The sequence below is a fragment of the Pseudomonas sp. 21 genome (assembly GCF_000955805.1).
Lineage (GTDB): Bacteria > Pseudomonadota > Gammaproteobacteria > Pseudomonadales > Pseudomonadaceae > Pseudomonas.
The window spans coordinates 422,299-535,166 of sequence record NZ_JYOA01000010.1 but is presented as its reverse complement, the minus strand read 5'-3'; the positions used below and the strand labels follow the sequence as shown (position 1 = coordinate 535,166).

General features: G+C 66.0%; 100 protein-coding genes, 2 tRNA genes, 1 pseudogene and 1 riboswitch. Of the genes and pseudogenes, 37 read left to right on the top strand and 66 right to left on the bottom strand.

Annotation, left to right across the window (positions count from 1 at the left end; genetic code table 11):
• Positions 1-111 precede the first annotated feature (111 nt).
• The 4 genes from UB43_RS24315 to UB43_RS24300 all read left to right on the top strand — a co-directional run bounded on the left by UB43_RS24315 (position 112) and on the right by UB43_RS24300 (position 2,711).
• Positions 112-1,377 (top strand): Hsp70 family protein, encoded by a 1,266-nt coding sequence (locus UB43_RS24315; RefSeq protein ID WP_045216350.1) that lies wholly within the window; start codon positions 112-114, stop codon positions 1,375-1,377.
• Between the two features lie 72 nt (positions 1,378-1,449).
• Positions 1,450-1,668, top strand: a complete 219-nt coding sequence (locus UB43_RS24310) for a hypothetical protein (RefSeq protein ID WP_045216349.1) — start codon at positions 1,450-1,452, stop codon at positions 1,666-1,668.
• A gap of 87 nt (positions 1,669-1,755) precedes the next feature.
• On the top strand, positions 1,756-2,100 hold the full coding sequence (gene osmE, locus UB43_RS24305; protein ID WP_045216348.1) for an osmotically-inducible lipoprotein OsmE: 345 nt from the start codon (positions 1,756-1,758) through the stop codon (positions 2,098-2,100).
• Positions 2,101-2,255: 155 nt separating this feature from the next.
• Positions 2,256-2,711, top strand: a complete 456-nt coding sequence (locus UB43_RS24300; protein ID WP_045216346.1) for a GyrI-like domain-containing protein — start codon at positions 2,256-2,258, stop codon at positions 2,709-2,711.
• A gap of 81 nt (positions 2,712-2,792) precedes the next feature.
• On the opposite strand, the gene UB43_RS24295 is transcribed toward UB43_RS24300, so the two are convergent.
• The gene (locus UB43_RS24295; RefSeq protein ID WP_045216342.1) at positions 2,793-4,883 is read right to left on the bottom strand and encodes an AsmA family protein; all 2,091 of its coding nucleotides are present in this window, start codon (positions 4,881-4,883) and stop codon (positions 2,793-2,795) included.
• Between the two features lie 283 nt (positions 4,884-5,166).
• Here UB43_RS24295 and UB43_RS24290 point away from each other — a divergent pair, with 283 nt between their 5' ends.
• The 3 genes from UB43_RS24290 to UB43_RS24280 all read left to right on the top strand — a co-directional run bounded on the left by UB43_RS24290 (position 5,167) and on the right by UB43_RS24280 (position 7,523).
• On the top strand, positions 5,167-5,700 hold the full coding sequence (locus UB43_RS24290) for a bacterioferritin (RefSeq protein WP_045216340.1): 534 nt from the start codon (positions 5,167-5,169) through the stop codon (positions 5,698-5,700).
• Between the two features lie 334 nt (positions 5,701-6,034).
• Positions 6,035-6,748 carry a hypothetical protein gene (locus UB43_RS24285; protein WP_045216339.1) on the top strand — a complete coding sequence of 238 codons (714 nt, stop codon included), beginning with the start codon at positions 6,035-6,037 and terminating at the stop codon, positions 6,746-6,748.
• 331 nt (positions 6,749-7,079) lie between these two features.
• Complete coding sequence (locus tag UB43_RS24280) at positions 7,080-7,523, top strand: hypothetical protein (RefSeq protein WP_045216335.1); 444 nt, start codon at positions 7,080-7,082, stop codon at positions 7,521-7,523.
• An 81-nt stretch (positions 7,524-7,604) separates the two neighbouring features.
• Here UB43_RS24280 and UB43_RS24275 read toward each other — a convergent pair whose 3' ends face one another.
• On the bottom strand, positions 7,605-8,915 hold the full coding sequence (locus tag UB43_RS24275) for an MFS transporter (RefSeq protein ID WP_045216334.1): 1,311 nt from the start codon (positions 8,913-8,915) through the stop codon (positions 7,605-7,607).
• Between the two features lie 218 nt (positions 8,916-9,133).
• On the opposite strand from UB43_RS24275, the gene UB43_RS24270 reads away from it, so the two are divergent.
• Positions 9,134-9,376 carry a DUF6868 family protein gene (locus UB43_RS24270; RefSeq protein WP_045216333.1) on the top strand — a complete coding sequence of 81 codons (243 nt, stop codon included), beginning with the start codon at positions 9,134-9,136 and terminating at the stop codon, positions 9,374-9,376.
• Positions 9,377-9,487: 111 nt separating this feature from the next.
• Positions 9,488-9,703 carry a hypothetical protein gene (locus tag UB43_RS24265; RefSeq protein ID WP_045216330.1) on the top strand — a complete coding sequence of 72 codons (216 nt, stop codon included), beginning with the start codon at positions 9,488-9,490 and terminating at the stop codon, positions 9,701-9,703.
• A gap of 6 nt (positions 9,704-9,709) precedes the next feature.
• Here UB43_RS24265 and UB43_RS24260 read toward each other — a convergent pair whose 3' ends face one another.
• Both UB43_RS24260 and UB43_RS24255 read right to left on the bottom strand, forming a co-directional pair.
• Positions 9,710-10,786, bottom strand: a complete 1,077-nt coding sequence (locus UB43_RS24260) for a fatty acid desaturase (RefSeq protein ID WP_045216327.1) — start codon at positions 10,784-10,786, stop codon at positions 9,710-9,712.
• 17 nt (positions 10,787-10,803) lie between these two features.
• Positions 10,804-11,904, bottom strand: coding sequence for a flavin reductase family protein (locus UB43_RS24255; protein ID WP_045216324.1), 1,101 nt, complete (start codon positions 11,902-11,904; stop codon positions 10,804-10,806).
• Between the two features lie 154 nt (positions 11,905-12,058).
• On the opposite strand from UB43_RS24255, the gene UB43_RS24250 reads away from it, so the two are divergent.
• From UB43_RS24250 to UB43_RS24230, 5 genes are all read left to right on the top strand, one after another.
• The gene (locus UB43_RS24250) at positions 12,059-12,694 is read left to right on the top strand and encodes a TetR family transcriptional regulator (RefSeq protein WP_045216319.1); all 636 of its coding nucleotides are present in this window, start codon (positions 12,059-12,061) and stop codon (positions 12,692-12,694) included.
• A 269-nt stretch (positions 12,695-12,963) separates the two neighbouring features.
• Positions 12,964-13,464 (top strand): urease accessory protein UreE, encoded by a 501-nt coding sequence (ureE, locus tag UB43_RS24245; RefSeq protein ID WP_045216316.1) that lies wholly within the window; start codon positions 12,964-12,966, stop codon positions 13,462-13,464.
• Positions 13,465-13,551: 87 nt separating this feature from the next.
• Positions 13,552-14,229 (top strand): urease accessory protein UreF, encoded by a 678-nt coding sequence (locus UB43_RS24240; RefSeq protein WP_045216314.1) that lies wholly within the window; start codon positions 13,552-13,554, stop codon positions 14,227-14,229.
• A gap of 10 nt (positions 14,230-14,239) precedes the next feature.
• Positions 14,240-14,854 (top strand): urease accessory protein UreG, encoded by a 615-nt coding sequence (ureG, locus tag UB43_RS24235; protein WP_045216312.1) that lies wholly within the window; start codon positions 14,240-14,242, stop codon positions 14,852-14,854.
• Positions 14,855-14,880: 26 nt separating this feature from the next.
• Positions 14,881-15,453 carry a HupE/UreJ family protein gene (locus tag UB43_RS24230; protein WP_045216309.1) on the top strand — a complete coding sequence of 191 codons (573 nt, stop codon included), beginning with the start codon at positions 14,881-14,883 and terminating at the stop codon, positions 15,451-15,453.
• Between the two features lie 227 nt (positions 15,454-15,680).
• Here the strand turns inward: UB43_RS24230 and UB43_RS24225 are convergent, their stop codons facing one another.
• From UB43_RS24225 to UB43_RS24185, 9 genes are all read right to left on the bottom strand, one after another.
• Entirely contained in the window at positions 15,681-16,445 is a 765-nt protein-coding gene (locus UB43_RS24225; protein WP_045216306.1) for an SDR family oxidoreductase, read from the bottom strand.
• 510 nt (positions 16,446-16,955) lie between these two features.
• Positions 16,956-17,885 (bottom strand): ornithine cyclodeaminase family protein, encoded by a 930-nt coding sequence (locus UB43_RS24220; protein WP_045216917.1) that lies wholly within the window; start codon positions 17,883-17,885, stop codon positions 16,956-16,958.
• Between the two features lie 117 nt (positions 17,886-18,002).
• A complete protein-coding gene (locus UB43_RS24215; RefSeq protein WP_045216300.1) occupies positions 18,003-18,719 on the bottom strand; it encodes an ABC transporter ATP-binding protein in 717 nt (238 codons plus the stop codon).
• Positions 18,716-19,591 carry an ABC transporter ATP-binding protein gene (locus tag UB43_RS24210; RefSeq protein WP_024765989.1) on the bottom strand — a complete coding sequence of 292 codons (876 nt, stop codon included), beginning with the start codon at positions 19,589-19,591 and terminating at the stop codon, positions 18,716-18,718. The genes UB43_RS24215 and UB43_RS24210 overlap by 4 nt, the downstream gene beginning before the upstream one ends.
• A complete protein-coding gene (livM, locus tag UB43_RS24205; protein WP_045216914.1) occupies positions 19,588-20,889 on the bottom strand; it encodes a high-affinity branched-chain amino acid ABC transporter permease LivM in 1,302 nt (433 codons plus the stop codon). The genes UB43_RS24210 and livM overlap by 4 nt, the downstream gene beginning before the upstream one ends.
• Positions 20,890-20,894: 5 nt before the next feature.
• Positions 20,895-21,809, bottom strand: a complete 915-nt coding sequence (locus UB43_RS24200) for a branched-chain amino acid ABC transporter permease (RefSeq protein WP_045216299.1) — start codon at positions 21,807-21,809, stop codon at positions 20,895-20,897.
• A 135-nt stretch (positions 21,810-21,944) separates the two neighbouring features.
• On the bottom strand, positions 21,945-23,081 hold the full coding sequence (locus UB43_RS24195; protein WP_045216298.1) for a branched-chain amino acid ABC transporter substrate-binding protein: 1,137 nt from the start codon (positions 23,079-23,081) through the stop codon (positions 21,945-21,947).
• A gap of 412 nt (positions 23,082-23,493) precedes the next feature.
• Complete coding sequence (locus UB43_RS24190) at positions 23,494-24,777, bottom strand: FAD-binding oxidoreductase (protein WP_045216297.1); 1,284 nt, start codon at positions 24,775-24,777, stop codon at positions 23,494-23,496.
• A 275-nt stretch (positions 24,778-25,052) separates the two neighbouring features.
• Positions 25,053-26,543, bottom strand: a complete 1,491-nt coding sequence (locus tag UB43_RS24185; RefSeq protein WP_045216296.1) for an aldehyde dehydrogenase family protein — start codon at positions 26,541-26,543, stop codon at positions 25,053-25,055.
• A gap of 119 nt (positions 26,544-26,662) precedes the next feature.
• On the opposite strand from UB43_RS24185, the gene UB43_RS24180 reads away from it, so the two are divergent.
• Positions 26,663-27,556 carry a LysR family transcriptional regulator gene (locus tag UB43_RS24180; protein WP_045216292.1) on the top strand — a complete coding sequence of 298 codons (894 nt, stop codon included), beginning with the start codon at positions 26,663-26,665 and terminating at the stop codon, positions 27,554-27,556.
• Between the two features lie 202 nt (positions 27,557-27,758).
• On the opposite strand, the gene UB43_RS24175 is transcribed toward UB43_RS24180, so the two are convergent.
• Positions 27,759-28,451: an NUDIX domain-containing protein gene (locus UB43_RS24175; RefSeq protein WP_045216290.1), complete on the bottom strand. Its 693-nt coding sequence runs from the start codon at positions 28,449-28,451 to the stop codon at positions 27,759-27,761.
• A gap of 169 nt (positions 28,452-28,620) precedes the next feature.
• Between UB43_RS24175 and UB43_RS24170 the strand changes: the two genes are divergently transcribed.
• The 3 genes from UB43_RS24170 to nadE are packed head-to-tail and all read left to right on the top strand — an operon-like array spanning position 28,621 to position 31,330.
• Positions 28,621-29,268, top strand: coding sequence for a nicotinamidase (locus UB43_RS24170; RefSeq protein ID WP_045216284.1), 648 nt, complete (start codon positions 28,621-28,623; stop codon positions 29,266-29,268).
• Positions 29,269-29,270: 2 nt separating this feature from the next.
• Positions 29,271-30,470 (top strand): nicotinate phosphoribosyltransferase, encoded by a 1,200-nt coding sequence (gene pncB / locus UB43_RS24165; RefSeq protein WP_045216282.1) that lies wholly within the window; start codon positions 29,271-29,273, stop codon positions 30,468-30,470.
• Between the two features lie 32 nt (positions 30,471-30,502).
• Complete coding sequence (gene nadE / locus UB43_RS24160; RefSeq protein ID WP_045216281.1) at positions 30,503-31,330, top strand: ammonia-dependent NAD(+) synthetase; 828 nt, start codon at positions 30,503-30,505, stop codon at positions 31,328-31,330.
• Between the two features lie 58 nt (positions 31,331-31,388).
• On the opposite strand, the gene UB43_RS24155 is transcribed toward nadE, so the two are convergent.
• Both UB43_RS24155 and azu read right to left on the bottom strand, forming a co-directional pair.
• A complete protein-coding gene (locus UB43_RS24155) occupies positions 31,389-32,015 on the bottom strand; it encodes a hemolysin III family protein (protein ID WP_045216280.1) in 627 nt (208 codons plus the stop codon).
• A 113-nt stretch (positions 32,016-32,128) separates the two neighbouring features.
• Positions 32,129-32,575 (bottom strand): azurin, encoded by a 447-nt coding sequence (gene azu / locus UB43_RS24150; protein WP_045216277.1) that lies wholly within the window; start codon positions 32,573-32,575, stop codon positions 32,129-32,131.
• 378 nt (positions 32,576-32,953) lie between these two features.
• Here azu and UB43_RS24145 point away from each other — a divergent pair, with 378 nt between their 5' ends.
• The gene (locus tag UB43_RS24145) at positions 32,954-33,541 is read left to right on the top strand and encodes a TIGR00730 family Rossman fold protein (RefSeq protein ID WP_045216275.1); all 588 of its coding nucleotides are present in this window, start codon (positions 32,954-32,956) and stop codon (positions 33,539-33,541) included.
• 7 nt (positions 33,542-33,548) lie between these two features.
• Here UB43_RS24145 and UB43_RS24140 read toward each other — a convergent pair whose 3' ends face one another.
• The 8 genes from UB43_RS24140 to UB43_RS24105 form a co-directional block, all read right to left on the bottom strand.
• Positions 33,549-33,941 (bottom strand): type IV pilin protein, encoded by a 393-nt coding sequence (locus UB43_RS24140; RefSeq protein WP_256205281.1) that lies wholly within the window; start codon positions 33,939-33,941, stop codon positions 33,549-33,551.
• A gap of 10 nt (positions 33,942-33,951) precedes the next feature.
• A complete protein-coding gene (locus UB43_RS28885; RefSeq protein ID WP_052969600.1) occupies positions 33,952-37,152 on the bottom strand; it encodes a pilus assembly protein in 3,201 nt (1,066 codons plus the stop codon).
• 47 nt (positions 37,153-37,199) lie between these two features.
• Positions 37,200-37,655, bottom strand: coding sequence for a PilX N-terminal domain-containing pilus assembly protein (locus UB43_RS24130; RefSeq protein WP_045216270.1), 456 nt, complete (start codon positions 37,653-37,655; stop codon positions 37,200-37,202).
• Positions 37,656-37,669: 14 nt separating this feature from the next.
• A complete protein-coding gene (locus UB43_RS24125) occupies positions 37,670-38,608 on the bottom strand; it encodes a PilW family protein (RefSeq protein ID WP_045216268.1) in 939 nt (312 codons plus the stop codon).
• Between the two features lies 1 nt (position 38,609).
• On the bottom strand, positions 38,610-39,083 hold the full coding sequence (gene pilV, locus UB43_RS24120; RefSeq protein ID WP_045216266.1) for a type IV pilus modification protein PilV: 474 nt from the start codon (positions 39,081-39,083) through the stop codon (positions 38,610-38,612).
• A 249-nt stretch (positions 39,084-39,332) separates the two neighbouring features.
• Positions 39,333-40,184 carry a mechanosensitive ion channel family protein gene (locus UB43_RS24115; RefSeq protein ID WP_045216264.1) on the bottom strand — a complete coding sequence of 284 codons (852 nt, stop codon included), beginning with the start codon at positions 40,182-40,184 and terminating at the stop codon, positions 39,333-39,335.
• Positions 40,185-40,294: 110 nt separating this feature from the next.
• The gene (locus UB43_RS24110) at positions 40,295-41,416 is read right to left on the bottom strand and encodes an SO2930 family diheme c-type cytochrome (protein WP_045216262.1); all 1,122 of its coding nucleotides are present in this window, start codon (positions 41,414-41,416) and stop codon (positions 40,295-40,297) included.
• Positions 41,416-42,663 (bottom strand): parallel beta-helix domain-containing protein, encoded by a 1,248-nt coding sequence (locus tag UB43_RS24105; RefSeq protein ID WP_024766011.1) that lies wholly within the window; start codon positions 42,661-42,663, stop codon positions 41,416-41,418. Before UB43_RS24105 ends, UB43_RS24110 begins: the two co-directional genes overlap by 1 nt.
• Positions 42,664-42,840: 177 nt before the next feature.
• Here UB43_RS24105 and UB43_RS24100 point away from each other — a divergent pair, with 177 nt between their 5' ends.
• Complete coding sequence (locus tag UB43_RS24100; protein ID WP_045216258.1) at positions 42,841-43,251, top strand: bacteriohemerythrin; 411 nt, start codon at positions 42,841-42,843, stop codon at positions 43,249-43,251.
• A gap of 36 nt (positions 43,252-43,287) precedes the next feature.
• Here UB43_RS24100 and UB43_RS24095 read toward each other — a convergent pair whose 3' ends face one another.
• Positions 43,288-45,537: a YgiQ family radical SAM protein gene (locus UB43_RS24095; protein ID WP_045216256.1), complete on the bottom strand. Its 2,250-nt coding sequence runs from the start codon at positions 45,535-45,537 to the stop codon at positions 43,288-43,290.
• A 197-nt stretch (positions 45,538-45,734) separates the two neighbouring features.
• Here UB43_RS24095 and UB43_RS24090 point away from each other — a divergent pair, with 197 nt between their 5' ends.
• Complete coding sequence (locus tag UB43_RS24090; RefSeq protein ID WP_052969599.1) at positions 45,735-47,612, top strand: GGDEF domain-containing protein; 1,878 nt, start codon at positions 45,735-45,737, stop codon at positions 47,610-47,612.
• Here the strand turns inward: UB43_RS24090 and alr are convergent, their stop codons facing one another.
• The 8 genes from alr to rnr all read right to left on the bottom strand — a co-directional run bounded on the left by alr (position 47,613) and on the right by rnr (position 56,077).
• Entirely contained in the window at positions 47,613-48,689 is a 1,077-nt protein-coding gene (gene alr, locus UB43_RS24085) for an alanine racemase (protein ID WP_045216254.1), read from the bottom strand. It abuts the gene before it with no gap.
• A gap of 68 nt (positions 48,690-48,757) precedes the next feature.
• A complete protein-coding gene (gene dnaB, locus UB43_RS24080; protein ID WP_045216252.1) occupies positions 48,758-50,152 on the bottom strand; it encodes a replicative DNA helicase in 1,395 nt (464 codons plus the stop codon).
• A 140-nt stretch (positions 50,153-50,292) separates the two neighbouring features.
• Entirely contained in the window at positions 50,293-50,739 is a 447-nt protein-coding gene (gene rplI / locus UB43_RS24075) for a 50S ribosomal protein L9 (RefSeq protein WP_015479134.1), read from the bottom strand.
• 21 nt (positions 50,740-50,760) lie between these two features.
• Positions 50,761-51,630, bottom strand: coding sequence for a hypothetical protein (locus UB43_RS24070; protein WP_045216250.1), 870 nt, complete (start codon positions 51,628-51,630; stop codon positions 50,761-50,763).
• A 34-nt stretch (positions 51,631-51,664) separates the two neighbouring features.
• Positions 51,665-51,895: a 30S ribosomal protein S18 gene (rpsR, locus tag UB43_RS24065; RefSeq protein WP_003095634.1), complete on the bottom strand. Its 231-nt coding sequence runs from the start codon at positions 51,893-51,895 to the stop codon at positions 51,665-51,667.
• Positions 51,896-51,924: 29 nt separating this feature from the next.
• Positions 51,925-52,341, bottom strand: a complete 417-nt coding sequence (gene rpsF, locus UB43_RS24060; protein ID WP_017518275.1) for a 30S ribosomal protein S6 — start codon at positions 52,339-52,341, stop codon at positions 51,925-51,927.
• Between the two features lie 257 nt (positions 52,342-52,598).
• Positions 52,599-53,351: a 23S rRNA (guanosine(2251)-2'-O)-methyltransferase RlmB gene (gene rlmB, locus UB43_RS24055; protein ID WP_045216244.1), complete on the bottom strand. Its 753-nt coding sequence runs from the start codon at positions 53,349-53,351 to the stop codon at positions 52,599-52,601.
• Positions 53,348-56,077, bottom strand: coding sequence for a ribonuclease R (gene rnr / locus UB43_RS24050; protein ID WP_045216242.1), 2,730 nt, complete (start codon positions 56,075-56,077; stop codon positions 53,348-53,350). Before rnr ends, rlmB begins: the two co-directional genes overlap by 4 nt.
• Before the next feature lie 205 nt (positions 56,078-56,282).
• On the opposite strand from rnr, the gene UB43_RS24045 reads away from it, so the two are divergent.
• Both UB43_RS24045 and UB43_RS24040 read left to right on the top strand, forming a co-directional pair.
• Positions 56,283-56,369: transfer RNA gene (locus UB43_RS24045), tRNA-Leu, on the top strand.
• A gap of 146 nt (positions 56,370-56,515) precedes the next feature.
• Positions 56,516-56,602 (top strand) — tRNA-Leu (locus tag UB43_RS24040).
• A gap of 177 nt (positions 56,603-56,779) precedes the next feature.
• Here UB43_RS24040 and UB43_RS30385 read toward each other — a convergent pair.
• The 14 genes and pseudogenes from UB43_RS30385 to UB43_RS23975 form a co-directional block, all read right to left on the bottom strand.
• Positions 56,780-57,664, bottom strand: a complete 885-nt coding sequence (locus UB43_RS30385) for a methyl-accepting chemotaxis protein (protein WP_371318972.1) — start codon at positions 57,662-57,664, stop codon at positions 56,780-56,782.
• Positions 57,638-57,835, bottom strand: a pseudogene (locus UB43_RS30380) (HAMP domain-containing protein); the annotation flags it as partial. The pseudogene UB43_RS30380 and the gene UB43_RS30385, both read right to left, overlap by 27 nt.
• A 1,024-nt stretch (positions 57,836-58,859) precedes the next feature.
• The gene (locus UB43_RS24030) at positions 58,860-60,155 is read right to left on the bottom strand and encodes an adenylosuccinate synthase (RefSeq protein WP_045216236.1); all 1,296 of its coding nucleotides are present in this window, start codon (positions 60,153-60,155) and stop codon (positions 58,860-58,862) included.
• 63 nt (positions 60,156-60,218) lie between these two features.
• A complete protein-coding gene (locus tag UB43_RS24025; RefSeq protein WP_045216234.1) occupies positions 60,219-61,397 on the bottom strand; it encodes an ATP phosphoribosyltransferase regulatory subunit in 1,179 nt (392 codons plus the stop codon).
• 34 nt (positions 61,398-61,431) lie between these two features.
• On the bottom strand, positions 61,432-61,617 hold the full coding sequence (locus tag UB43_RS24020) for a DUF2065 domain-containing protein (protein WP_037012084.1): 186 nt from the start codon (positions 61,615-61,617) through the stop codon (positions 61,432-61,434).
• A 107-nt stretch (positions 61,618-61,724) separates the two neighbouring features.
• Entirely contained in the window at positions 61,725-62,594 is an 870-nt protein-coding gene (gene hflC / locus UB43_RS24015) for a protease modulator HflC (RefSeq protein WP_045216231.1), read from the bottom strand.
• Positions 62,594-63,766 (bottom strand): FtsH protease activity modulator HflK, encoded by a 1,173-nt coding sequence (hflK, locus tag UB43_RS24010; RefSeq protein WP_045216229.1) that lies wholly within the window; start codon positions 63,764-63,766, stop codon positions 62,594-62,596. Before hflK ends, hflC begins: the two co-directional genes overlap by 1 nt.
• Positions 63,767-63,861: 95 nt before the next feature.
• Complete coding sequence (gene hflX / locus UB43_RS24005) at positions 63,862-65,163, bottom strand: ribosome rescue GTPase HflX (protein WP_045216226.1); 1,302 nt, start codon at positions 65,161-65,163, stop codon at positions 63,862-63,864.
• Between the two features lie 12 nt (positions 65,164-65,175).
• Complete coding sequence (gene hfq, locus UB43_RS24000; protein WP_017520393.1) at positions 65,176-65,424, bottom strand: RNA chaperone Hfq; 249 nt, start codon at positions 65,422-65,424, stop codon at positions 65,176-65,178.
• A 105-nt stretch (positions 65,425-65,529) separates the two neighbouring features.
• Entirely contained in the window at positions 65,530-66,492 is a 963-nt protein-coding gene (miaA, locus tag UB43_RS23995) for a tRNA (adenosine(37)-N6)-dimethylallyltransferase MiaA (protein WP_045216224.1), read from the bottom strand.
• Positions 66,493-66,570: 78 nt separating this feature from the next.
• Positions 66,571-68,472 (bottom strand): DNA mismatch repair endonuclease MutL, encoded by a 1,902-nt coding sequence (gene mutL / locus UB43_RS23990; protein ID WP_045216222.1) that lies wholly within the window; start codon positions 68,470-68,472, stop codon positions 66,571-66,573.
• On the bottom strand, positions 68,469-69,899 hold the full coding sequence (gene amiB / locus UB43_RS23985; RefSeq protein WP_081515529.1) for an N-acetylmuramoyl-L-alanine amidase AmiB: 1,431 nt from the start codon (positions 69,897-69,899) through the stop codon (positions 68,469-68,471). Before amiB ends, mutL begins: the two co-directional genes overlap by 4 nt.
• Positions 69,900-69,906: 7 nt before the next feature.
• Positions 69,907-70,374: a tRNA (adenosine(37)-N6)-threonylcarbamoyltransferase complex ATPase subunit type 1 TsaE gene (gene tsaE / locus UB43_RS23980; RefSeq protein WP_045216218.1), complete on the bottom strand. Its 468-nt coding sequence runs from the start codon at positions 70,372-70,374 to the stop codon at positions 69,907-69,909.
• Positions 70,362-71,858 carry a bifunctional ADP-dependent NAD(P)H-hydrate dehydratase/NAD(P)H-hydrate epimerase gene (locus UB43_RS23975; RefSeq protein WP_045216216.1) on the bottom strand — a complete coding sequence of 499 codons (1,497 nt, stop codon included), beginning with the start codon at positions 71,856-71,858 and terminating at the stop codon, positions 70,362-70,364. Before UB43_RS23975 ends, tsaE begins: the two co-directional genes overlap by 13 nt.
• Positions 71,859-71,962: 104 nt before the next feature.
• On the opposite strand from UB43_RS23975, the gene queG reads away from it, so the two are divergent.
• Positions 71,963-73,024, top strand: coding sequence for a tRNA epoxyqueuosine(34) reductase QueG (gene queG / locus UB43_RS23970; RefSeq protein ID WP_045216906.1), 1,062 nt, complete (start codon positions 71,963-71,965; stop codon positions 73,022-73,024).
• Positions 73,025-73,129: 105 nt separating this feature from the next.
• On the opposite strand, the gene orn is transcribed toward queG, so the two are convergent.
• Positions 73,130-73,672, bottom strand: coding sequence for an oligoribonuclease (gene orn / locus UB43_RS23965; RefSeq protein WP_045216214.1), 543 nt, complete (start codon positions 73,670-73,672; stop codon positions 73,130-73,132).
• Positions 73,673-73,761: 89 nt separating this feature from the next.
• On the opposite strand from orn, the gene rsgA reads away from it, so the two are divergent.
• On the top strand, positions 73,762-74,793 hold the full coding sequence (rsgA, locus tag UB43_RS23960) for a small ribosomal subunit biogenesis GTPase RsgA (RefSeq protein WP_045216212.1): 1,032 nt from the start codon (positions 73,762-73,764) through the stop codon (positions 74,791-74,793).
• Positions 74,794-74,950: 157 nt separating this feature from the next.
• Here rsgA and motB read toward each other — a convergent pair whose 3' ends face one another.
• Positions 74,951-76,018, bottom strand: coding sequence for a flagellar motor protein MotB (gene motB / locus UB43_RS23955; protein ID WP_045216210.1), 1,068 nt, complete (start codon positions 76,016-76,018; stop codon positions 74,951-74,953).
• Between the two features lie 15 nt (positions 76,019-76,033).
• Positions 76,034-76,885, bottom strand: a complete 852-nt coding sequence (motA, locus tag UB43_RS23950; RefSeq protein WP_045216208.1) for a flagellar motor stator protein MotA — start codon at positions 76,883-76,885, stop codon at positions 76,034-76,036.
• Positions 76,886-77,005: 120 nt separating this feature from the next.
• Here motA and UB43_RS23945 point away from each other — a divergent pair, with 120 nt between their 5' ends.
• The 6 genes from UB43_RS23945 (at position 77,006) to UB43_RS23920 (ending at position 85,468) form a co-directional block, all read left to right on the top strand.
• The gene (locus tag UB43_RS23945) at positions 77,006-78,529 is read left to right on the top strand and encodes an HDOD domain-containing protein (RefSeq protein ID WP_045216205.1); all 1,524 of its coding nucleotides are present in this window, start codon (positions 77,006-77,008) and stop codon (positions 78,527-78,529) included.
• A gap of 116 nt (positions 78,530-78,645) precedes the next feature.
• Positions 78,646-79,461 (top strand): thiosulfate sulfurtransferase, encoded by an 816-nt coding sequence (rhdA, locus tag UB43_RS23940; protein WP_045216203.1) that lies wholly within the window; start codon positions 78,646-78,648, stop codon positions 79,459-79,461.
• Between the two features lie 3 nt (positions 79,462-79,464).
• Complete coding sequence (gene asd / locus UB43_RS23935; RefSeq protein WP_045216201.1) at positions 79,465-80,334, top strand: archaetidylserine decarboxylase; 870 nt, start codon at positions 79,465-79,467, stop codon at positions 80,332-80,334.
• A gap of 75 nt (positions 80,335-80,409) precedes the next feature.
• Positions 80,410-81,387, top strand: coding sequence for an HPP family protein (locus UB43_RS23930; RefSeq protein ID WP_045216199.1), 978 nt, complete (start codon positions 80,410-80,412; stop codon positions 81,385-81,387).
• A gap of 128 nt (positions 81,388-81,515) precedes the next feature.
• Positions 81,516-83,330 (top strand): hypothetical protein, encoded by a 1,815-nt coding sequence (locus tag UB43_RS23925; RefSeq protein WP_045216196.1) that lies wholly within the window; start codon positions 81,516-81,518, stop codon positions 83,328-83,330.
• Positions 83,331-83,395: 65 nt separating this feature from the next.
• A complete protein-coding gene (locus UB43_RS23920) occupies positions 83,396-85,468 on the top strand; it encodes an EAL domain-containing protein (protein ID WP_045216194.1) in 2,073 nt (690 codons plus the stop codon).
• A gap of 174 nt (positions 85,469-85,642) precedes the next feature.
• Here the strand turns inward: UB43_RS23920 and serB are convergent, their stop codons facing one another.
• Complete coding sequence (serB, locus tag UB43_RS23915) at positions 85,643-86,863, bottom strand: phosphoserine phosphatase SerB (protein WP_045216192.1); 1,221 nt, start codon at positions 86,861-86,863, stop codon at positions 85,643-85,645.
• Positions 86,864-87,087: 224 nt separating this feature from the next.
• Here serB and UB43_RS23910 point away from each other — a divergent pair, with 224 nt between their 5' ends.
• Together UB43_RS23910 and UB43_RS23905 are read left to right on the top strand one after the other, a co-directional pair.
• On the top strand, positions 87,088-88,656 hold the full coding sequence (locus UB43_RS23910) for an AhpA/YtjB family protein (protein ID WP_045216189.1): 1,569 nt from the start codon (positions 87,088-87,090) through the stop codon (positions 88,654-88,656).
• A 51-nt stretch (positions 88,657-88,707) separates the two neighbouring features.
• Positions 88,708-89,244: a metal-dependent hydrolase gene (locus tag UB43_RS23905; protein ID WP_045216186.1), complete on the top strand. Its 537-nt coding sequence runs from the start codon at positions 88,708-88,710 to the stop codon at positions 89,242-89,244.
• Between the two features lies 1 nt (position 89,245).
• Here the strand turns inward: UB43_RS23905 and UB43_RS23900 are convergent, their stop codons facing one another.
• From UB43_RS23900 to UB43_RS23850, 11 genes are all read right to left on the bottom strand, one after another.
• Complete coding sequence (locus UB43_RS23900) at positions 89,246-90,484, bottom strand: calcineurin (protein ID WP_045216183.1); 1,239 nt, start codon at positions 90,482-90,484, stop codon at positions 89,246-89,248.
• Positions 90,484-92,040, bottom strand: a complete 1,557-nt coding sequence (locus tag UB43_RS23895) for a glycosyltransferase family 39 protein (RefSeq protein ID WP_045216181.1) — start codon at positions 92,038-92,040, stop codon at positions 90,484-90,486. Before UB43_RS23895 ends, UB43_RS23900 begins: the two co-directional genes overlap by 1 nt.
• A gap of 245 nt (positions 92,041-92,285) precedes the next feature.
• Positions 92,286-93,008: a membrane integrity-associated transporter subunit PqiC gene (locus UB43_RS23890; protein WP_045216904.1), complete on the bottom strand. Its 723-nt coding sequence runs from the start codon at positions 93,006-93,008 to the stop codon at positions 92,286-92,288.
• Positions 93,009-93,159: 151 nt separating this feature from the next.
• Entirely contained in the window at positions 93,160-95,424 is a 2,265-nt protein-coding gene (gene parC / locus UB43_RS23885) for a DNA topoisomerase IV subunit A (RefSeq protein WP_045216178.1), read from the bottom strand.
• Between the two features lie 7 nt (positions 95,425-95,431).
• On the bottom strand, positions 95,432-95,956 hold the full coding sequence (locus UB43_RS23880; protein WP_045216176.1) for a TIGR02281 family clan AA aspartic protease: 525 nt from the start codon (positions 95,954-95,956) through the stop codon (positions 95,432-95,434).
• A complete protein-coding gene (locus tag UB43_RS23875; protein ID WP_082085895.1) occupies positions 95,953-96,993 on the bottom strand; it encodes an esterase-like activity of phytase family protein in 1,041 nt (346 codons plus the stop codon). Before UB43_RS23875 ends, UB43_RS23880 begins: the two co-directional genes overlap by 4 nt.
• The gene (parE, locus tag UB43_RS23870) at positions 96,993-98,888 is read right to left on the bottom strand and encodes a DNA topoisomerase IV subunit B (protein WP_045216173.1); all 1,896 of its coding nucleotides are present in this window, start codon (positions 98,886-98,888) and stop codon (positions 96,993-96,995) included. Before parE ends, UB43_RS23875 begins: the two co-directional genes overlap by 1 nt.
• A gap of 11 nt (positions 98,889-98,899) precedes the next feature.
• Positions 98,900-99,529 (bottom strand): YqiA/YcfP family alpha/beta fold hydrolase, encoded by a 630-nt coding sequence (locus UB43_RS23865; protein WP_045216171.1) that lies wholly within the window; start codon positions 99,527-99,529, stop codon positions 98,900-98,902.
• Positions 99,530-99,604: 75 nt separating this feature from the next.
• Positions 99,605-100,414, bottom strand: a complete 810-nt coding sequence (gene cpdA, locus UB43_RS23860) for a 3',5'-cyclic-AMP phosphodiesterase (RefSeq protein ID WP_045216169.1) — start codon at positions 100,412-100,414, stop codon at positions 99,605-99,607.
• A 169-nt stretch (positions 100,415-100,583) separates the two neighbouring features.
• Positions 100,584-101,042: a DUF1249 domain-containing protein gene (locus UB43_RS23855; RefSeq protein ID WP_045216166.1), complete on the bottom strand. Its 459-nt coding sequence runs from the start codon at positions 101,040-101,042 to the stop codon at positions 100,584-100,586.
• Entirely contained in the window at positions 101,033-101,650 is a 618-nt protein-coding gene (locus UB43_RS23850; RefSeq protein WP_017520423.1) for an NUDIX domain-containing protein, read from the bottom strand. Before UB43_RS23850 ends, UB43_RS23855 begins: the two co-directional genes overlap by 10 nt.
• Positions 101,651-101,867: 217 nt before the next feature.
• Between UB43_RS23850 and UB43_RS23845 the strand changes: the two genes are divergently transcribed.
• Entirely contained in the window at positions 101,868-102,620 is a 753-nt protein-coding gene (locus UB43_RS23845; RefSeq protein WP_045216159.1) for an RsiV family protein, read from the top strand.
• Positions 102,621-102,838: 218 nt separating this feature from the next.
• Here UB43_RS23845 and cytX read toward each other — a convergent pair whose 3' ends face one another.
• On the bottom strand, positions 102,839-104,125 hold the full coding sequence (cytX, locus tag UB43_RS23840; protein WP_045216157.1) for a putative hydroxymethylpyrimidine transporter CytX: 1,287 nt from the start codon (positions 104,123-104,125) through the stop codon (positions 102,839-102,841).
• 165 nt (positions 104,126-104,290) lie between these two features.
• The gene (thiC, locus tag UB43_RS23835; RefSeq protein WP_045216154.1) at positions 104,291-106,171 is read right to left on the bottom strand and encodes a phosphomethylpyrimidine synthase ThiC; all 1,881 of its coding nucleotides are present in this window, start codon (positions 106,169-106,171) and stop codon (positions 104,291-104,293) included.
• A 112-nt stretch (positions 106,172-106,283) separates the two neighbouring features.
• Positions 106,284-106,391: riboswitch (TPP riboswitch) on the bottom strand.
• Positions 106,392-106,563: 172 nt separating this feature from the next.
• Between thiC and UB43_RS23830 the strand changes: the two genes are divergently transcribed.
• Positions 106,564-108,018, top strand: a complete 1,455-nt coding sequence (locus UB43_RS23830; protein WP_045216152.1) for a TolC family outer membrane protein — start codon at positions 106,564-106,566, stop codon at positions 108,016-108,018.
• Between the two features lie 171 nt (positions 108,019-108,189).
• Here the strand turns inward: UB43_RS23830 and UB43_RS23825 are convergent, their stop codons facing one another.
• The gene (locus UB43_RS23825) at positions 108,190-108,978 is read right to left on the bottom strand and encodes a class II aldolase/adducin family protein (RefSeq protein WP_045216149.1); all 789 of its coding nucleotides are present in this window, start codon (positions 108,976-108,978) and stop codon (positions 108,190-108,192) included.
• A 65-nt stretch (positions 108,979-109,043) separates the two neighbouring features.
• The gene (locus tag UB43_RS23820; protein ID WP_045216146.1) at positions 109,044-110,117 is read right to left on the bottom strand and encodes an ABC transporter substrate-binding protein; all 1,074 of its coding nucleotides are present in this window, start codon (positions 110,115-110,117) and stop codon (positions 109,044-109,046) included.
• Between the two features lie 349 nt (positions 110,118-110,466).
• Between UB43_RS23820 and UB43_RS23815 the strand changes: the two genes are divergently transcribed.
• Positions 110,467-110,817, top strand: coding sequence for a cupin domain-containing protein (locus UB43_RS23815; protein WP_052969598.1), 351 nt, complete (start codon positions 110,467-110,469; stop codon positions 110,815-110,817).
• Between the two features lie 70 nt (positions 110,818-110,887).
• A complete protein-coding gene (locus tag UB43_RS23810) occupies positions 110,888-112,837 on the top strand; it encodes an FAD-dependent oxidoreductase (protein ID WP_045216143.1) in 1,950 nt (649 codons plus the stop codon).
• Positions 112,838-112,868: the final 31 nt, after the last annotated feature.

Genomic DNA, 112,868 nt, shown 5'->3' with positions numbered 1-112,868 from the left:
AGCTACTCCCCAAGCCCTCTTTGCCACCATAGCCTTCCGACGGATACCCTGAATTTCGGCGAACACTCGCGTAAACTGCGCGGCCGTTTTTTCTCCGGACACTTGCGCACCATGTTCCCGACCACTGCGGCCCGCGCCCTGGGCATCGACTTCGGCACCTCCAACTCCACCGTCGGCTGGTGGCGCCCGGACACCGAACCGCTGATCGCCCTGGAAGACGACAAGATCACCCTGCCCTCGGTGATCTTCTTCAACGTCGAGGAACGCCGCCCGGTCTATGGCCGCCTGGCCCTGCACGAATACCTGGAAGGCTACGAAGGCCGCCTGATGCGCTCGCTGAAAAGCCTGCTGGGTTCCTCGCTGCTGAAAAGCGAGACCACCGTGCTGGGCAGCGCCATGCCGTTCAAGGACCTGCTGGGGCTGTTCATCGGCGAACTGAAGAAGCGCGCCGAAGTGGTTGCCGGGCGCGAGTTCGACTCCGTGGTGCTGGGGCGTCCGGTGTTCTTCGTCGACGACGATCCCAAGGCCGACCAGGAAGCCCAGGACACCCTGGTGGCCGTGGCGCAGAAGCTCGGCTTCAAGGACGTCTCCTTCCAGTACGAACCGCTGGCCGCGGCCTTCGACTACGAGCGCAGCATCCAGCGTGAAGAGCTGGTGCTGATCGTCGACATCGGCGGCGGTACCTCGGACTTCTCGCTGGTGCGCCTGTCGCCGGAGCGTCGCGAAGTGGCCGACCGCCAGGGCGATATCCTCGCCACCGGCGGCGTGCACATTGGCGGTACCGACTTCGACAAGCAGCTGAGCATCCAGGGTGTAATGCCGCTGTTCGGCTACGGCAGCAAGATGAAGAGCGACGCCTTCATGCCGACCAGCTACCACCTCAACCTCGCCACCTGGCACACCATCAACGCGGTGTACGCGCAGAAGTCCCAACTGGCGCTGCAGAACATGCGCTACGACATCGTCGACGCCACCGGCATCGACCGCCTGTTCAAGCTCATCGAGCAGCGCGCCGGCCACTGGCTGGCGATGCAGGTGGAAGCCAGCAAGATCGAGCTGTCCGACACCGAGCGCCGCGACATCGACCTGATGCGTATCGAAGCGGGGCTGGTTGCCGAGCTGAGCCGTGACCTGTTCGAAGGCGCCATCGCCCCGCTGCTGGAGCGCGTGCGCGGCAGCATCACCGAACTGCTCAATTCCGCCGACGTGGACCCGGCGCGGGTCGACAGCGTGTTCTTCACCGGCGGCTCCTCCGGCGTGCCGGCGCTGCGCCAGAGCGTGGCGGCCATGCTGCCCAACGCCCGCCACGTCGATGGCGACCGTTTCGGCGGTATCGGCAACGGCCTGGCCATCGAGGCGATGAAGCGCTACGGCTGAGCGGTCGCTCACTGACGGACCTGCCGCCATGCGCTAGTGTGGCGGTAATACCCCTCGCGCCCGGAGTCCGCCATGCGCACCCTCCAACTGACCAGCCTGCTGCTCCTGTCCGCCGCGCTCTCCGCCTGCGGCCTGGGCGAGACCGCCGCCACCGCGGCCACCACCGCCAACCTGCAGGCCCAGCAGGCGCAACAGGCCCAGCAGCAGATGCAGCAGCTCAAGCAGCAGATCGATGCGGCCAACGTGCAGAGCCAGCAGCGCCTGGACGATGCCCTGAAAGAGGCCCAGTGAGGCCTGCGTCCTGCAGATTTCTTGAACGCCGGATCATGGCCTAGGCTCCAAGTTGAGCGAGTGAGTTGCTCAACCAAGGAGAACACCATGTACAAGCGATCACTGCTGGCGCTGTTGGTACTGGCCTCGGTGGCGGGCTGCGCATCCACCAAGGTGCAGAACCCGGTCAACTACATCACCTTCCGCGACCAGCCGCTGGTGCGCAATGTCGAGAAGGGAATGAGCCAGGAAGAAGTCCTGAAGATCGGCGGCACCCCGTCGTCGACGCAGAAACGCCTGATGAAACCGGGCAGCTGCAACAGCTACATCCTCAGCAAGGACGGGCAGCAACAGCCCTTCTACGTGAGCTTCGATAGCAGTGGCCGGGTGGACGGGTCGGGGTTCATGACCTGTTCCGAGCTGGACCGCCACGAGCGTGATTACCAGCCGTGACGAAGGTCTGAGCGATGAAGAAAATGCCCTCGCCCGCTGGCGGGGGCATTTTCGTTTGGCGCCTTCCTCTGGCACCGCGCCACAGGCTTGCGCGGGGGTAGTTCCCTGCGTGCGGTGGCGGTCTATCATCCCTGCAGCCATCTCAGGAGCCGCCCATGAAATACCGCATCATCGAACTGCCCGCCTTCCACGTGGTGGGCATGGACTACCGCGGCAGCGCGCCGGGTGACAGCATCGGCCTGCTGTGGCAGCGCTTCCTGCCGCGCGAGCAGGAAATCGCGGCCAGCGCGACGGACAAGACCGCCTATGGCGTCTGCACCCAGCTGCCGGGCGGTGAGTTCCACTACATCGCCGGCCTGCCGGTGGACGCTGGCGCCGCCGTGCCCGAGGGGATGATGGGTTTCGAGGTGCCCGCGCAGAAGTACGCGGTGTTCACCCACATCGGCCCGGTCACCGCCATCGCCGACAGCTTCCAGGCCATCTATTCCAGCCTCTTGGCCCGCCACGGCCTGGAGCCGAAGAAAGGCGTGGACCTTGAACGCTACACCGAGCGCTTCCTGGGGCCGGAAGACCCAGCTTCTGAAACCGACCTCTACGTGCCGATCTACTAGGCCTGCCTTGTAGGAGCGCGCCATGCGCGCGATCGCGGGCACGGCCCGCTCCTACAGGCATGCCCGCCCTCCACCTGCCGCTTACTTGCGCTTGGCCGGCGCCGGCGCCTTCGCCGGCTGCTTCATCTGCTGCAGCAGCGCCGCGCACTGGTTGTCGTCCTGCTTGCTCGGGGCGATCAGCGCCAGCAGCGCCGCCGCCGGAGCCACCGCCACGCCGAGGGCGACCATCCCTGCGCCACGGGCCGCCAGCGGCAGCACATGCACACCCGCTTTCGGGTTCTTGAAGGTGCCCTGCACATAGAGCGGCGAGCGCAGGGAGAAGATACGCACGCCCTTGCTCTGCGGAGTGATGTCCAGGTCCAGCTGCTCGGTGGCAAAGTTGGCCATGCCATCCACCGTGATGATGGCGTTCTCGGTATCGAAGGCGAACACCCGCGGCTTGGCCAGGCCGTTGGCGATGCCCACGTCGGCAGCAGCGCAGTTGATCTTCACCTCGTCATCGCCGAACAGCTTGTTCACCACGTAGTTACCCACGTTGAGCCCGGCAATCTCCATCAGGCTGCGACTGATGCGCCCGTCATTGATCAGCAGCTTCATCTCGCCGTTGGCGCCAGCGAGGATGGTTGCTACCGAGTTGCCGGTGCCGCTGATGGCCGCGTCGCCGTTGAGCTCGCCGAAACTGGACTGCATCGGCGCGAAGCTGGGGAACAGCTCCTTGAGCTTGAAGCTGCGCGCCTGCAGCTGGACCTTGCTCTGCAGCGGCGTCTTGCCGCCGTCCAGGCGGATATGCGAATCCAGCGTGCCGCCGGCCACGCCGAAACGCAGCGGTTCCAGGGTCAGCAGGCCATCGTTGAGCACCAGGTGGGTATAGAGGTCGCTGATCGGCAACTTGTCGCTGTGCACGATGCGCTTGCCGGTGAACTCCACGTCGGCGTCCATCGCGCGCCAGCGGTCGGTGCGGAACTCTTCCACCGGCAGCACCTTGTCCGCCGGCTGGCGGGTGCTCTGGCCGCGCGCCTGCTTCTCCTGGTTGGAGTCAGCGCCGATCAGCGGGCCGAGGTCGGCCATGCGCAGCTGGTCCGAGCGCAGCTTGCCGGAGAGCTTGGGCCGTGGCTGGCGATTGACGAACACCAGGTCGCCATGCAGATCGCTGTCGCCAACCTTGCCGTTGAAGTTCTCGTAGTGGAACTGCGCGCCGGCCGAATCATGCAGCTCGGCCTTCAGGCGGCCGTCGGTCTCGTAGGCCGGCGTATCGGGCAGGGTCACGCCGGTAAGCGGGAAGAGGTTGGCCATGCTGGTGCCAGCCAGCTTCAGGCGCAGGTCCAGCGCGCCGAGGTTCAGCGGGTCGACCAGGGTGCCGACGATGCTCGCACGCGTGCTGCCGGCGGCGACGTCGGCCTGCACCGGGAAGGGCTTGGCGGCGTCCTGCAGGGCAAGCATGCCGCCGACCTTGCCCGAGCCGTTGAGCGGCAGCCCCTTGTACTGGCCCTTGAGCTTCCAGCCGAACACGTAGTCCTGCGTGCCGGCCTTGTCGCCCCCGGCCAGCGCCTTGCCCGCCAACTGGCCGAAGGGCACCGGCTTGCCGAGCGGGTCCACCAGCAGCTCGAGGCGGGTCTTCAGGCTCTGGTCATCGAGGGTGACGCTGCCCTTGTCGAAGCCGATCTCGCCGATATCCAGCTTCCACGGCGACGGCGCGGGCGGAGCGTTGGGGTCTTCGTCCTTCTTCGGCAGCTCGAAGGTCCAGGTCGCCCGCCCATCCGCGAGCCGCAGCAGGTCGGCGCTGGGGCGGGTGAGGACGATCTGCGGGATGCGCACCGTCTGCCACAACAGCGGCAACGGGGCCAGGCGGAACTCGACTTTTTCGAGACTCGCAAAGTTCGGCGCGCGCGTCTTGCCCGCCGCCCAGTCCGGATTGCCCAGGGTAATGTCCTGCGCGCTGAAGTGTGGCCACGGCACGTAGGCGCGCCAGCCGCCCTCCTCCGGCTCGGTGCGCCAGAACACCTGCAGGTCGCCATTGATGGCGAAGGGGCGCCCCAGCTCGGCCGAGACCTTCTCGTTGATGGTCGGCTTCACCCGGTTCCAGTCGAAGGTGGCAATGAACACCACCAGCGCGGCGATCACCGCGATGAAACCCGTGAAGCTCCAGAGGCAGATTCGTTTCCCGCGCGTCATACCTGAACTCCCTGCTGGCCGCGTCGGTGGAAGCAGCGACGTCCCCACGCCGCTGCCGGTCATCATCGGCCGCCTGAGCATGCCGGGCCGGCATTCTCCCTTGGCCTGTGGTCTTGGACCAGCATAGCGAGGTGATGGCTCCCGCAATCTGCACGGCAATTTTGCGCAACGACGCTGCCGGGCAAAAAAACCAAACTTTCCAGGCAGGGCACGACTCACACCCTTGTGACCCGAACCATGCCACGCGCCACCGTAGCGCCGGCCCGCCGCAAGGAGACAACTGATGAACCAGGCACAACTGACCGACGTCCAGACCCTGCGCCAGAGGGCGCGCCAGAACATCGAGGACGGCGCAGTGACCGAGGGCTACCATGCCGACCGCAAGACCGTACTGCGTCTTCTCAATGAGTCGCTGGCGACCGAACTGGTCTGCTACCTGCGCTACAAGCGCCACTACTTCATGGCCACGGGGCTGAAGGCCAGCGTTGCCGCCGCCGAATTCCTCGAGCACGCCACCCAGGAACTGCAGCACGCCGACCTGCTGGCCGAGCGCATCATGCAGCTGGGCGGCGAGCCGGACTTCAATCCCCACGGACTGACCGAGCGCTCCCACGCCGAGTACGTGGCCGGCGCCAACCTGCGCGAGATGATTACCGAGAACCTGGTCGCCGAACGCATCGCCATCGACAGCTATCGGGAGATCGTCGTCTACCTGGGTGATGACGACCCGACCACGCGCCGCCTGTTCGAGGAGATCCTCGCCCAGGAGGAAGAGCACGCCGACGACATGGCCGACCTCCTGCAGGACCTCAAGTAGCCCCTCGCCATCGCCCACATCGATGCCCGGCTCCGGCCGGGCTTCGTGCTTGCGCGCGTCGCCATTCGGCGAAAACCCGCATCCCAGAGCCGTTGAGCCACGGCTGACCAACAAATACATCGAATAAACGGATACTACAAATCGCGCCGATATCGCCCATCAAAGGCGTTGATAGAAGTCAATTTTTACAATCAACTATCTGATTTTATTGAATTTATTTAACAATCATCGACATCGATAGCGACTATCTCCCGACATCGTTTTCCAATCGATAATCCAGAACAGATACTGAGTCCGTGTCCAACGAACTCCCCACTCTTTCTGGAGCCGCATCATGAAACGCACCCTCGTACTTGGCTTTGCCCTCTCCGTACTTGCTGCCAATGCCGCTTTCGCCGGCTCCCAGCAGGAATCCCCTGTGATCAACGCCAGCCAGACCCAGATCCTGGTTCAGGAAGGCGCCGAACGTAGCCTGGGTCAGCAGCAGAAACTACTGGACGCGGCCAAGGCCCGTATCGCCGAAAACGGCTCCAGCCAGTCGGTCGATCGCCTGATCCAGAAAATGAACGTGGCCGAGAACGGCTCCAGCCAGACCGTCGACCGCCTGCACAAGCAACTGGGCGTGGCTGAAAACGGTTCGAGCAAAACCATCGACCGTCTGCACAGCGAAATGAGCGTTGCCGAAAACGGTTCCAGCAAATCGGTTGACCGCCTGCACAAGCAACTGGGCGTCGCTGAAAACGGCTCGAGCAAAACCATCGACCGCCTGCACAGCGAAATGAGCGTTGCCGAAAATGGTTCGAGCCAGTCGGTTGACCGCCTGCACCAGGCAATGAACGTCGCCGAGAATGGCTCCAGCCAGACTGTCGACCGCCTGCACAAGCAGCTGGGCGTAGCTGAAAACGGTTCGAGCAAAACCATCGACCGCCTGCACAGCGAAATGAGCGTTGCCGAGAACGGCTCCGAGCACACCGTGGACCAGCTGCACAGCAACATGGTCGCCGAGTCCGGTGGCGATACCGTCTTCGACGCCCACCTGAAGGCGTAACGCTCGAAGCAGTACACCGCAAGGTGAGAGAAAAGCCCGGCCCCGCCGGGCTTTCTTATCGCTGGAAACCCGCGAACCCCCACCCTCGATAACAGGCCAGCCGTGATTTGTAACGGCGTCTTGCCTGAAACCTCCTGAAACACGCCAGAAAGCACCGCCCTAGAGCGGTTTTCGTCGTTCCATCATTGACGGCGATAGTAGAAATTAGCCGGCTAAATAATCGACATCACTGATGCTCTGTATTACCCAGCATCGTTTTTAAATCGATTTATCCGAAGGGAAAATAACCCTGTAGCCAAAACATACCGCCCCCCTTTCGGAGCCACACAACATGAAACGCCAGATCGCCCTCAGCCTTGCACTCACTTCCCTGATGTCCGCCAGCGCCGTCTTCGCCGCCCCGGCCATCCTCAACAACGGCCCGCGCTCCCTCCCGCAACACGAACACCAGCTGCAGCAGAAGAGCGCTGAAGCCCGTGTTGCCGAGAACGGCTCCGACCGCACTATCGATCGCCTGCACAAGCAGATGGAAGAAGCCCGCGTCGCCGACAACGGTTCCGAGCGCACCATCGACCGCCTGCACAAGCAGATGGAAGAAGCCCGCGTTGCCGACAACGGCTCCGAGCGCACCATCGACCGCCTGCACAAGCAGATGGATGACGTCCGCGTAGCCGAGAACGGCTCCGAGCACACCATCGACAAGCTGCACAGCAACATGGTCGCCGAGTCCGGTGGTGACACCGTGTTCGATGCTCACCTGAAGCGTGTTTCCTGATCCAGACGCAATACGCCTGACAGGCGAAAGAAAAGCCCGGCATCCGCCGGGCTTTCTCATTTCTGCGTTAGCGCAATTCGCTCAGTGCTTCGTCTCGCCGGCATCCGGCTCGCCATCGGAACGGCCGATGCTCGCCGGCGCTTCCACCACCAGTTCCTCCGGCACCTCCTCGACGCGCGGGTCCAGCGCGGCAGCCATCGGGCTGACGGTATCGGGCATGGCCACGTGGTGCAGCGGCGCCTCGTCGACGCGGTGCACACCGGTGACGCGCTTGGGCTGCACCCAGAAGATCAGGATCAGCGCATAGGCCGACACCAGCATGTAGAACATGCCCGGGCCGAAGTGGCGCATCATCGCGCCGGCGAACAGCGGGCCGATGCAGGCGCCGACGCCGTAGGTGGTCAGCAGCATGGCCGACAGTGCCACCCGGCGCGACTGCTCGACGTGGTCGTTACCCAGCGCCACCGCCAGCGGATAGAGGGTGAAGAGCAGCATGCCGGTGACGAAACCGTTGGCCAGCAGCAGCGTATAGGGCAGTTCGATCAGCCCCCACATCGGCACGGCGGCCAGGCAGAGCAGCAAGGCGTTGGCGCGGATCAGCCAGCTGCGATTCACCCGGTCCGACAACCAGCCCAGCGGCCACTGTGCGCAGAAGCCGGCGACGATGCACATGCCGACGAAGAAGCTCGACTGCGCGGTGTCCAGGCCGTTGCGCGCCGCATACACCGGCGCCAGGCCGTAGAACGCGCCGACCATCAGGCCGGCAACGAAGATGGTGCCCAGCGACTGCGGCACGCGCTTCCAGAAGAAACCGATCTCCAGCGGCGCCGCCACCAGCTTGGCCGGGTGGACGCGGCGGGTCAGCGCCAACGGGATCAGGCATGACGAGAAGCACATGGCGACCAGCAGCAGCGGCTTGTAATCCAGCGCCGGGCTCAGCGCCAGCAGGCCCTGGCCGACCACCAGGCCGGCATCCACCGCCACCATGTAGCCGGCGAACACCTTGCCGCGCTGGTGCCCTTCGGCCTGCTCGTTGAGCCAGCTCTCGATCACCATGTACTGGTTCATCATCACCGCGCCCATCACGAAGCGCAGGACGATCCACACCTCCAGTTGCGAGACCAGCGCATGGATCAGCACGATCACCGTCGCCATGCCGGCGCAGGCCACGTACGAACGAATGTGGCCGAAGCCGGCGATCAGCTTGTGGCCGAACTTGCCGCCACAGACCAGGCCGAAATAGTAGGCCGCCATCAGGCCGCCGACCCACAGGTCGCTGACGCCTTCCTGGGTCAGGCGCAGGCCCATGTAGGTGGTGAACAGGCCGGAGCCGGCGAGCATCAGCAGCGTGGCGGTATAGAGCGCGGGAAAGGTGACGAGCGGGCTGAACATGGCGAGTCCGGCAGGCAAATGAGGAATTGGGGGTATAACGGCAAGGTTAGCCGTCCGCACATCGGACAGCGGTCGTGCGGCAAAGATCACATGGTTTGCGGCAGGCGAGCATTATGGCCGCCGGCCAGCGCGCCGGCTATTGGACCGATACCCGTTCGGATGCCTGAAACCATCCCTGCGGGCGCGCGTCCAACGCAGTACGTACCCGGAGAATCGCCATGCTGCTCCAGGACCTGAAACCCTTCCTGCTCTACTGCACCCTGATCAACTACGCCATCCTGCTGGTCTGGTTCGCCGCCTTTACCCTCGCCCACGACTTCGTCTATCGCCTGCACACCCGCTGGTTCTCCCTGCCGGTGGAGCGATTCGATGGCATTCATTACGGCGGCATGGCGGCCTACAAGATCGGCGTCCTGCTGTTCAACCTGGTGCCACTGCTGGCGCTGTGCATGCTTTCCTGAATCGATACGCCACTGGTGCGACATCATGACCGTCGATCGGAAAGCAACTTGTTGAAATTTATTGGAAATACTCGGGTCGTAGGGTGCGTGCAGTTTTCAGGAGAACACCACGTGAACCACGCAACCCGCAGCCTGCGAAAGACTCTCGACGCCGTCGCCGCCAACAACGAGGCCACGGCCCTGGAAGTCATGCGGGCAGTCGAACAGGTCCAGGATGATCTGCTCCGACAGAAGCTGCTCAAGTCCATCCATCACCTCAACCAGGACGCCGCCGACCTGCGGGCCCTGCGTGAGGACATCGCCTCGCCCATGACCCGCCGCGCCTGACTCGACTCAGGCCAGCGCGGGCTGTGTCGGCCGGCGATGAATCCAGATGCGCTTGAGCACCGTGGCGAACTGCGCCGACAGGCGACCGCTGTTGTAGGTCTGGCCGTAGCGCGCGGCAATCGCCTGCACGTCCTTCGACAGCTGCGCATAGCGGCGCGCCGGCAGGTCCGGAAAGAGGTGGTGCTCGATCTGGTGGCTGAGGTTGCCGGTGAGGATGTGGAACAGCGGGCCCCCTTCCAGGTTGCTCGACCCGCGCAGCTGGCGCAGATACCAGTGGCCGCGCGTCTCGCCCTGCACCACCTCGGGCGGGAATACCGCCGCCTTCTCGGTGAAGTGCCCGCAGAAGATCACGGTGAAGGTCCACAGGTTGCGCATCAGGTTGGCGATGACGTTGCCCAGCAGCACCGCGCCGAACGCGCCGGCGAACAGGCCGAGCAGCGGGAACACGACGTAGTCCTTGACCCACTGGCGACCGACCTTGGCGTTGAACTGGCGCAGCAGCGGGCGCAGCTCCTCCTTGCTCATCCGCCCCTTCACGTACTTGTCCAGGCGCAGGTGCTGCACCGCCACGGCGTACTGGAACAGCAGCGCCTGGAGGGTCACCCACAGCGGCTGCCAGCGGTAGAAAGGTTTCCACCTCTGCTCGGGGAACAGCCGGACCACGCCGTAACCGACATCGTCGTCCATGCCCAGCACGTTGGTGTAGGTGTGGTGCACATGGTTGTGCGTGTGCCGCCAGAAATCCGCGGGGCCGACGATGTCCCACTCGTAGTGCTGGCCGGAGAATTCCGGATCGTTCATCCAGTCGTACTGGCCATGCATGACGTTGTGGCCCAGCTCCATGTTCTCCAGGATCTTGCCCAGCCCGAGCAGAAAGGTGCCCAGCAGCCAGGTCGGCGGGAACCAGCCGGCCATCAGCAGCGCGCGGCCGCTCCAGCAGCAGAAGCGCACCGCCGCGCGGATACGGCGGATGTAGCGGGCGTCTTTCTCGCCCAGGTCATGCAGGGTGCGCTGGCGCAGGGCGTCCAGTTCGGCACCGAAGGCCGCCAGTTCGGCGGCGCTGAGGTCGCGATCTTCGCGCATGGGCATTCTCCTGAAGATCAGAGATCGACGGTCAGGTCGCCCTGGGGCGCACTGACGCAGATACGGATGGGCTGGCCGGGCTCGCTGAACAGCTCGCCACTGCGCAGGTCACGCACGCAGCCGCTGACCAGCGTGCAGGTGCAGCGGGTGCAGACGCCCTGGCGGCAACCATGTACCGGACGCAGGCCATGGGACTCGGCCTGCTCCAGCAGGCTGCGGCGGCTATCACCGGTCACCTGAAGCGCGCTGCGGACGAAGCGCAGGCTCACGGCCTTTGCTGGCTCTCGATCCTCCCAGGCCGGCGGGCTGAAGCTTTCCACCTGCAGGCTGCGGCTGCTCGTGCCCAGCGCCTGGCGCACGCTTTCGACGAAACCGCCGGGGCCGCAGGCGAGCACATGGCGGCCATCCAGGTCGGCCACATGATCGCGCCGGAAGCGTCCGGACAACTCGCCGTCCCGCGCGGCATCGCCGCTCAGCGCCCAACGCAGTTCGAGATTCGGGTATTGCCGCGCCAGTGCTTCCAACCCCACGACAAAAGCCTTCTGGCCGCGCTCGCGGACGTAGTGCAGCAACGTCACCGGGCCGCCGTAACCACGCGCCAGCGCCTCGCGGAGCAGACCGAGCAGGGGCGTCAGGCCACTGCCCGCGGCCAGCAGCAGCACGCCCCGGTCATCGGCCGGCCAGCTCAGCTCGCCATCCGGCAGGCCCAGCTCCAGCACGTCACCGACGCACAGTCGCTGCAGCAGGAAGGAAGAAATCCGCCCACCCGGCTGCAGCTTCACGGCGAACTCCAGGCAGCCGTCTTCGGCGATGCGCGTCAGGCTGTAGCTGCGGCTGTGACGCACGCCGTCGCGCTCGACGAACAGCTGCAGGTGCTGGCCGGGGCGCGCGCCGCGCCAGTGCGCATTGGGGCGCAGGCGCAATTCCAGCATGTCGTCCGCCACCCACTGCCGCGCCTCGACCCTCGCGTATACCCGCCGCAGCGACCAGCCACGGTTGCAGGCGCGCAACAGCGCATCGACGTCCGACTCGCGCAGCCACTGGCCGCGCACCAGAGCGCGCAACGGCGACAAGAGCGGCGAGACGAAGCGCAGGCCGGTGAAGGGAAACAGGGACATGGGCGAACACCAGACAGTAAACACGTGTTCACTTAAAATCGCATGCGCCGGACTTTTCAGTCAACACATGTTCACTGGAGCGCTCACGAACTTCCCAAACGCCAGGCGGCATTTGCTAGAGTGCCTGCGCCTTCGCCTTGGATAGCACCGCCGTATGTCCACTCCCCGTGCCGAACAGAAACAACAGACCCGCCTGGCCCTGATGGATGCCGCGCGCAGCCTGATGGACAGCGGCCGCGGCTTCGGCAGCCTGAGCCTGCGGGAAGTGGCGAAGACCGCAGGGATCGTGCCGGCGGGCTTCTACCGGCACTTCACCGACATGGACCAGCTCGGCCTCGCCCTGGTGGCCGATGTCGACGAAACCTTCCGCGAGACCCTGCGCGTGGTGCGCCGCAACGAGTTCGAGCTGGGCGGCGTGATCGAGGCCTCCGTGCGCATCTTCCTCGACGCCGTGACCGCCAATCGCACCCAGTTTCTCTTCCTCGCCCGCGAGCAGTACGGCGGCTCGCACCCGATCCGCCAGGCCGTGGGCGCCCTGCGCCAGCGCATCACCGACGACCTGGCCGCTGACCTGGCGCTGCTCAACAAGCTGCCGCACCTCACCGCCCAGGACATCGACGTGATCGCCGACCTGGTGGTCAAGACGGTGTTCGCCACCCTGCCCGAGCTGATCGACCCGCCGGCCGACAGCCTGCCGACGCACCTCTCGCCCCAGGCCAAGATCACCCAGCAGCTGCGCTTCATCATGATCGGCGCCAAGCACTGGACCGGGATCGGCTCGCGGCCCTGAGCTCCTCGCGCCTCAGTGGGCCCGACCTGTAGGAGCGAGCTTGCTCGCGAACAACTTCCGCAGCGGGGTCGGTTCGCGAGCAAGCTCGCTCCTACAAAGAGCCCTGTCGCCCCGCCTTGGTGCGCACCGTTTTCGTGCGCACCAATGTTGCGCACACGCACCATTCCTGATCGTTCGGACAACGCCGCCAGGCCGCGCCAGCGCTAGCTGAGGCCGACGCTGGCAAGCCCCTTGCTGTAGCACCGCCATTGCTACTGCCGGACGCTGCCATGCTGGTCATCCACCAACGAACCGCCCCCTGCGAACACTGGGACGCCGAGCTGCGCCTGAACTACGAGGCGCGCAGCAAGAGCCGCCTGCGCTGCTTCAGCACCACCGGTGAAGACGTCGGCCTGTTCCTCGAACGCGGCCAGTCGCCGCTGACCGATGGCGAATGCCTGCTGGCCAACGATGGTCGCGTGGTACGTGTCTGCGCCGCGCCGGAAAAACTGCTCCACGTCACCTGCGCCAATGCCCGAGAGCTGAACCGCGCGGCCTATCACCTGGGCAATCGCCATGTCGCCCTGCAGGTCGGCGAAGGCTGGCTGCGCCTGCTCGACGACTACGTACTCAAGGCCATGCTCGACCAGCTGGGTGCCACGGTGGAGGCCATTGAAGCGCCCTTCCAGCCGGAGCACGGCGCCTACGGCGGCGGCCATCACCACTCGCACCACGGCGAAGAGCAGTTCAACTACGCGCCGAAGCTGCATCAGTTCGGGGGTCGGTTGTGAGGCTCCGGCGCTGGGCTATTTCCCTCACCCCAGCCCTCTCCCTCAGGGAGAGGGGGCTGGTCGGTGTGCGTGGAAAGGTCGTCGCTCATGGCTGACGTTTTGAGCCTCTGGTCGCTGCTGCGCCTGGCCAGCCCCCAGTTGCCCATCGGCGGTTACAGCTACTCGCAAGGGCTGGAAAGCGCCATCGACCAGGGCCAGGTGAAGGACGCCGATGGCGCCCGCACCTGGCTCGTCGATCAATTGCACCTGAACCTCGCGCGCTTCGAAGGCCCGCTGCTGGCCGAGTTGCTGCGCGCCGCGCAAAGCGCTGACTGGGACGCCCTGCGCGACGCTGCCGGACGCCACCGCGCCAGCCGCGAGACCCGCGAACTGGGCCTGGAAAACCGGCAGATGGGTTTCTCCCTCGGCCAGTTGCTCGAAGCCCTGCCCGAGTTGGACGAGCCCGCGCGCCAATGGCTCGCCGCACAGCCCGAGCCCTCCTTCGCCGCCGCCTGGGCACTGGCCGCCCGCGCCTGGGGTTTATCCCCGGAACAGGCCCTCGGCGCCTGGTTGTGGAGCTGGCTGGAGAACCAGCTGGCGGTACTGATGAAGACCCTGCCGCTGGGCCAACTGGCCGCGCAGAAGCTCACCTCGCAATTGCTCCCCGACCTCGACAGCGCCTGCCAGGCCGCGCTGGAAAACGATCCCCACGGCGGCGCGCCCTTCGGTCTCGCGTTGGCCTGCATGAACCACGAAACCCAATACAGCCGTCTGTTCCGCTCCTAGGAGAACTGCCATGAACTCTCAACCTCTTCGCGTCGGCATCGGCGGCCCGGTGGGCTCCGGCAAGACCGCCCTGACCCTGGCGCTGTGCCGCGCCCTGCGCCAGCGCTACAACATCGCCGTGGTCACCAACGACATCTACACCCAGGAAGACGCGCAGTTCCTGGTACGCAATGAAGCGCTGGAGCCGGAGCGGATCATCGGCGTGGAAACCGGCGGCTGCCCGCACACGGCGATCCGCGAGGATGCTTCGATCAACCTCGAGGCCGTCGACCAGCTCAACCGCCGCTTCCCCGGCCTCGACCTGATCCTGGTGGAGTCCGGCGGCGACAACCTCTCGGCCACCTTCAGCCCCGAGCTGTCGGACCTGACCCTCTACGTGATCGACGTTTCCGCCGGCGACAAGATTCCGCGCAAGGGCGGGCCCGGCATCTGCAAGTCCGACCTACTGGTGATCAACAAGATCGACCTCGCCCCGCTGGTAGGCGCCTCGCTGGAAGTGATGGACCAGGACGCCTCGCGCATGCGCGGCGACAAGCCCTTCGTCTTCAGCAACCAGAAGACCGGCCAGGGCCTGGCCGAGATCATCACCTTCATCGAACGCCAGGGCCTGCTGAGCGCAGCCTGAACAGACCCACAGCCCAAGGAATGACCATGACCCTGCGTAAAGCCCTCTACAGCCTGGCGCTGTTCCTCACCCCGGCCGTGGCCTTCGCTCATCCGGGCCACGGCGACCACGGCCTGATCGCCGGCATCGCCCACCCCGTCACCGGCCTCGACCACCTGCTGGCGATGCTTGCCGTCGGCCTCTGGGCCGCGCAGCAGAAGGGCGCGGCGCGACTGGTGCTGCCCTGTACCTTCGTCGGCACCCTGCTGATCGGCGGATTGCTCGGTTTCGAAGGAATGCAGATGCCGTTCATGGAAACCGGCATTGCCGCTTCCGTGCTCGCGCTGGGCCTGTGCGTCGCGCTGGCCGTGCGCCCGCCGCTGTTCCTGGCGATGGGCGCCACCGCGTTGTTCGCCCTCGCCCACGGTGTGGCCCACGGACTGGAATTGCCGGACCTGAGCAGCCCGTGGCTGTATGCCGCCGGCTTCGTCGGCGCGACTGCCGCGCTGCATGCGGCGGGTTATGGTCTGGTTCGCGTGTTGCCGCAGGCAGCGGCGCCGCTGGTGCGCTTCGCCGGCCTGGTTTCGGCGGGTGCCGGCGCCTGGCTGCTCGCCGGCTGACTCACGCCCTGTAGGAGCGGGCCATGCCCGCGACAAACCCCGCTGCGGGGCCGTTCGCGAGCAAGCTCGCTCCTACAAAAAAGTCGGTGCATTGGAGGGCGCGTAGGAGCGGACTCTGTCCGCGATGCCTTCCAGCGCGCCGGGAATCTATCGCGGACGAAGTCCGCTCCTACAAGATCAAGAGCCCCACACCCTCTCTTCGGAAACCTCGGCAACCCAACCTCGGATCAGCCTTTGCGATGCACCGCAAACCCCGCCCACGCCTGGCTCACCGGCATGATTTCCAGGGTGTTGATGTTGATGTGCGGCGGCTGGTTCATGATCCAGTGGATGGTCTCGGCGATGTCCGCGGACTGGATCGGCTCGGCGCCGGCGTAGGTCTTGTCGTACTTCGCCTGGTCGCCGCCGAAGCGCACCAGGGAGAACTCGCTCTCGCACATGCCCGGTTCGAGGTTGGTGACACGCACGCCGGTGCCCTGCAGGTCGCAACGCAGGTTCAGCGAGAACTGCTCGACGAAGGCCTTGGTCGCGCCGTAGACGTGACCGCCCGGATAGGGCCAGTGGCCGGCGACCGAACCCAGGTTGAGGATGCTTGCGCCCGGGCCATGGGCGATCAGGCGCGGCAGCAGCAGGCGGGTGGCGTACATCAGGCCCTTGATGTTGGTGTCCACCATGGTGTCCCAGTCATCCAGCTCGCAATTCTGCGCCGGGTCGGTGCCCAGGGCGAGGCCGGCGTTGTTGATCAAACCACGCAGCTTGGCGAACTTCTCCGGCAGGCTGTCGACGGCGGCGGTCATCGCCGCGCGGTCACGCACATCGAGCACCAGCGGCAGTACGTCGGTCTCGGCGGAAAGCTCCTGGGCCAGTGCGTTCAGGCGCTCCTCGCGGCGGCCGGTAATCACCAGCGACCAGCCATCACGGGCAAAACGCCGTGCGCAGGCTTCGCCGAAGCCGGAGGTGGCGCCGGTAATGAACAGAGTGGGAGTGGTCATCGCAAAGTCCTCTTGCAGGGGCGCCGCCGTCACCGGTACCTGCCGGGGAATCGTACGGTGCGCGTTCTTGTCGGTCGGTCGAGCATAACAGCCCGAACCTGCCGCGTTGCGTTACAGCCGTGCTGGATAAAACCCGAACAGCCGCTTGAAAGCCCCATGGCTACGGGCCTGCCGCGAGTTGCACCCACCTTGTCCACAGGCTGCTCCACGGTTTTTGTGGGCAAGCGGAATCCGCTTTTCCCCCTGGACGATTTTCGAGCGCCCCGCTGCAAGGCCCGCCGCGGCTGCGCTGGAGAAGTTCTTCCCAAGGTTATCCACAGATCTTTCAACGGCTGGCGTGGACAACTATCGGAGGCGCGGAACTTTTCCGCGAAGCCGTAACTGTCCATCCATACAGGGGTTGCGGGGTGATCGAACAGAAATCGACCGACCTCGACGGCGCCTGCGGCCACGCGGCCTGGCGAGGTTCTCCCAGACGTTATCCACAGGCCGGCCCACAGATTCCTTGGATTAATCCACGGCAAGCAGCAGGCGCGCGGCGATCAGGTCTTCCAGTGCATAACCCACGGACTTGAACAGGGTGATCTCGCTGTCGTCCTGGCGTGCGCCGCGCCCCCGCAGGAGGTCGGCCAGCTGGCAGTCGATAGCGCTCTTATCGATCACACCTTCGCCCATCGGGATCAGCAGGTCGCCCGCCTCTTCCAGCGCACCTTCGCGGGTATCGACCACGATGCGTGCACGGCGCACGGCGTCGTTGTCGGTCTCGCGCATGGACGGCAGGAAGGCGCCGACCAGGTCGAGGTGGCAACCCGAGCGCAGCCAGGCGCCGTGGACGATAGGCTCGCGCGAGGTAGTGACGCAGCTGATGCAGTCCGCCGCCGCCACGCCACCGCGCAGATCAACACAGGCGTGGACGGGATAGCCTTCGTCCTGCAGCTGCTTCACCAGCGCATGCACCTTGTCTTCTTGTCGGCCCCAGAGGGCGATGTCCTCGTACTCGCGCACCGTGCAGTGAGCACGAACCATATGCGGCGCCAGGGTGCCGCTGCCGACGACCAGCAGCCGCCGCGCATCGCGGCGCACCAGGTAATCGGCGGCCAGCGCGGAGGTGCAGGCGGTGCGCCGGGCGGTCATTTCCGAAGCTTCGAGCATTGCCAGCGGGCGCCCGGTTTCGCCGTCGAACAGGCAGAACAGCGCGGCCACCGCCGGCAGGTTCTTCGCGCCGTTGTCCGGGAACACGGTGACCAGCTTCACGCCGATATCCTGCCCCGGCCGCCACACCGGCATGGTCAGTAGCGAGGCGTTTCCGGGCAGTTCATGGCAGCCACGCACCGGGGCTTCGCACTCATGGGCGAGGCCGATGCGCAGGGCTTCGATCAGTTGCGGATAACCCAGGCGCTGGGCGACGTCGGCGTTGGTGAGGAAGCGGAGGTCTTGCATGGAAACCCCACTGCGGGAAAGCGATGGATAACCGTAGGAGCGGACTTCGTCCGCGATGCTTCCCGGCGCGCCTGAGAACATCGCGGACGAAGTCCGCTCCTACGAAAGGCGGCTGCGTCAGTGCCCGCCCAGATACGCGTTGCGAACCTCCTGGTTGCCCAGCAGTTCCGCACCGGTGCCACTCAGGCGGATCTCGCCGTTGACCATCACGTAGCCACGGTCGGACAGCTTCAGCGCATGGTTGGCGTTCTGCTCCACGAGGAACAGCGTCATCCCGCTCTGCGCCAGCTCGCGCAGGGTCTGGAAGATCTGTTTCACCACGATGGGCGCCAGGCCCAGCGAAGGCTCGTCGAGCAGCAGCAGCTTGGGCCGGCTCATCAGCGCGCGGGCGATGGCGAGCATCTGCTGCTCGCCGCCGGACATGGTCATGGCGCGCTGGTTGCGCCGCTCCTTCAGGCGCGGGAAGAGGTCGAACATGCGCTGCATGTCTTCCTGGGCATGGTCCATGCCGATGGGGATGGTGCCCATCAGCAGGTTCTCCTCCACCGTCATGTCGGGGAACACCCGGCGCCCTTCCGGCGACTGCGCGATGCCATTGGAGGCCACGTAGTGCGCGGACTTGTGGCGGATGTCCTGGCCCTTGTAGAGGATCGCGCCGCCGGCCGCGCGGGGCTGGCCGAAGATCGACATCAGCAGCGTCGACTTGCCCGCGCCGTTGGCGCCGATCAGCGCCACGGTCTCCCCTTCGTTGACGGTCAGCGAGACTTTCTTCAGCGCCTGGATCGGCCCGTAGAACACATCGACCTCACGGAATTCCAACATCGGCGCCGTCATGCCAGCTCCTCTTCGTCTGCGCCGAGATAGGCGGCAATGACCTTGTCGTTGTGGCGAATCTCCTCCGGGCCGCCACGGGCGATGACCACGCCGTGGTCGAGCACGATGATGTGGTCGGAGATGTTCATCACCATGCCCATGTCGTGCTCGATCAGCAGCACGGTGATGCCGTGGTGGTCGCGCAGGTAGCGGACGATGCGCGCCAGCGCCTGGGTCTCGGCCGGGTTGAGGCCGGCGGCCGGTTCGTCGAGGCAGATCAGCTCGGGCCGCGTACACATGGCGCGGGCGATCTCCAGGCGGCGCTGCTGCCCGTAGGACATCTCGCCGGCCAGGCGGTTGGCGCAGTCCACCAGGTCCACCACTTCCAGCCAGTAGAAGGCGTGGTCCAGCGCTTCGCTTTCCGCACGCCGGTAGCCGGGAGTGTTGAGCACGCCGGCAATGAGGTTGCGGTTGACGAACATGTGCTGGGCCACCAGCAGGTTCTCCACCACCGACATCTCGCGGAACAGCCGGATGTTCTGGAAGGTACGCGCAAGACCCGCGCGGTTCACCAGGTGGGTGCCGCCGAACATCTTGTAGTAGAGGCGGTTGCCGAACTGCGCCGGGTTGACGAAGTCGCCGCCCTGGAACGGCTGGCCGAGCACCTTGATGACGTCGGTGGTACCGCCCTGGGTGTTGAGCAGGATGTTGCCGCCGGTGGCCTTGTAGAAGCCGGTGAGGCAGTTGAACACCGTGGTCTTGCCGGCGCCGTTGGGGCCGATCAGCGCGGTGATGGAGCCGCGTTCCACGTCGAGGTTGACGTCGTTGAGCGCCTTGATGCCGCCAAAGTGCATCATCAGGTGCTCGACGCTGAGGATCTTGTCACCGCTCATGGCGCCACCCCCTTGCGTACGGCGAAGCCCGAGCGGCTGATGCGGATCAGCCCGCGCGGACGCCAGATCATCATCAGCACCATGAGGATGCCGAACAGCAGCACGCGGTAGTCGGCGAAGCTGCGCAGCAGTTCCGGCGCCACGGTGAGGACGAAGGCGGCGATCACCACGCCCACCGTCGAACCCATGCCGCCCAGCACCACGATGGCGAGGATCAGCGCGGACTCGAAGAAGGTGAAGGACGACGGGTTGACGAAGCCCTGGTAGCTGGCGAAGAACACGCCAGCCAGGCCGGCGGTAGAGGCACCGAGCATGAAGGCCGAGAGCTTCACCAGCACATGGTTCAGGCCCATGGCGCGGCAGGCGATCTCGTCCTCGCGCAGCGCTTCCCAGGCGCGGCCGACCGGCATGCGGGTCAGCCGGTGCTTGATGTAGAGCACCAGCATGACGACCAGGAACAGGACGATGTAGATGAACAGGAACTTGAAGTTCTGGTTGTAATCGATGCCGAGGAACTCGTGGATCGGTGTCCCCCCCTCTTTGGCCCGGCGGCCGAACTCCAGGCCGAAGAAGGTCGGCGACGGCACCGGCATGCCGTTCGGGCCGCCGGTGAAGGACAGCCAGTTGTTGAGGATCAGGCGGATGATCTCGCCGAAGCCCAGGGTCACGATGGCCAGGTAGTCACCGTGCATTCGCAGCACCGGGAAACCCAGCAGCGCCCCCGCCAGCGCAGCGACGATGGCCGCCAGCGGCAGCACCGTCCAGAAGCCCAGGCCGAGGTACTGGTAGCCCAGCGCAAGACCGTAGGCGCCGATGGCGTAGAAGGCCACGTAGCCGAGGTCGAGCAGGCCGGCGAGGCCGACCACGATGTTCAGGCCCAGGCCCAGCAGCACGTAGATCAGCCCGAGGATGATCACGGTGAGCAGGTACTTGCTGGCGAAGAACGGGAAGATCACCGCGGCCACGATGATGATCGGAATGATCCAGCGCAGGCGCGTCTTGTAGCCCGGCGGCAGCACGCTGATGCCCGAGTCGGAGCTTTCGAAACGGTCCATGATGCGCAGGCCGGCGGGGGTCTGCAGGAACAGGCTGAGCAGCAGGCGGCCGAGCATCACCGCGCCGATCATCCAGGCCAGGCGGACCGGTTCGACCTTGAAGCTGTAGCCATCGAGCACGATGCCGACGATGGGGCCGAACACGATCAGGGCGATCAGCCCGGCGAGCACGGTGTCGACGAGGCTCTTCCTGATATCGATGCGCGCAGGTTTAGGCGCGGCTGAAGTCTGGGTTGCGGACATCATGCTTACACCTTCGATACCTGGGGACGCCCCAGGAGCCCTTGTGGCCGGAAGATCAGGATGGTCACCAGCAGGCCGAAGGCGAACACGTCCTTGAAGTCGGTGTTCACCATGCCCGAGAACTGCGCCTCGGCCACGCCCAGGATCAGCCCGCCGAGCATGGCGCCGGGCAGCGAGCCGATTCCGCCGAGCACCGCGGCGGTGAACGCCTTGATGCCGATGATGAAGCCCGCGTAGAAGTCGAAGGTGCCGTAGTTCATGGTGATCAGCACGCCGGCCAGCGCGGCCATGGCGGCGCCGATGACGAACACGTAGGAGATCACCCGGTCGGTGTTGATCCCCAGGATCGAGGCCATCTTGCGGTCCTGCTGGGTGGCGCGGCACATGCGCCCGAGCCTGGTGTACTGGATCACGTAGGTCAGCACCGCCATGCCGACGAAGGCGGCGATGAGGATGAACACCTTGGTGTAGGTCAGCTGCACGAAGCCTTCGCCGATGTGGAATTTGAAGGCGCCGTCGAGCAGGGTCGGCACGCCTTGCTGGCGCGGGCCCTGGGCCAGCTGCACGTAGTTCTGCAGGATCAGCGACATGCCGATGGCGGAGATCAGCGGAGCCAGGCGCGTGGAGTTGCGCAGCGGCTTGTAGGCGATGCGCTCGATCACCCAGCCATAGATGCCGGTGACGAAGATGGTGAAGACCAGCGTGCCGAGGATCAGCAGCGGGAACGACTGCAGGCCGAAGAAGGCGAGCAGCGCCAGGCCGACGGCGGAGAGGTAGGCGGAGATCATGTACACCTCGCCATGGGCGAAGTTGATCATGCCGATGATGCCGTAGACCATCGTGTAGCCGATGGCGATCAGGCCGTAGACCGACCCCAGGGTCAGCCCGTTGATCATTTGCTGGAGGAAGATACCGTCCACGATTGAGTACTCGCGCAAGCTGGGCAGGAAAGGCTGACGGCTCGCGCAATCACCGGCTCGTGACCAGCTGCGCGCGTTTCGTCGACCTGCGGGGAAGCCGGCGCCGCGGGTAGCGGCGCCGGCTGGGTCAGGCGGTTACTTCTTGAACGCGTCGAGCTGGTGGTACTTGCCCTTGTCGTCCCACTCGTAGACCACGTAGTCGGAGACTTTCAGGTCGCCCTTCTTGTCCCACTCCTTCTTGCCCATCACGGTCTGCACCGGGTTGGCCTTCAGCCAGGCGCTGGCCTTGGCCGGGTCGGTCTTGCCCGCGCCGTTGAAGGCAGCGGCCAGGGCCTGAACCGAGGAGTAGGCATAGAGGGTGTAGCCTTCCGGCTCGAAGCCATTGGCGCGGAACTTCTCCACCACGGCCTTGCCGTCCGGGATCAGGCGCGGGTCGGCGCCGAAGGTCATCAGCACGCCCTTGACGTACTGCGGGCCGCCAGCGGTGGTGACCAGTTCGTCGGTGACGATGCCGTCGTCGGACATGAACTTGGCGGTCAGCCCCTGCTCGCGCATCTGACGGACCAGCGGGCCGGCTTCCGGGTGCAGGCCGCCGAAGTAGACGACTTCTGCACCCGAAGCGCGGATCTTGGTGACCAGGGCGTTGAAGTCCTTCTCGCCACGGGTCAGGCCTTCGTAAAGCACTTCCTTCACGCCGCGCTTGTTCAGCTGCGCACGGGTGGCGTCCGCCAGGCCCTGGCCGTAGGTGTCCTTGTCGTGGATCACCGCGACCTTCTTGGCCTTCAGCACATCGACGATGTAGTCGCCGGCGACGATGCCCTGCTGGTCGTCACGACCGCACATGCGGAACATGCCGGAAAGGCCGCGCTCGGTGACCTGCGGGTTGGTGGAACCGGGGGTGATGGCGATGACGCCGGCCTCGTCGTAGACCTCCGAGGCGGGGATGGTGGAGGAGGAGCAGAAGTGGCCGACCACGGCGACCGCCTTGTCCTGGTCGACCAGGCGGTTGGCCACGGCCACGGCCTGTTTCGGTTCGCAGGCGTCGTCCGCCTTCACCAGCTTGATCTTCTCGCCATTGATACCGCCAGCGGCGTTGATGTCTTCCGCGGCCTGGCTAGCCCCACGCCAGTACTGCTCACCGAACGAGGCGTTGGCCCCGGTATGCGGACCTGCGACCCCGATAACGACATCGGCCTGTACTACGGAAGACACGCCCAGTGCGGTGGTTACCGCCAGAGCCAGAAAGCCTTTTCTGAAAATCTTCTGCGACATGGAGTTTTGCTCCTGAGGGTTTTTGTAATGGCGCGTTGTGCTTCTTGTTGGCGATTTCTCGTTTAAGCGATTCAGCGAAATATCGACAGCAAGCGGCGTGCCATTCGTTTTTGTTATTAACCAAGTCCTACAGCGAAAACAGCCCGAGCTGGCAGACATCAAGTGCTAGACACGTGCAACCCATTGAAAGAATAAGGTGCAACCGAACAGGCAGATGGGCGCAACCGATCCTCCCGTGAGCTGGCTTTTTCCAGCCACCACAGGCGCAACCCCAACCGTAACCGGCGCTGTCACCGAACTGCACATCCACGGTGCAGACCCGTCGGGGTAACGCACCATAAGAGGCTAGACCAAAGTGCAGCGAGCGTTGGTGGGTCAAACCGGGGCGGCGCGCGCCCCAGCTTGAACCGCCTCAGATCACCACCCGCAGGCATTGCCCGGCGTGATAAAGGGAGAAGCCGGCTTCGTACAGGCAGCTGCGCAGGCCCACGGCGGAGATTTCCTCCATCGGCCTCAGCGGCATCGGCAAGGCGCTGGCGTCACCGTCCAGCAGGAAGTCGGCAAAGGCCTTGCCCACCACCGTGCCGGTGGTGACGCCACGACCGTTGTAGCCGCTCATGGCGACCAGCCCCGGCGCCGGCTCGAACAGGCGCATGAGGTGGTCGGGGGTGAAGTCGATACAGCCGGTCCAGGTGAACTCCCAGTCCACCTTGCCCAGCCTCGGGAAGTAGTGCTGCTGGATGCGGTCGGCCCAGCTCTTCAGGAACCACGCCGGCTTGCCGGTGCCCTTGCCGAGGCTGCCGAGCAGCAGGCGGCCATCGGCGTCGCGGCGGATGCTGCTGAGCACCTGGCGGGTATCCCAGGAGCCCTGCCCGCCCGGCAGGATGCGCGCGGCTTCGGCGCCCTCCAGCGGACGCGAGGCAACCTGGTAGTAGTAACCGGGGAAGAAGGTGCGGCGCAGCTGCGTCCACTCGCCTTCGGTGTACGCGCTGGAGGCGATCACCACCTTGTCGGCGGTCACCACGCCACCGGCGGTGATCACATTCCACGCGCTGCCCACGCGCACCAGGCCAACCACCGGGGAATGGTGGTACAGCTCGCCACCCAGGCCGACAACCGCGCGGGCCAGGCCGCTGACGTAGGCCATGGGGTTGAGCGTACCGGCGCGGCGATCGAGTAGCGCGCCGGCGATCTTGTCGGTGCCACAGGCCTGTTCGCAGTCGGAGCCGGTGAGCAGTTCCACCGGCGCGCCACGACGCCCCCATTGCTCGCAGCGGCTGCGCAGGTCAGCCAGGCCACGGGCATTGTGCGCCATGTGCAGCGTGCCTTCGCGGCGCGCCTGGCAATCGATGCCGTGCTTGTCGATCAGGGAGAACACCAGCGAGGGCGCGTTGCCGAGCATGCGATTGACCCGCTGGCCGACCTCCGCACCCATGCCCGCTTCGATCTCGTCCGGAGGAATCCACAGGCCGGCGTTGACCAGCCCGACATTGCGCCCCGAGCCACCGTGTCCGGTGGTGTGGGCTTCCAGCACGCAGACCTTCTGGTCACGCTCCAGCAGATGCAGCGCGGCGGACAGGCCGGTAAAGCCCGCGCCGACGACACACACGTCGACCTTGCGATCCCCGCGCAGCTCCGGGGCTTCCGGGCGATCGGGGGTCAGGTATTCCCACAGACACTCTTGGCGAAGCGACATCCAGCGATCCTTCTACGCGAACCTTTGTGAATGACTCGGTGCAGCGGTTGGGCCCGCCGCAGGGCGCATAACGCGTCAGCGTTATCCGCCGCAGAGGGCTGGCGGATAACCTGATCCAGGTTATTCGCCCTACGGTGCTGTACAGCAAGCCCACATCGCGAGCCGAGGCCCTTGTGTAGGAGCGAGCTTGCTCGCGAACCGCATGACGCCGAAGTCCAGCCGGACTCCGTTCGCGAGCAAGCTCGCTCCTACAGGTGCCCATGGCCCCGGTGCCATCAGTCGAAGACTATGCCCTGCGCCAGCGGCAGTTCCCGCGAGTAGTTCACGGTGTTGGTCTGCCGACGCATATAGCCCTTCCAGGCGTCGGAACCGGACTCGCGGCCGCCGCCGGTTTCCTTCTCGCCACCGAAGGCGCCGCCGATCTCCGCGCCGCTGGGGCCGATGTTGACGTTGGCGATGCCGCAGTCGCTGCCCACCGCCGAGATGAAGGCTTCCGCCTCGCGCAGGTCGGTGGTGAAGATGCACGACGACAGCCCCTGGGGCACGCCATTGTTCAGCGCCACCGCGTCGTTGAAGTCCTTGTAGGGCACCACGTAGAGGATCGGCGCGAAGGTCTCGCTGCGCACCACGTCGCTCTGCTCGGGCATCTCGACGATGGCCGGCGACACGTAATAGGCGTCGGGGAATTTATCGGCCAGTTGGCGCTCACCGCCGAACACCACGCCGCCCTCGCCGCGCGCCTGTTCCAGCGCGCCCTGCATGGCCAGGAAGCTGCGCTCGTCGATCAGCGGGCCGACCAGGTTGCCTTCCAGCGGATGGCCGATGCGTACCTTGGCGTAGGCGGTCTTCAGGCGGCTGACGAATTCGTCCTTCACCGACTCGTGGGCGATCAGCCGGCGCAGCGTGGTGCAGCGTTGCCCGGCGGTGCCGACGGCACTGAACAGCACGGCGCGCACGGCCATGTCGAGGTCGGCACTGGGCGCCAGGATCATCGCGTTGTTGCCGCCCAGTTCGAGAATGCTGCGGCCGAAGCGGGCCGCCACGCGCGGGCCGACTTCGCTGCCCATGCGGGTGCTGCCGGTGGCGCTGACCAGGGCGACGCGCACGTCGTCCACCAGCGCTTCGCCAGCGCTGCGGTCACCAATCACCACCTGGCTGAGGTGCTCCGGCGCATCGCCGAACTTCTTCAGCGCACGCTCGAACAGCGCCTGGCAGGCCAGCGCGGTGAGCGGGGTCTTCTCCGACGGCTTCCACACCACCGAGTTGCCGCACACCAGCGCCAGCGCGGTGTTCCACGACCACACGGCGACCGGGAAGTTGAAGGCGCTGATCACGCCGACCACGCCCAGCGGATGCCAGGTCTCGCGCATGTGGTGGCCGGGGCGCTCGGAGGCGATGGTCAGGCCATAGAGCTGGCGCGACAGGCCGACGGCGAAGTCGCAGATGTCGATCATTTCCTGCACTTCGCCCAGGCCTTCCTGTGTGATCTTGCCGGCCTCCCAGGACACCAGTTCGCCCAAGGCGGCCTTGCTCGCCCGCAGCTCCTCGCCGAACAGGCGCACCAGCTCGCCACGGCGCGGCGCCGGCACCTTGCGCCAGGCGTCGAAGGCATGGGCGGCGCGGCCGATCTTCTGCTCCACCTCGGCGGCGCTTTCCAGGCGCACCGCGCCCAGGCGGCTGCCGTCGATGGGAGTGTGGATGACCTGATCGCCACCAGTGACCAGGCGGGCGTCGACGCCGAGGGATTCGAGCAGTGCGGAAATCATGCGGACTCCTGAATGGGTTCAGAACCAGTTGGAATGCCAGCAGTAATAAACGGCTTGCCTGGGCACAACAAACGACGTTTCCTATGCACATCATTCCGTAAATTCATGAACTGCCCGCCATGCTGAGCAAACGCCACCTGCCGTCCATGACCGCCCTGCAATGCTTCGAAGCGGTGGCGCGGCACCTGAGTTTCACCCGCGCCTCCGAGGAGTTGAACCTGACCCAGAGCGCGGTCAGCAAACAGGTGGCGCAGTTGGAGGAAATGCTCCAGCACCTGCTGTTCCGCCGCGTGCGCCGCCGCCTGCAGCTGACACCGGCGGGAGACCTGTACCTGGTGGAAGTACGCAAGATCCTCACCCAGGTGGAGATGTCCACCCACTACCTGCTGTCCTACGGCGGCGAGACCGAAGTGCTGCGCGTGGCGACGCCGCCGACCTTCGGCGCGCGCTGGCTGATCCCGCGGCTGAACGGCTGGCGCCACCGTCACCCGAACATCCACCTGGACCTGCGCCAGGAGCTGGAGCCCGGCGACCTGCTGCAATCGCGTTGCGATATCGCTTTCTTCTTCGGCGCCGGCACCCTGCCCGGCGCGGAATGCGTGGCGCTGTTCGGCGAAGAGATGGTGCCGGTCTGTTCACCGGCGATCCTGCCAGCGCAGCCGCTGAGCGACCCGACCCAGCTGGCGGACCTGGTCCTGCTGCAGAACGCCACGCGCCAGGAGGCCTGGCACGAGTGGTTCCTCAGCCTCGGCCAGCACAGCGAGCACAGCTACCACGGGCCGCGTTTCGACACTTTCTACATGTGCATCCGCGCCGCCCAGGCCGGTTGCGGCGTGGCGCTGCTGCCGCGCTTCCTGGTGGAAGAGGAACTGAGCGAAGGCAAGCTGGTGATCGCCTGGCAGCACGGGCTGGCAAGCCGCAGCGGGTATTACCTGGCGTACCCCGAGCATGCGGCGGCGGTGCCCAAGGTCAGGGCGTTCGTGGAGTGGATCGGGGAGCGGATGGAGGGGTGAGTTCCGTGCTGTCGGGGGCGCCCTCTCCCTAACCCTGGCTGCGCGCCCCGCTCCGAAGGGAGAGGGGACTGCCCGAGCGCTCGGACCGCACAGAGCTCAGCCAGCTGACTTCCCTCTAGCCGCGCAAGCCGAACGGCTCCCTCTCCCTTCAGGGAGAGGGCTGGGGAGAGGGAAAGCCCAACTCCCTACTCCCCGAAAACACCTAAACCAACAGGCTCCGATCAAACACAAACGCCCCATCCCCCTGCGGCGTAAAGCGCAGCACATGCTGCGGCCGGCCCATCGGCGGCTGGTGGCGCTCGCCGGTGTCCTGCACCCAGCCGGCCGCCTTCATCCGCTCCAGCCGCCCGCGCAGGCTGGAATGCTGGATTTCCTCGCCGATGGATAGCTCGAAGGCCTTCAGCGCCTCCGCCACGGTGAAGCGCTGCGGCAACAGGTGCAGCGGCAATGCGCTGTACACCGACTTGCTGGCCAGCCGCTCACAGGCCTGCTGCACCAGATGGGCATGGTCGAAGGGCAAGGCCAGGCGCTCGCCGCGCACGGCGTCGAGCGGCACGAAGTCGAGATCGTCGGCGACCAGTTCGGTCTCCGGCGCCACCAGCACGAGGTAGAACACGCTCAGCGACCAGCCACGTGGGTCACGCACGGCGTTACCGACCGTGGCCACCTGCTCCATGTAGGCCGGCTGTACCCGCGCTTTCTCGCGCAGCGCGCGCAGGGCCGCGTCGTCCAGGCCGTGATCCGCGCAGCGGCCATTGATCAGCACGCCGGGCAATGCCCATTGCCCCTCGAACGGCCCGTGGGCGCGACGGATCAGCAGCAGTTCCAGCCCGCGCTCGGGATTCAGGCGCAGCGCCACGATATCCACGGTGGCCAGCACTTCAGCGGTACTCATCGAAGCTCCTCGAATAGGTTTTCGCCGGGATAGATCCTGCGACTTATTTCATCACGTATAGAAAGCATCTTCCACTGCCAATCATTTCCGTTCTTTTTACTTGACGACTTATTTCACGTCGTGAATTATGTAGCCACGACAGACCACCGACGGTCAAGCGGAGGCTTCCATGAACCTGATCGCCAGCTTCGATGTAGACGCCCAGAAGGGCTTCACCCCGCTCTGCCCCAATGAGCTGCCGGTGCCCGGCGGTGACGCCATCGGCGGCGCCCTCAACCTCATGTCCGAACGCGCCAGCCTGCGCCTGGGCAGCAAGGACGCCCACACCCCGCAAGCCCCCTGGGTAGTGAGCGAGCCGGCACAGATGCTGCAGCCGCTGTCCCTGCCCAATGCCGACCTCACCTGGGTCAGCCACTGCGTGCCGGGCACGCCGGGCTTCGAGCTGCTGGACGAACTCCCCGAACCCATGGACTACGACTTCTTCATCTGGAAGGGCGTCGAACCGGACCTGCACCCCTACGGTGCCTGCTACCACGACCTGGCGGAACGGCGCAGCACCGGGGTGATCGAATACCTGCGGCAGAACGCGGTCAGCCATGTGCTGGTGGGCGGCCTGGCGCTGGACTACTGCGTGAAGACCACCGCATTGCAACTGCGCCGCGCCGGCTTCCAGGTGCTGCTGTACCTGCCGGCCTGCCGCGCCATCGCGGAAGAAACCGCCAAGGCAGCCTGCAATGAAATGCGCAGCGCCGGGGTCATCCTCTGCGCGGACGAGAACGAACTGGACGAGGCCCTCATGGGCATCAGGGAGAATTGATCATGGCCGAGAGCGTATTTGCCGAGAGTATCGTGCAGAACCTGCTGGACACCGACTTCTACAAGCTGACGATGATGCAGGCGGTGCTGCACAACTACCCCAACGCCGAAGTGGAGTGGGAATTCCGCTGCCGCAACGCCGAGGACCTGCGGCCGTACCTGGCGGAAATCCGCTACCAGATCGAACGCCTGGCCGAACTGGAAGCCACGCCGGACCAGCTCGCCTTCCTTGAGCGCATCCCGTTCATCAAGCCGGACTTCATCCGCTTCCTCAGCCTGTTCCGCTTCAACCTGCGCTACGTGCACACCAGCATCGAGGATGGTCAGCTCGCCATCCGCCTGCGCGGACCGTGGCTGCACGTCATCCTCTTCGAAGTGCCGCTGCTGGCCATCGTCAGCGAGGTGCGCAACCGCTATCGCTACCGCGAGGTGGTGCTGGAGCAGGTCGGCGAGCAGCTCTACCGCAAGCTCGACTGGCTCGCCGGCAACGCCAGCGAGGAGGAACTGAAGGAATTCCAGGTGGCCGACTTCGGCACCCGCCGGCGCTTCTCCTACCGCACCCAAGAAGAGGTCGTGCACATCTTGAAGCGCGACTTCCCCGGCCGTTTCGTCGGCACCAGCAACGTGCACCTGGCCCGCGAGTTCGACGTCAAGCCGATCGGCACCATGGCCCACGAATGGCTGATGGCGCACCAGCAGCTCGGCCCCAGGCTGATCGACAGCCAGATCGCCGCGCTGGACTGCTGGGTGCGCGAGTACCGCGGCCAGCTGGGCATCGCATTGACCGACTGCATTACCATGGACGCCTTCCTCAGCGACTTCGACCTGTACTTCGCCAAGCTCTTCGATGGCCTGCGCCACGATTCGGGCGACCCGCTGGTCTGGGCCGAGAAGGCGATCGCCCACTATCGCCGCCTGGGGATCGACCCGATGACCAAGACCCTGGTCTTCTCCGACGGCCTCGACATGCCCAAGGCGTTGCAGCTCTTCCGCGCATTGCGTGGCAAGATCAACGTCAGTTTCGGTATCGGTACCAACCTGACCTGCGACATCCCCGGCGTGGAACCGATGAACATCGTGATCAAGATGACGGCCTGCAACGGCCACCCCGTGGCGAAGATTTCCGACACCCCGGGCAAGACCCAATGCCGCGACGAGAACTTCGTCGCCTACCTGCGCCACGTGTTCAAGGTGCCGGTGTAACCCTTTTTCCGCTTTCCAAAGGAGCCCTCCAGATGAAAGACAGACAGGCCGCCATCGCCAGAGAACTCAACGTGCAGCCGCCCTTCCAGTCCGACGCCGAGCTGCAGGCCGAGATCCAGCGCCGCGTGCGCTTCATCCAGGACTGCCTGAAGGGTTCGGGGATGAAGACCCTGGTGCTGGGCATCAGCGGCGGCGTCGACTCGCTCACCGCCGGCATGCTCTGCCAGCGCGCCGTGGAAGGCCTGCGCGCCGACACCGGCAACCAGGACTACCGCTTCCTCGCCGTGCGCCTGCCGTACAACGTGCAGGGCGACGAGCAGGACGCCCAGGACTCGGTGGACGTCATCGCCCCCGACGAGCGCCACACCGTGAACATCGGCCCGTCGGTGCAGGCGCTGGCTGCCGAGACCCAGGCGCTGGAAGGCCTGGCGCCGGCCACCCGCGACTTCGCCCTGGGCAACACCAAGGCGCGCATCCGCATGGTCGCCCAGTACACCATCGCCAACGCCCGCGCCGGCCTGGTGGTCGGCACCGACCACGCCGCCGAGGCGGTGATGGGCTTCTTCACCAAGTTCGGCGACGGCGCCTGCGACCTCGCCCCGCTCACCGGCCTGGTGAAGAACCAGGTACGCAGCATCGCCCGCAGCCTCGGCGCGCCGGAGCATCTGGTGGAGAAGGTGCCGACTGCGGACCTCGAAGACCTCGCCCCCGGCAAGCCGGACGAGCATTCCCACGGTGTGACCTACAAGGAAATCGACGCCTTCCTGCACGGCCAGGAGGTCAGCCAGGAAGCCTTCGACATCATCGTTCGGACCTTCGAGAAGACCCGCCACAAGCGCGCACTGCCCACCGCGCCGTAAGCGAGCGGCAGCCGTTGGCGCGGTGCAGATCCCGCGCTGACGGCTCAGCTCTCGGTTATCAGTGCTGGGGAATGACGTAGCGCCAGATGGCGATGAAGTGCAGCAGGCTGCCGGCGATCACGAACAGGTGCCAGATGCCGTGCCAGTGGCGGAAGCGGCTGTCGTAGGCGAAGAAGATGATGCCGATGGTGTAGAAGGCCCCGCCGCCCACCAGCCAGGCGAAGCCCGCGCCACCCAGCGCGCGGTACAGCGGCCCGACCGCGATCAGCACGATCCAGCCCATCACCGCGTAGATGATGATCGACAGCACCCGCGCCTCGGTGCGTGGCTTGATCTCCTGCAGCATGCCGATCACCGCCATCGACCAGACGATGCCGAACAGCGTCCAGCCCCAGGGCCCCTTCAGCGTCACCAGGCAGAACGGCGTATAGCTCCCGGCGATCAGCAGGTAGATCGACAGGTGATCGAGCTTGCGCAGGATGACCTTCGCCCGCCCGCGCACGCTGTGGTAGAGCGTCGAGATGCTGTAGAGCAGGGTCAGCGTCGTGCCGTACACCGCCACGCTGACGATGCGCAGCGGCTCGCCCACCAGGCTGGTGGCCACCAGCAGCCAGATGCCACCCACCAGCGCCAGCACGGCGCCAATCAGGTGAGTCCAGGCGTTGAAGCGTTCACCGTGGTACATGAGTCCCCCGTTGCAATTTCAACCACGCCCACACCCTACCCTGCCTGTGTGAAATAAAAAGCCCGACCATGGGTCGGGCTTTTCGAATCACAGGCTTTCGAGCGAAAGCGGGATCACTTCACCGCCAGGGTGCCCTTCATCATGGCCGAGTGACCCGGGAAGGAGCAGAAGAAGGCGTATTCATCACCGGCCTTCAGCTTGGAGACGTCGAAGGTCACCGAATCCTTCTCGCCGGAGCCGATGATCTTGGTGTGGGCGATCACGCGGGTGTCGCCTTCTTTCACGTAGTTCTTGTCCAGACCGGCGGCCATGCCATCGGTCACTACGCCCTGCATGTCGGCGGCGGTGGTCAGGACCCAGTTATGGCCCATGACGTTCTTCGGCAGGCTGCCGGGGTGGGACAGGTTCACGGTGAAGGTCTTGCAGCTCTTGTCGACGCTGATGGCGTTGGTGCTGAACTGCATCTGGTCGTTGCCCTGGATGTCCACGGAGCATTCGGCGGCCAGCAGCGGGGCACTGAACAGGCCAAGCAGGGATACAGCGGCGAGTTTACGGAACATGACATGCCTCCTAGGCAGGTTGGGCGGAGAATCCTGAAGGGGAAGACTGCCCGAACGCGATCGGGGTTCCCCTGATCTGCATCAATGGCCATCGGCCACGAGCCAAGCTTCGAACTGTCTATCAGGTCGATCAGCAGGATCAACGAGGCAGAACAGCGCACCCCGCCTAGCATAGACCCCATCCCCCGGCCCAACAGGAGTTCGCGCCATGCACCGTCTTCCACTGTTACAAAACCTGCTCGCCTGCTACGCACTGGCGGCCTGTGCCGGAGGTTGCGGGCGCATGGAATTGGATTAGGATTTTTCGGGCTTGGTCGCTATCCAGACTGCCGTTACCCTGACGGCCAGCCAAACGAGGCAGCCAATCGAGGAAGCTCCATGACCTTGCGTTCCATCTGCGTATTCTGCGGCGCCAGCCCCGGCGCCACCCCGATCTACCAGGAAGCCGCCGAAGCCCTCGGCCGCCACCTTGCCGAGAACGACATCCAGCTGGTCTACGGCGGCGGCGCCGTGGGGTTGATGGGCATGGTCGCCAACGCCGCGCTGGCCGCTGGCGGCGAAGTCATCGGCATCATCCCGCAGAGCCTGAAGGACGCCGAAATCGGCCATAAGGGCCTGACGCGCCTGGAAGTAGTGGACGGCATGCACGCACGCAAGGCCCGCATGGCCGAGCTGAGCGACGCCTTCATCGCGCTGCCGGGCGGCCTGGGCACCCTGGAAGAGTTGTTCGAGGTGTGGACCTGGGGCCAGTTGGGCTACCACGCCAAGCCACTGGGCCTGCTGGAAGTGAACGGCTTCTTCGACCCGCTGCTGACCTTCCTCGACCACCTGGTGCAGGAGCGCTTCGTGCGCCAGCCGCACCGCGACATGCTGCAGCGCGCTGCATCGCCTGCCGAGCTGGTCGGCGCCCTGGCCGCCTGGAAGCCCCTCGCCGCGCCCAAGTGGGTGGATTGCACGCCAACCTGACACCGCGCTACCAGCAGCGCTCCGCAGCCGCACCACGGAGCCCGCTGCTGGTCAGCGTCAGCACCCCGCAGGCATCCGCCGCCATCGCCCCGACCGGCTCGGCCTGCAGGACATAGCGCGACTCATCCGGGCCACTGGCGAACCCGAGGTGGTAGAAGGCCTTCCCGGTATCACGTGGCGACTGGTCGAACGGCAGCGTTGCGCCGACGTAGCTGCCACGGCTGGTGTAGAAACGCTCCAGCGACTGCGCCAGCTCCACCAGGGACTTCTGCGCCTCCACCCGGTGCACCCGCTGGATATGCTCCTGGTACGCCGGCAGGGCAATCCCCAGCAGGATGCCGATCAGGGACAGGCAGACCAGCAGTTCCACCAGCGTGAAGCCGCCGGCGCGTTCGTTCATCGATGTCATTTCAACGAGACTCCCACCAGGCCTTTCGCCCGGAATCGCGAGGCAGATCGACCACCTGCCCCTGCGGACGGCCCTCACGATCCACGCCCAGGGCGCGCAGAGCACCGGCCGGATCGGATTGCAGCAGCGCGCTGCCGGACTGCTGCGCAGCGGCGCTGCCCGCCATGACGGCGCTCGGTAAACCGCCCGCCAACCGTTCACCGCTGCCGATATCCAGCACCACCGAAGCGTGAGCGAGCGGATCGCTGCAGGGGTCGTCTCCCGGTGCAATCAGGTTGAACAGCACCAGCTTCCCATCGCGAACCTGCGGCTGTTCCACCACGCGCGAACCATCCGCCGGCAAGTCGAGATACCAGCCTCGGGCGCCATCCTTGCCGGGGACTGGCAGAAGTTCCGGCCGCCCGACCATGGCCCTCCCATCGTCGAGCACGCCGTAAAGGCTTTCAGTCTTCGCCGAAGGCTCGTCGTCACCCACGCGGTAGAAGCGCCCGGTGCCGAACAACAATCGCACCTGCCCGCTACGGTCCAGCGCTGCCACCACCGGAGCGCTGATTGCCTGCGGACTCCCATCCGGCGCCAGCGCCCGGAACAATGGCTTGCCGGCCAGCGACGGTGGAATCGCCAGGTCACCCCCCGCATCGCCCGCCAGATCCACACGCCAGAGATTCCCGAGGCTGTCGCCCACATAGAGGCGATTGGCGGTTACGTCGCCCATGCTGCTGATCGCCGTTACCTGCCCCAGGTCGCCCGCCTCGGGCAGATGGATGCGCGTGAGCACACGACCATCCGCCGCATCGAGCAGCCAGATGTCTCCGCCAAGGCTTTCCGGGTCCCTGGCGCCGGAGGACACCGCCACGACGAACCGTCCCGATCCGAGAGCCATGAGGGCCGGCCGCCCCAGCGCGTAGCCGAGGTCGCGATGGCTGAACTCCCAGAGCACGCTGCTGGGCTGGACGCGTTCAGGGTCGGTCACGTCCAGCGCGAACACACTGCCTCCGCCGGCTCCGGTACTACCCAGCAGCAGGGTTCGCCACGCTCCTGCGATCCAGGCATTCCCCACCGTGGGCGACCCATCGACGTAATAGCGATGGGCATAGCCGGGATCGGCCAGCTCGCGAAGCTGCCCCAGCACAGCCGCCGGAACGTAGGCGAACAACTCGCGCCCATCGCGCGCATCGAAGCCATGCAGCATGCCGTCGTTGGCGCCCACCGCCACCAGCGGCGCACGCTGCCGGTAGAGCTCGCTGGCCAGGAACTCCCGGTAGCCGGCGCCCAACGGCTTGGGCAGCTCGCCGTAGGGCTGCGGGTCGTGCCAGGAGTAAGCCGGGCGCGAGCCAACGATGTCGCCCAGCCGGCTGGTACGCAGGCGGAACGGCAACGCACTGCCGGGCTCGCGCCGCTCCTGCAGGCGCGAACCGCGCAGGTAGCCGATCAGCGACTCGCCCTGCTCGCCCCCCAGCCTGCGCCGCTGTTCGTCGTCCAGGGCACTCCAGGCGAAGGGCATGCCCGCGCGCGCGATCAGCGAGCCATCCGCCCCTGCCCCGGCGGGCCGCACCGTGAGGATGTTGCGCGCGGCCAGTTGCGCTTCGCTCAGCTCATCCAGCTTCCGGGCGGCCGACCATTGCGGTGACTGCTCGCCCTCACGCCACAGCTGCAGGTCGCCACTCCAGCGCCGACCCGCCAGCAGGGTACTGAACCACTCGCCGGGGTTCGGACCGGCGCTGAAGTTGCCGATGCTCCTCGGTTCATCGTCGGCTGCACGGGCGAACACCTGTTTCAGCTCATCACGCAGCGGGTCGGGATCGGTGAGTTTCAGCAGGTTGGCCGGCCAACCCTCCGCGCCCCGCCACCCACTTTCCGGCAGCGGTGAAGTGCGCACAAAGGAGTAGCCACGAGGGATCGCAAAGCCGCCGTACTGGGTCGCCAACCACAGGGCGCTGCCCGGCCCGGCCACCTCACGGGAAGACGCCAGCCAGTAGGTGGCGGCGCTTTGCCGGCCGGGCAGGTCCGGGCGCAGGTCGCGCACATGGGCGTCATAGGCCAGGCCTGCCAATGCAAGTGACGCGGCGGAGCCTGCACCGCCTTGCATGGCTGTCACCTGCTGCGTCGCCTGGGCGACCGCGGGATCGTCGAGACGCAGCAGACTCGCGCCAGCTTCGCCCTCTCCCGCGCCCCCCATCCCGAGCATGGCGTTGCGCTGACAGGCGTAAGTGAGCGGGTCCGCATGGTCTGACTGATGGCGAAGGTAGTGTGTGGCTGCCTGCAACAATTCGCCCACATCGTCGAACGGCCTTGGCCGTTCCTCTTCGCCATGATTGAGAGTGACGATCACTCCAGTTGGCCGGTCGATGAACACGCCTGTCTGCGCCGACCACTCTTTCAGCGGGTTATCCCGCCCATCATCCCGCCACGGACCAACGAACTTCTGCGGCGCGCGCAGCACCACTCCCGTTTCGCGATCAGGCCTGCCGAAAAGGCTGAAGCGCAGTCGCCCGGCGTATTGCTGCAGTAAACCCTCGGGCTTGAAGTGTTCGCCATAGCGCTGGCAGTTGCGCTCCAGCTGGCCGGCAACGCAGACCTGCACGCGCACCGCGATCCGGTAGGTCGTCCCGGCCAATAGCGGCTCTCCGGGCGGGAGCTCCTGCGGCTCGCCGGGAAAGTCCGGGCTGCGCCCCAGCAAAAGGCTGCGTTCCTCTCCCGCGACACGCAGGTAGAGCGTCACGCCGGAGAATGGCGTGGCGCCCGCAACAGTGTCGAACGGCAGGCTTCGATCCGGGAAGGCGCCGTCCCGCTCCAGATTTCGCCCCTTCTGCAGCACCGTCAGCGCGACGCTATCGATGAAGCGATCGCCCCCGGTCAGCACGGAGCGATTCACATCGACCACCTGCGCCGTAGCCCAGTTGAGAAAATTGCCGCTCCAGGCCTGCCGACAGACATGGGCCAGTGCCGGGCCGACGGGCTGGAAATAGCGCTCCGTCTCGGCTTCGCCAGAACGGTAGGCGTAGCACTTGTCCGGGTCGAAATTGCCGAAGTACCTTTCGCCGGTGACGTAGACCGGGCTCGGATTGGCTGCCGCCGCCGTCGCCCCGTGGGCCGAGGATGGCAGCAACAGGATGTTGCCCGGAGCACCGCTGGCGATCTGCAGCGGCACCTGGCTGACCGGCGCAGCCGACAGCGCGCCCGCCAGCGTAGCGCCCAGCATCAGGGAACAGAGTCTTCCGAGCCTCACTGCCGCCTCCTTGCTACCGACTAACGGATGAAATAGATGCTGCTCAGCCGGACGCTGGAAACCGGCGCCCCCGAAGGCTGGCGACGTGCGCCGAAGCCTTCGGCGCGCACCTCGATGGCGACACCATTGGCCGAGACCCCCTTGCCGACTTCCAGCCCCTCGCTGGCCAGCCAACGCAGGAAGTGCAGCCGGTAAACCGGCTGCGCCGCGCTTTCGGAAAAGCCGCTGGCCATTCCTTCGGCAGCGTCGACAGAAGCCATGGGGCCGCCGTGTCGATAGCGCTCCAGTGCAGCCGTTTCCCCGGCGCGCAGCGCCGCTTCTGCTGCCTGGAACGCCATCTGCCGGTCACGCAGGTTGCCGGCCATGCGCTCTTCCAGCTGCACCATGCGCATGCCCGCCAGGCCGATAAGGGTGAGCAGCAACAGCATGACCAGCGCGACCAGCAATACCGCTCCGCGCTCGGGCCCATGGCGCATCGGCGACCTCCCGTTCATCGCGACGGATTGCGCAACGCGATGGTGCTGCTCATCACCAGACGCAGCCTTCGCTCCGCGTTCGGCGCGAGGGTGCGGCCGTCGAACTTCAGCGACGCTGGCGCCTCGTCGACCTCGCGGGTCTGGCTCTGCAGCAGCAGGCTGACGCGCACCGTGCGTACCCGCCGCCAGTCGCTGGCGGTCATTTCCCGCGCCGCCCTGTAGGCTGCCACCGTCTCGCTGCCCGCCCCTGCCACGCCATAGCGCAGGCTCATGCCGGCGACACCATTCACCAGCTCTTCGGTGTTCGGTTTGAATGAGGTCTGGCTGTTGTCGGTGACGAACAGCCCCGTCGTCCCATCATCGTTCCGGCGGACCCAGTAGATGGCGTAGCGATACCGATAGACCCGTGTCGCCGACGCCAGGAAGTGCTCCAGCGAGCGATCCGCCAGCAGGCCCGCCGCGCTCCCGGCATTGCGCAGCAGCAGGCAGGATTGCTGATCACTGAGCAGATAGAAGGCGTCCGCAACGCCGCCTCCCGCAGCCAGCACCAGGCGATTACCGGCAATCGATTTCGTCTCCAGAACCGGGTTGGAGGCATAGCGCAGCAGCACCGCATCGGTATTGGCCAGGCGTCCGTTCGGTACCCACGCCGGGGCTGCCATGCCACTGCCGAAGCCTTCGATGCCTGACTTCTCCAGCGTGTACTGGGCTACCTCGCTGCCAACCGCATTCACCAGCCCTCCAGGGCAGGCCCCCATGAAACCGGCGTTGCGCAGGTCCTGCGCAATGGCCTCCAGCGCGAAGCGGCCGGTCTCCTGCAACTCGGCCAGCGCGATACCACTCTGATAGCTGCGTTTGCTGCCGAGGACGACCTCGATGACGCCCGCCAGAAGCAGCAGGCCGAGGACCATGGCCACCAGCAGCTCGACCAGCGAAAGCCCGCGCTGGCGCATGTCAGAGCCCTGCCCGGTAGGCGAAGGTTTCCCAGGCATTGCCGGCCGCCCCCAGGCGCTCGTGCGCGCGCCGGTCACTCCAGCGCACGGCAATTTCCGCGTAATACAACGCGCCGCTACGGACCACCTGCACCGAGCCGCTACCCGCTCCACCGAGCGTCTCGCAGACATCGGCCTGCCACTGGCCGAGATCGAGTTGCGCCCGCGTCAAGCCTCCGCCATTCGGGCACCCAGCGGTCACGTCGACGAAGTTCGTGTCGTAGGCGCCGGCACGGGCGGCGTCGGGATTGGCGCGCAGCAGGTCGGCCATCTCGCTGGCCAGCCAGGACGCCTGGGAGCGTTGCAAGGCGCTGTAGCCGGCGGCGATACCGGCGTTCTGCAGCCCGGCCAGGCCCAGCAGGCCAATGCCGACGACAAGTACCGAGACCAGCACTTCCACCAGGGTGAATCCTTCGCTGCGCTTGCCTCCAGCCATGTCGATCGCCTCACCGCTGAAGAATGAGCCTCAAGGGTGCAAGGCGCAGCGCGGGGCGGTCAGCCAGACATTTGCTGGGAGATCGAGGGGAAAAGTCCGCCAGCCGAACGAGATCAGGCGTGCAACTAGGACGGCGTCCGAAGTACCGCGCCACTCATCCGGGCCGAAGCGCCATCGGTCCCGGCCAGGCTGTTCGCGCCGGGAAAAGAAAAGGCCACCTTGCGGTGGCCTTTTCTGGAGAACGAGCCGTCAGCTGTTCGCCGACTGCTGCACGATCACCGTCTGCGCCGGCATCGGTGCCGGGAAGTCGGTGCCCAGGGCTTCCTTGATGGTGCGGTTGGTGTCGAAGTAGACCTGCCAGTAGTTGTCGTTATGGCAGTACGGGCGCACCGCCAGCACCGGACCGACGAGGTTGAACTCGAGGATTTCCACATCCACCGGCGGATCGGTCAGCACGTTCGGGATCGCCGCGATGCGCTGCTTGAGCACGGCGACGGCGGCCGCGTAGTCAGCGGCGCCGGAGAGCTGCGCCTTGAGTTCCACGCGGCGGAAGGTGTTGTGGCTGAAGTTCTGGATGGTGTCGCTGAAGATCTTGTTGTTGCCCACCAGGGTCAGGACGTTGTCCGGGGTATTGATGGCGGTGGCGAACAGGCCGATCTCCTTCACGGTGCCGGTCACGCCGCCGGCGGAGACGAAGTCGCCGACCTTGAACGGCCGCAGCACGATGATGAAGCCGCCGGCCGCGAGGTTCGCCAGCAGGCCCGACCAGGCCATGCCGATGGCCAGGCCGATGGCGGCGATCAGTGCGGCGAGGCTGGTGGTCTGCACGCCGAAGTAGCCGAGGATGCCAACGACCAGGAGGATGTTCAGGGTGACGGTGATGAAGGAGCCGACGTAGCGCAGCACCGTCGGATCGACGCTCTGCTTGGCCAGCGCCTTTTCCACCAGGTTGACGGCGAAACTGATCAGCCAGCGACCGAGCACCCAGAAGAGAATGGCTACGAGAATCTTCACACCGAATGCGAGCGCGTACTGCGAAACCGTCGCCCACAGTGCGTTGATCTTCTCCGTACCCACATTGATGATGTTCGTATCTTCCATGGAAGCGCACCTGCGAGAGAAAGGGACCAGATGAACGCTAGCACGGCCCCAGCCGTTTGCTCGTCGCAGCGCGCAGCCCAGAGCCCTGCCGGGCTCCGGGCGCTATTCCACTAGCAATCGCCGGGCAGCGAAGCGATCCAGCGATTGAGCATTTCCAACCCCTCGCGGTGCACCAGGGTGCGGCCCAGCTCGGGCATCATGTCGCCCGGCTTGTCGCTGCCGACGCGGTAGCTGAGTACGGATTTGTCCGGGTTGCCGGGGTGGATGTCTTCCAGCCGCCCGCCCGTGCCGCCGCCCGCCGCCACCGGTGGCTTGCAGAGGCCATAGGCGATGGAGACCGGCGTGTGCGGGTCGAGGTGCAGGCCCGAAGTGCGTGCCGCGCCCTTGGGGTTGTGGCAGTGCGAGCAGTTGGCGTCGAGGTAGCTGCGCGCCTGTTTCTCCAGGTCCTCACCGGGACGCGGATGGCCCCACAACGCGTTCTGCGGCACCTGCGCCAGCGCCGGAAGGCCCTGGAGGAAGCCGCGCGCCTGCCAGTGCTGCAGCTGGTTTTCGCTGCCGCCGGCGTAGGCGAAGTCCTTGTTCAGGTGCCGCGCCTTGGGGCCCAGCGGGGCGATGCCGCCGCCCTTCTGCTCGGCGTGGCATTCGGAGCACTGATTGGCGTCCGGCACCATGTAGGTGAAGGCGGTCTTCTTGCCATCCTCGGCGGTCAGCTCCAGCGCCGGGCTGTCGCCGGCGAGCTCCAGGATCGCCTCGCTCTGGTCGGCATTCCACACGTAGGGCAGTGCCGCCCAGCCGTCCTTCTGTCGCACCAGCACACGGGTTTCCACCAGGCGGACCTTGCCCATGTCCAGCCCGGCCTTGGGGTCGCGGTCGTCCTGGCTGTTCTGCAGCAGGTTGCCCTGGGCGTCCCTGGGGTAATAGAAGGTCTTGGTCAGCACGGTGCCGACGGGGTAGTCGAAGCGGTCCTCGGCGTACTGCGCCGACTGGCCCTCGGGCATCCACACGGTGCGCAGCTTGTGTGCGTAGTCGGTGAACAGCGGGGTGTTGAGGTCATACGGCAGTACCTCGGCGGCCGGCGTCAGGTGGCCGTCCGCCAGGTGCAGCATGCCCCAGCCGCTGAGCTTTTCCGGGTAGTCGTCGCCTTCTGGCTGGTAGCGCGGCTTGCTCTCCTGCCCGCACCCGGCCACCGCGGCAGCCAGGGCGAGCGACAACAGGAACGAAGCGGGTTTCATCATGCCTTGTTGCCCTTCTCGCCGAGGCCGGCCTGTTCGATCTTCGGCAGTGGCTTGAGCTTGCACTGGTGGCTGCTCATGTCGGTGCTGATGTTCTTGTAGCCGTTGGGGCCGTCGACGTTGACGATGCCTGCGTTGCCGTTGTCGATGCAGATGGCCAGGGCTTCCGGAAGCTTGCCGTCGACCAGTTTCTTGTCGTTGAAGTAGCCGTCCCAGAGGATGTCCGGCAGGCGCCCGTTGAGACCGAACTTGGCGATCTTCAGGGCCTTGAGCTCCAGGTGGTCGGGGCTGTCGCCGCCCGGGCCGAAGGTGTTGCCGTGGATGAAGATGCCTTCGGGGTACGGGTCGAAGTTGGGCTGGGTGGCCTTGCCCGAATAACCGGTGCTGAAGTAGCTGCTGACGATGACGTTGGCAGTCTTGTGGTTGCCGATCTTGTTGTCGAAGATCTCCACGTCGTCGTTGGAGTTCACCACCACGCCCGAGCCCGCCGGCACGCTGGCCACCGGGGTGCCCTTGTGGCCGAAGTTCTCGTGGTTGTTGCCCTGCACATCGTTGTCGAAGACGCGGGTGCCGCGTCCCGGCTGCGGCAGGTTGGGCATGTTGAAGACGAGGATGCCGCCGGTATTGTCGGTGGCGACGTTGTTGTAGACGTCGGCGCCGATGGTGTTCTCGATCTCGATACCGGCGACGTTGCGCTCGGCGCGGTTGTTGCGCACGACCACGTTGCGCGACTGGCCGACGTAGATACCCGAGTCGGAGGCGCCGATCGCGACATTGCCTTCGAGCAACGTATTTTCGGTCTGCACCGGGTAGATGCCGTAGCCGCCGTTCTCGGTAGCCGGGCCGTTGGTCCATTCGGTGCGGATGTTGCGGATGACGATGTTCTTGCCACCGATGACCTTCAGGCCGTCGCCCTTGGCATCCTCGATGGCCAGGCTCTCGATGGTGAAGTCCGAGGCATCGACGAACAGGCCTTCGGCGCCGGCCTTCTGGTTCTTGAAGCTGAGGATGGTCTTGTCCATCCCGGCGCCGCGGATGGTCACGCCGTCCACCTTCAGGCTCAGGCTGCGGTCCAGGTGGTAGGTGCCGGCAGGAATGTCGATGACATCGCCAGCCTTGGCCTTGATCAGGCGCGCCTGCAGGTCTTTCTGGAAGTCGGCGCTGACGGCAGCGGTGGGCTTGTCACCTTCGCCGCAGGCGGCCAGGGCAACGGAGAGAGCGAGAAGAGAGAGAGTGGCGAGACGCATGGCGGGCTCCGGTCTTGTTTTTATGATATGGAACTATCGTACCAAATAAGGCCGAGAATACTCCTACATCCCGCGTCACGCCAGCCCTTCAGACACATCGCACTTTGATTGATTGACGTCAGGGTTTAGCGGTGGCGGATCGGGATGATCTGCGCTTCCAACCCAAGGAGTGCACGGATGAGCTTCATGCCCTGGAACGACGAGTTCGTGATCGGAATCGAGCGGATCGATGAACAGCATCGCTGGCTGGTCGACCTCACCAACGCGCTGTATGACAGCCTGAACGGCCCGGAGGGCGAGGGCCAGCCCATCGGCGAGCTGCTGGAGCAACTGGTGGAGTACACGATGAACCACTTCATCGTCGAAGAGGTGCTGTTCCAGCGCCTGGGCTACCCCGAGGAGGAGGCGCACCGGGCCGAGCACGACCGCTTCAACCGGCAGATCATCGACCTGCTGTACCGCCACGAGGATGGCGAAGTCGTTTCGGTCGAGGCCTTGGAGCTGCTCAAGTCCTGGCTGATCCACCACATCCTGAAGGTGGACAAGGCGTACGTGGGCTTCTTCATGCAAAAAGGCGTGACCGCTTAGCGGCCACGCCTTTCTTCGAAGCTCAACGCGGACGGATCAGCGCGGAATATTCGGCTGCCGCTTGGTGGTGCGCTTCTTGCCCTTGGCGTAGCCGGTGGCCTTGCCTTCCTCGGCCTTGTTCCACGGCTTGGAGCCGTTGCTGGCGCGCGGCGGCAGGCCGGTGTGCTGGGTCAGCAGCGGCTGGCCAGCCTTCTTGCTGCCGGCCGGGGTGGAATTCTTGCGGCGCGCGCTCTGGTATTCGTCAGTCTGCGGCTGGTAGGTCGGGATCAGGTGGTGTTTGCCGTTGCCGATCAGGTCCGCGCGGCCCATGCGCTCCAGTGCTTCGCGCAACATCGGCCAGCCCTTCGGGTCGTGGTAGCGCAGGAAGGCCTTGTGCAGGCGACGCTGCTGGTCGCTCTTGACGATGGTCACGCCGTCGCTCTTGTAGGTCACCTTGCGCAGCGGGTTCTTGCCCGAGTGGTACATGGCGGTCGCGCTGGCCATGGGCGAGGGATAGAACGCCTGCACCTGGTCCGCGCGGAAGCCGTTGCGCTTGAGCCACAGGGCGAGGTTCATCATGTCCTCGTCGGTGGTGCCCGGATGCGCCGCGATGAAGTACGGGATCAGGTACTGCTCCTTGCCCGCCTCCTTGGAGAACTTCTCGAACATGCGCTTGAAGGCGTCGTAGGTGCCGATGCCCGGCTTCATCATCTTCGACAGCGGGCCTTCCTCGGTGTGCTCCGGGGCGATCTTCAGGTAGCCGCCGACGTGGTGCGTCACCAGCTCCTTGACGTACTCGGGCGACTCCACGGCGAGGTCATAGCGCAGGCCGGAGGCGATCAGGATCTTCTTCACGCCCGGCAGGGCACGGGCCTTGCGGTACAGCTCGATGAGCGAGGAATGGTCGGTATTGAGGTTCTCGCAGATGCCCGGCCACACGCAGGACGGCTTGCGGCAGTGGCGCTCGATCTCCGGGTCCTTGCAGGCGATGCGGTACATGTTGGCGGTCGGGCCGCCGAGGTCGGAGACGACACCGGTGAAGCCCGGCACCTTCTTCATCTCCTCGATCTCGGCGAGGATCGACTCGTGGGAGCGGTTCTGGATGATCCGCCCTTCGTGCTCGGTGATCGAGCAGAAGGTACAGCCACCGAAGCAGCCACGCATGATGTTCACCGAGAAACGGATCATCTCGTAGGCCGGGATCTTCTCCTTGCCGTACAGCGGGTGCGGCACGCGCGCATAGGGCATGCCGAACACGTAGTCCATTTCCTCGGTGCTCATCGGGATGGGCGGCGGGTTGAACCACACGTCCACCTCGCCGTGCTTCTGCACCAGGGCGCGGGCGTTGCCCGGGTTGGTCTCCAGGTGCAGCACGCGGTTGGCGTGGGCATAGAGCACCGCATCGCTGCGCACCTTCTCGAACGACGGCAGGCGGATCACCGTGCGCTCGCGCTCCAGGCGCGGGTGGGCCAGCAACTGCACGACCTTGGCTTCGTTCGGGTCTTCCTGCTCGCCCTTCTCCTGCTCGATGGCGCAGGCGGCGGTGTCCTGGGTGTTCACGTACGGGTTGATGATCTTGTCGACCTTGCCCGGACGGTCGATGCGGGTGGAGTCCACCTCGAACCAGCCTTCGGGGGTGTCGCGGCGTACGAAGGCGGTACCGCGCACGTCAGTGATCTGCTCGACCTGTTCGCCGGCGGCCAGGCGCTGGGCGATCTCCACCACGGCGCGCTCGGCGTTGCCGTACAGCAGGATGTCGGCGGTGGCGTCCATGAGGATGGAGCGGCGAACCTTGTCCTGCCAGTAGTCGTAGTGGGCGATGCGGCGCAGCGAGGCCTCGATGCCACCCAGCACTACCGGGGTGTCGCTGTAGGCTTCCTTGCAGCGCTGGCTATAGACCAGGCTGGCACGATCCGGGCGCTTGCCGGCGAGGCCGCCCGGCGTATAGGCGTCATCGCTGCGGATCTTCTTGTCCGCGGTGTAGCGGTTGATCATCGAGTCCATGTTGCCCGCCGCCACGCCGAAGAACAGGTTCGGCTGGCCGAGCTTCATGAAGTCGTCCTTCGAGCGCCAGTCCGGCTGGGCGATGATGCCCACGCGGAAGCCCTGGGCTTCCAGCAGGCGGCCGATGATGGCCATGCCGAACGACGGATGGTCGACGTAGGCATCCCCGGTGACGATGATGATGTCGCAGGAATCCCAACCCAGCTGATCCATCTCTTCCTTGCTCATGGGCAGGAACGGCGCCGGGCCGAAACACTCGGCCCAGAACTTGGGATAGTCGAACAACGGCTTGGCGGCTTGCATCACGGGCACCGGGGTATCTCTAATAGGGATCGCGGAAAAACGCGGGCGCGGAATATAGCACAAAAAGTGTACAAATCCGACCAGCGAGCTCAGATTTAAGCGTCTGACGGTAGATTGCCAATGCCATCATCTGGCTATACTTCAGCCACTATCCGCAGTACGCCTGGCCATCCCGCCCAGGCCAGGGAGTGCCTGTCGTGCGTCGTGCCTTCGTGCTGTTGCTTACCCTGCTGTTCTGCCACACCGCGCTAGCCTTCGACCTGGACGACAAGGCCAGCGGCGCCTGGCTCAACGATCACCTCGAACTGCTGCAGGAGCGTGACGGGCCGCTGTCGCTGGAAGCCGTGCAGGCCAGCCACGACTTCGTGCCCGCCAACGGCCGCACCAGCGTCGGCCAGAGCCCCGATGGCTGGTGGCTGCGCCTGGACCTCGACCGCCGCACCTCGCCGCTGGGCGGCTGGTGGCTGGAGGTGGACGCGGTCAATCTGAAGGACCTGCGCCTCTACCTGCCCGACGAACGCGGCGTCTACCGGGAAACGCTTTCCGGCGAGGCCGTGCCCTTCGCCCAGGGCCGCGACCGTGACTACCGCCGCCCGGTCTTCCATCTGCCCGAAGGCACCGGCCCGGTGCGCGTCTATGCCCGCGTCTACGATCCGGCCGGCAACTCCTTCCCGCTGCGCATCTGGTCGCTGGACGATCTGCAGGACCACCGCGCCGATACCAGCCTGCTCCTCGGCTTCATCTACGGCCTGATCGCCGCGCTGCTGCTGTACAACTTGTTCATCCTGCTGACCCTGCGCGACCCGGCGTACTTCTGGTACGTACTGACCACCGCCAGTGCGCTGCTGTTCAGCTTAGGAATGAGCGGCCACGGTTTCGAGTACTTCTGGCCGGATCATCCGGTGCCCTGGTGGCTGGACCGCATCACCCTGCCCTCGCTCTGGGGCCTGTGCGTGCATCGCTTCACCATCACCCTGCTGCAGACCCGCCGCCACGTGCGCTGGTCGCACTGGCTGCTGAACCTGAACTGCGCGCTGTATGTGCTGACCATCGTCCTCGGCGCCCTGCACCTGCGTGGCGTGGCCGGCTGGATGCTGGTGGCGATCACCCTGATCGGCGTGCCGGCCGCGCTGGGCGGCGCCCTGGTGCGCTGGCGCCAGGGCTCGTTCCCGGCGTTCCTCTACCTGCTCGGCTTCGGCCTGGTCCTGACCAGCGTGAGCATTTCGGTGATGCGCGCCACCGGCGTGGTGCAGCCGTCGCCGCTGACCTCGTACATCTTCCCCATCGCCGTGGCCATGGAGTCGGTGCTGTTCTCCTTCGCCCTCACCTCGCGCATCCAGGGCCTCAAGCGCGAGCGCGCCCAGGCGCTGGAACAGGCTGACCGGGAGAAAAGCGCACGCCTGACCCTCATGCAGAGCGCCCAGCAGGACCTGGCCACCGCCGTAGCCGAGCGCACCGCCGAACTCACCCAGAGCAACCAGCTGCTGCGCGAGCGCGAAGTGCAGCTGCAGCACGCCGCGCACTATGACCCGCTGACCGGCCTGCCGAACCGCCGCTACCTGGTGGAGCACGCCGAGCACGCCCTGGCGAGCGCCCAGCAGAACGGCGAAACCCTCGCCCTGATGCTGATCGACCTTGACCACTTCAAACCGATCAACGACAGCCACGGCCACGACGCCGGGGACTTCATGCTGCAGAACGTCGGCAATCGCCTGCGCCTGTGCGTGCGCGGCAGCGACTGCGTGGCGCGCCTGGGCGGTGACGAGTTCGCGGCGCTGATCTCCGGCCCGGACGCAGAGGGGCACGCCAAGGAAATCGCCTACCGCATCCTCAACGAACTGGCGCGCCCGGTGAAGTTCGAAACGCTGGAGCTGCGCGTCACACCGAGCATCGGCGTGGCCATCTACCCCAGCCACGCGATGCAGTTCAGCAAGCTCTACAAGGCCGCCGACCAGGCGCTCTACGAAGTCAAGGGCAACGGTCGCGCGGCCTACGCCATGGCCAGCGAGGCCGCCGGCGAGACCAGCGAGCTCTGGCCGGAAAACGAATGGCTGGAAAGCGAAGACCGCGCCTGATCAGCTGCGGTAGCGGCGCGGCACGCGGGCGGTGACCTTGGTCAGCAGCTCGTAGCCGATTGTCCCGGCGTGGGCCGCCACCTCGTCCACCGGCAGGTTGGCGCCCCACAGCTCCACGCGGTCGCCCACGGCGGCATTGGGCAGGTCGGTCAGGTCCACCGCCAGCATGTCCATCGATACCCGCCCGGCCAGCACCGTGCGCTGGCCATCCACCAGCACCGGCGTGCCGCTCGGCGCGTGGCGCGGATAACCATCGGCATAGCCGCAGCTCACGGTGCCGATGCGCGACGGCCGCCGGGCCACCCAGGTCGCGCCGTAGCCAACGCTCTCACCGACTGCCACCTCGCGCACGGCAATCAGTTGCGCCTCGAGGCTCATGGCCGGGCGCAGGCCCAGTTCGGCGGCGCCGATGTCGGCGAAGGGCGTGGCGCCATAGAGCATGATGCCGGGGCGAACCCAGTCCATATGCGCGGCGGGGATGGTCAGCACCGCGGCGGAGTTGGCCAGCGAGCGCAAGTCGAAATCCAGGTCCAGCACACTGAGGAAACAGGCCACCTGGTCCTCGGTCAGCTCGTCGCCGCGCAAGTCGGCGTTGGCGAAGTGGCTCATCAGGTTCAGCTCGGCCACCTGCGGCGCCTGGCGCAGGCGCGGATGCCAGTCGCGCAGCGCCTCGGGCGAGAAGCCCAGGCGGTGCATGCCGGTATCCAGTTTCATCCACACATTGAGCGCGCTGGGCATCTGCGCGGCGAGCAGTGCCTGGGCCTGCTCGAGGCCTTGCACCGCTACGTCCAGGCGCAGCTGGGCAGCGATCAGGTATTCCGACGGCTCGAAGCAGCCCTCCAGCAGCAGGATGCGGGCGCCGGCATGCAGCGCGCGCACCTCGGCGGCTTCTTCCAGGCAGGCCACCGCAAACCCGTCGGCCTCGTCGTGCAGGCAGCTCACCACCTCCCGCGCGCCATGCCCATAGGCGTTCGCCTTGACCACCGCAAAGGCTTCACGCCCCGGCGCGCAGCGCTTGGCGACGGCGTAGTTGTGGCGAATGGCGGCTAGATCGACGTGGGCGACGAGCGGGCGCATGGCGGCCTCTGCAATGAAAACGGGCGCCTATCTTAAGGCGCCCGTCGGTCACGCGGAATGCGGCATTGCTACTCGTCTTCGAAGTTGTACATGCCGGGCGCAAGGTTCTCGAAGCGGCTGTAGCGGCCGAGGAAGGCCACGCGCACCGTGCCGATCGGGCCGTTACGCTGCTTGCCGAGGATGATCTCGGCAACGCCCTTGAACTCGGTCTCCGGGTGATACACCTCGTCGCGGTAGACGAACATGATCACGTCGGCGTCCTGCTCGATCGCTCCGGATTCGCGCAGGTCGGAGTTCACCGGGCGCTTGTTGGGGCGCTGTTCCAGCGAGCGGTTGAGCTGGGAGAGCGCCACCACCGGGCAGTTGAATTCCTTCGCCAGCGCCTTCAGCGAGCGGGAAATCTCGGAAATCTCGTTGGTCCGGTTGTCGCCGGCGGAACCGGGGATCTGCATGAGCTGCAGGTAGTCGACCATGATCATGCCGATCTCGCCGTGCTCGCGGGACAGGCGGCGGGTCCGCGCGCGCATTTCCGAGGGCGAGATGCCGGCGGTGTCATCGATGAACAGCTTGCGGTCGCTGAGCAGGTTCACCGCCGAGGTCAGGCGCGGCCAATCCTCGTCGTCCAGCTTACCGGTACGCACCTTGGTCTGGTCGATGCGTCCGAGCGAGGCGAGCATACGCATCACGATGGAGTCGGAGGGCATCTCCAGGGAGTACACCAGGATCGCCTTGTCGCTGCGCATCAGGGCGTTCTCCACCAGGTTCATGGCGAAGGTGGTCTTGCCCATCGACGGACGGCCCGCAACGATGATCAAGTCGGATGGCTGCAGACCGCTGGTCTTCTCGTCGAGGTCGGTGAAGCCGGTGGTGATACCGGTCAGCGCATCCGAGGTGTTGAACAGGTGGTCGATGCGGTCGATGGTCTTGACCAGGATGTCGCCGATGCCCACCGGGCCGCCGGTCTTCGGCCGCGCTTCGGCGATCTCGAAGATCCGCCGTTCGGCTTCGTCGAGCACTTCGTTGGCGCTGCGCCCCTCGGGGTTGAAGGCACTGTCGGCGATGTCGCTGCTGATGCCGATCAGCTGCCGCAGCGTGGCGCGTTCGCGGATGATGTTCGCGTAGGCCTTGATGTTCGCCACCGAGGGCGTGTTCTTCGCCAGCTCGGCGAGGTACGCGAGGCCGCCCACCTGGGACAGCTGACCTTCGCGCTCGAGCATCTCGGACAGGGTCACCACGTCGATCGGCTGGTTCGCTTCGGCGAGCTTGTAGACGGCGCGGAAGATCAGGCGATGGTCATGGCGGTAGAAGTCGCCATCGGACACGGCGTCGGAGACACGCTCCCAGGCGTTGTTGTCGAGCATCAGGCCGCCCAGCACCGCCTGTTCAGCTTCGATCGAGTGCGGCGGCACCTTGAGGGAAGCGGTCTGCAGGTCGTATTGCTCGGGGACGGTGATGTCGTTCATGGGCGCTTCGTGCGGGCTCTTCGTAGAAATTCAAAGGCGGAAAAAACAAAGGGCACGGTACCGAATTTCAGTACCGTGCCCGATGTTAGCGGACTGATTCGCCCATGCAAGATGTGCGAAACGTCCTAGCGACGGATCGCTTACTCGGCGACTACAACCACGTGCAGGGTTGCATCAACATCCATGTGCAGTTGCACTTCGATGTTGTATTCGCCTACAGCGCGCAGGGCGCCGTCGGGCAGGCGAACTTCGCTCTTTTCCAGCGGGTAGCCGGCAGCCGAAACGGCGTCGGCGATATCGCGGGTGCCGATCGAACCGAACAGCTTGCCTTCGTCGCCAGCGTGGGCACCGATGGTCACGATCAGTTCGGCCAGTTGGGCAGCACGAGCTTCAGCAGCGGCTTTTTTCTCAGCAGCGGCTTTTTCCAGCTCTGCACGGCGCTCTTCGAAAGCAGCGACGTTGGCAGCGGTGGCAGCAGTGGCTTTGCCCTGCGGCAGCAGGTAGTTACGAGCGTAACCGCCCTTTACGTTCAGCTTGTCGCCCAGGTTGCCCAGTTTGGCGATCTTTTCCAGCAGGATGACTTCCATTTGAGTCTTACCTCTTAACTTTTAACCTTCACCGTTCGCAGCTTTCTGGCGCTTGGCCAGTCGACCGCGAAAATCAAACAGACTGTCGACTACGGCGACAAGACAGATCACATTGCCCAGTACGAATACCAGCAGGTACAGCGGTGCCAGCCAGAAGCCCGGAAGCTTCTTCAGCGCGGCCAAGCCGTGCCCCAGTGCGATCCCGGCAAACAGCAGCGGGATCATGCACAGCGGCGCCAGCATGGTGGCCGCGGGCCCTGCGAAGGGCAGTGCCACAACGCCGACCAGCAGCGCTACAGCCGTGCCCGGCGACAGACGCAGTGCGCGGAACTCGCGGCCAAACCCTTCCGGGTTGAACAGTACTGCTTGCCAATAACGCGCCAGCATCAGGCACAACAGGCTGATCGTCTGCAGCGAGGCTGCCATCAGGCCGGTGATGGTCGGAACCATCTCCGCCTGCAGGGCGGCCATCTGTTCCGGCGAAAGCTTGGCTTCGGCCAGAACCTGCGGCAGGGCCTTGCCGAATGCATCGGCCAGACCTGCGACCAACCCGGCCGACACCGTGCTGAGCAGCAGCACGAACACCGCACCGAGCACAACGCTCGCCAGCATCACCTGGTTCCAGGACACCTTGCTGCGCAGAACCTGCGCCAGCACGGCACTACCCACCAGAACCAGACTCACGCTGGGGTCACCCAGGTACCACCAGGCCAGTGCCGGAAGCAGCGCCCAGGCCAGGATGCCAAAGGCATCGCTGGGACCACGGCGCAACAGCACCAGACTGCCTGCTGCGGCACCGAGCCAGAACAAAGGCTGCAGTACCGCGGCTGCGACGACCACCAGGGTCGCCTGCATGCGGCCTCGCATGACAAATTCAGCCAATGCGCGCATGCGATCTATCCATCAATTCCAGTCGACTGCCCGATCAACGGCCGTGGCTGTCGGTGTAGGGAAGCAGGGCCAGGTAGCGGGCGCGCTTGATAGCGGTCGCCAGCTGACGCTGGTACTTGGCCTTGGTGCCGGTGATACGGCTCGGAACGATCTTGCCGGTTTCGGAAACGTAGGCTTTCAGGGTGTTGAGATCCTTGTAATCGATCTCTTTCACGCCTTCAGCGGTGAAACGGCAGAACTTACGACGACGGAAGAAACGTGCCATGTGTGTGGCTCCTCAATACTGGTCCGGGATTACTCGTCAGCGCTGTCGCGGCTATCATCGCCGTCAGCGGACTCGCCCTCGTTCGATTCGGGACGCTCACGGCGCTCGCGGCGCTCGTTGCGGCTCTCTTCGGCCTTCAGCATTTCGGACTGGCCGGTAACGGCTTCGTCGCGACGGATGACCATGTTACGGATCACGGCGTCGTTGTAACGGAAGTTGTCTTCCATTTCTGCCAGGGCCTTGGCGGTGCACTCGACGTTCATCAGAACGTAGTGAGCCTTGTGCACGTTGTTGATGGCGTAAGCCAGCTGACGACGGCCCCAGTCTTCCAGACGGTGGACTTTGCCGCCGTCTTCTTCGATGGCCTTGGTGTAACGCTCGACCATGCCACCGACTTGTTCGCTCTGGTCCGGGTGAACCAGGAACACGATTTCGTAATGACGCATAAATGCTCCTTACGGATTGCAGCCTGCCGACAAAGCGGTCAGACAAGGAGTGAATGATTTTTTCCTTGCCGCTCGGAGGCACGCGCGAACGCCTGCCCGGACGACAAGGGCCGACATTCTAGAGAAGGGGGGAAGGTGGCGCAAGGAAATTGACGATTATTTGAACAATCGGCTTTTCGCAGGAGCAAGCTTGCTCGCGAAGCGTGCAGGCACGGAGCCAACGCCGTTCGCGAGCAAGCTCGCTCCTACAGAAGAGTCTAGGCGCCGGCCTTGAGCTGGCGCTGGCGGACGATCTCGAACAGGCACACACCAGTGGCCACCGAGACGTTCAGGCTGCTCACGCTGCCCTGCATCGGCAGCTTGGCCAGGTAGTCACAATGATCGCGGGTCAGGCGGCGCATGCCCTTGCCCTCGGCGCCCATCACCAGCACGGTCGGCCCGGTGAGATCGAGTTCGTAGAGCATCTGGGTGGCTTCGCCGGCGGTGCCGACGATCCACAGGCCGCGCTGCTGGAGCTTCTCCAGGGTACGCGCGAGGTTGGTCACGGCCACCAGCGGAATCACCTCGGCGGCGCCGCAGGCTACCTTGCGCACGGTGGCGTTGAGGGTGGCGGACTTGTCCTTCGGCACGATGACCGCCAGCGCGCCCGCCGCATCGGCGGTGCGCAGGCAGGCGCCGAGGTTGTGCGGGTCGGTCACGCCGTCCAGCACCAGCAACAGCGCCGGGCCGGCGGAGCGCTCCAGCAGCTCCTCCAGCATGTTCTCGCCCCACACCTGGCTCGGGCTGACCTCGGCGACCACGCCCTGGTGCACGCCTTCGGCCCACTCGTCCAGCTCCTTGCGGTCGCGCGTACCCACCGGCACGCGCGCCTGGCCGGCCAGCTCGACCAGCGCCTGGACGCGCGGGTCCTGACGACCTTCGGCCAGCCACAGCTGCTTGACCCGTTTCGGGTGATGGCGCAGCAGCGCCTCTACGGCATGGACCCCGTAGACCTGTTCCCACTGACTCATTTCTTCGCCTTACGCTTGCTTGCCGGCGCGCCGCCAGTGGCACCCGCCTTGGGCGCAGCAGAGCCCTTGCGGTGCTTGGACGGTTTGGCGGACCGGGCTTTCTGTTTCGAAGGATTGCGCGGCTTGCCCGCGGCGGGCGCGCCCTTGCCTTTACCGGCTGCCGGCTTGTTGCCGCCGACCTTGGCCTCTTCCAGCAGCGCCTTCTTCACTTCGCGGCTCTTGCGCACATCGGTATTGCCGAGCATTTCCTCGGCCTTGGCGAGCATTTCCGGGGCTACCGACGGCAGTGCCTGGACCACGCCGATCTTGCGCTTGCGCGGTTGCACGGCAACATCGGGAGCCAGATACGGATCATCCGCCACCGCACGAGGGCCCCGGGCCGGCTTGTCCTTGGCAACTGCGCTCCTGGGCGCCTTGCCTTTGGCAGCCTTGCCCTTGGCGACCGGTTCAGCCTTCTCGCCACGCTTCTTGCGGCCAATGGGCGCGCTGAGCACGTTGTCGGAAAGTTCGAAGTCGATCTTGCGCTCGTCCAGGTCGACACGCGCCACGACTACCTCGACGGTATCGCCGAGACGGAAGCTGCGACCCGTGCGCTCGCCACTCAGGCGATGGTGCACCGCATCGAAGTGGTAGTAGTCGCCGGGCAGTGCGGTGACATGCACCAGGCCTTCCACATAGATGTCGCTCAGCTCGACGAAGATGCCGAAGCCGGTCACCGCGGTGATCACACCGGGGAAGGTCTCACCCACGCGCTCGCGCATGAACTCGCACTTCAGCCAGTTGGTGACATCACGGGTCGCTTCGTCGGCGCGGCGCTCGGTCAGCGAGCACTGCTCGCCCAGCTGGGCCAGACGGGCTTCGTCGTACGGATAGATGCGCGCCTTCGGCATGCTGCTGGCGCCAACGCGCTGCACGTGCTCGGATGCTGCCTTGGAGCGGATCAGGCCACGGATCGCGCGATGGGTCAGCAGGTCCGGGTAGCGACGGATCGGCGAGGTGAAGTGGGTGTAGGCCTCGTAATTCAGGCCGAAGTGACCGGCATTCTCGGGGCTGTACACCGCCTGGCTCAGGGAGCGCAGCATCACGGTCTGGATCAGTTGCAGGTCCGGGCGCCCCTGGATGGACTCCAGCAGCTTCTGGTAATCCGCCGGGGTCGGGTCACCCTTGCCGCGATAGAGCGTCAGGCCCAGTTCACCGAGGAACTGGCGCAGGTTGTTCAGCTTCTCCTGCGGCGGGCCGTCGTGGACGCGGTACAGCGCCGGAATGGCGTGCTTCTCGAGGAACTTGGCGGTGGCGACGTTGGCCGCCAGCATGCATTCCTCGATCAGTTTGTGCGCATCGTTGCGCTGGGTCGGGCGGATCTCCGAGATCTTGCGGTCCGCGCCGAAGACGATGCGGGTTTCCTGGGTCTCGAAATCGATCGCCCCGCGCACGTGGCGCGCGCCGACCAGGACCTTGTACAGGTCATAAAGCGTATTGAGGTGCGGCACCACCGCCGGCAGCTGCTCCTTGAGGCGCTGGCCTTCGGGGCTATCCGGGGTTTCCAGGTATTGGCTGACCTTGGTGTAGGTCAGGCGCGCATGGGAATGAATGACCGCCTCGTAGAACTGGTAGTCGGTCATCTTGCCGGCCTTGGAGAGATTCATCTCGCAGACCATGGCCAGGCGATCGACCAGCGGATTCAGGGAGCACAGACCGTTGGAGAGAATCTCCGGCAGCATCGGGATCACGCGCTCGGGGAAGTACACCGAGTTGCCGCGCTTGGCCGCCTCTTCATCCAGCGCCGAACCGACCTTCACATAATGAGAGACGTCGGCAATGGCGACGAACAGCTTCCAGCCGCCACCTTTGCGCTTCTCGGCGTAGACCGCGTCGTCAAAGTCGCGGGCGTCCTCGCCGTCGATGGTGACGAAAGGCAGGGCGCGCAGGTCGACGCGTTTTTCCTTGTCCTTCTCCAGCACTTCGGGCTTGAGCTTGGCGGCTTCCTTCTCCACGGCCTCGGGCCAGGTGTGGGGAATGTCGTAGCTGCGCAGGGCGACTTCGATTTCCATGCCCGGCGCCATGTAGTCGCCGAGCACTTCCACCACTTCACCCTGGGCCTGGCGATGCACGCTCGGCCAGACGTCGATGCGCACCTGGACGAACTGGTTGTGCTTGGCCTTGCCGGCCTTGCCCGGCGGGATCAGCACTTCCTGCTGGATCTTCGGGTTGTCCGCCACGACCGTGCCGATGCCGCTCTCGTCGAAGTAGCGACCAACGATGGTCTCGTGGGCGCGCTCGACCACTTCGACTATCGCGCCTTCACGGCGACCACGGCGATCGAGTCCGGACACGCGCGCCAGGGCGCGGTCGCCGTCGAACACCAGGCGCATCTGCGTAGGGCTGAGGAACAGGTCGTCGCTGCCGTCATCAGGGATCAGGAAGCCGAAGCCGTCGCGGTGGCCGGCGATGCGACCGAGGATCAGATCGAGCTTGTCCACCGGCGCATAGGCGCCACGGCGGGTATAGATGAGCTGGCCGTCGCGCTCCATGGCGCGCAGTCGGCGGCGCAGTGCTTCTTCCGGCTCTTCGCCGGAGAGGCCGAGCTCGTCCATCAACTGGGACCGCGTCGCGGGGGCGCCGCGCTCGGCGAGGTGCGCCAGGATGAGTTCACGGCTGGGAATGGGGTTGTCGTATTTTTCCGCCTCGCGGGCGGCCTCGGGATCGAGGTTTTGCCAATCGGCCATTAAAGTGCGGTCACCTTATATATAGGGGTATGGTTCGCCATCTGCTTATTGAAGCGCGAAATCCGCCCGTCGGTCAGCTTCGGGCAAGAATAAATTTTTTATCGCATCAGGGGTTTACAAGCGAAAACGCTCTCCGTATAGTTCGCGCCCACAGCGTCAGACAGATGTTGTAACACGGAAACGATGAGTAATCATCGACTCCAGTGCCCAGGTGGCGGAATTGGTAGACGCACTAGGTTCAGGTCCTAGCGGTGGCAACACCGTGGAAGTTCGAGTCTTCTCCTGGGCACCACTTATTCAAGGATAAAGTCAGTCGCTGACAGGCTTTATCAGGCGGGTTCGGAACCCTGATAACCGAACGATAGACCGTCAGATGCAACCAAGGGTTGCATCACCGCAAGACGATGAGCGATCATCGCACCCCATGCTGAAAAGCATGCCCAGGTGGCGGAATTGGTAGACGCACTAGGTTCAGGTCCTAGCGGTGGCAACACCGTGGAAGTTCGAGTCTTCTCCTGGGCACCATCTTCAAACAAAAAAGCCGAGCACTGCTCGGCTTTTTTGTTTTCTGCATTTTCAAGAGTTCAAACCTTGCGCAGGAGCGGACTCCGTCCGCGATAGATTACCGGCAGCTCGGAGCCGGCCTGCTGCAAATCGCGGACAGAGTCCGCTCCTGCAAAAAAGCCAGCCCCATACGCACCTTCAAGCCTTGAACTGTCCCAGGCTGGCGCGCAGCTGACCGGCCAGCCCATCGAGCACTCGCCCACTACTGGCGGTCGCACTCACCGCTTCCGCGGCGCGACTTGCTTCAGCATGGATCACCTCGACCCGGCCGCGCACCGCCGCGGCACCGGCCGCCTGCTGTTGCGCCGAATGAGTGGCCGCCTCGATAGCGCCGTGCACCTCCTCCACGGCACTCTGCACTTCGCGCTGCAGCCGCTCGCTGTCCTGCAGCGTGGCCAACCCCTGCACCGCCTGCTCGCGAGCCTGCCCGATGGCGGCCACCGCCTCCCGCGCGCCTTTCTGCAGCGCACCGATGTGCAACTGGATATCACCCGTGGATTGCTGGGTCTTGCTGGCCAGCGCACGCACCTCGTCCGCCACCACGGCGAACCCGCGCCCACTCTCACCCGCGCGTGCCGCCTCGATGGCCGCGTTCAGTGCCAAAAGATTCGTCTGCTCGGCGATGCCATGGATCACCGAGAGCACCACCTCGATCTGCTCGCTCTGCCGCGCCAGGCGCTCGATCACGCCGGCGCCATTCTGCACGCGGGATTCCAGGGTCTCGATCAGGCCCCCCACCTTGCGAGCGATGGCTGCATTGTCCTGCGCCGCCTTGCGGATCTCACCGACCCGCGCCAACGCCGCCTGCATGGAGCGGCTTTCCATTTCCGCTTCCGCTGCCATGCCAGAAAGCGCCTCGAGACTGCCAGCCACCTCATTGCGCTGGCGGTCCGCCGCCGCCTCGGCACTGGCGCTGCGACTGGCCAGCGCGGCGATTTCACTCCCGGTCTGCTGCGCTACGTGCCCGGCCTCACGCACGATGGGCTGGAGCTTGTCGACGAAGCGGTTCACCGCTGTCGCCATCTCACCCAGCTCATCCTGGCTGTCCAGCCGAACACGCCGAGTCAGGTCACCCTCCCCGGCCGCCAGGTCATTCAGCGCCTCGACCAGCAGACGCAGACGATTCACCACGCGGCGACCGAGCACGATCGCCAGGCACAGCAATACGCCAAGGCCAACCAACAGCAACCCCATACCAATCCGCCAGCGCAGCGTGCCCGCCGCTTCCTCGATGGATGCCTTCGCGCCCTGACTCATGCCCTCCGCCGCCTGCCTCGCCGATTGCAGACGCGCTGTCAGCGCCCGGGCGCTGTCGGCCGCCGCACCGGCAAGGCTATCGCCCACCAGCTGATCGCCACCGGCGACCAGGGCGGAGAAGCGCTGGTCCAGCGCAGCGATCTGCTTCTCGATGGCATCGGTGGAAACCCCCAGGCGCACCGTGCCGATGACCACACCATTGGGGCTGATCGGCGCCTCGACGAGGAACACCGAGCTGTCATGGCTGGCCGCTTCCAGCACCTTGTCCAGGGCGCGCTCGCCCTTGCCCTTCTCCAGCAGCGCCTGGACCCGTGCATCCTCGCGATTGAGGTAGCGGGTCAGGTGCTGGCCCTGCGGATCGTCGTAGACCACGAAGAGCACGTTCGGATTGGCCTGGGCGCGCCGGGCATAGTCCGAAAGCAGCGGAGCATCGTTGTCCCACATGGCCTTGGGCGCCACGGCGGCCAACAGCTGCGCCAGTTCGGTGGCGGATTGACGCAGGCTCTGCTCCAGGCCCTGGCGCAACTCGCCCTGCTCTTCCTCCAGCCGCGCGGAGAGCGCCGAGCCCAGGCGCTCGCGGGTACGCGCGGAAAGATCATTCAAGCCGGAGGTCACTTCACGACCGGCCTGCTCCAGCTCGCCAGCCAGGCGTTGCGATTCGTTACCCAGGTGAACCCCCAGATCGCTGACCAGGCCATCGACAGTGCTACGGGTAAGCCAGAGGGCAATCGCCAGCTGCACCAGCAGCGCGACTCCCAGGGCGATGAAAGCGGGACGCAGCAAGCGACTGCGCAACAAAGACAGGACGGCGGACACGGCGGGCTTCCTCCGGACGTAACGGATGTCTGGCGCGAAAGGCGCCAATCCGTTTCACCAGCAAAGCGCGTGCCGCTACGCAAAGCCCAACCCCGGAAACGACAACGGGCCGCATGAGCGGCCCGTTGCAGTGTGCAGCCGAGGATCAGCCGAACGGATGGCGCAGGACGATGGTCTCGGCGCGGTCCGGACCGGTGGAGATGATGTCGATGGGCGCACCGACCAGCTCCTCGATGCGCTTGATGTAAGCACGCGCATTGGCCGGCAGGCCTTCCAGGGCCTGAACACCCACGGTGGATTCACTCCAGCCCGGCAGGTCTTCGTAGATCGGCTGCAGGCCGATGTAGCTGTCGGCGTCGGTCGGCGCGTCGGTCAGCAGTTCGCCGGCGGCATTCTTGTAGCCGGTGCAGATACGCACGGTTTCCAGACCGTCGAGGACATCCAGCTTGGTCAGGCACAGGCCGGACAGGCTGTTGATCTCGATGGCGCGACGCAGGATGACGGCATCGAACCAGCCGCAACGACGGGCGCGGCCGGTGGTGGCGCCGAACTCATGACCCACCTTGGCCAGGCGCGCACCGATGTCATCGAACAGCTCGGTCGGGAACGGGCCGGAACCCACACGAGTGGTGTAGGCCTTGGTGATACCCAGGATGTAGTCCAGGTACAGCGGACCGAAGCCCGAACCCGTGGCGGTGCCGCCAGCGGTGGTGTTGGAGCTGGTGACGAACGGGTAGGTACCGTGGTCGATGTCCAGCAGCGAGCCCTGGGCGCCTTCGAACATGATGTTCTCGTTGGCGCGGCGCAGGTCGTGCAGGGTCGAGGTCACGTCGGTCATCAACGGACGCAGCTCTTCGGCGTAGGCCATGCACTCATCCAGGGTCTTCTGGAAGTCGACGGCCGGTTCCTTGTAATAGTTCTGCAGGACGAAGTTGTGGTAGTCCAGCAGCTCGCCCAGCTTGGCGGCGAAGCGCTCGCGGTGGAACAGATCGCCCACGCGCAGGCCGCGACGGGCCACCTTGTCTTCGTAAGCCGGGCCGATGCCGCGACCGGTGGTGCCGATCTTCGCGTCGCCACGGGCCTTCTCGCGAGCCTGGTCCAGGGCCACGTGGAAGGACAGGATCAGCGGGCAGGACGGACTGATACGCAGGCGCTCGCGCACCGGCACGCCCTTCTCTTCCAGCTTGGCGATCTCGCGCATCAGCGCGTCGGGCGCCAGCACCACGCCGTTGCCGATCAGGCACTGCACGCCTTCGCGCAGGATGCCCGACGGAATCAGGTGAAGCACGGTCTTCTCGCCAGCGACCACCAGGGTATGACCAGCGTTGTGGCCGCCCTGGTAACGCACCACGGCAGCAGCCTGGTCGGTCAGCAGGTCGACGATCTTGCCTTTGCCCTCATCACCCCACTGGGTGCCCAGGACTACGACATTCTTACCCATAACTCTTGTCCCCTTGGAAGTTCGGTGCCGGCCGCGGCCGGCGGAAACTCGAAGTGGCGCGCCTCAGAGCGCAGCCACCTGCCAATTGCCATCGCGAGCCAGCAGTTGCTGGTCGCAGCCCGCTTCGGTAGCCGAAGCCGCATCCTGCCCGGGCAGCGCCTGCACCACGCGCACACCCTGACGGCGCAACTGCTGCACCGCCTGCCACAAGCCAGCCCCATCGGCCGGCGCCCAGACTCCGGTGCGCGGCTCGTCGAGCTGGGCGCGGCCGAGAGTGACCAGGGTCTTGAGGTCGGTAGAGAAACCGGTGGCCGGACGGGCACGGCCGAAATCGGCGCCAATGTCGTCGTAACGACCGCCCTGGGCGATGGACTCGCCAACCCCAGGCACGAACGCGGCAAACACCACGCCCGTGTGGTAGTGGTAGCCACGCAGCTCGCCGAGATCGAAGTACAGCGGCAGTTGCGGGAAACGCGCAGCCAGCGAGTCGGCGATGGCGGTCAGGTCGGCCAGCGCCGCCTGGACGTTGGCCGGAGCACCCGCGAGCACTTCGCGCGCCTGGTCCAGCACAACACGGCTACCGCACAGCTCGGCGAGCGCGCGGAGCATGCCGGCGAGCTCACCCGGCAGCCCCTCGGTCAGCGCTGCGACTTCATCCACGGCCTTGCGCTGCAGGGCGTCGAACAGCAACTGCTCGACCTCGCCAGACAAGCCGGCAGCCTGGGCCAGGCCGCGGTAGATACCGACATGACCAAGGTCCATGTGAACATCCGGCACCTGGGCCATTTCGAGCATGTCGAGCAGCAGGCTGATGACTTCGACGTCGCCAGCCGAACCAGTGTTGCCGTAGAGCTCGGCGCCCAACTGGATCGGACTGCGCGAAGTGGCCAGCGCACGCGGGCGGGCATGCAGCACACTGCCGGCGTAGCACAGGCGGTTCGGACCTTCGCGACGCAGGCTGTGGGCGTCCATGCGCGCCACTTGCGGCGTGATATCCGCACGGAAGCCCATCAGACGGCCGGATGCCGGATCGGTGACCTTGAAGGTACGCAGGTCCAGGTCCTGGCCGGCACCGGTCAGCAGGGATTCCAGGTATTCGATATGCGGGGTGACGACGAACTCGTAACCCCAGCGCTGGAACAGGTCCAGCACCTGACGGCGGGCTGCTTCAACGCGAGCCGCCTCCGGTGGCAGCACTTCTTCGATTCCATCTGGCAGCAGCCAGCGGTCTACCGTTGCCATGTCGCCTCTCTCCTTTTTTAGGCCGGGCGGCACTTCAATGAATGCAGTAAAGAAGGACGGTGCCGAGCAGCATGCTGCCCAGCCCGATGAGTCTCAGACTGCGGTCGCCAAGGCGTCCGAGCCCGCTCACGGCGTCGCGCCAACCACGCGGGTACAGGAATGGAAGGATGCCTTCCAGCACCAGCAACAGACAGAACGCCTTGCCGAATTCCTGCCACATGGCTCTCGTACATCATTCTCGCGGACGCAAAAAAGCCGGGATTTCCCGGCTGACCCATGATAACACGATTTCTCCGACGGGCGCTGCCGCCCGCCGGAGACTTTGACTTACGGTTTAGCTTTTTCCAGATAGCGGAAGAACTCGTTGCTCGGATCGAGCACCAGCACGTCCTTCTTGTCTGCGAAGCTCTCGCGGTAAGCCTTGAGGCTGCGGGTGAAGGCATAGAACTCCGGATCGGCAGCGTAGGCCTTGGCGTAGATCGCCGACGCCTTGGCATCACCGTCACCACGGGTTTCTTCCGATTCACGATAGGCCTCGGCCAGCAGCACACGACGCTGACGGTCGGCATCCGCGCGGATACCTTCGGCCAGCTCGCGACCCTTGGCGCGATGCTCACGGGCTTCCCGCTCACGCTCGGTGCTCATCCGCTCGAACACGCTGCGGTTCACTTCCTTGGGCAGGTCGATGGCCTTGACGCGAACGTCGACCACTTCGATACCCAACTCCTTCTGCGCCATGCGGTTCAACGAAGCGGTGATGTCGCCCATCAGCGCATCACGCTCACCCGACACCACTTCGTGCAGGGTGCGCTTGCCGAACTGGTCACGCAGACCGGCTTCCAGACGACGGGACAGACGCTCGTCGGCGATCTGCTTCATGCCGGAAGTCGCGGTATAGAAGCGCTCGGCATCGGAGACGCGCCACTTGGCGTAGGCGTCGACCATCACCGCTTTCTTCTCCAGCGTCAGGAAGCGCTGGGTCGGCGAATCCAGGGTCAGCAGGCGGCCGTCGAACTTGCGCACCGTGTTGACGTACGGAATCTTGAAGTGCAGACCGGGCTTCACGTCCGGCTCGACCACGCGACCGAAGCGCAGCATGACGGCGCGCTCGGTCTGCTGCACCACGTAGACGCTGCTCCAGACGGCAACAGCAACCACCACACCCGCGATGAGGGCGATCAGGGACTTGTTACTCATCAGCGGCTCTCCCGGGTACGCGTGTCACGCTGCTGCAGGTCGCTGGCGACCCGCGAACCGATATCCGGCGTGCCGCTGCTCGCGCTGGGCGCGGTGCTCGGAGCTGCCGAACCACGGCCATCCATCATCTTGTCCAGCGGCAGGTAGATCAGGTTGTTCTGACCCTGCTTGCCGGCCACCAGCACCTTGCTGGTCTGGCTCAGGACATCCTGCATGGTGTCCAGGTACAGACGCTGGCGGGTGACTTCCGGAGCCTTGTGATACTCACCGGCCAACTTGGTGAAGCGATCGGCCTCACCCTGGGCGCGGGAGACCACTTCATCGCGGTAGCCGTTGGCTTCCTCGATGATGCGCTGGGCCTGGCCACGGGCTTCGGGCACCACGCCGTTGGCGTAGGCTTCTGCCTGGTTCTTCTCGCGCTGCTCGTCCTCGCGGGCACGGATCACGTCGTCGAACGCTTCCTGTACTTCACGCGGCGCGGCGGCGCTCTGGATGTTCACCTGGGTCACCGTGATACCGGTCTTGTAGGTATCGAGGAAACGCTGCAGGCGATCACGCACCTCGGTGGCCATCTGTTCACGGCCCTCGGTGAGGATCTTGTCCATGGTGGTGGAGCCGGCCACGTGGCGCAGGGCGCTTTCGGTGGCGTGCTGCAGGCTCACTTCCGGCTGGTCGACGTTGAGCACGAAGTCCTTCAGGTTGCTGACCTTGTACTGCACGGTCAGCGGAACCTCGACGATGTTCTCGTCCTCGGTGAGCATCTGACCCTGCTTGCTGTAGGCACGCTCGCGGGTGACGTTCTCCTGGAACTTCTTGTCGATCGGCGGGAAGTAGATGTTCAGGCCGGGGCCCACGGTCTCGTGGTACTGACCGAAGCGCAGGATTACCGCCTGTTCCTGTTCGTCCACCACGTAGATGGCGTTGTACAGCCACAGCACGGCAAGGATCGCCAGGCCGATACCGAACAGACCGAGGCTACCGCCCCGACCACCGCCGCCACCGCCCGAACCATTGCCGCGCTTGGGTTTGCCAAAAATTCCGTTCAGGCTGTCTTGCAGCTTGCGGAAGGCCTCATCCAGATCAGGAGGGCCCTGGCGACCACCACCACGGCGTCCACCCCAGGGGTCCTGGTCGTTCTTGTTCGAGTTGTCACCCGGCTCATTCCAAGCCATAGCGCTCTCCATCTGATAACGCGAAAACGCGCCTACGGCGCGCCCACCTATGCTACCGAATGCCCCTTACGCTGCCAAAAACAGTGTGCCGGGCTTTATTGCAAAGTGTGTTGCGCAATGAACTCCGCCGGCTGCCAGCCTTCGCGGCTCACCATGCGGTTCAACTCGACACGCGGCAGGCGGACCTGCAAAACGGCGCGTCCTTGTTCGTCGTGATTCTCCGACTGTACCGCACCCAGCTCGAAGAACTGAGCCCGGAGTCGTCCCAGGCGCTGTGGCAGGCAGAGCGTTCCCACGAACATGTCCTCCCCCAGCAACTCGGAGATCGCTTGCTCCAGCAACTCCAGCCCGCGCGATTCACGCGCCGACAGCCAGACGCGGACCGGCTTGCCCAACTCGTCGCGCTGGATCATCGGCTGCAAGTCCGGCAGCAGGTCGATCTTGTTGTACACCTCGAGCATCGGCAACTCGTTCGCGCCGATTTCCTTGAGCACCGCCAGCACCTGCTCGATCTGTGCATCGCGATCCGGCTCGTGGGAGTCGATCACATGCAGCAGCAGATCGGAGTTGCTGGATTCTTCCAAGGTAGCCCGAAACGCCTCCACCAGCTTGTGCGGCAGGTGGCGAATGAAGCCCACGGTATCAGCCAGCACGATCGGACCGACGTCATCCAGTTCCAGACGACGCAGGGTCGGGTCGAGGGTGGCGAACAGCTGGTCGGCCGCATAGACCTCGGAAGTGGTCAGTGCATTGAACAGTGTGGACTTGCCGGCGTTGGTGTAACCCACCAGGGACACCGCCGGAATCTCCGCGCGGCGACGGCCACGACGAGCCTGCTCGCGCTGGCTGCGGACCTTTTCCAGGCGGGACTTGATCTGGCGGATGCGCCCACGCAACAGGCGGCGGTCGGTTTCCAGCTGGGTTTCACCCGGGCCACGCAGGCCGATACCGCCTTTCTGGCGCTCAAGGTGAGTCCAGCCGCGCACCAGGCGCGTGCTCATGTGTTCCAGCTGGGCGAGCTCCACCTGCAGCTTGCCCTCATGGGTACGGGCGCGCTGGGCGAAGATGTCGAGGATCAGCCCCGTACGATCGAGCACGCGACATTCGAGCGCTCGCTCGAGGTTGCGCTCCTGGCTCGGCGTAAGGGTGTGATTGAAGATGATCAGCTCGACCTTCTCGGCGTGGACGAGGTCGTGCAACTCTTCGACCTTGCCGCTGCCGATCAGGTACTTGGCTGAGGGCTGATGGCGCGAAATGCTGACGAAAGCAACCGATTCCGCGCCTGCCGAACGGGCCAGCTCCTGGAATTCCTGCGGGTCTTCGCGCGCCTCGGGGTCCTGACCTTCCAGATGGACCAGAATGGCCCGTTCCCCACCACCCGGGCGCTCAAAGAACAAGGCGGACTCCCGTCAAACGTTGCCCGGCTCGGCCGGTTGATCACCGGTGGGCAGGCGCACGGGGCGGCTGGGAACCACGGTGGAAATGGCGTGCTTGTAGACCATCTGGCTGACAGTGTTCTTCAGCAGGATGACGAACTGGTCGAAGGATTCGATCTGACCCTGCAGCTTGATGCCGTTGACCAGGTAGATGGAAACCGGAACGCGTTCTTTGCGCAGGGTATTGAGGTAAGGGTCTTGTAGCGAATGCCCTTTTGACATATGCCGCACTCCTTGTAAGGGTAAAAACTGATTTAGTAGTAGTCGAATTTGGCTTAACGCCGTCCTGAACCCCAAGGATAGACGGCCGGAATTAAGGTCTCGAGCCTATATGGAGACCGCCTCAAAGTATTTCAAGGCACGCGGCAAATTGTCGCTTGCCTGACTGTCCAACCAGTGTAGATCGCTCCAGCTGCGGAGCCAGGTGAACTGGCGCTTGGCCAGCTGCCGCGTGGCGATGACGCCGCGCTCCACCATCTCAGCGTAGGACAGTTTGCCCTCGAGGTAATCCCATACCTGTCGGTAACCTACCGCTCTTATGGATGGCAGGCCCACGTGCAAGTCATTCCTTGCGCGAAGGCGTTCGACCTCGGCGATGAAGCCCTGTTCCAGCATCTGGTCAAAACGTTGCGCGATACGCTCGTGCAACACCTGGCGCTGCAGAGGCGCGATCGCCAGATGAGCCACAGTATACGGTAATTGTCCACCGCCTTGCGCGCCGAGACCCGCATTTTCACTCGCCTGGCGCAGGCGGTGTGCAGTCATGGACATACCGCTCACGCGGTACACCTCGAGAGCTCGGACAAGTCGCTGGGGGTCATTGGGGTGAATGCGCGCCGCCGACTCCGGGTCGACGCGGGCCAGCTCTTCGTGCAGGGCACCCCAGCCTTCGGCGGCTGCCCAGGCTTCCAGTTCAGCACGCACGGCGGCGTCGGCACTGGGCATATCGGCCAGGCCTTCCAGCAACGCCTTGAAATACAACATGGTGCCGCCGACCAGCAGCGGAATCTTCCCTGCCGCGGTGATCTCGGCCATGGCTGCCAGGGCGTCGGCGCGGAATTCCGCCGCCGAATAGGCTTCGCTGGGGTCACGGATATCGATCAGTCGGTGCGGGAATTCCTCCAGCACCTCGCGCGGCGGCTTGGCGGTGCCGATATCCATGCCGCGGTAGATCAGTGCCGAGTCCACGCTGACCAGCTCTACCGGCAGCAGACGCGCCAGCTCCAGCGCCAGGTCGGTCTTGCCGGCGGCGGTGGGGCCCATGAGGAAAATGGCGGGAGGCAAGGACATCGGGAGCTCGTTATTGCGTACTGCTGAATCGATTGGCGCGCAGTTTACTGCACTTTCCTGAACGCAACCTTACGGAAATCAACGTCCGCGCAGGAACAGCTTGTCCAGCTCGTCGAGCCCCAGCTGCGTCCAGGTCGGCCGGCCGTGGTTGCACTGGCCGCTGCGCTCGGTCACTTCCATGTCGCGCAGCAGGCCGTTCATCTCCGGCAGCGTCAGGCGGCGATTGGCGCGCACGGCGCCGTGGCAGGCCATGGTGCCAAGCAGCTCGTTGAGATGCGCCTGGATGCGGTCGCTGGTGCCGTATTCCAGCAGGTCGGCGAGCACGTCGCGCACCAACTGGGTGGCCTCGGCCTGCTTGAGCAGCGCGGGAATCTGGCGGATTGCCAGGGATTCCGGGCCGAGCCGCTGCAATTCGAAGCCCAACCTGGAGAACCAGCTGCCGTGTTCCTCGGCACAGTCCGCCTCGCGTTCACTGACAGCAATGGACTCCGGCACCAGCAGCGGCTGGCCACGCAGGCCTTCACTGGCCATGGCGGTCTTCAGGCGCTCGTACATGATGCGCTCGTGGGCGGCGTGCATATCCACCAGCACCAGGCCGTGGGCGTTCTCCGAGAGGATGTAGATGCCCTTGAGCTGTGCCAGGGCATAGCCCAGCGGCGGCACGTCCTGGCTGCTTTCCGGCAGCGCTTGCGGCGCCTGGTCGGGCAGTGGGGCGAAATAGGCCTTGTAGGCGCCCTGGGCCTCCTGGATCGGCGGCATGTCCGGGCGCGTCGGCTGGTAGCTGTAGCCACCACCAGCGGAACCACCGGAAGACGCGCTCGGCTGCCAGGCACGCGCGGCGGCCGGGGCCTCCAGCACGGTCTCGGACAGGCGCATTTCGCCCTGCGGGCCGAACTCGCCGGCTTCCGCGCCGGTGGGGCGCGGCACGGTCAGGGTGGTCGCTCCCGGCGGCGCCAGCTGGTCGTCCGGACGCACTTCCGCCAGCGCCCGGTGCAGGGTGCCATAGAGGAAGTCGTGGACCATGCGGCTGTCGCGGAAACGCACTTCATGCTTGGTCGGGTGGACGTTGACGTCCACCACCGACGGATCGACCTCGAAGAACAGCACGAAGGTCGGATGACGGCCGTTGTACAGCACGTCGCGATAGGCCTGCCGCACGGCGTGGGCGACCAGCTTGTCGCGCACCATGCGGCCGTTCACGTAGAAGTACTGCAGGTCCGGCTGGCTGCGCGAGAAGGTCGGCAGACCGACCCAGCCCCACAGGTGCAGGCCGTTGCGCTCCACTTCGATGGGCATGGCCTGCTCGAGGAAGCCCGTGCTGCACACGGCACCTACGCGGCGGGCGCGGGAAGCCTCGTCCTTCGCCTCATGCAGCGAGAGGATGGTCTTGCCGTTGTGGCGCAGGTGGAAAGCCACGTCGAAGCGCGCCAGGGCCAGCCGCTTGATGACTTCCTGCAGATGATCGAATTCGGTCTTCTCGGCGCGCAGGAACTTGCGCCGCGCCGGGGTATTGAAGAACAGGTCGCGCACTTCGATGCTGGTGCCCACCGGGTGGGCCGCCGGCTTCACGGTGGACTCCATGTCGCGGCCCTCGACTTCCACCTGCCAGGCCTGTTCGGCGTCGGCGGTGCGCGAAGTCAGCGTCAGGCGCGAGACGGAGCTGATCGAGGCCAGCGCCTCGCCACGGAAGCCCAGGCTCATCACCCGCTCCAGGTCTTCCAGCTCGCGGATCTTGCTGGTGGCGTGGCGCGCCAGGGCCAGAGGCAGGTCGTCAGCGGGAATGCCGCTGCCATCGTCGCGCACGCGCAGCAGCTTGACGCCGCCCTGCTCGACTTCGACATCGATGCGTTTGGCACCGGCGTCCAGGCAGTTTTCCAGCAGTTCCTTGATGACCGAGGCGGGTCGTTCGACCACTTCGCCGGCAGCGATCTGGTTCGCCAGCCGCGGGGTCAGCAGCTGGATGCGGCGAACGTCACTCATTGCTGCGACGCCAGGGAGGTGCCCGGGATCTTCAGCACCTGACCAATCTTCAGCTCGTCGCTCTTGAGCGAGTTGGCGCTGCGGATCGAGGCCGTGCTGACGTCGAAGCGGCTGGCAACCATCGCCAGGCTGTCGCCACTGCGCACGACATACTCACGCGGGCCGGAAGCCAGCTGGCCGCCGTCACGCAGCGAGGCGATGTAAGTGCCCGGCGGCGGGGTCTGCACGAAGTACTGGCGCACGCCCGCGGCGATGGAACGCGCCAGCGCCTGCTGGTGCGAGCCGCTGGCCAGCTTGGCGGATTCGTTCGGGTTGGAGATGAAGCCGGTTTCCACCAGGATCGACGGAATGTCCGGGGACTTCAGCACCATGAAGCCGGCCTGTTCCACGCGGCGCTTGTGCAGCGGGGTGACGCGGCCGACGCTGGTCAGCACCTTGTGGCCGACGTCCAGGCTGGAAGACATGGTGGCGGTCATCGACAGGTCGAGCAGCACGCCGGCGAGCATCTTGTCCTTGTCGTCGAGGTTCACGCCGCCGTCGCCACCGATGAGGTCGGAGCGGTTTTCCGTGTCGGCCAGCCAGCGCGCGGTCTCGGAGGTGGCGCCACGGTCGGACAGGGCGAACACCGAGGCTCCGAAGGCGCTGCGGCTGGGCGCGGCGTCGGCGTGGATGGAGACGAACAGGTCCGCACCCTTCTTGCGGGCGATCACGGTGCGGTTGCGCAGCGGGATGAAGTAGTCGCCGGTCCGCGTCAGTTCGGCGCGGAAGCCCTTCATCTGGTTGATCTGCCGCTGCAGCTCGCGGGCAATCGACAGGGTGATGTTCTTCTCGTGCAGGCCGTTCGGACCGAGGGCGCCGGGGTCTTCACCGCCGTGGCCGGCGTCGATGGCAATCACGACGTCGCGCTTGCCGCCGCTGCTGGGCGCAGGAATCTTCGCCACCGACTGCGCAGGGCTGACCGGCGTGGCGGGCACGCTGGGCGTCGGCGTCGCGGGCACGTCCGGGGCGATATCGGCACCCTGGTCATAGAGGTCGACGACCAGGCGGTTGCCGTACTGCTGGTTCGGCGGCAGCACGAAGCTCTTGGGCGTGACCGCATTCTTCAGGTCCAGCACCAGGCGCAGGTCGGTGGGCGAGCGCTGGGCAGAGCGCATCGCGGTGATCGGCGTGTTGTTCAGCTTGAGCTTGTCGAGGGCGGCGGACATCTGCGCGCCGTTGATGTCGACGACGATGCGGTTGGGCGCACTCAGGGTGAACAGACTGTGCTGCACGGGACCGGACAGATCGAACACCAGGCGTGTGTTGTCCGGCGCGCGCCAGATGCGCACGCTCTTGATTTGCGTGGCGGCAGAAACCTCGCCGGCAAAGAATGCCAGCAGAACGGACACCCCGATAAACAACGCCCGAAGGCGCAACCCCCAACCCATCTTTTTTCTATGCTCCCGTGGCCAGGGCGGCACACCAGGCTTCGCCCCGTGTTCCGTGCGGGTCGAGGCGCAGCATGCGTCCGCCCGCATGCGGAACAATGGTAATGTCCATGTCGGCCTTTGGCAAAATGCCTTTGCCACGCTCCGCCCATTCGATCAGGCACAACGCATCGCCTTCGAAGTAATCGCGGATGCCGAGGAACTCCAGTTCCTCCGGATCGGCGAGGCGGTAGAGGTCGAAGTGGAAAGCACGCAGATCGCCGATTTCGTAGGGTTCGACCAGGGTAAAGGTCGGACTTTTTACCGATCCGCCATGGCCCAATCCCCGCAGAATGCCGCGCGACAGCGTGGTCTTGCCTGCCCCCAGGTCGCCGTGCAGGTAGATGACCCCGTGCCCACCGGTCGCTTTGGCAATCCGGCGGCCGAGATCGACCATGGCCTCTTCGCCGTCGGCGAACAGATTCAGTTCAGGCATGGGCACAACTCCTCGAGCAACTGACGAACGGCAGGAATCAGATCGGCGGCAGCCAGGCCGCGACCTTGCGTGCCGAGCGACTCGCCGGCGCGCGCGTGCAGCCAGACCGCCAGGCAAGCGGCATCGAAAGCCGGCAGCCCCTGCGCCAGCAGCGCACCGAGGATACCGGACAGCACATCACCCAGCCCGGCGCCCGCCATGGCGGGATGGCCGTGATCGCACAGCGACAGCCGGCCGTCCGGAGAAGCGACCAGGCTGCCGACGCCCTTGAGCACGGCCACGGCCTGATAGCGCTGCGCCAGGGCGCGCGCGGCTTTCGGCCGGTCGGCCTGGACCTCGGCCGTGGAAATACCCAGCAGACGCGCCGCCTCGGCCGGATGGGGAGTGATCACCCAGTCGCCGGACGGGCGAGCCACCCGTCCTTCGGCCAGCAGATTGAGCGCATCGGCGTCCCACACCTGTCGGCGCTCCAGGCTCGCTGCAGCGCTGACCAGCACGCGCCCCCAGCCTTCGCGGCCGACACCGGGGCCGACCACCAGCACATCGGCGCGCTCGGCGAGGCGCAATAACTCAGCAGAAGAGGAGACGCCGCGCGCCATCAGCTCAGGCCGGCGAGCCAGCGCAGCGGGTACATGGGCTGCGCGGGTCGCCAGGGAAACCAGCCCGGCGCCGCAGCGCAGCGCGCTCTCTGCGGCCAGCAGCACGGCGCCGCCCATGCCGGTATCGCCGCCGACCACCAGCGCGTGGCCGAACAGGCCTTTGTGCGCGGCCTTCGGGCGCGCAGCGAGAAGAGGCAGGGAAGCCGGAGCGAGTCGACGCGCCAGGCCGCTCTCGGGAAGCAGCGCAGGATCGGCATCGAGCCCGTCGAATACCAGTTCGCCGCACTGGTCGGGCCCCTGGGCGGTGAACAGGCCGAGCTTGAGGCCAATGAATGTCACGGTCAGGTCGGCGCTCACCGCGCAGCCCAACACTTGCCCGGTATCCGCGCTGAGGCCGGAAGGGATGTCCACGGCCAGGACCGGCAGACCGCTGGCGTTGATCGCCGCGATGGCCGAAGCATAGGGTTCGCGCACCTCGCCGCCGAGGCCGGTGCCCAGCAGCGCATCCACCAGCACGCCGCGCAGCTCGGCGCGGTCGCTCCAGGCTTCGATATCCACGCCGGCCGCGCGCGCCTCGCCATGGGCCGAGGCGGCGTCGCCAGAGAGGCGGGAGGCATCGCCCAGCGCCAGCACGCGTACGCGCCAACCGGCGCGCAGGGCCAGGGCGGCGACCAGGTAGCCGTCGCCGGCATTGTTGCCATGGCCGGCCAGCACGGTGACCTCGCCGGCATCCGGCCACTGGCGACGCAGCGCGCGCCAAGCAGCATGGGCAGCGCGGCGCATCAGCTCGAAGCCGGGCGTGCCGGCGGCAATCAGGCGCGCGTCGAGGTCGCGCACTTGCTGGGCGCTGTACAGATTCAGGGGCAGATCGTCGTGGGCAGTCATCGCTGTTCCGGGCGGCAGAATGTGTCGCCTTGGCGTACGGACGGGCCGACGCCGGCAAGGTCTGGCAGAATTATACGCACCCGGACTTCGGTTTCCCGCCTTCCATGCACGATTCAACGCTCGACTATGACGACCTCGCCCTCTCCATCAAGGACTGGGGGCGCGAACTCGGCTTCCAGCAGGTCGGCATCAGCGGGCTCGATCTCGAGTCCCACGGCGAGCACCTGCAACGCTGGCTGGAAGCGGGCTACCACGGCGAGATGGACTACATGGGCGCCCACGGCAGCAAGCGCTGGCGGCCGGACGAACTGGTCCCCGGCACCCTGCGGGTGGTGTCGCTGCGCATGGACTACCTGCCCGGCGACACGCACATGGCGCAGGTGCTGGGCGATGCCGAGAAGGCCTATGTCTCGCGCTACGCCCTGGGCCGCGACTACCACAAGCTGATCCGCAAGCGCCTGCAGCAACTGGCCGAGCGTATCCAGCAACGGATCGGGCCGTTCGGTTTCCGCGCCTTCGTCGACAGCGCGCCGGTGCTGGAGAAGGCCATTGCCGAGCAGTCGGGCCTGGGCTGGATCGGCAAGAACACCCTGGTGCTCAACCGCAAGGCCGGCAGCTACTTTTTCCTCGGCGAGCTGTTCACCGACTTGCCGCTGCCGGTGGATAAACCGCACGGCACGGAGCACTGCGGGCGCTGCTCGGCCTGCATGGACATCTGCCCCACCGCGGCCTTCGTAGCGCCCTATGTGCTGGATGCGCGGCGCTGCATTTCCTACCTGACCATCGAGTTGAAGGGCCCGATTCCCGTGGACCTGCGCCCGCTGATCGGCAACCGCGTGTTCGGCTGCGACGACTGCCAGATGGTCTGCCCGTGGAACCGCTTCGCCCGCGCCACCGACCAGGGCGACTTCCAGCCACGCCACAGCCTCGACAACGCTGCGCTGGCGGAGCTGTTCCTGTGGACGGAGGAGGAATTCCTCAGCCGCACCGAAGGCTCGCCGTTGCGGCGTGCCGGCTACGAGCGCTGGCTGCGCAACCTGGCCGTGGGGCTGGGCAATGCGCCATCGACCATCCCGGTGATCGAAGCACTGCGCGCGCGGCGGGAGTTCCCGTCGGAACTGGTGCGCGAGCATGTGGCGTGGGCGCTGGGCCGGCACGGCGCCTGAAGCTTTCCTGTAGGAGCGAGGGGGATGCCTAGTTCTTGCTCGCGAACACCTTCTGTCGCGGGGCTGGGTTCGCGAGCAAGCTCGCTCCTACAAAGAGCCAGCGGCTCAGACTTTGATGAAGTGCTCGCGGTAGTAACGCAACTCGGCGATGGACTCGCGGATGTCGTCCAGGGCCAGGTGGGTGTTGCCCTTCTTGAAGCCATCGCGCACCGAAGGCGCCCAGCGCGCGGCCAGTTCCTTGAGGGTGGAGACGTCCAGGTTGCGGTAGTGGAAGTAACCTTCCAGCTTCGGCATGTGGCGGTAGAGGAAGCGGCGATCCTGGCAGATGCTGTTGCCGCAGATCGGCGAGCTGCGCTTGGGCACCCACTTCTCCAGGAAGGCGAGGGTCATCGCTTCGGCTTCGGCCGCCGAGATAGTGCTTTCGCGCACGCGCTGGGTCAGGCCGGACTGGCCGTGCTGGCGGGTGTTCCACTCGTCCATGCCGGCGAGCAGCTCCTCGCTCTGGTGCACGGCGATTACCGGGCCTTCCTCGAGGATGTTCAGGTCACTGTCGGTGACGATGGTCGCCATTTCGATGATGACGTCCTTGTCCGGGTCCAGCCCGGTCATTTCCAAGTCGATCCAGATCAGGTTCTGCGGGTTCTGCATGATGGGGCTCCTCAGCTCAGCCCTCTAGTTTAGCGGGAAGCCGGCCTGCGCATGCTAAACTGCGGCGCGATTTTCCCTGTGGATACCCTATGGCCAAGCGTCACCTCACCCGCCGGCAGAGCTGGCGGATCGAAAAAGTCCAGGAAGAACGTGCTTCGCGCGCGGCAAAGCGCGAGTCACGCGCCCTGGAAGAACTGGAAGGCGGCGACCTCGGCCCGGAGCAGACCGGCCAGGTGATTGCCCACTTCGGTGTGCAGGTGGAAGTCGAGGCCCAGGACGGCGACGCCGCCGGCCAGGTATTCCGCTGCCACCTGCGCGCCAACCTGCCACCGCTGGTGACGGGCGACCAGGTGGTCTGGCGCCCGGGCAACCAGGGCATCGGCGTGATCGTCGCGCAGTTGCCACGCACCTCCGAGCTGCGCCGCCCGGACATGCGCGGCGTGCTCAAGCCGGTGGCGGCCAACGTCGATCGCATCGTCATCGTCTTCGCGCCGCGCCCCGAGCCCCACGCCAACCTGATCGACCGCTACCTGGTGGCCGCCGAACACGCCGGCATCAAGCCGCTGCTGCTGCTGAACAAGGCCGACCTGATCGACGAAGAGAATGCCCCCTTCCTCGACTCGCTGCTGGGCACCTACCGCGAGCTGGGCTATCCGCTGCTGGAAGTCTCGGCCGCCAACGGCCTGGCGCTGGACGCCCTGCGCGCCGCGCTGAACGAGCACGTCAGCGTGTTCGTCGGCCAGTCGGGCGTGGGCAAGTCGTCATTGGTGAACGCGCTGCTGCCGGGCGTCGACACCCGCGTCGGCGACCTCTCGGAGGTCACCGGCAAGGGCACCCACACCACCACCACCGCGCGGCTGTTCCACTTCCCCGCCGGCGGCGACCTGATCGACTCCCCCGGCATCCGCGAATTCGGCCTCGGCCATGTCAGCCGTGACGACGTGGAGGCGGGCTTCATCGAGTTCCACGACCTGCTCGGCCATTGCCGCTTCCGCGACTGCAAGCACGACCGCGAACCGGGCTGCGCGCTGCTCAAGGCGCTGGAGGACGGGCGTATTTCGCCGCAGCGGATGGCCAGCTACCGGCACATCCTCGCGAGCCTGCCGGAAGACGAGTACTAGACGAATACGCCAGACCTGTAGGAGCGAGCTTGTTCGCGAACAGCTTCTGCAGCGGGGCCGGTTCGCGAGCAAGCTCGCTCCTACAAAAAGCCCCTCGCCGATCCGAGGCGAAAACGTGAAGAAAAAGGCCAGCTGATCCGCTGGCCTTTTTCGTTTCCTACTGCTGCTTGTTCAGCTCGTCGAGTTTCAGCGTGCCGCCATCGTCGAACAGGTTGAGCTTCTGCTTGAGCTGCTCCGGCGGCAGCGGGTCGCCCTGCCCGGCTGCCGGCTTGGCCGGCGCGGCATTGGGCCCAGCCGGTGCTGCGGTGCCCGGAGCTGGCGGAGCCGCGCCGTCTGCAGGCTTGCCAGCCCCGCCGTCCTGCCCCTCGATGGCGCGCTGGGCCTTCTTGGTCAGGACGATGATGTCGATGCGACGGTTCACCGGATTCAGCGGCTGGTCGCGGTCGAACAGCGCCGAGGAGGCGTAGCCCACCACGCGCGCGATCTGGTCTTCCGGGTAGCCGCCGGCTTCCAGCGCGCGGCGCGCCGCGTTGGCGCGGTTGGCCGAAAGCTCCCAGTTGCCGAAGTCGCCATTGCCGGCGTAGGGCTTGGCGTCGGTGTGGCCGCTGATGCTTATCTTGTTCGGCACCTGCTGGATGGTCTCGGCCAGCGCCAGCAGGATGTCCTCGAAGTACGGCTGCAGGCGCGCACTGCCCAGGTCGAACATCGGCCGGTTGTCCGAATCGACGATCTGGATGCGCAGGCCGTCCTGGGTGATCTCGAAGAGGATCTGGTCCTTGAAGCGCTTCAGGGTCGGGTTCTCGTCGACCTTGTTCTGCAGTTCCTGCAGCAGCAGCTCCAGGCGCTCCTTCTCGACCTTCTCGGCGATGTCCTGTGCCTGCTGCTCGTTGACCTTGGCGTTCTCGTCCGGGTTGATCCGCGTCTCGTCGGCGTCCGGCTGGGCCTGGATCTGCGGATTCAGGGTCTTGTCCGGCGCCGGCGTCGGCGTGCCGCCCAGGTCGATGACGTAGGGGCTGGCACTCTCGGTGAAGCCGATGGGATCCTGGAAGTAGCCGGAGATGGCCTTCTTCTGTTCCGGCGTGGCCGAAGACAGCAGCCAGAGCACGAGGAAGAACGCCATCATGGCGGTGGCGAAGTCGGCGAAGGCGATCTTCCAGCCACCGCCATGATGGCCGGCGGCGTAGCGCTTGATGCGCTTGACGATGATCGGCTGGTTGTTATCCATGCGTCAGGCGACCTATCAGCGACCGCGAACGGCCTGCTCCAGCTCGCTGAAGCTCGGACGGTGCGCCGGCAGCAGCACCTTGCGGCCGAACTCCACGGCCAGCGAGGGCGGCATGCCGGAGGCGGACGCCACCAGGCAGGCCTTGATCGCTTCGTAGAGGTTCAGCTCTTCCTTGGCGTCGTGCTCCAGGGCGTTGGCCAGCGGGCCGACGAAGCCGTAGGCGGCAAGAATACCGAGGAAGGTCCCCACCAGCGCCGCGGCGACGTGGTGGCCGATCTCGGCCTGGCTGCCCTGGCCGAGCAGGGCCATGGTGATCACGATACCCAGTACCGCGGCGACGATACCGAAGCCCGGCAGGGCGTCGGCGACGCGGGTCACCGCATGCGCGGGGTGCTCGAGGTCTTCCTTGAGGCTGCCCAGTTCCATGTCGAACAGGCCCTCCAGCTCGTGGGGCGCCATGTTGCCCGAGGACATGATGCGCAGGTAATCACAGACGTAGGCCGTCATGCGGTCATCCTTGAGCACCGCGGGGTACTTGCTGAAGATCGGGCTGGCGGCCGGGTCCTCGACATCGGCCTCGATGGCCATCATGCCTTCGCGGCGGCTCTTGTTGAGCACTTCGTAAAGCATGCCCAGCACTTCCAGGTAAAAGGTGTGGGTGAAGCGGTTGCCGAACATCTTCGGCGCCTTCTTCAGCACGGTCATGAAGGTGCTGCCAGGGTTGGCCTGGAGGAAGGCGCCCAGCGCGGCGCCGCCGATGATCAGCACTTCGAACGGCTGGATGATGGCCGCGATCTTGCCGCCGGAGAGCATGTAGCCGCCGAGCACGCTACCCAGAATGACGATGATGCCGATGATTTTTGCCATGGGGACCGGACTGAAACTGTGAACAGAAAGGAGGCATGATTCCCGCCTCCCTGTTGTTATCGGAGATTTCGGGCAAGACTATAGGCCGAAAACACTAAAAACCAGTTCGGCGCCTCACGCATGCCTAAGCAAGTGCTTCATCCAGAGCGTCTCAAGGCCTGGCTAACCCAGCTGGAAGATCTGCCTTTGCCCGTTCCGCTGGAACAGCGCGATGACATTCGCCGGGCGCTGAACGACAGCCGCCGCTCGATCCGGGACATTTCCGAACTGCTGCAGGACGCGCCGACCCTGGCCTTTGCCATCCTGCGCGAGGCCAACCGCGCGCAGAGTGCACGGGACAATCCGGCGGAAAGCCTGGAGGTCGCCCTCAATCGCCTGGGCCTGTCCCGTGTCACTCAATTGCTCGACAGCCTGCCCGCGATGCCCGAGGCGCAGATGCCGCGAGCCCTGAGCCAATTGCTGCTGATCAGCCGCCATGCCATGCAGCAGGCGAGCGGCCTGTTCGCCAACCGCCTGGCGCGGCTCTGGCAGGAAATCCACTGGGGCAGCCTGTTCACCCTCGCGCCGCTGTGGGCGCTGGCCACCGCGAAGCCGGAGCTGATGGAGAACTGGCAGCGCCAGGTCTACGGCCTGGGCCGCTGCAGCAGCGAAGTCGAAGAGGAGCTGCTCGGCACTCCCCTGCTGCCCTTGTGTCGCGCACTGGCCGACAACTGGCGGCTGCCGGACTGGGTCGGCCAGGGCTACGCCCTGCTCAGCGACGACAAGCGCCTGCTGGTGCGCGCCCTGCACGTCGCCCACACCGAACACGAGCCGCTGGGCCAGCAGCAGCGCCTGGACGCCGATCCGGAACTGCAACGCTGGCTGACCCGCCCGGCCAACACCATCCTCCTGGCCAACAGCATCGCCATGGCCGCCCACCAGTCCTGGGGCGGCGTGCACATGCTGCGCTGGCAGCGCCTGACCAGCCTGTATCTGCAGATGCCGCTGGAAGAATTGCAGCAGACCGTCCACGGCCTCGCCGCGCAGAGCGCCCGCCGCCACGCCCGCCCACTGCTCTGGCACCCGGCGCAGGCGTTGCTCTGGCCCTGGGATGCGCGCCGCTGGCTCAACGGCCCGAAGGCCGAGGAGCCGGCCAAGGCGCCGGATACCCTCGCCGAATGGCGCCAGCACTGCACCCGCCTGATGCAGACGCCCAGCCCGTTCGGCAACGCCGTGCAATTGCTCGACTGCGCCAGCGACGCCCTGCAGGCCTGCGGGCTGCAACGCGGGATGATCCTGCTGGCCGACAAGGGCGGCAGCTGGCTGCAGGCGCGCCGGCACTTCGGCCTGGACGGCGAGATCGGCGACTTCAAGCTGGAAGTCGCCGCCAGCCCGGTGCTGCGCAAACTCCTGCAACAACCCGGACAACTGCGCCTGAGCCCGACCAACATGGCCGAGTTCTCGGCGCTGATTCCCGGCTCGCTGAAGGCGCTGCTGCCCAGTGAACACCTGCTGCTGCGCTCGCTGGGCAACGGCGCGCGGGTAGTCATGCTGGTCGTCTGCGACCGCAACGGCCGGCCGCTGGCGGACCTGCACGCCCAGGCCTTCGGCCGCACCGTGCAGTGCATCGAGCACGCGGTGAAGCAGATGGCGCGGGGTTCCTGATCCTTCGAAAGGTTTGCGCCCCGCCGCGTCCCCTTTAAACTAACCGCCCTCACGGGGTAGCCCAGGGCGCCTGCTCACGTTGCCTCCCCCCACCGTTCCCGCCGGGAGACTCCGACATGTCCGCCTTCTCCGCCCTGCCCCTGGTGATCGAACCGGCTGACCTCGCCAGCCGCCTCGACGCCCCCGAACTGATCCTGGTCGACCTGACCAGCGCCGCGCGTTATGCCCAGGGCCACATCCCCGGCGCCCGCTTCGTCGCCCCTGCGCGCACCCAGCTGGGCGGCACTCCGGCGCCCGGCCTGCTGCCGGCCAAGGCCGACCTGGAAGCGCTGTTCGGCGAACTGGGCCACCACCCCGATGCCGTCTATGTGGTCTACGACGACGAGGGCGGCGGCTGGGCCGGCCGCTTCATCTGGCTGCTGGATGTGATCGGCCACGACCAGTACCACTACGTCGACGGCGGCCTGCACGCCTGGCTCGCCGACGGCCTGCCGCTCTCCGAGGACGTCCCGGCGCCGGCCGGTGGCCCGCTGCCGCTGACCCTGCACGACGAACCCACCGCCACTCGCGAATACCTGCAGAGCCGACTGGGCGCCGCCGACCTGGCCGTCTGGGACGCCCGCAACCCCAGCGAGTACAGCGGCCAGAAAGTCCTCGCCGCCAAGGCCGGCCATGTGCCTGGCGCCGTCAATTTCGAATGGACCGCCGGCATGGACCCGGCCCGCGCCCTGCGCATCCGTACCGATATGCCGCAGATCCTTGAGGACCTGGGCATCACCAAGGACAAGGAAGTGATCACCCACTGCCAGACTCACCACCGCTCCGGCTTCACCTACCTGGTGGCCAAGGCCCTCGGCTATCCGCGGGTCAAGGGTTATGCCGGTTCCTGGTCGGAATGGGGCAACCATCCCGACACCCCCGTAGAGGTTTAAGGAATGTCGTTCAAAGATCGCCTGTTCATCCTCAGCCAGTACCTGCTGCCGCATCACCTGCTGTCGCGCCTGATCGGCTGCGCCGCGGAGTGCCGCGCGCCCTGGTTCAAGGACCGCCTGATTCCCTGGTTCGCCCGCCGCTATCGGGTGGACATGCGCGAAGCCCAGGTCGAGGACCTGCGTGCCTATGAGCACTTCAACGCGTTCTTCACCCGCGCCCTGAAAGACGGCGCCCGTCCGCTGGACGAAAGCGCAGGCGCGGTGCTCTGCCCCGCCGACGGCGCCATCAGCCAGCTCGGCCCGATCGAGCACGGCCGGGTGTTCCAGGCCAAGGGCCACAGCTACAGCCTGATGGAACTGCTGGGCGGCGACGCCGAGCGCGCCGCACCCTTCATGGGCGGCGAGTTCGCCACCGTCTACCTGTCGCCCAAGGACTACCACCGCGTACACATGCCGCTGGCCGGCACCCTGCGCGAGATGGTCTACGTGCCCGGCCGGCTGTTCTCGGTGAACCAGCTGACCGCCGAGCAAGTGCCGGAGCTGTTCGCCCGCAACGAGCGCGTGGTGTGCATCTTCGACACCGAGCGCGGGCCGATGGCCGTGGTGCTGGTGGGCGCGATGATCGTCGCCTCCATCGAAACCGTCTGGGCCGGCCTGGTCACGCCGCCCAAGCGCGAGCTGAAATCGTTCTCCTACGACGAAGCCTCCCGCGCGCCGATCCACCTGGAGAAAGGCGCCGAGCTGGGCCGCTTCAAGCTGGGCTCGACCGCCATCGTGCTGTTCGGCCCCGAGCAGGTCAGCTGGGCGGAAAACCTCGCCGCCACCAGCGCCGTGCGCATGGGCGAGCGCCTGGGTGGCGCGCGCCAGGGCTGACGCCCACTCTTATAAGGCGGGCGGCCAACGAGCCGCCCGCCAACGTTTTTCGCCTCATCGTGCCAGTTCCCTGCCATGAAACGCTTTCTGCACCTGATGGGCTGGCGTGCCAACGCCACCAGCCATCTCGAGAAATGGCTCTCCGCAATCGGAGCGCTGTGCGGCATCGCCGTCATCTACGCCGTCACCCACTGGGTCCTGCCCAGCGAAGCGGCCATCTGGGTCGTCGCCTCCATGGGCGCCAGCGCCGTACTGCTGTTCGCCGTTCCCCACGGTGCGCTGTCGCAGCCCTGGGCGGTACTTGGCGGCCAGGTCCTCTCGGCCATTGTCGGGGTGATCTGTCAGAAACTCTTTCCTGACCAGCCCTTCACCCCCGCCCTCGCCGTGGGCGCGGCGATCCTGGTCATGCACTACGCGCGTTGCATCCACCCGCCAGGCGGCGCCACCGCACTGGCCGCAGTCTCCGGCGGCCCGGCCGTGACCGCGCTGGGCTTCCACTACGTGCTCAGCCCGGTGCTGCTCAACGTGGTGCTGATCCTCGCCGTCGCCGTGCTGTTCAACGGGCTGTTCGCCTGGCGCCGCTACCCCGCGCCGCTGGCACGCCTGCCAGATTCGCCGAGGCTGCCGGCCGGCCCTTCCCCGGAAGACCTCTACCACGCGCTGCGCAAGATGGATTCGTTCATCGACGTGCAGTTCGACGACCTGCTGAAAATCCTCCAGCTGGCCCAGGAGCACGCCCAGGCGCAGCGCCTGACGCCGGAAGACATCCTGCTCGGCGCCAGCTACAGCAACGCTCTGAGCGGCGACGCCTGGGCCGTGCGCCAGGTGATCGACGACCACCCGGACAAACGTGGCCGCCAGGACCAGGTGGTCTACAAGGTGGTGGCCGGCGCCGGCAAGGGCAACACCGGCGTGTGCCGGCGCCAGGACCTGCTCGACTGGGCCGCCCATCCGGTGATCGCCCAGGGCGACGGCTGGGTGCGCAGCACCGCGCAGGACTCGGCGAAGAACGCCCTGCAACGACAGATCACAGGCGAAACGCCGCTGGCGTGACCTGTCCGCGCACCATCCGGGCGATGGGCTGCGGCGGGCGACGGATGCTGCTAGAGTTCGGAAAAAGCCGACAGTTATGACCAACCGGTTCGTACAACGAACCGGCTTGTGGAGAAACCATTCCCACCATGGACAACAGTCCCCAGCAGTTTCTACGCGTCCCCACACCGACGCACGAGAGCCTGAGCTTCTGCAACGCCAACACGCGCGAGCTGAAAAACTGGCTGGATCACCTGCCCAAGGCCAACCTCGGTGAAACGGCCCGCCAGCTCTACCAGGGGCTGATCGAACTCAACCAGCTCAAGCTGCCGGTCGAGACGCGCCTGCAATTGCTGGAACTGTTCCGCCCGGAAGTGCATTTCGTCTGCCATAACCTGGAGCGTCACTTCCTCAACCAGTCCATCGTCCTGGACGAGCGCCCGCGCAAGGTCGCCAACCTCTGCCAGGCACTGCAGAACCACCTGGCCATCGGCTACAAGCTGATTGTCGTGCGCGAAGCCTCGCGCTTCACCCGCGAGCGCGCCCAGGTCATGACCGCCGCCATCCAGCGCGCCATCCGCAGCCTCTGCGGGCCGCTGGTGCGCGCCTCGCAGCTGTACTGCCCGGTGCCGGAAAACCTCTGGCTGGAACTCCACCAGCTCTACCAGCTGGCCCGCCAGCACGGCCTGCAACACACCCCGGTGCGCGATGCACTGGCCCGCCAGGCCCAGGGGCTGTCCATCGAGCAGTCCTACCTGGTGGCGCTGATGCTCGGCTCGGCGCGCTGCAACCAGATGCGCCAGAACAACATCGCCCGCGTCGCCGAAGTCCTCGAAGGCTGGGCCGCGCAGGTGAAAGTGCAGGCCGCCGATGCGCCCTCCACCCTGTTCGTGGTGGTGCCGCAGGTAGATGGCCCACCGCGCTACCGCACCCTGTTCAAGGAAAGCGACCTCGCCGGCAGCCTGGGCATCGACCCGCAACCGCTGGTGGACGCGATCCGCGAATACCTGCTGCTGCCGCCGGAAAACCGCGCACAGGCGCGCCTGAAGGTGCCCGAGGGCGTCAGCGTCGACCTGCTGCAGCACCTCGCCGCCGCCTGGGGCGACATCGCCGAACGCACCTTCCACCGCACCCCCGGCCAGGGCCAACTGACCCTGTGCATCGGCATGAGCGCCCTGCATTACTTCCTCGCCGGCCGCAAGAACTTCAATGACCTGCTGAAAATCCAGGTGCAGGAGCAGGTACCGACCTTCAAGGCCGACGTGAAAGATGCCTGGTCCGGCGCCTTCGATGCGCAGAAGGTCAACGACTGGCAACCCGGCATGCCGCTCGAGGAGATCGAATACACCGCGCCACGTACAGCCGAAGACGCCAGCCTCGGCCTGGGCGCCGCAGCGGAAATCCCGCGCGACGACTACCCGGTTTACACGCTGAGCATCGTCAACCACAGCCCCGGCGGCTACTGCCTGACCTGGCCGAAGGACATCCCCAGCCAGCTGCAGGCCGGCGAGATCCTCGGCATCCAGGACACCCCGGAGCACAGCTGGAGCGTCGCCGTGGTGCGCTGGATCCGCCAGGTCCGCGGCGGCGGCACGCAGATGGGTATCGAACTGATCGCCCCGCTCGCCCAGCCCTGCGGCCTGCAACTGCTGCGCAAGACCGAGCAGGGCAGCCAGTACCTGCGCGCCCTGCTGCTGCCGGAGATCGCCGCGATCTCCCGCCCGGCCACCGTCATCACCCCGCGCCTGCCGTTCCAGGAAGGCAATCGCGTGCAGCTCAACCTGCAGGGCGACGAGCGCCGCGCCACCCTGACGCGCAAGGTCACCGCCACCGCCAGCTTCACCCAGTTCGAATACCAGGCACAGGATGCAGCCGGCGCGCCGAGCGATAAGCCCATCACAGCCACGAATGCTCGCGGCGCTGGCGGGGAGGAAGACTTTGACTCGCTGTGGAAGTCTCTGTAGATTCCGGAGGATTCCCTTTCGTCGCCTTTTTGCTGCCGTCCAGCACGGTATAAGCAGCCTTCCTCATGGCCAATGAAAAGAAAACCATCCGCCTGCTGATCCTGGAAGACTCGCAGAACGAAGCCGAGCGCCTGGTCAGCCTGTTCCGCAACGCCGGTCGTGCGACCCGCGTCCACCGCATCACCTCCAGTGAAGACCTGACGGACATCCTGCCCCAGGGCTGGGACCTGCTGATCGCCGCCCCGGAAGCCGAAGCGCTGGACCCCAGCGAAGCGCTGGGCGCCATTCGCCGCCAGGCCAAGGACATTCCCTTCATCCAACTGGTCAGCGGCACTGATTCCGATGCCGTGACCGAGGCCCTGGCCCTCGGCGCGCAGGATGCCCTGCCGCAAGGCGAGGACGAGCGCCTGATCCTGGTGGCCAACCGCGAGCTGGCCAACCTCGAGGAACGCCGTGCCCGCCGCTCCGCCGAAGTCGCCCTGCGCGAAGCGGAGAAGCGCTGCCAGTTGCTGCTGGACAGCTCGGTGGACGCCATCACTTACGTCCACGACGGCATGCACATCTACGCCAACCGCGCCTATGTCGGCCTGTTCGGCTACGAGGACGCCGAGGAACTGGAAGGCATGCCGATGATCGACCTGATCGCCGGCTGCGACCAGGCCAACTTCAAGGACTTCCTCAAGGGCTATCAGACCACCGAGGACAACGCCGACCTCGCCTGCAGCGGCATCCGCAGCGACGGCCAGGCCTTCGCCGCGCGCATGACCTTCTCGCCCGCCACCTATGACGGCGAGCCATGCATCCAGGTAGTGATCCGTGCCGAGTCCGACAACGCCCAGCTCGAGGAAAAACTCCGCGAAGTCAGCAGCCAGGACCTAGTCACCGGCCTGTACAACCGCGCCCACTTCCTCGACCTGATGGACAGCGCCGTTGAACGCGCAGTGACCGCCGGCCAGCCGGCCACCTTCGCCTACATGCAGCTCGACCGCGCGCAGGCGTTGCAACTGGACCTGGGCGTCGCCAGCATCGACCTGCTGCTGGCGGACCTGGGCAACCTGCTGCGCGGGCAGTTCCCCGAGCCGGCCCAGTTGGCGCGCCTGAGCGACGACGTGTTCGCCGTGCTGCTGCCGGGCGAAGCCCCGGAGCACTCCGCACCCCGCTTCAATTCGCTGCTCAAGAAGATCGAAGGCCACCTGTTCGACATCCATGGCCGCACCGCACAGGTCACCCTGTCCATCGGCACGGCCGGGCTGGACGAAAAGACCACCCGCGCCCAGGAAGTCATCGAACGCGCCCACCGCGGCGCCGACGAGGTCGCACAGAAGAACGGCAACGGCCTGAAGGTCTTCAACCCGGCCGATGAACTGGCCGCCGCCGCCTACCGCGGGGATATCAGCGCGATCATCCGCCAGGCGCTGGAGCAGAACAGCTTCCGCCTGCTGTTCCAGCCGATCATCAGCCTGCGCGGCGACACCCACGAACACTATGAAGTACTGCTGCGCCTGCTCAACCCGCAGGGCGAGGAAGTGCCACCGGCAGACTTCCTCAACGCCGCCAAGGCCAGCGGCCTGGCCGAGAAGATCGACCGCTGGGTGCTGCTCAACTCCATCAAGCTGCTCTCCGAGCACCGCGCCAAGGGGCACGAGACCAAACTCTTCGTGCACCTCTCCAGTTCGAGCCTGCAGGACCCGGAACTGCTCCCGTGGCTGAGCGTGGCACTCAAGGCCTCGCGCCTGCCGGCCGACGCACTGATCGTGCAGATCAGCGAACCGGACGCCATCGCCTTCCTGCGTCAGGCCAAGGTGCTGAGCCAGGGCCTGGCCGAGCTGCACTGCCAGATCGCGCTCTGTCAGTTCGGCTGCGCGCTCAACCCGTTCAACACGCTCAAACACATGAACGTCGACTTCGTGAAGGTCGACGGCTCCTACGTGCAGGACCTGAACGTCCCGGAGAACCAGGAAAACCTCAAGACCCTGATGGCCAGCCTGCACGCCCAGGCCAAGCTGACCATCGTCCCCATGGTGGAAAGCGCCACCGCGCTGGCCACCCTGTGGCAGGCCGGCGCCAACTACATCCAGGGCCGCTACCTGCAGGGCCCCAGCCAGGCGATGGACTACGACTTCGCCTCGGACGAGTAAGCGAATGCTCCGGCATCAGGGGTGATCCATCGCGGACCAGAGTCCGCTCCTACCCCCGGCCTGGGCGTAGGAGCGGACCCTGTCCGCGATCGGATTCGCTTTACGCCAAGCCATCCAGAACATGCGAAAACAAAAAAGCCGCCCTTCGGGGCGGCTTTTTCATTCTGCTGCGGATCAGAGACCGTCCACACCTTCGCGGTCACGGAAGCCGAGCAGGTACAGGATGCCATCCAACCCGAGGGTGGAGATCGCCTGCTTGGCCGACTGCTTGACCAGCGGCTTGGCACGGAAGGCCACGCCCAGGCCGGCCAGGCCCAGCATCGGCAGGTCGTTGGCACCATCGCCCACGGCAATCGTCTGCTCCAGTTGCAGGCCTTCCTTAGCCGCCAGCTCACGCAGCAGGTCGGCCTTGCGCTGGGCGTCGACGATGGGCTCGATGGCCACGCCGGTCAGCTGGCCGTCGACGATCTGCAGCTCGTTGGCGAACACATAGTCGATGCCCAGCTTCGCCTGCAGTTGCCTGGCGAAGTAACTGAAGCCACCGGAGAGGATGGCGGTCTTGTAACCCAGGCGCTTGAGCTCGGCGAACAGGGTTTCGGCGCCTTCGGTCAGGCGCAGCGAGGCGCCGATCTCTTCCAGCACGTCCTCGGAGAGACCCTGCAGCAGCGCCAGGCGCTCCTTGAAGCTGGCGCGGAAGTCCAGCTCACCGCGCATGGCACGCTCGGTGATCTCGGAAACCTGCTCGCCGACGCCGGCGGCCTTGGCCAGCTCGTCGATCACTTCGGCCTCGATCAGCGTCGAGTCCATGTCGAACACCGCCAGGCGACGATTGCGGCGGAACACCGAGTCCTGCTGGAAGGCAATGTCGACGTTCAGCTCCTGGGCCACGCTGAGGAACTCGGCGCGCAGGGCCACCGGATCGGCAGGCTCACCACGCACGGAGAACTCGATGCAGCCCTTGCCTTTGTCGGCCGGCATATCCAGCGGCATGCGTCCGGACAGGCGATCGATCTGGTCGATGTTCAGGCCGTACTTGGCGGTGATCGAGCTGACCCGCTGCAACTGCTCGGCGGTCACCCGGCGAGTCAGCAGGGTGACGATGTGGCGGGGCTTGCCCTGGCCACCGACCCACTGGCGGTAGTCGTCTTCCGAGACCGGCGTGAAGCGCACCTGCTGGTCGAGCTCGTAGGCCGTGAACAGCACGTCCTTGAGCACCGACGAGGCCCGCTCGTTATCCGGGATTTCCACCAGGATGCCGAAGGACAGGGTGTCGTGGATCACCGCCTGGCCGATATCGAGGATGTTCACGCCACCCTGCGCCAGTACGCCGGTAATGGCCGCGGTGAGGCCGGGGCGGTCTTCCCCGGTGATGTTGATCAGGACGATCTCGCGCAAGGCGCTGTCTCCGCCATGGAAAAAAGGCGGTCATTCTACCTGCTTTCACTGCCTGCGGATGCTCCGCTCGCCCACCGGCGAAGACGGCACCGCCGATCGGAATGCACGGCAGATCGACACGCCGCGCAGACTTTCGCCGCCTTGACAGCGCCTGCGGCGCTTTGCCCCCCGGTAGGGCCTCGTTATACTGCCCCGCATCTGCCCTAGAGAAGACCGAGCCCGCTGTGACCCGGCCCACCTCCGTCAAGCCCGACAATTTCTTCCTGCTGCTCTTCCACGCCCTGCGCCAGCGCCGCGTGCCGATTGCCCTGCGCATCGCTGTCCACAGCTTGCTGCTGGTGGCCACGGCCCTGGTGATCTACGCCTGCGTGATGGGCCTGCAGTTCAAGCAGGCCATGCAGCAGCAGGCCGACGCCCTCGGCCAGAGCCTGACCACGCAGACCGCGCAGTCGGCCACCGAGTTGCTGGTGTCCAACGACATCCTCAGCCTCAACGTGCTGCTCAACAACCTGACCAAGAACCCGCTGGTGGCCCACGCGGCCATCTACAGCGTGGACAACCGCATCCTTGCCGAATCCGGCACGCGGCCCAAGCAGGGCCTGCTGGGGGACGCCGAAGGCCTGTACTCCACGCCCATCACCTTCCAGGAGGTGATCGCCGGCCACCTGCGCATCAGCCTCGACATGCACCAGTTCGAGCAGCCGATGACGGTCAGCCTGCAGAGCATGGGCCTCATCAGCCTGATCCTGCTGCTGCTCACCCTGACCTTCGGCCTGCGCCTGGGGCGGCAGATTTCCACACCCCTGTTACAACTTCGCGTCTGGCTGCGCGATCCGGACGACAGCGCGCCGGGCGCCGGCCTGCAGAACGAGATCGGCGACCTCGCCCGCCAGCTGCAAGCTCGCCTGGCGCCAGAGAAGCCGCCGGCCCCCGAGCCGGTGGCCAGCGCCCCCGCGCCGCGCCCGAAAGCCCCGGCCAAGGCTGGCAAGCCCGCCGCCAGGGAGCCGGTACTGGAAGCAAGCGACGCCACTGACGAACACGAATTCGACGAGAACATCTTCTCCGACGACGAACTGCTCACCCCCGCCGCGCGCCGCAAGGCCGACGCGGACGAAGACTTCCCCGAGGAAGAGTTCGAGGCAGTGGCGGAAGAGGAAGCCGAAGACGAGATCGGCGTCGAAGAGGAAGAGCCCGAAGCCGAGCCGGAGCCGGTTTCCGCCGGCACCAGCGCCGTGCTGGCCGTACAACTGGGCGCCCAGGAACAGCTGCGCCGCCTGCCACGCGCCCGCCTGGTCGACCTGCTGCAGCGCTACCGCGACTGCCTGGAGCAGGCCGCGCGCCTGTACAAGGGCACGCTCTACACCCTCAGCGACGGTGGCAGCCTGATCCTCTTCCACAGCCGCGACCAGGACGAGGAATTCCTCACCAACGCCCTGTGCTGCGGCGAGCTGATGCGCGCCCTGGGCCATGCCCTGCAGATCGAAGTGGCCGACAGCGGTATTACCCTGCAACTGCAACTGGGCCTGGTGCTGGGCGAAGACGTCGCCGACCTGGAACAGGCCGAACTGCTGCAGGACGCTTCCGCCCAGGATGCCCTGGCCCTGAGCCAGCACAGCCGCAACCTGCTGCTGGTGGAGAAGTCCATCGGTGACGATGAAAAAGTCCGCGAGCGTGCACGTATTCGTCCTATCGCCAGCCCGGAAAATGCCTGCTGCGTGGAATGGCTGAAGGAACCCTATCCTTCCATGCTCGAACGCCAGCTCTCGCGCATGCGTGCCCTGCGCACGACCTGACCCCCCAATAGAAAGAGAGGGGGCCGCCTGGCCCCTCGTGGAAAGGATTCCATGACCACCCTGATCACCCACCCCCTGCCCGCACTCGCCGTGGGCCTTGCGCTCGGCTTGCGCCGCATCCCGCCGCGCCTGCTGCTGGCCGGCATGCTCGCCGCCTGCCTGCCCGACCTCGATGTGGTCGCCTTCAAGCTGGGCATTGCCTACAACGACGCCTTCGGCCATCGCGGCTTCAGCCACTCCCTGCTGTTCGCGGCGTGCATGGGGGTGCTCGGGGCGCTGTGCTGCCGCCTGCTGGGCAGCGGCCCGCTGAAGGCCGGCCTGTGGGTGGGGCTCGCCACCGCCTCCCACAGCGTGCTGGATGCAATGACCGACGGTGGACTGGGCGTTGCCTGGTTCTGGCCGTGGAGCGACCAGCGCTACTTCCTGCCGCTGCACCCCATCGAAGTCTCGCCCATCGGCCTGTCGCGCTTCCTCAGCCCGCGCGGGCTGGAGGTGCTGATCTCCGAGGCGCGCTGGGTCTGGCTGCCCTGCCTGGGCGTGGCGCTGGCTGGAATCGGCCTGCGCCGCGCGCTGCGTCGGAGCGCCTGACTCAGCGCTTGCCCAACTGCACCTGGAGTTGTTCCAGCAGGGGAGCTTGCGTGCTCTTCAAAGGCAGCTGCGCGCTGTAGCCCTGGAAGCTGCTGAACCGCGCCTGGTAATCCAGTTCGACCTGGAAGCGGTTGTCCCAGCCAGGCGAGTCCTCCGGCATCAGTTGATCGCAATCATGCAGGGCCTGTGGCGTCGCGCAGGGCTTGTAAGCCTGCGGGTAGACCTGGCGCTTCCACAGCACCCAGGGCGACAACGACAAACCGGCGAGGCTGTTGCGCCGCAGGTCCAGTTCCAGAAGTTGCAGCAGGCCGTTACCGCCCAGGTACTGGTGCTGGTAGTCGACCATCACCATGTCCACGCTGTGCCCCTGGTCGTTGAGCATCCGCGTGTGCGCCGCCCCATCGGCATGGGCGTTCAGGGTGAGGAATACCTGGTCGTTACAGCGAATCAGCCGGTCCCATAACAGCGCGCCGCTGGCGTTGTCTTCCCGGGACAGCTCCGCCACGCCGGCAGCGCTGCGCCGCAGGATACTGTGCGAGGCGAGGATCACCGGCACATGGGGATGCTCGTCGATGACGCTCTGCGCCCACACCAGGGTGGCCTCGGAGGGGCTCCAGTCCAGCGCCAGCAGCAGGAACGACTGACCGTAGCGCTGGAACAGGTGCACCTGGCTCAGGCCCTTGGGGTCGCTGCCGACGTAGGTGCTCTGCCAAGCGGCGCGCTCGGGGCCGAAATGATCCGCGAAGCGGTCGAGGAAGGAGCGACGATCATCCGTGCTGGCCTCCTCGTGCACGTCACGCTCGCCCGTGGCAATGCTGTAGGGCACGCCGCGCTCCTCCAGCGTACGCATGGCGCCACTGGCGGTCTGCCACTGGGTGGCAACGCCGGCGTTTTCCACCACGTCGCCCAGGTGCACCACCATCGGGACCTGCAGCACCTCGGCGTACCTGGCCAGCCAGAAGGTCTGCGCGAAAAACGCCAGCGCCGGCTGGTACGGCAGGTCGGGGAAGCGTTGCTCGCTGCGGAACAGGTGGCGCTTGCGGTGGTTGTTCTCCGCGTAGAACTGGGTATCGGGCAGCAAGGGCAGTACGAAGCTGCCGCCGCCGGACACGATTTCCAGCGGTGGCAACGGGTGCTGGCGGAAGAACGCCTGGTCCCGCTCGACCACATCCTGGGTATCGGAATCGCCGCAGCCGCCCAGCAGGAGGCAGCAGGCAAGCAGGGGTGTCAGTGCTTTCATCACGGCTTGTTGCCCACTCCGGGAAGGCGCAGCAGGCGGAAGGTGTCCTTGTCGAAACTGCCCTCGAACAACAGCTGGGAGGCCGCCGGCAGGGTGGCGGCAATGCGCTCGGCATCGCGCGCCTGGATCATCAGGTAGAACGGGCCGCCCTGCGCCGCCAACTGCTCAGGGCGATCGAGGAACCGGGGCTTCAAGTCGCGGTCGAGGTTGACCATCAGCTTGATCGCCTGCGCGTCCGGCGCCATGCCGTAGAGCACCAGCGGTGCGGGCTGTGCGTCGAGTTGGCGGAGCACTTCGCGGGAGAACGCCTGGCTGTCGTACAGACGGTGCTCCATCGGCTCGAAGACCAGGATGTAGCTGGCCCACAGCGCGAGCGCAGCACCCAGCGCCAGTGCTGCCGGCTGCCGCCAGCGCAGCGCGCCAAGAACCAGCAGCGCGGCGAGCACCACGATGCACACCGGCAAGCGCCATCCCAGCGCGGCAAGCTCCTGCGGATAACGCTTCCAGGCCAGCCACAAACCCGCTAGCAGCAGGACCGGCAAGACCAGCCACAGCACTCGCTGCAAGCCGCGAAGCCCCTGCGCCAGGCGGCTGCCGGCGACCATGAACGGATAGCTGGCAACAATGGCGGCCAGCGGCGCCAGCACGATGATGTAGCGGGCCTTCTTGGCCTGCGGCACCGACAGGCCGGCCATGACCACCAGCGCCGCCAGGGCGCAGCCTGCCACCAGACGGAACGCCGGCTCGCGACGACGCTGCCAGAGCAGCGCCAGCGCCGGCAGCGCAAGCGGGAAGGCCAGCGCATAGTTGCCCAGGGAACTGCGGAAGTAATACAGGGCATCGCTGGAGCCGGCGGAGCCGTCCAGACGACCGATCACCTGCATCTGCAGGACGTCCTGGACGAAAGCTTCGCCACCCGCCGAGCGCGCCAGGGCGATCAGCACAAAGACGCAGAGAATCAGCAGCGCCAGCGCACTCGCCGAGAAGGCGAACAGCGGCTTCCAGCGCCGGTCCAGCAGCAACTGGCTGCACACCATGCCCGCCGGCACCACCAGCCCCAGCGGGCCGCGCAGCGCGAAACCGGCCAGCAGCAACGGCAGCAGACGCAGCAGCAGGCCCGGCACGCCATGGCGTTCGGCGTGGAAGGCGACATAGAAGGCCAGCAGGCCGACGGCAGCCACCATCAGGTCAAGGGACACGGCTCGCGTTTCGCTGACGAAGGTGGCGGTCAGCAGCAGCGACGCCACGCTGACCAGCGCCCAGGAGCGCGAGAACGGAGCCACCAGTCGATACACAACGCCGGTGCAGATCGCCCCGGCGAGCGCAGTGGGCAGCCACGCGGTGAATTCGGTGACCCGGCCCAGCGGCAGCGACAGCAAATAGGTCAGGAAGGTCGAGGTCCCCGGATAATCCGGATAGGGCGCGCCGTAGGTGGTCGGGAACCAGCTCGGCCCATGGCGCAGCATTTCGCGCGCGAACAGCACGAAGCGCGAGTCGAAGCCGACGAAGGCATCGCCCTGCACACCGAGCAGGAACAGCACCAGCGCCGCCAGCATCACGCAAAGCGTCTGACGACTCAGGGCGGATTCCGCCTGAACACCGGGAATTTGAGGGAGTGAAGACACGCGCGAGTCTCTCGCAGGTTCCGCGCGGAAAACGTCCGGGCGCCATTAACCTGCACAAGCGCCCGTAGATACCACAGGGGCCGTCAAGAAGATGTCAAAACCGGCCACGGCAGAAGCAAAACGGCCCGCAAAGCTACGCTCTGCGGGCCGCGAATGCTGCGATCGCGCGGATCGGCCTAGAAGCGGTAGACCTCGACATCGGTGCGGATCGGCACCACCAGCGGGATCTTCGGCCCTTCTTCCTTGGGCTTGGCCGCCTGCTCGGTATTGGCCACTGCCGGCTTGCGCGGCGGCGCCGCCTGCTGCTCGGCAACCGCCGCGGCAACCGGACGCACGTCACGGGCCAGCTGCACGGACAGCTTGCGCAGCAGGTCGCCTTGCGCACGCACCTGGTCCTGCACGCTACCCGAATGCGCCTCTTCCTCGCGGAAGACGCGGCTGTCGCGCAGTTCGCCCTTCTGGTCGAGCAGGCGCCAGCGCGCCTCCAGCACTGCCGGCTCCTTGGGGCCGGAGTCCAGGCGACTGATGGTCAGCATGACCTGAACCTGCGGGGTGAAGCCGGGCTTCTCCGGGAACAGCGCCAGGCGGGTGCTGTCCAGCTCGCCCGAGAGCAGGCGCATCAGCTGCTGGCTGACGTTGGTCTCGAGGCTGCCGGCCCAGCGGGCTTCGGTAGACAAGTTGAGGATACCGTCGGCCTGGCGCTGGACCATGGTCTCGCGCTTCAGGTAATCGGCCAGGGACACCGGGCCGAGCAGAACAGCGACGCCGTTGTCACGGGTCGGGACAGGAACCGCGCCCGCGTCCAGCTGGTACAACTGGGTCGGTCGATTCACTGTACAGCCCGTCAGCCCAAGGAGGCTGACGAGGGAAAATAAGGCCAAGACGCGCCAAGCGCTCATCTGGTTCACCGTCATTCGCCGAAAATCGGCGCTACTTCCAACAAATTTCACTACAGCGTCAGGCAATACGCCGAGGCGCCAGTAGCCAAAGGGACGTATCATCCCTCAACCGGCGCCTCAGCTCCAGAGGCAGAATGTATCGAACCGCGTTTCAATCCTGAGACAGCGATTCTACCAGCAAGGCGTCCACTCGCTGGAAACCGCGCGGCAGTTTGTTGCCGCGACGGCCCCTCTCGCCCTTGTAGTGCTCCAGGTCGTCGCCCTTGAGCGAGAGCGTGCGCTTGCCCGCCTGCAGTACCAGCGTCGCGCCCGTCGGAAGAACAGCGAGATCGGTGAGGTACTCCTCGCGGCTAGCGACGCGGTCGCCCGGTACGCTGATGATCTTGTTGCCCTTGCCCTTGGCCAGCTGCGGCAGGTCGGACACCTTGAACAGCAGCAGACGGCCTTCGGTGGTCACGGCGGCGATCCAGTCCTGCTCCAGGTCGGCGACCGGCCGCGGGGCCATGACCTGCGCGCCGTTGGGCAGGCTGAGCAGCGCCTTGCCGGCCTTGTTCTTGGCCTGCATGTCCTCGCCCTTGGCGACGAAGCCGTAGCCGGCATCGGAGGCCAGTACATACAGGGCATTATCCTCCGGCAGCAGCACGCGATCGAAGGACGCGCCCGGCGGTGGTGTCAGGCGGCCGGTCAGCGGCTCGCCCTGGCCACGGGCGGACGGCAGTCCGTGGGCCGCCAGCGAGTAGCTGCGGCCCGTGGAGTCGATGAACACCGCGTACTGGTTCGAGCGGCCCGGCGCAGCGGCCTTGAACCCGTCGCCGGCCTTGTACGACAGGCCGGTGGCGTCGATGTCGTGGCCCTTGGCGCAACGCACCCAGCCTTTTTCCGAGAGCACCACGGTCACCGGCTCGGTCGGCATCAGCTCGGTTTCCGACAGGGCGCGGGCTTCGGCGCGGGCGACGATGGGCGAACGGCGGTCATCGCCGTAGGTCTCGGCGTCGGCGAGCAGCTCATCGCGCACCAGTTTGCGCAGCTTGGCGTTGGAACCCAGGATCGCCAGCAGCTTGGCGCGCTCCTTGGCCAGCTCGTCCTGCTCGCCGCGGATCTTCATCTCTTCCAGGCGCGCCAGTTGGCGCAGGCGCGTGTCGAGGATGTAGTCGGCCTGCAGCTCGGAGAGCTCGAAGCGCTGCATTAGGACCGGCTTGGGCTGGTCCTCGGTGCGGATGATGTGGATGACTTCGTCGAGGTTGAGGAAGGCGACCAGCAAGCCTTCCAACAGGTGCAGGCGCTTCTCGACCTTGTCCAGGCGGAACTGCAGGCGGCGGCGCACGGTGTCGGTGCGGTAGGTCAGCCACTCGCTGAGCACCTGGCGCAGGTCCTTGACCTGGGGTTTGCCGTCCAGGCCGATGACGTTCATGTTCACCCGGTACGAGCTTTCCAGGTCGGTGGTGGCGAACAGGTGGGTCATCAGCTCTTCGGCATCCACGCGGTTGGAGCGCGGGATGATGACGATGCGGGTCGGGTTTTCGTGGTCCGACTCATCGCGCAGGTCGGCGACCATCGGCAGCTTCTTGGCCTGCATCTGCCCGGCGATCTGTTCCAGCACCTTGGCCCCGGAGACCTGGTGCGGCAGCGCGGTGACCACGATGTCGCCGTCCTCGACGCGGTACACGGCGCGCATGCGCACCGAGCCACGGCCGGTTTCGTAGATTTTCTGCAGGTCGGCGCGCGGGGTGATGATTTCCGCTTCGGTGGGGAAATCCGGGCCCTGGACGTGCTCCATCAGGTCGATGACGGTGGCCTGCGGCTCATCCAGCAGACGGATACAGGCAGCGGCCACTTCGCGCAGGTTATGCGGCGGAATGTCGGTGGCCATGCCCACGGCGATGCCGGTGGTGCCGTTGAGCAGCAGGTTGGGCAGGCGCGCCGGCAGCACGGCCGGCTCGTCCATCGTGCCGTCGAAGTTCGGCACCCAGTCCGCGGTGCCCTGGCCCAGCTCGGACAGCAGGGTCTCGGCATAACGCGACAGGCGGGCCTCGGTGTAACGCATGGCGGCGAAGGACTTGGGATCGTCCGGCGCACCCCAGTTGCCCTGGCCGTCCACCAGCGGATAGCGGTAGGAGAACGGCTGGGCCATCAGCACCATTGCTTCGTAGCACGCCGAGTCGCCGTGGGGATGGTACTTGCCCAGCACGTCGCCGACGGTACGCGCCGATTTCTTGTGCTTGGAATCCGCGTCCAGGCCCAGCTCGCTCATGGCATAGACGATGCGCCGCTGTACGGGCTTCAAGCCGTCGCCGATGTGCGGCAGGGCGCGGTCCATGATCACGTACATGGAGTAGTTCAGGTAAGCCTGTTCGGTGAAGTCGGCCAGTGACCGGCGCTCCACGCCCTCCAGACTCAGATCGAGGGTTTCGCTCATGCGTGCCTCACGGTGTAGATCGCTGGCGCAGCACCAGGGTGCCGTCCTGCTGGGTGAAATCCAGTTGTCTGAGTGCGCTCATGCCGAGCAGCACTTCGTCGCCTTCCATGCCCGGCGCGATCAGCGCCGGCACATCGGTGAGGCGGATGTCGCCAAGCTGCAGGCTGGGCAGGCGCGTGCGCCAGCCCTGGCTGCGGCCGTTGGCGGTGTCCAGGGTGATCGGCAACCCGCGCGGCAGGCCGAGCCGGTCGGCCAGGCGCTGCGGCAGGGCTACCTGGGTGGCGCCAGTGTCGAGCATGAAGGTCACCGCCTCGCCATTGATCTGGCCGTCGGCCACATAGTGGCCGGCGCGATTGCCCACCAGCCGCACTTCCACGGTGCCATTGGCGCGAGTCGACTGCGGTTGCGGGTTGGGATTGTGCTGACGGGTTTCCCAAGCGCCGAAATAGTGGGTGGCGAGCAGGATGCCCGCGCCCCAGGCGAGGAACATCATGACCTTGCCGACCCGCTTGCCCGGTACTGCGTCGTTCATTTGCCACCGAGCCAGCCGCCGGCCGGCGCCGCGAAGCGCAGCACATAGGGGCGGCCATCGCCGTCGGCGCGGGCGTGTTCGCCGTTGTCCAGGCCGATCCAGGCGCCCTGCTCGTCGAGGATCAACGCTTCGGCCACGCCGTAAGGCAGGTCGTAGCGCCGTTCCGGGGCCAGCGCACCGGCGGCGAAGGACCAGCACAGCTCCTGCGCGCCGGTCCTGGCGTCACGGCGGCAGATCTGGTGCGCCAGGCGCTCCAGGGTGAACAGCTTGTCCTTGTACAGCGCGAGGTCGGAGAAATCGATCGGCAGCGCACGCTCTGCGCCCAGCTCCGGCGGCGGCAGCGCGGTGCCGCCTTCGCTGAGCATCACGCAGTTGCCATCGCACTTCCAGGTGCCGTTTTCATTGTGCACCTTGAGCAGGCCGCGACGCTGACGCTCGGCGGCCAGCCACAGCTGCTTGCCGTCGGCGCTGATGGCGATGCCTTCGTAGAGCGCATTGAACTCCATCAGCAGGCCACTGGCGCGAGCCTGGCGCAGCAGGTTCTGCGGCAACGGCAACCAGCTCGGCTCACCAACGGCGGGCAACAGCAGGACGGCGGCATACCCTTCGCTGACCACGTAGCGGTTGCCCGCCTGGTCGCAGCTGATGCCTTCGAAGTCCATGGCGCCGCCACGCAGCAGGCCGCCAATGCTGACCCGCGCGCGGGTCCCCCAGGACAGGCCGCTTTCCGGCGTGCCCGGCACCACGAAGGGTTCGGCGCTGGCCTGCCAGGCCTTGCCCGGCGTCTCGTCGATCAGCAGGCGATAGATGCGGTCGTCGTCGCGGTCGGACACCGTCCACATCTCGTTGCCGCACAGCGCGAGCCCGGAGAGGTTGCCACTGGGCATGCCTTCCACCGGGTGTTCCGCGACGAACTGCAAGGACGCCGGCGCCATGGGCGTGGCGAGCGGCGCAGCAGCCTTGGAGACCTGCTCGGGTGCCTGGGCGGCGACGGCAAGGCCGGCGCAAAGCCCAAGGGAGGCCAACAGCCAGCGCATCAGGCGATGTCCGCCAGGTTGCCCTTGGTTTCCAGCCAGGACTTGCGGTCGCCGGCGCGTTTCTTGGCCAGCAGCATGTCCATCATTTCCACGGTGCCCTCGGTGTCATCCAGGGTCAGTTGGACCAGACGACGGGTATTCGGATCCATGGTGGTTTCGCGCAGTTGCGGCGGGTTCATTTCGCCCAGGCCCTTGAATCGGGTGACCTGCGGCTTGCCACGGCGTTTCTCGGCGGCCAGGCGATCGAGGATGCCGTCTCGCTCGGCTTCGTCCAGGGCGTAGAAGACTTCCTTGCCCAGGTCGATACGGAACAGCGGCGGCATGGCGACGTAGACGTGGCCGGCTTCCACCAGTGGGCGGAAGTGGCGGACGAACAGTGCGCACAGCAGGGTGGCGATATGCAGGCCGTCGGAGTCGGCGTCGGCGAGGATACAGATCTTGCCGTAGCGCAGCTGGCTCAGGTCGGCAGCGCCCGGATCGACGCCGATGGCCACGGCGATGTCGTGGACTTCCTGGCTGGCGAGCACTTCGCCGCCGTCCACTTCCCAGGTGTTCAGGATCTTCCCGCGCAGCGGCATGATCGCCTGGAACTCCTTGTCGCGTGCCTGCTTGGCCGAGCCGCCGGCGGAGTCACCTTCCACCAGGAACAGTTCGGAACGCATCGGGTCCTGTCCCGCGCAATCGGCCAGCTTGCCGGGCAGTGCCGGGCCCTGGGTGATCTTCTTGCGCTCGACCTTCTTGCCCGCCTTGAGGCGGCGGCCGGCGTTGCTGATGGCCAGTTCGGCGAGCTGCAGGCCCAGCTCGGGATGGGCGTTGAGCCACAGGCTGAAGGCGTCCTTGACCACGCCGGAGACGAACGCGGCGGCCTCGCGGGAGGACAGGCGCTCCTTGGTCTGGCCGGAGAATTGCGGCTCCTGCATCTTCATCGAGAGGACGAAGGCGATGCGCTCCCAGACGTCTTCCGGGGCCAGCTTCACGCCGCGCGGCAGCAGGTTGCGGAATTCGCAGAACTCGCGCATCGCGTCCAGCAGGCCCTGGCGCAGGCCGTTGACGTGGGTGCCGCCCTGGGCGGTGGGAATCAGGTTGACGTAGCTTTCCTGCAGCGATTCGCCGCCCTCGGGCAGCCACAGCAGGGCCCAGTCGACGGCTTCCTTGTTGCCGGCCAGCGAACCGCAGAACGGCTCATCGGGCAGGCGCAGGTTCTCGGAGACCGAGTCGACCAGGTAGGAACGCAGGCCGTCCTCGTAGTGCCACTCGATGCGCTCGCCGGTGGACTTGTCCTCGAAGCTGACCAGCAGGCCCGGGCACAGGACGGCCTTGGCCTTGAGCACGTGCTTCAGGCGGCTGACGGAGAACTTGTGCGAGTCGAAGTACTTGGCGTCCGGCCAGAAGTGCACACTGGTGCCGGTGTTGCGCTTGCCGACGGTGCCGACGACCTCCAGGTCGCTGGACTTGAAGCCGTCGGCGAAGGTCATGCGGTACTCGTTGCCGTCACGCTTGACCCGCACCTCGACCAGGGTCGACAGCGCGTTCACCACCGAGATGCCCACGCCGTGCAGGCCGCCGGAGAACTGGTAGTTCTTGTTGGAGAACTTGCCGCCGGCGTGCAGCTTGGTGAGGATCAGCTCGACGCCGGGCACGCCTTCTTCGGGATGGATATCCACCGGCATGCCACGGCCGTCGTCGATCACTTCCAGCGAGTTGTCCTCGTGGAGGATCACCTGCACGCTCTTGGCGTGACCGGCGAGCGCTTCGTCGACGCTGTTGTCGATGACTTCCTGGGCCAGGTGGTTGGGCCGCGAGGTGTCGGTGTACATGCCCGGGCGCTTGCGCACCGGGTCGAGGCCGGAGAGAACCTCGATGGCGTCTGCGTTATAGGCGTTCTGCTGGGCCATGGGGTTCCTGCTTAATCAGTCGAAGAGGTGATGGCTTCAAAGTCGGAGAAATCCACGTCGCGCCACTGGCTGGACGGCACACCGGCAAAGGCCAGGAGCGCCGGCAGATGGCTGGCGAAGCGCTGGAAGCCGTGGTCGCCGCCGGATTCGATGCGCAATGCACCAGTCCGGTAGTAACGCTCGGCAGCGCGGTAGTCGAGGGTTTCGTCGGCGGTCTGCAGCCACACCTGGTAGCGCGAGCCGTCGGTGGGCGCGGGGACTTCAAGCTCCGCCAGCGCGGCGACGTGATCCAGGGTCAGTTCCCAGGTCTCGCCGCTGTAGTAGTTGGTCTGCGGGCCGAGCTGGCCGTCGAACAACCGGTGCGGCGCCACGGCCGGGTTGATCAGCACGGCCTTCAGGCCATGGCGCTCGGCCAGGTACGTCGAGTAGTAGCCGCCCAGGGAGCTGCCAATCAGCAGCGGCTGGCCCAGTTCGGCGACGGCGGCTTCCAGTTGCGCCATGGCCTGGCGCGGATGGTGGTGCAGTGCGGGCACGCGCAGCCGATCGGCCAGGCCCAGGCGCTGCATGGCAGCCGTGAACTGGCGCGCCTTCTGCGAGCCGGGCGAACTGTTGAATCCGTGGATATAGAGGAATGCGGTCATGGGCCGGGAGGCTACAAGCTGCAAGTGGCATGCCGCAAGTGGGTCGGCGTCGCAATGCGTTCGAAGCGTGACCGATCAATAGCCCTTGATGCTGTAATCGACTTCGAACTCGATATCGGTCACTCGCGAAACGCCGGTCTGCACTTCACCATCCGCCATGAGCCGCAACCAGCGGTAGCCCGGCGCCGGGCTGTCGACGCAGAAGTCCTCGCTGCCCGGAGTGAACTGCACGCAGGTCGACGGCGAGGCGAGCAGGCGTACGCCACCGCGCATGCGATCGATCTCCTGGTGCACATGGCCCCAGAGCAGGCAGCGCACGTTCGGGTGGCGGTCGATGACGGCGAACAGCCGTTCCGGGTTGTAGATGCCGATGCGGTCCATCCACTGGCTGCCGATGGACACCGGGTGGTGATGGAAGCTGATCAGCAGGTGCTTGTCCGGCGCGGCCTGGATGGCGCGCTCCAGCAACTGGATCTGCTCGATGGTCATCTGCCCCGGCACCGCGCCGGGAATGGTGGAGTCCAGCAGGATCACCCGCCAGGCGCCCAGGTCGATCACCGGGTCGAGCAGGTCGGTGCCGGCGGCGGCTTCGCGCATCGGCTCCATTTCGTCGTGATTGCCAGGGAACCAGCGGATCGCGGCGTTGATCGGCGCGGTGATGTCGCGGAAGCGCTGGTAGGACTCGACCGAGCCATCCTGGGAGAGATCACCCGTGGCCAGCACCAGGTCGATCGCCGGTTGCTCCTCACCCACCAGGCGGACGACCTGGGTCAGGCTGTCGGCGGTATCCATGCCCAGCAGCCGGCCATTCTCCTGCGCGAACAGGTGGCTGTCGGAAAGCTGGACGACCAGGACGGAATCGGAAGCGGTGGACTGGGTGGGCAAAACGCCTTCTCCTGTGAGGCGGGCGTGCGGGAATTCGTGACGAAGTATGGTGACAGGCGCCCCCCTGAGCAAACCGGGAAAGCGTCACAGATCACAGTTAGGGACACGAGTCTGCGATGGGCGGGCAGGATATCACGCACAGCCATGTCACATGGCCATCATCGCATTTTCAGCGTTGCAGCACCGGCTCCAGCTCGTGGCCGCAGGACAGGCAGTGGCTCAGCCATTCCCCGAGGAACTGGTTGAGCTGGTTCTTCTCATCCGGCTGGTGCATCGCCTGGTTCGGGTAGGGGTAGATCGCCAGCAGGCGGCGCGCCTGCTCGGCGCCGACCACTTCGGCCATGCGCGCGTCGTGGTACACCCGCACTTCCAGCTTGGGCGCCGGCAGCCAGGGCAGGCCCAGCTCCTGGCGCACCTGCAGCACGGTGGTGTAGGGGCAGGCTTCGATCACGTCCAGCGCCAGCACGCCGAGCAGCCGCTCGCCTTCGCTGAGCGCCACGCGGCGCGAGACCTGGGCCTCGCGCATTTCCGGCAGCAGGCGCATCAGGCGCAAGTAGTTCGCCTCGCAGGTCGCCTGCAACCCCGCCAGGTCGACGCGATAGCGCTCGCGCAACAGATTCACACCCATAACCCCCTGACCTCGGCGCGATTGAGCGCCAGCCATTGCAGGGCGAGCATGCTCGCCGCGTTGTTGATACGGCCGTCACGTACGGCCTGCAGTGCTTCCTCGAACGGCATGACGTGGACGCGGATGTCCTCGCCCTCCTCCTCCAGCCCGTGGATGCCCGAGGCGTTGCTGCTGTCGCAGCGGCCGACGAACAGGTGCACCAGCTCGTTGCTGCCGCCGGGCGACGGCAGGTACTGGGCGATCGGCCAGAGCGCGCCAAGGGTCAGGCCGGCTTCTTCCACCGCTTCGCGGCGGGCGACTTCCTCGGGCTCCTCGTCCTTGTCGATCAGCCCGGCGACCAGCTCCATCAGCCAGGGATTGACCCCGGCGTCCATGGCGCCGACGCGGAACTGCTCGATCAGCACCACTTCATCGCGCTGCGGATCGTAGGGCAGCACGCACACGGCATCGTGGCGCACGAACAACTCGCGCTTGAGCACCGGGCCCATGCCGCCGGCGAACTGGCGGTGCCGCAGGTGCAGGCGGTCGACCTTGTAGAAGCCCTTGAAGCACTGCTCGCGCTTCTGGATCTCGATGTCCTGGGGGCCTGGCTTGAACGTTTCCGACATCCCGTTCCACTCACTCTAGGTTGAACTTCGCGCCATCCTATCGCGCCGCCGGAGCAGGCGCAGCCTCTTTCGCGGGCCGCCGGGCGGCCGGTCTGCTGTGACCGCCGCACACTGCCGCCGTTCCGCCAAAGTGGTTCATACTCACCCGCCGAACCGGCAGCGCCGATGGCGGTCGAACCACTCCAATTGCCGGCGAACGTCAACGACAAGGATTCCCATGCGACTTCTGAAACTTGCCGCCCTGGGCAGCATCTGCCTGTTACTGGGGGCGTGCCAGGGTCTGTTCAAGCCCTCGCTCGACGAGCCGCTCACTGCGCGCCACACCGCTTTCGAACACGCGCAGCCGGGTTGCCAGGGCGAGCAATGCCCGCTGTTCAACCTCGATACCCTCAGCTTCGACGACGAGCCGGCGCTCAACGAAGCGATCAACGCCCAACTGCTGCAACTGGCCCGCGAGGGCGACGGTGCGGCCCCCGCCAGCCTGGATGTCTACGAGAAGCGCTTCCTCGATTCGGCACAGCCCGGCTGGAGCTCCTACCTGCAAGCGAAGATCCGCGAACAGCATGACGGTCTGGTGATCATCGAGCTGTCCAGCTATCGCTTCACCGGCGGCGAGTACGGCCAGCCCGGCCGTGCATTCATCAATTATGATCGACGCATCCACAAGGTGCTCACCCTGCAGGACATTCTTCTGCCCGGCCAGGAAGACAACTTCTGGAAGGTGGCGCGCATGGCGCACCAGGCGTGGATCCTGCAGAACAAGCTGGACGAGCAGGACCCGAACTTCTCGAAGAACTGGCCGTTCCAGCCGACCGAGCACTTCGCCCTGACCTTCGGCGCGATGACGCTCAAGTACGACATCGACCGCATCGCCCCGCATTCGGTCGGGCACCCGGAGCTGAAGATTCCGTACCCGCGCCTGAACGGTATCGTGAAGACCTATTACTTCCCCGGGCGCGGGGCGCAGTAAAGGTCCGGTTCGCGAGCAAGCTCGCTCCTACGAAGAGCACACTCGGCGTTACCGGCTACCTGTAGGAGCGAGCTTGCTCGCGAACAGCGTTACGCAGAAGTTCACAGCAGCCGGAAGCCCATCGCGGACAAAGTCCGCTCCTACGCCCGACCTGAGTGTAGGAGCGGACTCTGTCCGCGATTGCTCAAAGCAACCTCGAACTCCGCCCGCAAACCAAATCACGCCGAAGCTGGCACCTTGGCACCCACCCGCCCCAGCAGCAGCTGCAGCACACCCGCCACGACCAAAGCCGGCAGGGTCGCGCCCAGGTCCGGCTGGTAGTTCGCCAACAGGTGATACACCACCACACCACCGCCCCAGGCCAGCAGCGAGCCCCAGCGCAGGCCGTGGGGAATCGCGGCCGGCGCGCGGCGACGGAGGACGAAGTGATCGATCAGCACCACGCCGAACAGCGGGGCGAACACCGAGCCGATCAGCAGCAGGAAGTTCTGGTACTGCGCCAGCGGCGCGAACCAGGCGATCAGGGTGCAGATCACGCCGATGGCCAGGGCCAGCAGCTCGACCTTGAGCGGCAGCAGGATGCCACTGGAGACCGCCGCCGAGTGGATATCGGCGAAGGCCTTCTCCGATTCGTCCAGCAGGATCAGCAGCAGCGGGATACCCATGCCCGCGCCGGCCAGCGCCAGCAGTAGCGCGTTGGCATCGCTGCCCTGGGCGAACGCCAGGGTGTAGGCCACCCCCAGGCTCATCAGCCAGAAGCAGCCAATGAAGAAGCCCAGCGCCGCGCCGGTGAAGGTGTGCCCGGCGCGCTTGCCGAAGCGCGAGTAGTCGGCGATCAGCGGCAGCCACGACAGCGGCATGGCGATGGCGATGTCGAAGCCCACGGCGAAGGACAGCGAACCGTCGCCCGTCTTGGCCCAGATCGCCGCCAGATCGGCACGCTTGAACAGGTCGAAGGTCAGCCAGACACACGCGGCGAGCAGCAGCCAGATACCCCAGCGGCGCAGCACGCGACGCACGAAGGCCAGCGGGCCGGCCACCGCCAGCAGGGTCGCCAGCGCGCCGAACACCAGGGTCCAGAGGGCCGGGTTGGTCCACAGGCTGACTTCGCCGAAGGCGCGGGTGGCCAGCAGGCTGGCGGCGTCGCGCATGACGATGATCTCGAAGGCGCCCCAGCCGACCAGCTGCAGCAGGTTGAGCAACGCCGGCAGCGCGGCGCCGTGGCTGCCCAGGCTGAGCTTGAGCGAGGCCATGGCGGACAGGCCGGTGTCGGTGCCGATGACCCCGGCGCTGGCCAGCAGCAGCACGCCGACCAGGGTGCCGAGCAGGATCGCGCCGAGCGCGCCGGCAAGGCCCAGGCCCGGCGCCAGCAGGGCGCCGGTCTGCAGCACCATCAGGCCGATGCCCAGGGAGAACCAGAGGGAGAACAGGTCGCGCAGGCCGAGCACGCGCTGGGCGCTGCCCACGGCGGAAGTCGGTGAATAGTCGATGGCGGTAGTGGTCACGATGCGTGCAAGGCTCGAAGGTTGGATTAGGTTTTGTTGTTCTTTGTAGGAGCGAGCTTGCTCGCGAACTGTCCAGTTGCGGAGCCGCTGGCAAGCACCGTTCGCGAGCAAGCTCGCTCCTACAGGCGGCTCCCACCCTTGGTGCCAAGGGTGGGGAGCAACCGGTTACACCTGCTTGTAGATCACCGAGCCTTCGTCCTTGAAGCGCGCGGCCTGCTCCTGGAAGCCGGCCTCGATGACTTTCTGCTCATCGGTGAGGCCGTTTTCCCTGGCGTAGTCGCGGACTTCCTGGGTGATCTTCATGGAGCAGAACTTCGGCCCGCACATGGAACAGAAGTGCGCGACCTTGGCCGAATCCTTGGGCAGCGTCTCGTCGTGGAAGGCGCGGGCGGTGTCCGGGTCCAGGCCGAGGTTGAACTGGTCTTCCCAGCGGAACTCGAAGCGCGCCTTGGACAGCGCGTTGTCACGGATCTGCGCGCCCGGATGGCCCTTGGCGAGGTCGGCGGCGTGCGCGGCGATCTTGTAGGTGATGATGCCGGTCTTCACGTCATCCTTGTTCGGCAGGCCCAGGTGTTCCTTGGGCGTGACGTAGCAGAGCATGGCGCAGCCGAACCAGCCGATCATCGCCGCACCGATGCCGGAGGTGATGTGGTCGTAGCCCGGCGCGATGTCGGTGGTCAGCGGGCCGAGGGTGTAGAACGGCGCTTCGTCGCAGCACTCCAGCTGCTTGTCCATGTTCTCCTTGATCAGGTGCATCGGCACGTGGCCCGGGCCTTCGATCAGCACCTGGACATCGTGCTTCCAGGCGATGCGGGTCAGCTCGCCGAGGGTCTCCAGTTCGCCGAACTGGGCAGCATCGTTGGCGTCGGCGATCGAGCCCGGACGCAGGCCATCGCCCAGCGAGAAGCTGACGTCGTAGGCCTTCATGATTTCGCAGATTTCCTCGAAGTGGGTGTAGAGGAAATTCTCCTGGTGATGCGCCAGGCACCACTTGGCCATGATCGAGCCGCCGCGCGACACGATGCCGGTGACGCGCTTGGCGGTCAGGGGCACGTAGCGCAGCAGCACGCCGGCATGGATGGTGAAGTAGTCCACGCCCTGCTCGGCCTGTTCGATCAGGGTGTCGCGGAAGATGTCCCAGGTCAGGTCCTCGGCGATGCCGTTGACCTTCTCCAGCGCCTGGTAGATCGGCACGGTGCCGATAGGCACCGGGCTGTTGCGCAGGATCCACTCCCGCGTCTCGTGGATGTGCTTGCCGGTGGACAGGTCCATCACCGTGTCGGCGCCCCAGCGGATGCCCCAGGTGAGCTTCTCCACTTCTTCCTCGATGGAGGAGCCCAGCGCGCTGTTGCCGATGTTGCCGTTGATCTTCACCAGGAAGTTGCGGCCGATGATCATCGGTTCCAGCTCGATGTGGTTGATGTTCGCCGGGATGATCGCGCGGCCTCGGGCCACTTCGTCACGGACGAATTCAGGGGTGATTTCCTTCGGAATGCTCGCCCCGAAGCTCTGTCCCGGATGCTGGGCATCCAGCAGGCCGGCGGCGCGGGCTTCCTGCAGCTTCATGTTCTCGCGGATGGCGATGTATTCCATCTCCGGCGTGATGATGCCCTGGCGCGCGTAGTGCATTTGCGTGACGTTGCCGCCGGCCTTGGCGCGGCGCGGGGTGCGCACGTGGGCGAAGCGCAGGGCGTCGAGGCTGGCGTCGGCCAGGCGCGACTGGCCGAACTCGGACGTCAGGCCAGGAAGGATTTCGGTGTCGCCGCGCTCGTCGATCCAGCGCGAGCGCACATCCGGCAGGCCCTTGCGCAGGTCGATGCGCACGTCCGGGTCGGTGTAGGGGCCGGAGGTGTCGTAGACCATCACCGGGGCATTCTTCTCGCCGCCAAAGGCGGTCGGGGTATCGGCGAGGGAAATTTCCCGCACGGGGACGCGGATGTCCGGGCGCGAGCCGGTCAGGTAGACCTTTTTCGAGTTCGGAAAGGGCTGGGTCGACTGGCGATCCAGCTGTTCAAGGCGGGTGACGTTGTTTTTCTGGGTGCTCATCCTGGCTCTCCTGGGGTTGATTGCCGGGGAGAACCTGGGACGAGAGGAGCTGCTGGCTGCAGCGAAGGGACGCATCCCGAAGAGGGCTGGGGCCGGGGCGGAATGCGCCGCGGGATGCGGTCTTCTTGTTCCCTACGCGGGTGCTAACCCGATCAGGTTCAACGGGATCCGGAACTATCCGATCTCAGCCCCTCGCAATGGGGCACCCCGACAAGAACGCCCGCAGTCTAATCAAGTGTGCCGGGATAAGCCAACGCCGCCCGGCCGAAAACACGCAATTGCCTACGCGCGGCTACACTCCTGCCTCGGAAGGCTCGTACGAACGTGCCTTGACCGCCACCGGCGGCGACCGTAGCCTTGCCCCACCTCGCATCACTTTCCAGGATGAACGAATGCTGCGCAGACTCTCTCTGGCTGTCGCTGTAGCCGCAACGACAGGCTTTGCCTGGGCTGCCCAGCCCGCTCCGGCCGCTACTCCTCTGCCCACCAAGACGGACCTGATCAGCGTCTATAAAGATGCCGTCGACAACAACGCCGACCTCGCCGCCGCCCAGGCCGATTACCTGGCCCGCAAGGAAGCCGTGCCCCAGGCGCGCTCCGGCCTGCTGCCACAGATCAATGCCGGCGCCAGCACCGGGCAGACCCGCACTTCGCTGGATACCCCCAGCGCGACGCTGAACCGCAACACCGAGCTGCTGCAGGCGACCCTCAGCCAGCCGCTGTTCCGCGCCGACCGCTGGTTCCAGCTCAAGGCGGCGGAAAACGTCACCGAACAGGCCCAGCTGGAATTCTCCGCGACCCAACAACAATTGATCCTGCAGTCCGCCGAGAACTACTTCGGCGTGCTGCGCGCCCAGGACAACCTGGCCGCGAGCAAGGCCGAGGAAGCGGCATTCAAGCGTCAGCTCGACCAGTCCAACGAGCGCTTCGACGTCGGCCTCTCCGACAAGACCGACGTGCTCGAATCCCAGGCCAGCTACGACACCGCGCGGGCCAACCGCCTGGTGGCCGAGCAGCAGGTGGATGACGCCTTCCAGGCCCTGGTGACGCTGACCAACCGCGAATACAGCGCGATCGAAGGCATCCTCCACTCGATGCCGATCGTGGTGCCGGTCCCCAACGACGCCAAGGCCTGGGTGGACACCTCGGTCCAGCAGAACCTGCGCCTGCAGGCCAGCAACTACGCGGTCGATGCCGCCGAAGAGACCCTGCGCCAACGCAAGGCCGGACACCTGCCGACCCTCGACGCCGTGGCCCAGTACCAGAAGGGCGACAACGACGCGCTGGGCTTCGCCAACACCGGCGTACCGGGCGACCCGCACTACGGCAAGTACGTCGATCAGAGCAGCATCGGCCTGCAGTTGAACGTGCCGATCTATAGCGGCGGGCTGACCAGCTCCCAGGTACGCGAGTCGTACCAGCGCCTGAACCAGAGCGAGCAGCTGCGCGAAAGCCAGCGTCGCCAGGTGGTACAGGACGCGCGAAACCAGCACCGCGCCGTGAACACCGACGTCGAGACCGTGAAGGCCCGGCGCCAGGCGATCATTTCCAACCAGAGCTCGCTGGAAGCCACCGAGATCGGTTACCAGGTCGGTACCCGCAACATCGTCGACGTACTGGACGCCCAGCGTTCGCTGTACAACTCGGTGCGCGACTACAACAACAGCCGCTACGACTACATCCTCGACAACCTGCGCCTGAAGCAGACCGCCGGCACCCTCAGCCCGGCCGACCTGCAGGCGCTGAGTTCGTACCTGAAGCCGGACTACAACCCGGACAAGGACTTCCTCCCGCCGGACCTGGCCAAGGCCGCCGAGGCGCAGCTCAAGGCTGGCACGAAGTACTGATCCAGCCCCATGAAAAAGCCCCGCGATGCGGGGCTTTTTCTTTGCTCGTGCCGGTGGCTCGGCGCTATGCGAACCCGATCGCGGACAGAGTCCGCTCCCACGCCCGATCTGAGCGTGGGAGCGGACTCTGTCCGCGATTGCTCAATGCCAACGCCGGAATTCCACCCTTCCTCAATCCCGATACCCCGGCGAGACGCGATCCAGCATGCGCAGCAAGGCGGACCAGGCCAGGTCATAACCATCCGGATCGCTCAGCTCCCCTTCCGCCAGGGGGCGCGCCGGGGCGTTGAATTGTTGCTCGGTGTGACGGCAAACCTCCTCCGGCGGGATCACCAGCTCACCGCCGGCCTGGGCCGCCAGCTGGATGTCGCAGGCCTTCTCCAGGTAGTACATGCGCAGGAACGCCTGCTGCACCGTCTGCCCCACGGTCAGCAGGCCGTGGTTGCGCAGCATCAGGCCGTAGTGGTCGCCCAGGTCGCGCACCAGGCGCTCCTGTTCGTCCATCGACAGGGCGATGCCTTCGTAGTCGTGGTAGCCCAGGCGCCCGTAGAACTCCAGGGATATCTGGTTCAGCGGCAGCAATCCGCAGGCCTGCGCCGCCACCGCACAGCCGGCGCGGGTATGGGTGTGCAGCACGCACTGCGCATCCTCGCGGGCGCCGTGGATGGCGCTGTGGATCACGAAACCGGCGGGGTTGACCTTGTACGGCGACGGCTCCACCGCATGGCCGGACAAGTCGATCTTCACCAGGCTGGAGGCGGTGATCTCGTCGAACATCAGGCCGTAGGGGTTGATCAGGAAATGGTGGTCGGGACCGGGGATGCGCACCGAGATGTGGGTGAAGATCAGGTCGGTCATGCGGTAGTGCGCGATCAGGCGGTAGCAGGCCGCCAGTTCCTCGCGCAGCTTCCATTCCTCGGGTGAACAGGTGGCGCGGCTGGGCGCCTGCAGCGACGTCATGGTGCACTTCTCCTCAAGGCAAAAGACGCCGGGGCAGAGGCCCCGGCGTCACGGTCACGTTCTGGTCATTGCGCGGCCCAGGCGTTGAAACGCTCTTCCAGCTCCTCGCCGTGGTCGACCCAGAACTCATCGTCCATCGCCAGGCCCTGGGGCAGGTTCTGCGTGGAGGTCGGCACCCAGCCGGCGAGGTCGGACGGCAGGCGTTCGGCGGCCTGCTTGTTGGTCGGACCATACGCAATGTGCTTCACGTAGTCGACCTGGGCATCGGGCTGGTTGGCGAAGGCGATGAAGCGCTTTGCCGAGTCGACGTGCTGCGAGCCCTTGATGATCGCCCAGTAGTCCATGCCGTACAGGCTGCCCGGCCAGACCAGCTGCAGGTTGCGCCCGCCCTTGTAGGCATCGGCGATGCGCCCGGTGTAGGTGGTGGTCATCACCACGTCACCGGCGGCCAGCCACTGCGCCGGTTGCGCGCCGGCTTCCCACCACTGCACGTAGGGCTTGATCTGGTTGAGCTTGGCGAAGGCGCGATCGACGCCAGCCTTGGTGCCCAGCTCCTTGTAGACGTCCGCGGGCTTCACGCCGTCGGCCATCAGGGCGAACTCCAGGTTGTAGATGGCGCGCTTGCGCAGGCCACGCTTGCCGGGGAATGTCTTCACGTCCCAGAAATCGGCCCAGGACTGTGGCGCCGGCTTGAGCTTGTCCGCGTCGTAGGCGATGGCCACGCCCCATACCAGCGCAGCCGAGCCGCAATCCTTGGCGGCGTTGGGAATCAGCTGGTCCTTGCCGCCGATCTGCTGCCAGTCCAGCGGTACGAACAGGCCTTCATCGCAACCGCGCGCAAGGTCTGGCCCCTCGATCTGCACCACGTCCCAGTCGGCATGGCCGGTGTCGGCCATCACCTTGATGCGCGCCATTTCGCCGTTGTATTCGCTCTGGGTCACACCGACCCCGGACTGCTTGCTGAAGGGCTGGAAGAAGGCCGCGTCCTGGGCCTTCTGACCCGCGCCGCCATAACCGACCACCACCATGTTCTCGGCGGCCTGGGCGGCGCCGCAGCACAGCCCGAGGGCTAGCAGCAGCGGCGCGGCGGCGGTCTTGAGGAAGAAGCGTTTGTGGAAAGTGCTTTGACGCAAAGTCATCGGGCATACCCCCAGTCGTAGGTGGCAGCGGGCGCAGCCGGAATGGCTGCACACACGCGGGACGGGCGCGCCGGAACCACGGAGCAAGAAAGACAGGGCAGAGATGAATCGATTGCCAGCGGGTGGACCCGCCGTGCGAGGGGGGACCGTACGGGACGGTTCATGCGCCTCTCCTCTTGTAGTTGTTGTGGAGCACGTCGCGGTTGCCCCGGAAAACTCCGGGAGCGGCATCGAAACTACCCAGTCACTTTTAAAAAAACAAGTTGATTTTTTACTGGAGGTAAATTTCCATAGAAGGAACTTAAACAACATTTGCTTAGAAAACATTGCCCACCCAGGAGAAGCCGCCGTGTCCCAGGTCCGCCACTTCCAGCAATCCGCCCTGCAGTTCCAGTCCTACGGTGGGCAAGACATCGAACGCGCCGCCATCTGCCGGCTGATCGGCCCGGCCGACAGCGAAACCATGGGCGCCGGCCTGGCCCGTTTCGACGGCGTCTCCATCGAGTGGACCGTGCTCTACGACGAACTGATCGTGGTGCTCGAAGGCAACTTCCGCCTGCGCCTGGCCGACCAGGTGATCGAGGCCAAGCCGGGTGACGTGATCTGGGTCCCCGAACGCACGCCGCTGGCCTACGAAGGCGAGAAAGCCTGCGTGTTCTACGCCCTCTACCCGGTGGACTGGCAGGCACGCAACGCCTGAGTCCAACCTCCGGCCGCCACCGCGGCCGATGCTTCAACGCTGCACCACAACAAGAATCCGGAGTTGCCCGATGAGCCAGTTTCCCCACCTGTTCAGCCCGCTGCAGATCCGCGGCAAGGCGCTGAAGAACCGCATCATGTCCACCGGGCACGACACCTCGATGCCCACCGACAACCTGGTCAACGACCAGCTGGTGGCCTACCACACCGCCCGCGCCAAGGGCGGCGTCGGCCTGATCGTGCTGCAGGTCGCCGGCGTGCACGACAGCGCCCGCTACACCTCCCACGTACTGATGGCCACCGATGACGAGTGCATCCCCGGCTACCGGCGCATCGCCGAGGCGTGCCACGCCGAAGGTACCGTGGTGCTGTCCCAGGTGTTCCACCCTGGCCGGGAGATCATGGAATCCAGCGACGGCCTGCTGGCCGTGGCCTACGCGCCGTCCGCCTCGCCCAACGAACGTTTCCGGGTGATGCCCCGCGAGCTGAGCCAGGCGATGATCGACGAGATCATCCAGGGCTACGCCGCCGCCGCGCGCCGCCTGCACACCGCCGGTATCGACGGCGTGGAAGTGGTCGCCAGCCACGGCTACCTGCCGGCGCAGTTCCTCAACCCGCGGGTGAACCGCCGCAGCGACGGCTACAACGGCGACCTCGACGCGCGCCTGCGCTTCACCCGCGAAGTCATCGCCGCCATCCGCGCCGCCACCGACGAAGACTTCATCATCGGCCTGCGCATCTCCGCCGATGAACGCGACCCCGAAGGCCTCACCGAAGACGAATCGCTGCAGGGCGTGAAGGGCCTGCAGAACTCGCTGGACTACGTACACATAGTCGCCGGCACCTCCGCCTCCCTGGGCGGCGCCATCCACATCGTGCCGCCGATGGCCATCGAAGCGGCGTACCTGGCCAACGAGGCCGGCACCTTCAAGCGCAACCTGGACATCCCGTTGTTCGTCACCGGGCGCATCAACCAGCCGCAGGAAGCCGAGCTGATCGTCGCCCGCGGCCAGGCCGACGTCTGCGGCATGACCCGCGCGCTGATCTGCGACCCGCAGATGCCGAGCAAGACCGAAAGCGGCCACGTCGAGGACGTGCGCGCCTGCATCGCCTGCAACCAGGCGTGCATCGGCCACTTCCACCGCGGCTACCCGATCTCCTGCATCCAGCATCCGGAAACCGGCCGCGAGCTGATCTACGCCGAACGCAAGATGGCCGCCCAGCGCAAGCGCGTGCTGGTGGTCGGCGGCGGGCCGGCGGGCATGAAGGCCGCCGCCGTCGCTGCCCAGCGTGGCCATGACGTCACCCTCTGCGAAGCCACCGCCCAGTTGGGCGGCCAGGTCAACCTCGCCCAACTGCTGCCGCGCCGCGCGGAGTTCGGCGGCGCCTCCACCAACCTGCAGCGCGAGATGCAGCTGGCCGGCGTCGAAGTGCGCCGCAACACCCGTGTCGACCGCGCGCTGGTCGAGCAGGAACGTCCTGACGTGGTGATCGTCGCCACCGGCGCCAAACCCTATCGCCCGCCCTACGAAGAAGCCGGCGAACTGCAGGTGGTGGACGCCTGGCAGGTACTGCGCGGGGAAGTGAAGCTCGGTCGCTCGGTGCTGGTCACCGACTGGCGCGCCGACTGGATCGCCCCCGGCATCGCCGAGCGCCTGGTGCGCGAGGGCCACCAGGTGCAACTCGCCGTGAACGGTACCCACGCTGGCGAAAGCCTGCCGCTCTACGTGCGCGACCACCTGGCGGGCGAACTGCACCGCCTGGGCATCAGCATCACCCCCTACGCCCGCCTGTACGGCGTCGACGACAGCACCGTCTACCTGCAGCACACCGCCAGCGGCGAGCCGATGCTGGTGGAAAACATCGACACCCTCGTCCTCTGCCAGGGCCACCAGCCGGTGGACGAACTGGCCGACGAGATCGCCGACCTTGCCGAGGTCCGTCGCATCGGCGACTGCCTGGCGCCGCGCACGGCGGAAGAAGCGATCTACGAGGGGCTCAAGGCGGGCTGGGCGATCTGAGTCTGAAAAGGCACTCCCCTGTAGGAGCGGG

What these genes read in the sequence shown, in the direction of transcription:
- UB43_RS24315 (WP_045216350.1), top strand. Translation starts at nt 112, where the DNA reads ATGTTCCCGACCACTGCGGCCCGCGCCCTGGGCATCGACTTCGGCACC.
- UB43_RS24310 (WP_045216349.1), top strand. Translation starts at nt 1,450, where the DNA reads ATGCGCACCCTCCAACTGACCAGCCTGCTGCTCCTGTCCGCCGCGCTC.
- osmE (WP_045216348.1), top strand. Translation starts at nt 1,756, where the DNA reads ATGTACAAGCGATCACTGCTGGCGCTGTTGGTACTGGCCTCGGTGGCG.
- UB43_RS24300 (WP_045216346.1), top strand. Translation starts at nt 2,256, where the DNA reads ATGAAATACCGCATCATCGAACTGCCCGCCTTCCACGTGGTGGGCATG.
- UB43_RS24295 (WP_045216342.1), bottom strand. Translation starts at nt 4,883, where the DNA reads ATGACGCGCGGGAAACGAATCTGCCTCTGGAGCTTCACGGGTTTCATC.
- UB43_RS24290 (WP_045216340.1), top strand. Translation starts at nt 5,167, where the DNA reads ATGAACCAGGCACAACTGACCGACGTCCAGACCCTGCGCCAGAGGGCG.
- UB43_RS24285 (WP_045216339.1), top strand. Translation starts at nt 6,035, where the DNA reads ATGAAACGCACCCTCGTACTTGGCTTTGCCCTCTCCGTACTTGCTGCC.
- UB43_RS24280 (WP_045216335.1), top strand. Translation starts at nt 7,080, where the DNA reads ATGAAACGCCAGATCGCCCTCAGCCTTGCACTCACTTCCCTGATGTCC.
- UB43_RS24275 (WP_045216334.1), bottom strand. Translation starts at nt 8,915, where the DNA reads ATGTTCAGCCCGCTCGTCACCTTTCCCGCGCTCTATACCGCCACGCTG.
- UB43_RS24270 (WP_045216333.1), top strand. Translation starts at nt 9,134, where the DNA reads ATGCTGCTCCAGGACCTGAAACCCTTCCTGCTCTACTGCACCCTGATC.
- UB43_RS24260 (WP_045216327.1), bottom strand. Translation starts at nt 10,786, where the DNA reads ATGCGCGAAGATCGCGACCTCAGCGCCGCCGAACTGGCGGCCTTCGGT.
- UB43_RS24255 (WP_045216324.1), bottom strand. Translation starts at nt 11,904, where the DNA reads ATGTCCCTGTTTCCCTTCACCGGCCTGCGCTTCGTCTCGCCGCTCTTG.
- UB43_RS24250 (WP_045216319.1), top strand. Translation starts at nt 12,059, where the DNA reads ATGTCCACTCCCCGTGCCGAACAGAAACAACAGACCCGCCTGGCCCTG.
- ureE (WP_045216316.1), top strand. Translation starts at nt 12,964, where the DNA reads ATGCTGGTCATCCACCAACGAACCGCCCCCTGCGAACACTGGGACGCC.
- UB43_RS24240 (WP_045216314.1), top strand. Translation starts at nt 13,552, where the DNA reads ATGGCTGACGTTTTGAGCCTCTGGTCGCTGCTGCGCCTGGCCAGCCCC.
- ureG (WP_045216312.1), top strand. Translation starts at nt 14,240, where the DNA reads ATGAACTCTCAACCTCTTCGCGTCGGCATCGGCGGCCCGGTGGGCTCC.
- UB43_RS24230 (WP_045216309.1), top strand. Translation starts at nt 14,881, where the DNA reads ATGACCCTGCGTAAAGCCCTCTACAGCCTGGCGCTGTTCCTCACCCCG.
- UB43_RS24225 (WP_045216306.1), bottom strand. Translation starts at nt 16,445, where the DNA reads ATGACCACTCCCACTCTGTTCATTACCGGCGCCACCTCCGGCTTCGGC.
- UB43_RS24220 (WP_045216917.1), bottom strand. Translation starts at nt 17,885, where the DNA reads ATGCAAGACCTCCGCTTCCTCACCAACGCCGACGTCGCCCAGCGCCTG.
- UB43_RS24215 (WP_045216300.1), bottom strand. Translation starts at nt 18,719, where the DNA reads ATGACGGCGCCGATGTTGGAATTCCGTGAGGTCGATGTGTTCTACGGG.
- UB43_RS24210 (WP_024765989.1), bottom strand. Translation starts at nt 19,591, where the DNA reads ATGAGCGGTGACAAGATCCTCAGCGTCGAGCACCTGATGATGCACTTT.
- livM (WP_045216914.1), bottom strand. Translation starts at nt 20,889, where the DNA reads ATGTCCGCAACCCAGACTTCAGCCGCGCCTAAACCTGCGCGCATCGAT.
- UB43_RS24195 (WP_045216298.1), bottom strand. Translation starts at nt 23,081, where the DNA reads ATGTCGCAGAAGATTTTCAGAAAAGGCTTTCTGGCTCTGGCGGTAACC.
- UB43_RS24190 (WP_045216297.1), bottom strand. Translation starts at nt 24,777, where the DNA reads ATGTCGCTTCGCCAAGAGTGTCTGTGGGAATACCTGACCCCCGATCGC.
- UB43_RS24185 (WP_045216296.1), bottom strand. Translation starts at nt 26,543, where the DNA reads ATGATTTCCGCACTGCTCGAATCCCTCGGCGTCGACGCCCGCCTGGTC.
- UB43_RS24180 (WP_045216292.1), top strand. Translation starts at nt 26,663, where the DNA reads ATGCTGAGCAAACGCCACCTGCCGTCCATGACCGCCCTGCAATGCTTC.
- UB43_RS24175 (WP_045216290.1), bottom strand. Translation starts at nt 28,451, where the DNA reads ATGAGTACCGCTGAAGTGCTGGCCACCGTGGATATCGTGGCGCTGCGC.
- UB43_RS24170 (WP_045216284.1), top strand. Translation starts at nt 28,621, where the DNA reads ATGAACCTGATCGCCAGCTTCGATGTAGACGCCCAGAAGGGCTTCACC.
- pncB (WP_045216282.1), top strand. Translation starts at nt 29,271, where the DNA reads ATGGCCGAGAGCGTATTTGCCGAGAGTATCGTGCAGAACCTGCTGGAC.
- nadE (WP_045216281.1), top strand. Translation starts at nt 30,503, where the DNA reads ATGAAAGACAGACAGGCCGCCATCGCCAGAGAACTCAACGTGCAGCCG.
- UB43_RS24155 (WP_045216280.1), bottom strand. Translation starts at nt 32,015, where the DNA reads ATGTACCACGGTGAACGCTTCAACGCCTGGACTCACCTGATTGGCGCC.
- azu (WP_045216277.1), bottom strand. Translation starts at nt 32,575, where the DNA reads ATGTTCCGTAAACTCGCCGCTGTATCCCTGCTTGGCCTGTTCAGTGCC.
- UB43_RS24145 (WP_045216275.1), top strand. Translation starts at nt 32,954, where the DNA reads ATGACCTTGCGTTCCATCTGCGTATTCTGCGGCGCCAGCCCCGGCGCC.
- UB43_RS24140 (WP_256205281.1), bottom strand. Translation starts at nt 33,941, where the DNA reads ATGAACGAACGCGCCGGCGGCTTCACGCTGGTGGAACTGCTGGTCTGC.
- UB43_RS28885 (WP_052969600.1), bottom strand. Translation starts at nt 37,152, where the DNA reads ATGCTGGGCGCTACGCTGGCGGGCGCGCTGTCGGCTGCGCCGGTCAGC.
- UB43_RS24130 (WP_045216270.1), bottom strand. Translation starts at nt 37,655, where the DNA reads ATGCGCCATGGGCCCGAGCGCGGAGCGGTATTGCTGGTCGCGCTGGTC.
- UB43_RS24125 (WP_045216268.1), bottom strand. Translation starts at nt 38,608, where the DNA reads ATGCGCCAGCGCGGGCTTTCGCTGGTCGAGCTGCTGGTGGCCATGGTC.
- pilV (WP_045216266.1), bottom strand. Translation starts at nt 39,083, where the DNA reads ATGGCTGGAGGCAAGCGCAGCGAAGGATTCACCCTGGTGGAAGTGCTG.
- UB43_RS24115 (WP_045216264.1), bottom strand. Translation starts at nt 40,184, where the DNA reads ATGGAAGATACGAACATCATCAATGTGGGTACGGAGAAGATCAACGCA.
- UB43_RS24110 (WP_045216262.1), bottom strand. Translation starts at nt 41,416, where the DNA reads ATGAAACCCGCTTCGTTCCTGTTGTCGCTCGCCCTGGCTGCCGCGGTG.
- UB43_RS24105 (WP_024766011.1), bottom strand. Translation starts at nt 42,663, where the DNA reads ATGCGTCTCGCCACTCTCTCTCTTCTCGCTCTCTCCGTTGCCCTGGCC.
- UB43_RS24100 (WP_045216258.1), top strand. Translation starts at nt 42,841, where the DNA reads ATGAGCTTCATGCCCTGGAACGACGAGTTCGTGATCGGAATCGAGCGG.
- UB43_RS24095 (WP_045216256.1), bottom strand. Translation starts at nt 45,537, where the DNA reads ATGCAAGCCGCCAAGCCGTTGTTCGACTATCCCAAGTTCTGGGCCGAG.
- alr (WP_045216254.1), bottom strand. Translation starts at nt 48,689, where the DNA reads ATGCGCCCGCTCGTCGCCCACGTCGATCTAGCCGCCATTCGCCACAAC.
- dnaB (WP_045216252.1), bottom strand. Translation starts at nt 50,152, where the DNA reads ATGAACGACATCACCGTCCCCGAGCAATACGACCTGCAGACCGCTTCC.
- rplI (WP_015479134.1), bottom strand. Translation starts at nt 50,739, where the DNA reads ATGGAAGTCATCCTGCTGGAAAAGATCGCCAAACTGGGCAACCTGGGC.
- UB43_RS24070 (WP_045216250.1), bottom strand. Translation starts at nt 51,630, where the DNA reads ATGCGCGCATTGGCTGAATTTGTCATGCGAGGCCGCATGCAGGCGACC.
- rpsR (WP_003095634.1), bottom strand. Translation starts at nt 51,895, where the DNA reads ATGGCACGTTTCTTCCGTCGTCGTAAGTTCTGCCGTTTCACCGCTGAA.
- rpsF (WP_017518275.1), bottom strand. Translation starts at nt 52,341, where the DNA reads ATGCGTCATTACGAAATCGTGTTCCTGGTTCACCCGGACCAGAGCGAA.
- rlmB (WP_045216244.1), bottom strand. Translation starts at nt 53,351, where the DNA reads ATGAGTCAGTGGGAACAGGTCTACGGGGTCCATGCCGTAGAGGCGCTG.
- rnr (WP_045216242.1), bottom strand. Translation starts at nt 56,077, where the DNA reads ATGGCCGATTGGCAAAACCTCGATCCCGAGGCCGCCCGCGAGGCGGAA.
- UB43_RS30385 (WP_371318972.1), bottom strand. Translation starts at nt 57,664, where the DNA reads ATGGCGACAGCGGTGAACCGCTTCGTCGACAAGCTCCAGCCCATCGTG.
- UB43_RS24030 (WP_045216236.1), bottom strand. Translation starts at nt 60,155, where the DNA reads ATGGGTAAGAATGTCGTAGTCCTGGGCACCCAGTGGGGTGATGAGGGC.
- UB43_RS24025 (WP_045216234.1), bottom strand. Translation starts at nt 61,397, where the DNA reads ATGGCAACGGTAGACCGCTGGCTGCTGCCAGATGGAATCGAAGAAGTG.
- UB43_RS24020 (WP_037012084.1), bottom strand. Translation starts at nt 61,617, where the DNA reads ATGTGGCAGGAATTCGGCAAGGCGTTCTGTCTGTTGCTGGTGCTGGAA.
- hflC (WP_045216231.1), bottom strand. Translation starts at nt 62,594, where the DNA reads ATGAGTAACAAGTCCCTGATCGCCCTCATCGCGGGTGTGGTGGTTGCT.
- hflK (WP_045216229.1), bottom strand. Translation starts at nt 63,766, where the DNA reads ATGGCTTGGAATGAGCCGGGTGACAACTCGAACAAGAACGACCAGGAC.
- hfq (WP_017520393.1), bottom strand. Translation starts at nt 65,424, where the DNA reads ATGTCAAAAGGGCATTCGCTACAAGACCCTTACCTCAATACCCTGCGC.
- miaA (WP_045216224.1), bottom strand. Translation starts at nt 66,492, where the DNA reads ATGTCCTTGCCTCCCGCCATTTTCCTCATGGGCCCCACCGCCGCCGGC.
- mutL (WP_045216222.1), bottom strand. Translation starts at nt 68,472, where the DNA reads ATGAGTGACGTTCGCCGCATCCAGCTGCTGACCCCGCGGCTGGCGAAC.
- amiB (WP_081515529.1), bottom strand. Translation starts at nt 69,899, where the DNA reads ATGGGTTGGGGGTTGCGCCTTCGGGCGTTGTTTATCGGGGTGTCCGTT.
- tsaE (WP_045216218.1), bottom strand. Translation starts at nt 70,374, where the DNA reads ATGCCTGAACTGAATCTGTTCGCCGACGGCGAAGAGGCCATGGTCGAT.
- UB43_RS23975 (WP_045216216.1), bottom strand. Translation starts at nt 71,858, where the DNA reads ATGACTGCCCACGACGATCTGCCCCTGAATCTGTACAGCGCCCAGCAA.
- queG (WP_045216906.1), top strand. Translation starts at nt 71,963, where the DNA reads ATGCACGATTCAACGCTCGACTATGACGACCTCGCCCTCTCCATCAAG.
- orn (WP_045216214.1), bottom strand. Translation starts at nt 73,672, where the DNA reads ATGCAGAACCCGCAGAACCTGATCTGGATCGACTTGGAAATGACCGGG.
- rsgA (WP_045216212.1), top strand. Translation starts at nt 73,762, where the DNA reads ATGGCCAAGCGTCACCTCACCCGCCGGCAGAGCTGGCGGATCGAAAAA.
- motB (WP_045216210.1), bottom strand. Translation starts at nt 76,018, where the DNA reads ATGGATAACAACCAGCCGATCATCGTCAAGCGCATCAAGCGCTACGCC.
- motA (WP_045216208.1), bottom strand. Translation starts at nt 76,885, where the DNA reads ATGGCAAAAATCATCGGCATCATCGTCATTCTGGGTAGCGTGCTCGGC.
- UB43_RS23945 (WP_045216205.1), top strand. Translation starts at nt 77,006, where the DNA reads ATGCCTAAGCAAGTGCTTCATCCAGAGCGTCTCAAGGCCTGGCTAACC.
- rhdA (WP_045216203.1), top strand. Translation starts at nt 78,646, where the DNA reads ATGTCCGCCTTCTCCGCCCTGCCCCTGGTGATCGAACCGGCTGACCTC.
- asd (WP_045216201.1), top strand. Translation starts at nt 79,465, where the DNA reads ATGTCGTTCAAAGATCGCCTGTTCATCCTCAGCCAGTACCTGCTGCCG.
- UB43_RS23930 (WP_045216199.1), top strand. Translation starts at nt 80,410, where the DNA reads ATGAAACGCTTTCTGCACCTGATGGGCTGGCGTGCCAACGCCACCAGC.
- UB43_RS23925 (WP_045216196.1), top strand. Translation starts at nt 81,516, where the DNA reads ATGGACAACAGTCCCCAGCAGTTTCTACGCGTCCCCACACCGACGCAC.
- UB43_RS23920 (WP_045216194.1), top strand. Translation starts at nt 83,396, where the DNA reads ATGGCCAATGAAAAGAAAACCATCCGCCTGCTGATCCTGGAAGACTCG.
- UB43_RS23905 (WP_045216186.1), top strand. Translation starts at nt 88,708, where the DNA reads ATGACCACCCTGATCACCCACCCCCTGCCCGCACTCGCCGTGGGCCTT.
- UB43_RS23900 (WP_045216183.1), bottom strand. Translation starts at nt 90,484, where the DNA reads ATGAAAGCACTGACACCCCTGCTTGCCTGCTGCCTCCTGCTGGGCGGC.
- UB43_RS23895 (WP_045216181.1), bottom strand. Translation starts at nt 92,040, where the DNA reads ATGCTGGCGGCGCTGGTGCTGTTCCTGCTCGGTGTGCAGGGCGATGCC.
- UB43_RS23890 (WP_045216904.1), bottom strand. Translation starts at nt 93,008, where the DNA reads ATGAGCGCTTGGCGCGTCTTGGCCTTATTTTCCCTCGTCAGCCTCCTT.
- parC (WP_045216178.1), bottom strand. Translation starts at nt 95,424, where the DNA reads ATGAGCGAAACCCTCGATCTGAGTCTGGAGGGCGTGGAGCGCCGGTCA.
- UB43_RS23880 (WP_045216176.1), bottom strand. Translation starts at nt 95,956, where the DNA reads ATGAACGACGCAGTACCGGGCAAGCGGGTCGGCAAGGTCATGATGTTC.
- UB43_RS23875 (WP_082085895.1), bottom strand. Translation starts at nt 96,993, where the DNA reads ATGCGCTGGCTGTTGGCCTCCCTTGGGCTTTGCGCCGGCCTTGCCGTC.
- parE (WP_045216173.1), bottom strand. Translation starts at nt 98,888, where the DNA reads ATGGCCCAGCAGAACGCCTATAACGCAGACGCCATCGAGGTTCTCTCC.
- UB43_RS23865 (WP_045216171.1), bottom strand. Translation starts at nt 99,529, where the DNA reads ATGACCGCATTCCTCTATATCCACGGATTCAACAGTTCGCCCGGCTCG.
- UB43_RS23855 (WP_045216166.1), bottom strand. Translation starts at nt 101,042, where the DNA reads ATGGGTGTGAATCTGTTGCGCGAGCGCTATCGCGTCGACCTGGCGGGG.
- UB43_RS23850 (WP_017520423.1), bottom strand. Translation starts at nt 101,650, where the DNA reads ATGTCGGAAACGTTCAAGCCAGGCCCCCAGGACATCGAGATCCAGAAG.
- UB43_RS23845 (WP_045216159.1), top strand. Translation starts at nt 101,868, where the DNA reads ATGCGACTTCTGAAACTTGCCGCCCTGGGCAGCATCTGCCTGTTACTG.
- thiC (WP_045216154.1), bottom strand. Translation starts at nt 106,171, where the DNA reads ATGAGCACCCAGAAAAACAACGTCACCCGCCTTGAACAGCTGGATCGC.
- UB43_RS23830 (WP_045216152.1), top strand. Translation starts at nt 106,564, where the DNA reads ATGCTGCGCAGACTCTCTCTGGCTGTCGCTGTAGCCGCAACGACAGGC.
- UB43_RS23825 (WP_045216149.1), bottom strand. Translation starts at nt 108,978, where the DNA reads ATGACGTCGCTGCAGGCGCCCAGCCGCGCCACCTGTTCACCCGAGGAA.
- UB43_RS23820 (WP_045216146.1), bottom strand. Translation starts at nt 110,117, where the DNA reads ATGACTTTGCGTCAAAGCACTTTCCACAAACGCTTCTTCCTCAAGACC.
- UB43_RS23810 (WP_045216143.1), top strand. Translation starts at nt 110,888, where the DNA reads ATGAGCCAGTTTCCCCACCTGTTCAGCCCGCTGCAGATCCGCGGCAAG.